This window comes from Micromonospora sp. GCM10011542 (assembly GCF_042650685.1).
GTDB lineage: Bacteria > Actinomycetota > Actinomycetes > Mycobacteriales > Micromonosporaceae > Micromonospora.
The window spans coordinates 56855-150009 of sequence record NZ_JBHSBO010000048.1 but is presented as its reverse complement, the minus strand read 5'-3'; the positions used below and the strand labels follow the sequence as shown (position 1 = coordinate 150009).

Annotated in this window: 84 protein-coding genes and 1 pseudogene (1 of these 85 cut by a window edge); 29 read left to right on the top strand and 56 right to left on the bottom strand. The window is 73.4% G+C overall.

Going from position 1 to position 93155, the window contains the following annotated elements; genetic code table 11:
• Window positions 1-213 precede the first annotated feature (213 nt).
• Window positions 214-1191 (top strand): DUF559 domain-containing protein, encoded by a 978-nt coding sequence (locus tag ACFOW4_RS18035; RefSeq protein WP_377529143.1) that lies wholly within the window; start codon window positions 214-216, stop codon window positions 1189-1191.
• 317 nt (window positions 1192-1508) lie between these two features.
• On the opposite strand, the gene ACFOW4_RS18030 is transcribed toward ACFOW4_RS18035, so the two are convergent.
• The 3 genes from ACFOW4_RS18030 to ACFOW4_RS18020 all read right to left on the bottom strand — a co-directional run bounded on the left by ACFOW4_RS18030 (window position 1509) and on the right by ACFOW4_RS18020 (window position 5101).
• The gene (locus ACFOW4_RS18030) at window positions 1509-3218 is read right to left on the bottom strand and encodes a S8 family serine peptidase (RefSeq protein WP_377529141.1); all 1710 of its coding nucleotides are present in this window, start codon (window positions 3216-3218) and stop codon (window positions 1509-1511) included.
• A gap of 196 nt (window positions 3219-3414) precedes the next feature.
• Window positions 3415-4125 (bottom strand): HAD family hydrolase, encoded by a 711-nt coding sequence (locus tag ACFOW4_RS18025; RefSeq protein ID WP_377529139.1) that lies wholly within the window; start codon window positions 4123-4125, stop codon window positions 3415-3417.
• Window positions 4126-4138: 13 nt separating this feature from the next.
• Window positions 4139-5101 (bottom strand): DMT family transporter, encoded by a 963-nt coding sequence (locus tag ACFOW4_RS18020; protein WP_377529138.1) that lies wholly within the window; start codon window positions 5099-5101, stop codon window positions 4139-4141.
• Window positions 5102-5187: 86 nt separating this feature from the next.
• Here ACFOW4_RS18020 and ACFOW4_RS18015 point away from each other — a divergent pair, with 86 nt between their 5' ends.
• On the top strand, window positions 5188-5733 hold the full coding sequence (locus ACFOW4_RS18015) for a CGNR zinc finger domain-containing protein (RefSeq protein WP_377529136.1): 546 nt from the start codon (window positions 5188-5190) through the stop codon (window positions 5731-5733).
• Here the strand turns inward: ACFOW4_RS18015 and ACFOW4_RS18010 are convergent.
• The 6 genes from ACFOW4_RS18010 to ACFOW4_RS17985 all read right to left on the bottom strand — a co-directional run bounded on the left by ACFOW4_RS18010 (window position 5700) and on the right by ACFOW4_RS17985 (window position 14958).
• Window positions 5700-6311, bottom strand: coding sequence for a GNAT family N-acetyltransferase (locus ACFOW4_RS18010; RefSeq protein ID WP_377529135.1), 612 nt, complete (start codon window positions 6309-6311; stop codon window positions 5700-5702). The genes ACFOW4_RS18015 and ACFOW4_RS18010 overlap by 34 nt on opposite strands.
• A gap of 114 nt (window positions 6312-6425) precedes the next feature.
• A complete protein-coding gene (locus ACFOW4_RS18005) occupies window positions 6426-7835 on the bottom strand; it encodes a class II fumarate hydratase (protein WP_377529132.1) in 1410 nt (469 codons plus the stop codon).
• Window positions 7836-7870: 35 nt separating this feature from the next.
• Entirely contained in the window at window positions 7871-10852 is a 2982-nt protein-coding gene (locus ACFOW4_RS18000; protein WP_377529130.1) for a BTAD domain-containing putative transcriptional regulator, read from the bottom strand.
• 258 nt (window positions 10853-11110) lie between these two features.
• Window positions 11111-12778, bottom strand: coding sequence for a fumarate hydratase (locus ACFOW4_RS17995; RefSeq protein ID WP_377529127.1), 1668 nt, complete (start codon window positions 12776-12778; stop codon window positions 11111-11113).
• 127 nt (window positions 12779-12905) lie between these two features.
• On the bottom strand, window positions 12906-14315 hold the full coding sequence (locus ACFOW4_RS17990) for a hypothetical protein (protein WP_377529154.1): 1410 nt from the start codon (window positions 14313-14315) through the stop codon (window positions 12906-12908).
• A 154-nt stretch (window positions 14316-14469) separates the two neighbouring features.
• Window positions 14470-14958: an Lrp/AsnC family transcriptional regulator gene (locus ACFOW4_RS17985; RefSeq protein WP_377529125.1), complete on the bottom strand. Its 489-nt coding sequence runs from the start codon at window positions 14956-14958 to the stop codon at window positions 14470-14472.
• 138 nt (window positions 14959-15096) lie between these two features.
• Here ACFOW4_RS17985 and hppD point away from each other — a divergent pair, with 138 nt between their 5' ends.
• The 4 genes from hppD (at window position 15097) to hisC (ending at window position 19241) form a co-directional block, all read left to right on the top strand.
• Complete coding sequence (gene hppD, locus ACFOW4_RS17980; protein ID WP_377529122.1) at window positions 15097-16302, top strand: 4-hydroxyphenylpyruvate dioxygenase; 1206 nt, start codon at window positions 15097-15099, stop codon at window positions 16300-16302.
• Window positions 16303-16313: 11 nt separating this feature from the next.
• The gene (locus ACFOW4_RS17975; protein WP_377529120.1) at window positions 16314-17087 is read left to right on the top strand and encodes an RDD family protein; all 774 of its coding nucleotides are present in this window, start codon (window positions 16314-16316) and stop codon (window positions 17085-17087) included.
• 76 nt (window positions 17088-17163) lie between these two features.
• On the top strand, window positions 17164-18141 hold the full coding sequence (locus ACFOW4_RS17970; RefSeq protein ID WP_377529118.1) for an RDD family protein: 978 nt from the start codon (window positions 17164-17166) through the stop codon (window positions 18139-18141).
• Window positions 18138-19241: a histidinol-phosphate transaminase gene (hisC, locus tag ACFOW4_RS17965; RefSeq protein ID WP_377529116.1), complete on the top strand. Its 1104-nt coding sequence runs from the start codon at window positions 18138-18140 to the stop codon at window positions 19239-19241. The genes ACFOW4_RS17970 and hisC overlap by 4 nt, the downstream gene beginning before the upstream one ends.
• 52 nt (window positions 19242-19293) lie before the next feature.
• On the opposite strand, the gene ACFOW4_RS17960 is transcribed toward hisC, so the two are convergent.
• The 5 genes from ACFOW4_RS17960 to ACFOW4_RS17940 form a co-directional block, all read right to left on the bottom strand.
• Entirely contained in the window at window positions 19294-20550 is a 1257-nt protein-coding gene (locus ACFOW4_RS17960) for a PQQ-binding-like beta-propeller repeat protein (protein ID WP_377529115.1), read from the bottom strand.
• Between the two features lie 98 nt (window positions 20551-20648).
• Complete coding sequence (locus tag ACFOW4_RS17955; protein WP_377529113.1) at window positions 20649-21131, bottom strand: SRPBCC family protein; 483 nt, start codon at window positions 21129-21131, stop codon at window positions 20649-20651.
• 108 nt (window positions 21132-21239) lie between these two features.
• Window positions 21240-21449, bottom strand: a complete 210-nt coding sequence (locus ACFOW4_RS17950; protein WP_377529111.1) for a DUF397 domain-containing protein — start codon at window positions 21447-21449, stop codon at window positions 21240-21242.
• 179 nt (window positions 21450-21628) lie between these two features.
• Window positions 21629-22825: a fumarylacetoacetase gene (gene fahA / locus ACFOW4_RS17945; RefSeq protein ID WP_377529109.1), complete on the bottom strand. Its 1197-nt coding sequence runs from the start codon at window positions 22823-22825 to the stop codon at window positions 21629-21631.
• Window positions 22822-23682, bottom strand: coding sequence for a hypothetical protein (locus tag ACFOW4_RS17940; protein ID WP_377529108.1), 861 nt, complete (start codon window positions 23680-23682; stop codon window positions 22822-22824). The genes fahA and ACFOW4_RS17940 overlap by 4 nt, the downstream gene beginning before the upstream one ends.
• A 95-nt stretch (window positions 23683-23777) precedes the next feature.
• On the opposite strand from ACFOW4_RS17940, the gene ACFOW4_RS17935 reads away from it, so the two are divergent.
• Window positions 23778-24944: a homogentisate 1,2-dioxygenase gene (locus tag ACFOW4_RS17935; RefSeq protein ID WP_377529106.1), complete on the top strand. Its 1167-nt coding sequence runs from the start codon at window positions 23778-23780 to the stop codon at window positions 24942-24944.
• Between the two features lie 672 nt (window positions 24945-25616).
• On the opposite strand, the gene ACFOW4_RS17930 is transcribed toward ACFOW4_RS17935, so the two are convergent.
• Genes ACFOW4_RS17930 through ACFOW4_RS17915 form a run of 4 tightly spaced genes read right to left on the bottom strand, consistent with a single transcriptional unit; the run spans window position 25617 to window position 28387 of the window.
• A complete protein-coding gene (locus tag ACFOW4_RS17930) occupies window positions 25617-26642 on the bottom strand; it encodes a tetratricopeptide repeat protein (RefSeq protein WP_377529105.1) in 1026 nt (341 codons plus the stop codon).
• A 10-nt stretch (window positions 26643-26652) separates the two neighbouring features.
• Entirely contained in the window at window positions 26653-27138 is a 486-nt protein-coding gene (gene ispF / locus ACFOW4_RS17925) for a 2-C-methyl-D-erythritol 2,4-cyclodiphosphate synthase (RefSeq protein WP_377529151.1), read from the bottom strand.
• 13 nt (window positions 27139-27151) lie between these two features.
• Window positions 27152-27847 carry a 2-C-methyl-D-erythritol 4-phosphate cytidylyltransferase gene (ispD, locus tag ACFOW4_RS17920; protein WP_377529102.1) on the bottom strand — a complete coding sequence of 232 codons (696 nt, stop codon included), beginning with the start codon at window positions 27845-27847 and terminating at the stop codon, window positions 27152-27154.
• Between the two features lie 54 nt (window positions 27848-27901).
• Window positions 27902-28387 (bottom strand): CarD family transcriptional regulator, encoded by a 486-nt coding sequence (locus tag ACFOW4_RS17915; RefSeq protein WP_007073334.1) that lies wholly within the window; start codon window positions 28385-28387, stop codon window positions 27902-27904.
• Window positions 28388-28714: 327 nt separating this feature from the next.
• On the opposite strand from ACFOW4_RS17915, the gene ACFOW4_RS17910 reads away from it, so the two are divergent.
• Window positions 28715-29413: a hypothetical protein gene (locus tag ACFOW4_RS17910; RefSeq protein WP_377529101.1), complete on the top strand. Its 699-nt coding sequence runs from the start codon at window positions 28715-28717 to the stop codon at window positions 29411-29413.
• A gap of 4 nt (window positions 29414-29417) precedes the next feature.
• Here the strand turns inward: ACFOW4_RS17910 and ACFOW4_RS17905 are convergent, their stop codons facing one another.
• The 4 genes from ACFOW4_RS17905 to ACFOW4_RS17890 form a co-directional block, all read right to left on the bottom strand.
• The gene (locus ACFOW4_RS17905) at window positions 29418-30071 is read right to left on the bottom strand and encodes a hypothetical protein (RefSeq protein WP_377529100.1); all 654 of its coding nucleotides are present in this window, start codon (window positions 30069-30071) and stop codon (window positions 29418-29420) included.
• 31 nt (window positions 30072-30102) lie between these two features.
• Window positions 30103-31161, bottom strand: a complete 1059-nt coding sequence (locus ACFOW4_RS17900; protein WP_377529099.1) for a type III polyketide synthase — start codon at window positions 31159-31161, stop codon at window positions 30103-30105.
• Between the two features lie 130 nt (window positions 31162-31291).
• A complete protein-coding gene (locus ACFOW4_RS17895) occupies window positions 31292-32461 on the bottom strand; it encodes an acyl-CoA dehydrogenase family protein (protein WP_377529097.1) in 1170 nt (389 codons plus the stop codon).
• Between the two features lie 42 nt (window positions 32462-32503).
• Window positions 32504-33277 carry a methyltransferase domain-containing protein gene (locus ACFOW4_RS17890; protein WP_377529095.1) on the bottom strand — a complete coding sequence of 258 codons (774 nt, stop codon included), beginning with the start codon at window positions 33275-33277 and terminating at the stop codon, window positions 32504-32506.
• Window positions 33278-33323: 46 nt separating this feature from the next.
• Between ACFOW4_RS17890 and ACFOW4_RS17885 the strand changes: the two genes are divergently transcribed.
• The 4 genes from ACFOW4_RS17885 (at window position 33324) to disA (ending at window position 37961) form a co-directional block, all read left to right on the top strand.
• A complete protein-coding gene (locus tag ACFOW4_RS17885) occupies window positions 33324-34163 on the top strand; it encodes a UbiA family prenyltransferase (RefSeq protein WP_377529094.1) in 840 nt (279 codons plus the stop codon).
• 139 nt (window positions 34164-34302) lie between these two features.
• A complete protein-coding gene (locus tag ACFOW4_RS17880) occupies window positions 34303-35097 on the top strand; it encodes a hypothetical protein (RefSeq protein ID WP_377529092.1) in 795 nt (264 codons plus the stop codon).
• Window positions 35098-35180: 83 nt separating this feature from the next.
• On the top strand, window positions 35181-36638 hold the full coding sequence (radA, locus tag ACFOW4_RS17875; protein ID WP_377529091.1) for a DNA repair protein RadA: 1458 nt from the start codon (window positions 35181-35183) through the stop codon (window positions 36636-36638).
• 141 nt (window positions 36639-36779) lie between these two features.
• The gene (disA, locus tag ACFOW4_RS17870; protein ID WP_377529089.1) at window positions 36780-37961 is read left to right on the top strand and encodes a DNA integrity scanning diadenylate cyclase DisA; all 1182 of its coding nucleotides are present in this window, start codon (window positions 36780-36782) and stop codon (window positions 37959-37961) included.
• Between the two features lie 6 nt (window positions 37962-37967).
• Here the strand turns inward: disA and ACFOW4_RS17865 are convergent, their stop codons facing one another.
• From ACFOW4_RS17865 to ACFOW4_RS17855, 3 genes are all read right to left on the bottom strand, one after another.
• Window positions 37968-38687, bottom strand: coding sequence for a hypothetical protein (locus ACFOW4_RS17865; RefSeq protein ID WP_377529087.1), 720 nt, complete (start codon window positions 38685-38687; stop codon window positions 37968-37970).
• A 118-nt stretch (window positions 38688-38805) separates the two neighbouring features.
• On the bottom strand, window positions 38806-39402 hold the full coding sequence (locus ACFOW4_RS17860; RefSeq protein ID WP_377529085.1) for a peptide deformylase: 597 nt from the start codon (window positions 39400-39402) through the stop codon (window positions 38806-38808).
• Window positions 39399-39911, bottom strand: coding sequence for a glycine cleavage system protein R (locus tag ACFOW4_RS17855; protein WP_377529084.1), 513 nt, complete (start codon window positions 39909-39911; stop codon window positions 39399-39401). Before ACFOW4_RS17855 ends, ACFOW4_RS17860 begins: the two co-directional genes overlap by 4 nt.
• Window positions 39912-40007: 96 nt before the next feature.
• Here ACFOW4_RS17855 and ACFOW4_RS17850 point away from each other — a divergent pair, with 96 nt between their 5' ends.
• Window positions 40008-40925 carry an A/G-specific adenine glycosylase gene (locus tag ACFOW4_RS17850; protein WP_377529082.1) on the top strand — a complete coding sequence of 306 codons (918 nt, stop codon included), beginning with the start codon at window positions 40008-40010 and terminating at the stop codon, window positions 40923-40925.
• Window positions 40926-41037: 112 nt separating this feature from the next.
• Here ACFOW4_RS17850 and ACFOW4_RS17845 read toward each other — a convergent pair whose 3' ends face one another.
• The 3 genes from ACFOW4_RS17845 to lysS all read right to left on the bottom strand — a co-directional run bounded on the left by ACFOW4_RS17845 (window position 41038) and on the right by lysS (window position 46076).
• Window positions 41038-43578 carry an ATP-dependent Clp protease ATP-binding subunit gene (locus ACFOW4_RS17845; protein WP_377529080.1) on the bottom strand — a complete coding sequence of 847 codons (2541 nt, stop codon included), beginning with the start codon at window positions 43576-43578 and terminating at the stop codon, window positions 41038-41040.
• 533 nt (window positions 43579-44111) lie between these two features.
• Complete coding sequence (locus tag ACFOW4_RS17840; protein WP_377529078.1) at window positions 44112-44456, bottom strand: Lsr2 family protein; 345 nt, start codon at window positions 44454-44456, stop codon at window positions 44112-44114.
• 111 nt (window positions 44457-44567) lie between these two features.
• A complete protein-coding gene (gene lysS, locus ACFOW4_RS17835; RefSeq protein ID WP_377529076.1) occupies window positions 44568-46076 on the bottom strand; it encodes a lysine--tRNA ligase in 1509 nt (502 codons plus the stop codon).
• Window positions 46077-46168: 92 nt separating this feature from the next.
• On the opposite strand from lysS, the gene ACFOW4_RS17830 reads away from it, so the two are divergent.
• On the top strand, window positions 46169-46909 hold the full coding sequence (locus ACFOW4_RS17830) for a class I SAM-dependent methyltransferase (protein ID WP_377529074.1): 741 nt from the start codon (window positions 46169-46171) through the stop codon (window positions 46907-46909).
• A 17-nt stretch (window positions 46910-46926) separates the two neighbouring features.
• On the opposite strand, the gene ACFOW4_RS17825 is transcribed toward ACFOW4_RS17830, so the two are convergent.
• On the bottom strand, window positions 46927-47685 hold the full coding sequence (locus ACFOW4_RS17825) for a type III pantothenate kinase (protein ID WP_377529071.1): 759 nt from the start codon (window positions 47683-47685) through the stop codon (window positions 46927-46929).
• A 118-nt stretch (window positions 47686-47803) separates the two neighbouring features.
• Here ACFOW4_RS17825 and ACFOW4_RS17820 point away from each other — a divergent pair, with 118 nt between their 5' ends.
• Complete coding sequence (locus ACFOW4_RS17820) at window positions 47804-48895, top strand: hypothetical protein (protein WP_377529070.1); 1092 nt, start codon at window positions 47804-47806, stop codon at window positions 48893-48895.
• 36 nt (window positions 48896-48931) lie between these two features.
• Here the strand turns inward: ACFOW4_RS17820 and nadC are convergent, their stop codons facing one another.
• The 6 genes from nadC to ACFOW4_RS17790 form a co-directional block, all read right to left on the bottom strand.
• On the bottom strand, window positions 48932-49828 hold the full coding sequence (gene nadC / locus ACFOW4_RS17815; RefSeq protein ID WP_377529068.1) for a carboxylating nicotinate-nucleotide diphosphorylase: 897 nt from the start codon (window positions 49826-49828) through the stop codon (window positions 48932-48934).
• Window positions 49825-51519 carry an L-aspartate oxidase gene (locus tag ACFOW4_RS17810; protein WP_377529066.1) on the bottom strand — a complete coding sequence of 565 codons (1695 nt, stop codon included), beginning with the start codon at window positions 51517-51519 and terminating at the stop codon, window positions 49825-49827. Before ACFOW4_RS17810 ends, nadC begins: the two co-directional genes overlap by 4 nt.
• Before the next feature lie 108 nt (window positions 51520-51627).
• Window positions 51628-52521, bottom strand: coding sequence for a septum formation family protein (locus tag ACFOW4_RS17805; protein ID WP_377529063.1), 894 nt, complete (start codon window positions 52519-52521; stop codon window positions 51628-51630).
• Window positions 52522-52617: 96 nt separating this feature from the next.
• Window positions 52618-53046, bottom strand: coding sequence for an aspartate 1-decarboxylase (panD, locus tag ACFOW4_RS17800; RefSeq protein ID WP_377529061.1), 429 nt, complete (start codon window positions 53044-53046; stop codon window positions 52618-52620).
• A gap of 48 nt (window positions 53047-53094) precedes the next feature.
• The gene (panC, locus tag ACFOW4_RS17795) at window positions 53095-53943 is read right to left on the bottom strand and encodes a pantoate--beta-alanine ligase (protein ID WP_377529058.1); all 849 of its coding nucleotides are present in this window, start codon (window positions 53941-53943) and stop codon (window positions 53095-53097) included.
• Entirely contained in the window at window positions 53940-54917 is a 978-nt protein-coding gene (locus ACFOW4_RS17790) for a Rossmann-like and DUF2520 domain-containing protein (protein ID WP_377529056.1), read from the bottom strand. Before ACFOW4_RS17790 ends, panC begins: the two co-directional genes overlap by 4 nt.
• A gap of 250 nt (window positions 54918-55167) precedes the next feature.
• Here ACFOW4_RS17790 and ACFOW4_RS17785 point away from each other — a divergent pair, with 250 nt between their 5' ends.
• Together ACFOW4_RS17785 and ACFOW4_RS17780 are read left to right on the top strand one after the other, a co-directional pair.
• On the top strand, window positions 55168-56553 hold the full coding sequence (locus ACFOW4_RS17785) for an SAM-dependent methyltransferase (RefSeq protein ID WP_377529053.1): 1386 nt from the start codon (window positions 55168-55170) through the stop codon (window positions 56551-56553).
• Window positions 56550-57737 carry an NADH-quinone oxidoreductase subunit D gene (locus ACFOW4_RS17780; RefSeq protein WP_377529051.1) on the top strand — a complete coding sequence of 396 codons (1188 nt, stop codon included), beginning with the start codon at window positions 56550-56552 and terminating at the stop codon, window positions 57735-57737. Before ACFOW4_RS17785 ends, ACFOW4_RS17780 begins: the two co-directional genes overlap by 4 nt.
• A gap of 11 nt (window positions 57738-57748) precedes the next feature.
• Here the strand turns inward: ACFOW4_RS17780 and ACFOW4_RS17775 are convergent, their stop codons facing one another.
• From ACFOW4_RS17775 to ACFOW4_RS17760, 4 genes are all read right to left on the bottom strand, one after another.
• Window positions 57749-59599 (bottom strand): hypothetical protein, encoded by a 1851-nt coding sequence (locus tag ACFOW4_RS17775; protein ID WP_377529048.1) that lies wholly within the window; start codon window positions 59597-59599, stop codon window positions 57749-57751.
• 111 nt (window positions 59600-59710) lie between these two features.
• A complete protein-coding gene (locus ACFOW4_RS17770; protein ID WP_377529045.1) occupies window positions 59711-60715 on the bottom strand; it encodes a glycine betaine ABC transporter substrate-binding protein in 1005 nt (334 codons plus the stop codon).
• Window positions 60716-60933: 218 nt separating this feature from the next.
• A complete protein-coding gene (locus ACFOW4_RS17765) occupies window positions 60934-61671 on the bottom strand; it encodes an ABC transporter permease (RefSeq protein ID WP_377529044.1) in 738 nt (245 codons plus the stop codon).
• Between the two features lie 55 nt (window positions 61672-61726).
• A complete protein-coding gene (locus ACFOW4_RS17760; protein WP_377529041.1) occupies window positions 61727-62413 on the bottom strand; it encodes an ABC transporter permease in 687 nt (228 codons plus the stop codon).
• A gap of 2 nt (window positions 62414-62415) precedes the next feature.
• On the opposite strand from ACFOW4_RS17760, the gene ACFOW4_RS17755 reads away from it, so the two are divergent.
• A complete protein-coding gene (locus ACFOW4_RS17755; protein WP_377529038.1) occupies window positions 62416-63420 on the top strand; it encodes an ABC transporter ATP-binding protein in 1005 nt (334 codons plus the stop codon).
• Between the two features lie 48 nt (window positions 63421-63468).
• Here the strand turns inward: ACFOW4_RS17755 and ACFOW4_RS17750 are convergent, their stop codons facing one another.
• From ACFOW4_RS17750 to folP, 7 genes are all read right to left on the bottom strand, one after another.
• Entirely contained in the window at window positions 63469-63969 is a 501-nt protein-coding gene (locus ACFOW4_RS17750) for a hypothetical protein (RefSeq protein WP_377529035.1), read from the bottom strand.
• 56 nt (window positions 63970-64025) lie between these two features.
• The gene (locus ACFOW4_RS17745) at window positions 64026-64334 is read right to left on the bottom strand and encodes a hypothetical protein (RefSeq protein WP_377529033.1); all 309 of its coding nucleotides are present in this window, start codon (window positions 64332-64334) and stop codon (window positions 64026-64028) included.
• A gap of 53 nt (window positions 64335-64387) precedes the next feature.
• The gene (locus ACFOW4_RS17740) at window positions 64388-65602 is read right to left on the bottom strand and encodes an ABC transporter permease (protein WP_377529031.1); all 1215 of its coding nucleotides are present in this window, start codon (window positions 65600-65602) and stop codon (window positions 64388-64390) included.
• Window positions 65603-65734: 132 nt separating this feature from the next.
• Complete coding sequence (locus ACFOW4_RS17735; RefSeq protein WP_377529029.1) at window positions 65735-66271, bottom strand: DUF3180 domain-containing protein; 537 nt, start codon at window positions 66269-66271, stop codon at window positions 65735-65737.
• Window positions 66272-66290: 19 nt separating this feature from the next.
• Window positions 66291-66818, bottom strand: a complete 528-nt coding sequence (folK, locus tag ACFOW4_RS17730; protein ID WP_377529027.1) for a 2-amino-4-hydroxy-6-hydroxymethyldihydropteridine diphosphokinase — start codon at window positions 66816-66818, stop codon at window positions 66291-66293.
• On the bottom strand, window positions 66815-67180 hold the full coding sequence (gene folB, locus ACFOW4_RS17725) for a dihydroneopterin aldolase (protein WP_377529026.1): 366 nt from the start codon (window positions 67178-67180) through the stop codon (window positions 66815-66817). Before folB ends, folK begins: the two co-directional genes overlap by 4 nt.
• Complete coding sequence (gene folP, locus ACFOW4_RS17720; RefSeq protein ID WP_377529023.1) at window positions 67177-68052, bottom strand: dihydropteroate synthase; 876 nt, start codon at window positions 68050-68052, stop codon at window positions 67177-67179. Before folP ends, folB begins: the two co-directional genes overlap by 4 nt.
• A gap of 345 nt (window positions 68053-68397) precedes the next feature.
• Between folP and ACFOW4_RS17715 the strand changes: the two genes are divergently transcribed.
• From ACFOW4_RS17715 to ACFOW4_RS17685, 7 genes are read left to right on the top strand one after another with little or no spacing between them, the layout of a single operon-like run.
• Entirely contained in the window at window positions 68398-68712 is a 315-nt protein-coding gene (locus ACFOW4_RS17715) for a hypothetical protein (RefSeq protein WP_377529022.1), read from the top strand.
• Window positions 68713-68723: 11 nt separating this feature from the next.
• The gene (locus ACFOW4_RS17710) at window positions 68724-69086 is read left to right on the top strand and encodes a hypothetical protein (protein ID WP_377529020.1); all 363 of its coding nucleotides are present in this window, start codon (window positions 68724-68726) and stop codon (window positions 69084-69086) included.
• Between the two features lie 46 nt (window positions 69087-69132).
• Window positions 69133-72612, top strand: a complete 3480-nt coding sequence (locus ACFOW4_RS17705) for an ATP-binding protein (protein WP_377529018.1) — start codon at window positions 69133-69135, stop codon at window positions 72610-72612.
• 1 nt (window position 72613) lies between these two features.
• Window positions 72614-74620, top strand: coding sequence for an MFS transporter (locus tag ACFOW4_RS17700; protein WP_377529017.1), 2007 nt, complete (start codon window positions 72614-72616; stop codon window positions 74618-74620).
• Window positions 74617-75174: a hypothetical protein gene (locus ACFOW4_RS17695; RefSeq protein ID WP_377529015.1), complete on the top strand. Its 558-nt coding sequence runs from the start codon at window positions 74617-74619 to the stop codon at window positions 75172-75174. The genes ACFOW4_RS17700 and ACFOW4_RS17695 overlap by 4 nt, the downstream gene beginning before the upstream one ends.
• On the top strand, window positions 75171-76334 hold the full coding sequence (locus ACFOW4_RS17690) for a M23 family metallopeptidase (protein WP_377529013.1): 1164 nt from the start codon (window positions 75171-75173) through the stop codon (window positions 76332-76334). Before ACFOW4_RS17695 ends, ACFOW4_RS17690 begins: the two co-directional genes overlap by 4 nt.
• Window positions 76335-76347: 13 nt before the next feature.
• Window positions 76348-76947, top strand: a complete 600-nt coding sequence (locus tag ACFOW4_RS17685) for a hypothetical protein (protein WP_377529010.1) — start codon at window positions 76348-76350, stop codon at window positions 76945-76947.
• A gap of 3 nt (window positions 76948-76950) precedes the next feature.
• Here the strand turns inward: ACFOW4_RS17685 and ACFOW4_RS17680 are convergent, their stop codons facing one another.
• Window positions 76951-77505 (bottom strand): hypothetical protein, encoded by a 555-nt coding sequence (locus ACFOW4_RS17680; protein ID WP_377529150.1) that lies wholly within the window; start codon window positions 77503-77505, stop codon window positions 76951-76953.
• A gap of 195 nt (window positions 77506-77700) precedes the next feature.
• On the opposite strand from ACFOW4_RS17680, the gene ACFOW4_RS17675 reads away from it, so the two are divergent.
• Together ACFOW4_RS17675 and ACFOW4_RS17670 are read left to right on the top strand one after the other, a co-directional pair.
• Window positions 77701-80262, top strand: coding sequence for an FtsK/SpoIIIE domain-containing protein (locus ACFOW4_RS17675; RefSeq protein WP_377529008.1), 2562 nt, complete (start codon window positions 77701-77703; stop codon window positions 80260-80262).
• 28 nt (window positions 80263-80290) lie between these two features.
• Window positions 80291-81028: a hypothetical protein gene (locus ACFOW4_RS17670; RefSeq protein ID WP_377529005.1), complete on the top strand. Its 738-nt coding sequence runs from the start codon at window positions 80291-80293 to the stop codon at window positions 81026-81028.
• Window positions 81029-81128: 100 nt separating this feature from the next.
• Here ACFOW4_RS17670 and folE read toward each other — a convergent pair whose 3' ends face one another.
• From folE to ACFOW4_RS17650, 4 genes are all read right to left on the bottom strand, one after another.
• Entirely contained in the window at window positions 81129-81791 is a 663-nt protein-coding gene (gene folE / locus ACFOW4_RS17665) for a GTP cyclohydrolase I FolE (protein ID WP_377529148.1), read from the bottom strand.
• A gap of 35 nt (window positions 81792-81826) precedes the next feature.
• Complete coding sequence (gene ftsH / locus ACFOW4_RS17660) at window positions 81827-83845, bottom strand: ATP-dependent zinc metalloprotease FtsH (RefSeq protein ID WP_377529003.1); 2019 nt, start codon at window positions 83843-83845, stop codon at window positions 81827-81829.
• Between the two features lie 473 nt (window positions 83846-84318).
• Window positions 84319-84894: a hypoxanthine phosphoribosyltransferase gene (gene hpt / locus ACFOW4_RS17655; RefSeq protein ID WP_377529001.1), complete on the bottom strand. Its 576-nt coding sequence runs from the start codon at window positions 84892-84894 to the stop codon at window positions 84319-84321.
• 99 nt (window positions 84895-84993) lie between these two features.
• Complete coding sequence (locus tag ACFOW4_RS17650) at window positions 84994-85239, bottom strand: hypothetical protein (RefSeq protein ID WP_377529158.1); 246 nt, start codon at window positions 85237-85239, stop codon at window positions 84994-84996.
• Window positions 85240-85281: 42 nt separating this feature from the next.
• On the opposite strand from ACFOW4_RS17650, the gene ACFOW4_RS17645 reads away from it, so the two are divergent.
• Window positions 85282-86244 (top strand): GlxA family transcriptional regulator, encoded by a 963-nt coding sequence (locus tag ACFOW4_RS17645; RefSeq protein WP_377528999.1) that lies wholly within the window; start codon window positions 85282-85284, stop codon window positions 86242-86244.
• A gap of 17 nt (window positions 86245-86261) precedes the next feature.
• Here the strand turns inward: ACFOW4_RS17645 and ACFOW4_RS17640 are convergent, their stop codons facing one another.
• From ACFOW4_RS17640 to dacB, 4 genes are all read right to left on the bottom strand, one after another.
• Window positions 86262-87902, bottom strand: a complete 1641-nt coding sequence (locus tag ACFOW4_RS17640) for a gamma-glutamyltransferase family protein (RefSeq protein ID WP_377528998.1) — start codon at window positions 87900-87902, stop codon at window positions 86262-86264.
• Between the two features lie 384 nt (window positions 87903-88286).
• Window positions 88287-89309, bottom strand: coding sequence for a tRNA lysidine(34) synthetase TilS (gene tilS / locus ACFOW4_RS17635; protein ID WP_377528995.1), 1023 nt, complete (start codon window positions 89307-89309; stop codon window positions 88287-88289).
• 11 nt (window positions 89310-89320) lie between these two features.
• Window positions 89321-90391, bottom strand: coding sequence for a zinc-dependent metalloprotease (locus ACFOW4_RS17630; RefSeq protein ID WP_377528993.1), 1071 nt, complete (start codon window positions 90389-90391; stop codon window positions 89321-89323).
• A 100-nt stretch (window positions 90392-90491) separates the two neighbouring features.
• Complete coding sequence (gene dacB / locus ACFOW4_RS17625) at window positions 90492-91970, bottom strand: D-alanyl-D-alanine carboxypeptidase/D-alanyl-D-alanine-endopeptidase (protein ID WP_377528992.1); 1479 nt, start codon at window positions 91968-91970, stop codon at window positions 90492-90494.
• Window positions 91971-92490: 520 nt separating this feature from the next.
• Between dacB and ACFOW4_RS17620 the strand changes: the two genes are divergently transcribed.
• Entirely contained in the window at window positions 92491-92997 is a 507-nt protein-coding gene (locus tag ACFOW4_RS17620) for an inorganic diphosphatase (protein WP_377513306.1), read from the top strand.
• Window positions 92998-93027: 30 nt separating this feature from the next.
• On the opposite strand, the pseudogene ACFOW4_RS17615 reads toward ACFOW4_RS17620, so the two are convergent.
• Window positions 93028-93155, bottom strand: a pseudogene (locus ACFOW4_RS17615) (type VII secretion integral membrane protein EccD); its annotated part runs 664 nt beyond the window's last position; the annotation flags it as partial.

The window sequence follows — 93155 nt, the reverse complement described above, 5'->3', positions numbered from 1 at the left end:
GGCACGACCCCTCATCTCATGAGAGCCCACCCCGTTGCAACAACCACTTGAGGCCAAGCCCGGCCGACAGCCCGACTTCCAGCAAGCCGAGTCGATCACCAATACCACAGCGCCCGGGCGGCGAACGGTTGTCCACAGGGGGTCGGCGGGAGGTCCCTGCGGGTTGTCCACAGGGGTGTCGGCGGCCCGTCGGCGGCGGGCACGCTGCTCGACATGCCGCCACGCCCGCACCGACCCGACGCCCTGGCCTGGCAGGTCTTCCGCGGCTCCGACGCGGTCCTGCGGGGCCTGCTCACCGAGCATCAGCTGCGCAGCTCCGCTTGGGTGCGGCTGCGCCACGACATCTACGCCGACGCACGGCTGGACCGGGACCACGCCCTCACCTGCCGGGCCGCCCTTCTCCGACTGCCACCCGGCGTGGTGATCGCCGGCCCGTCGGCCGCCTACCTGCACGGCGTGGAGCACGCCAGCGCGTTCCTCGGCGAGGTGCACGTCCTCGTGCCCCGGTCGCTGCGGGTCGGCGCCCAGCGCGGCCTACGCGTGCACGCCGGAGACTTCGTCGCACCAACAGCAGCCGACGCACAGGCCAGCGGTGGGCGCCTCGTAGGGGCCGGCCAACGACCGGGTGCCGCCGAGGGCGATGGGTCGCCTCGATGCTCCGGGATCATCCCCCGCACCGACCCCGGCCGGGCCGCCTGGGAGACGGCCGTCTGGTTGGAGCCGGTCCGCGCCGTCGGAATCGTCGACGCGCTGCTGCGGCAGGGGCTGACCGACCGGGACACGCTGGCCGAGGTGGCCACCCGCAACGCGGACCGGCCCGGTGGGCGGCGGGCGCGCTGGGTGTTCGAGCTGGCCGATCCCGGCGCGCAGTCCCCGCCGGAGTCGCAGCTACGGGTTCGGCTGGTGCTGGCCGGGCTGCCGCGTCCCGTCGCCCAACATCCGGTACGCCTGCCGAACGGCCTCATCCTGCATCCGGATCTGGTGTGGCCGGAGTACCGGGTCGCGGTCGAGTACGACGGCCAGTGGCACGCCGACGCTGATCAACTGCACCGCGACCGTCGGCGGCTCAACCTGCTGGTCGGGGCGGGCTGGCTGGTGCTGCACGTGACGAGCCGCCGCCTGCACAACGACTTCCCGGGGGTGCTGCGCGAGGTGCGCGCCGCGCTCGACACCCGCGGCTGGCGTCGATGATCGTCCCTCGGCAGGGCTCCCGGACCGCAGGAACTCACCCACGACGGACGCCCCGGACCACCCACGCCCGACAGGCCCCACCGACCCGCGCCCACGCACGCCCGGCAGGCCCCCCGACCCGCCCACGCACGCCTGACCGGACGCCGCGAGCGCCCGCACCGCCCTCTACCGCCAAGGTCAACTCGACATCCTGCAAGTCGGGGTGTCCACCGGACCACAACACCCCGACTTCCCTGAAACCGAGTCGATCAACGGGGCAGGCGCGGACGACAGCGGGGCCCGGCCGACCGTGGTCGACCGGGCCCCGACGGGTTGCCCTACGGTCGGGCGTTCGGCTTCAGCGGCGTCTTCACCGCCGCGTAGGCGTCGACGATGCCGTACCCGTAGAAGCCGTTGAAGTTGAGGCCGCCGGCGCAGTACGCGTCGTAGGTCTCGTCCCGGCCCTCGTTGCGGTACTGCTGCAGGCGCGGCTCCGGGCAGGCGTGCTCGGCCGCCGTGCGGTAGAGGTGCTGCTCCACCAGGTCCGGCGACATGCCGAAGCCGCCCCGGCCCTGCGGCTTGCCGTACCGGCTGACGATCAGCGCGGCCACACCGGCGGCGTGCGGGGACGCCATCGAGGTGCCCTGGAGGTAGGTGTAGTAGCCGCACTCACCGTTGGCCTTGCACTGCTTGAAGACCTCGTTGGCCACCCGGGGGTCGATGTTGCCGTCGGCGTCCACCCGGGGGTCCGGGATCGTCGGCGAGATCGGCCCCTCCTGGAGCACCTTGAGGGGGTAGGTGGAGAGGATCATGTTGGCCGGGCTGCGGTAGGTGTCGGTACCGAAGCCGTCGCGGAACCAGCCGCCCGGCGCGGCGACCGAGATCTGCTCGGTGCCGTAGTTGGAGAAGTCCGACTTCTTACCGGACGGGCCGACCGACGAGACGCCGATGACGTGCGGGCCCTCGGCGGGCAGGTCCCAGCAGCTCTCGTTGTCGATCGGCCGGTCGTACGGCTCGGCGCCGTAGTCCGGGCTGGAGGTGTCGGTCCGCGGAGCGCCCAGGTCCTCGTTGTTGTTGCCGAGTGCGCCGACCAGGGTGACGCCCCTGTTGTGGGCGAAGACCAGCGCGCGCTTCATCGCCTTGATGATCGCCCGCTGCTCGGCCTGGTCCTCGAGGGAGTCGGCCGGGTTGGCGGTGCAGTTGTAGAGCCACGGGTCGACGTAGAAGGACATGTTGACCACGTCCAGCCCGTTGCGCCCGGCGTAGACCAGGGCGTTGACCACCGGGTCGAGGAAGAAGTAGCCGGAGTCCTGGCCGCCCTTGAGTTCGACCAGGGAGACCTTCGGCGCGACGCCGGACAGGCCGAAGCCGTTGGCGGCGGCGCCGATGGTGCCGGCCACGTGGGTGCCGTGCCCGCCGTCGTCGGTGCCGACCGGGTCGAGGCAGCTCGGCACCTCGCAGGGGCCGTCCACGTCGGTCAGGTCGGGCGCGAAGTTGCGCGACAGCGACCAGTTGAAGTTGGGCGCGATGTCGGGGTTGCTGGCGTCCACGCCGGTGTCCAGCACGCCCACGGTCACCCGGCGGTCACCGGGCTCGACCTTCCGGGCCTTGTCGGCCCGGATCATCTCCAGGCCCCACAGCTTGTCGTCGAGCGGGTCCATCCTGGCGCCCCGCTTGGCGGCGGCACCGGCGGCGGCCGAGGCCGCCAGCTGGTTCTCCTGCTCGACCCGGTCCAGCTTCGGCTTGCGGCCGATCGCCTTCTGCTCGGCGGCGCCGATCAGGGCCGGTGCGGCCGTCGCCCGTGCCGCGAAGTCGGCCCGGTCGCTGGTCACCTGGAACATGCCGACCTCGTCGGACCGGGACACCACCGTGCCGCCGGCCGCGCGGATCGCGGCGACCGCCGTGTCGGCGGCGACGCCGTCCTCGGCGACGACCGTGAAGGTCCGGGAGCTGGCGGGCGCGGCGCTGGCCGGCACACCCATCCCCGCCGCCGTGAGTGCCAGCACCGTCGCGGTCGCGACGGCGCCGGCGGTGAAGCGCTTGCTCACCACATCGAATCCTCTCGTTGAGGGACGTGGCAGCCATCACACAACACCGCAGGGGTTTCCGCCAGGTGAACGTCCGTTATGGCGGTGAATCTCGGCTTCATCCGGCCAGGTCGGGAGTCGTCTCTGACAGATCGGCGCACGTCCGCAAGCAGATCGACGCGCGTCCACGAACGGATCGGCGAGCGCCCCTGGTAGATCAGCCGGCTCCACCGGCAGATCGGACGACATTCCCGGACAGATCGGCCAGCGCCGGGCTCAGGCCGGCCATGGTGGACACCTCAGCGTCGGGGGCCTCCCCGAACGGGCGGGGCAGGTTGAGCCGGTTGAGCCACACCGACCGCAGCCCCGCCCGCCTCGGTCCCACCACGTCGTGCTCCCACGAGTCGCCGACGTACACGATCTGGCCGGCCGGCACCCCGGCGGCGGCGACCACCGCCGCGTAGAACTCCGGAGCCGGCTTCTTCGGCAGGCCGTCCTCGTGCGCGTACACCTCGAAGGTGAACTCGCCGGCGAGCCCGCACCGCTCGGCGCGGCTGTTGCCGTTGGTGGCGAAGCCCAGCGTGTAGCGCTCGCGCAGGGTGGCCAGCGCGGGTGGCACATCCGGAAACGGCCGGGTGAGCGCGAAACGGCGGGCGAAGAAGAGGGCGGCGACGTCGTCCAGGTGGGCCTCCAGGCCGGCGCGGGCGAGCGACCGGGCCAGCGCGGCCCGGCGGATCTCGGCGACCGGCGCGGCGCTCAGCGCGCCGAAGACCGCACCCCAGTCCGACTCCAGGTCCGCGAGGGAGACGGCGGCGGCCGCCGGGGTCAGCCGCCGCATCTCCTCGAGTACGGCCACCAGCCCGCCGGTCACCGCCGGGCGCAGGTCGAGCAGGGTCTCGTCGGCGTCGAACACCACGGTGGTCAGCACGCCGGCCACTCTCTCACCGGCTGTCGGCGGCCAGCGCGGGCTCCAGGGCGGGCTCCAGGGCAGGTGCCGGTTCGCGCAGCTCGTCGAGGCGGACCAGGGCGACGCCGGCGACGATCAGCGCCCCGCCGAGGAGCTGGACGGCGGTGGGCAGCTCGTCCAGGAGCAGCCAGGCGATCAGTACCGCGAACAGCACCTCGGTCAGCCCGACGAACGACGAGAGCCGGGGACCGAGGATGCGGGTGCCGGCGACCCCGGCCAGGTACGCGATCACGGCGGCCACCAGGGACAGCCCGGCCACGGGCACCAGCCAGCTGGTGCGCTCTCCGGCGAAGGTCACCTCGCCGAAGGTGGCCCGCAGTGGCAGCAGGCCGGTGAGCCCGACGAGGAACAGGGTGACCGCCCCCACGGCCATTCCGCCGCTGGCCATCACGACCGAGGGCAGGCGGGCGTCAACCCGCCCGGCGAGCACGAAGTAACCGGCCAGGCCGACGGCGGCGCCCAGCCCCCAGAGCACGCCCACCGGGTCGACGCCCTCGGTGCCGGTGAGGTCCAGCACGAACGCCAGGCCGGCCAGCGCGGCGACGGAGCCGGCCACGGTGAGCCGGCGGGGGCGCTGGCCGTGCAGCAGCCACATCCAGGCCACCACGAGGATGATGCCGAGGTACTCGAGCAGCAGCGCGATGCCGACCGGCAGGTAGCGGACGGCGTTGAAGAAGCAGACCTGGGCGAGCGCGACGCCGAGCAGGCCGAACATGCCGATCGCGCTGGTGTTGCGGCGCAGCACGTCCCAGCGGCCGCGCAGGGTCAGCAGGGCGGGGATCGCCAGCACCAGGGCGGCGATGCCGACCCGGGCGACGACGGCCGCCTCGGCCGACCAGCCGGCCTCGATGAGCGACCGGGCGAAGCTGCCCGAGGTGGCGAAGGTGACCGCGGAGAGCAGCGCCAGCCCGGCACCGGCGGCGGGTCGTTGCTGCATGGGGGCTCCTCGCGAACGGCAGGGATGTCATGGGCAAACTAGGCTTGTGCCCATGACGCTAGGCGTACCCCCTGACAGGAGTCAAGTTGCTGTTCGCTCATGACACCGAGTGTGCGCTGATCGCCGCCGCCGCGTTGGTCAACACCGACGGCGGGGACGGCGAGCTGCTGCCCGACGTGGCCGCGCTGGACGAGTTCTTCACCGCGCACGCCTACAGCGGGCGCCACGAGCACACCGACGCCGAGCTGCGCGCCGTCCGCGAGCTGCGGCCCCGGCTGCGCCGGATCTGGCACGCCGAACCGGCCGAGATCGTCGCCGTGATCAACGGGCTGCTGCGGGAGCACCGGGCGCTGCCGCAGCTCATCGAGCACGACGACGAGCCGTACCACCTGCACGCCGTGCCCCGCGACGCGCCGCTGGCCACCCGGATCGCGGTGGAGGCGGCGATGGCGATGGCCGACCTGGTCCGCTCGGGCGAGCTGGGCCGGCTGCGGGTCTGCGACCACCCGGACTGCGACAACGTGCTGGTAGACCTGTCCCGTAACCGCTCGCGCCGGTTCTGCGAGGCCGGCTGCGGCAACCGCGCGGCGGTGACCGCCTACCGCGCCCGCAAGGCCGCCGGCCGCTCCTGAGCGGGCTCGCCCCGGTCCTCCCGACGCAGCTCGTACTCGACCTCGCCCTGCTCGGTGCCCGGGATCGGGTCGTCCCAATCGAGGTGGAAGGTACGCAGGTAGCGCAGGCCGGCCTTCTCCATCACCCGCCGCGAGCGGCCGTTGACGGCCATCGTCTGGGCCCAGACCCGCCGCACCCCGACCGTGTCGAAGGCGTACCGGACCAGCGCCCGGGACCCCTCGGTGGCGAGGCCGCGCCCCCAGGTGCGACGGCGCAGCCGGTAGCCCAGCTCGGCCTCCGCGCCGTCGGCCGACGGGTCGAGCGCGAACCAACCCAGGAACTCGCCGGTCTCCCGGTCGAGCGCCGCCCACCGGCCGAGGCCGGGGTGCCGCTCGTACTGGGCCAACAGCCTCGGCAGATGCTCGTCACGGACCACGGCGAGCGGGGTGGGAGCGCCACCGGTCAGGAAGCGCATGACCTCCGGGTCGCCGTCCAGCTCGACCAGCGCGTCCGCGTCGGCCATCGTGAGCCGCCGCAACCGCAACCGCTCAGTCGACGGAAGCGGGCGGGCGTCGACCGGAAGGGCACTCTGCACCATCTCCGGATCATCCCGCCCGCCAGCGAACCGCGTCGACCGATTTGCCCGCCACCGCGCAGCGCTCAACGCCACTTCCCCAACAGGCTCATGCCGGGGGTGACGCCTCGCGCGCGGTCAGGGGTGGGTCATCCTGAGCAGGTCGAGGGTCTCGTCGAGTTGGGTCTCGGTGAGCTTGCCGGACGCCACGTGCCCCCGGGAGATCACCACCTCGCGGATCGAAGTCTGCTTGGCCAGCGCCTCCTTCGCGATCGAGGCGGCCTCGTCGTACCCCAGGTAGCGGTTGAGCGGGGTGACGATCGACGGCGAGCCCTCGGCGTACGCCAGGCACACCTCGGCGTCCGCGACCAGGCCGACCACCAGCCGGTCGGCGAAGAGCCGGCTGGCCGCGGCCAGCAGCCGAATCGACTCCAGCAGGTTGCGACCCATCACGGGGAGCATGACGTTCAGCTCGAAGTCGCCCTGCGAGCCGGCGAAGCCGACGGCGGCGTCGTTGCCGATCACCTGGGCGCACACCTGCCGCATCGCTTCGGCGACCACCGGGTTCACCTTGCCGGGCATGATCGACGAGCCGGGTTGGAGGTCGGGGATGCGCAACTCCCGCAGGCCGGCGCGGGGGCCCGAGCCCATCCAGCGGATGTCGTTGGCCATCTTGTAGAGGCCCACGGCGACGGTCCGCAGCTGCCCGGAGGTCTCCACCAGGGCGTCGCGGGCGCCCTGTGCCTCGAAGTGGTTGCGCGCCTCGGTCAGCGGCAGCCCGGTCGACTCGCGCAGCTTGCCGATCACGGCGGCGGCGAACCCGAGCGGCGTGTTGATGCCGGTGCCCACCGCAGTGCCACCCAGCGGCAGCTCGGCCAGCCGGGGCAGCGTCGCCTCCAGCCGTTCCACGCCGTAGCGGACCTGGGCCGCGTACCCCCCGAACTCCTGCCCGAGGGTCACCGGGGTGGCGTCCATCAGGTGGGTACGCCCGGCCTTCACCACCGTCTCGAACTCGGCAGCCTTGCCCTCCAACGCCTCGGCGAGGTGCGCGAGCGACGGCAGCAGGTCCCGGGCCACCGCCTCGGTCGCCGCCAGGTGGATCGAGGACGGGAAGACGTCGTTGCTGGACTGGGAGGCGTTCACGTGGTCGTTGGGATGCACGTCGCCGCCCAGCTCCCGGCCCGCGAGGGTGGCGATCACCTCGTTGGTGTTCATGTTCGACGACGTGCCCGAGCCGGTCTGGAACACGTCCACCGGGAACTGGTCGTCGTAACCGCCGTCGGCCACGTGCGCGGCGGCGGCGGCGATCGCGGCGGCCACGTTGGCGTCGATCACGCCCAGCTCGCCGTTGACCTCGGCCGCGGCGCCCTTGATCTGGGCCAGCGCCCGGATCTGGGCCGGCTCGATGGGCCGGCCGGAGATGGGGAAGTTCTGCACCGCTCGCTGGGTCTGTGCCCGCCACAGCGCCTCGACGGGCACCTCCACCTCGCCCATCGAGTCACGTTCGATCCGGTAACCAGTTGCCTCTGGAGTCGTCACGCGTACCATCCTGCCGCGCTCCTCGCCGACTCGCAGATGATCGGTCAGTCCAACTCGGCGAGGCACCGGGCCACCTCGTCCCCGTCCGGCGACTCGGCCTGGCGGAACAGGGCCAGCGCTCGGGTCCAGTGCGACCGGGCCGCGGCCGGGTCGGTGTCGCGCAGGCAGCGGGCGATACCGTCCAGCGCCCGGGCCTGCTCGTGCCGGGCGCCCAGCCGGACGGCGTCGGCGAGCACCCGCCGGTGCAGGTCCACCGCGCTGGTCACGTCCCCCTGATCGAGGAGCGCGCGGGCCAGCAGGTTGCGGGAGGTGCAGGCGGCGATCCGGTCCCCGGACTTCGTCACCGCGGCGAGCGCTTCGCGATGCAGCGTCGCGGCGGCCTCCGGCCGGCCCAGGATCCGCTCGATGGTGCCCAGCTCGTTGAGAACCTCGCCCTCGCCGAAGCGGTTGACCTCCCGGCGCTTGAACTGCAACGCCAGCCGCAGGAACCGGCGCGCGCCGGCATAGTCGCCCAGCCGGGCCCGCACCGCACCGAGGTGGCCGAGGGCGTTGCACAGGCTGTTGATGTCGCCGATCTCACGGGCCAGGCGCAGCTGCCGCCGCGAGACCAGCCGCGACTCCGGGTAGCGGCCCCAGGCCAGCAGCAGCACCGCCTGGTTGTTGAGCATCGCGATGACCTCCACCGGCTGGTCACCGGGGGAGACGAGCGCCAGCGCCGCGGCGAGGTGGGCCATGGCGGGAGTGAACTGCCAGTTCGCGCCGTACGCGACGGCCAGGTTCCGGCGGACCGTCGCCTCACCCCGCCGGTCACCGAGGCGCTGGCGCAACCGCAGCGCGACCTCCATCAACTCGATGGCCTCCGGGAACCGCCCGAGGCGGAAGTAGCCCGAGGAGAGGTAGTTCTGGACGGTGGCGATGGCCGCCGCGTCGTCGAGTTGCTCGGCGGCGCGCAGCGCGACGGTGTGGGTGTCCACCAGCTCGTCCAGGTGGCCGTACTTGTAGAGGTAGTACCAGGACGTGCGGGCCAGCTGCCAGCAACGTTCCAGCTGCCCCTCGGCGGCGGCCAGCCGAACCAGCGCCGGCAACGCGGCCCGGTTCGCGTCGAACCAGCCGACGCCCTCCGCAACGGACGCCGACACCAGGTCGGCCCGGGGCGGTTCCGGCAACACCAGGACGGACCGGCTGGCCACCGGCTCCATCCGGCTGGCGATGGCGTACGCCACATGCAGGTGATGATCGAACATCCGGACCGTGGCGGCCGTCCGCTGCGCTGCGGTCTCGCCGGTCTCCACCAGCTGCCGGGCGTACTCGCGCATCAGGTCGTGGAGGCGGAACCGGCCGGTTTCCGGCTCGTCGATGAGGTGCGCGTCCACCAGGCTGTCCAGCAGATCCTGCGCGTCGGGCAGCGGCAGGTCGGCGAGCGCCGCCGCCAGCCGATCGTCGAACAAGCCCCCCGGGTGCAGCGCCAGCAGCCGGAACATCCGCTGCTGGCCGGGGGCGAGCTGTGCGTACGACAGCGCGAACGCCTGCCCGACCGAGCGATCGCCCGCCGACAGCTCGGTCAGGGTGTCCCGTCCGGCGGCCAGCCGGTCCGCCAGGTCGCGGACCCGCCACCGGGGCCGGTGCGCGAGCCGGGCCCCGGCCAGCCGGATCGCCAGCGGCAGGTACCCGCACCGGGCGGTCACCTCGGCGGCCGCTTCCGGCTCGGCCGCGACCCGGTCGACGCCCGCCACCCGGCCGAGCAGCTCCACAGCCTCCTCCGGGTCCAGCACGGCCAGCGACGACGGCTTGCCACCGTCCAGCCCGGCGAGCCGGCGGCGGCTGGTGATCAGGGTGAGGCTGTCCCGGCCGTTGGGCAGCAACGGTGCGACCTGGGCGACGCTCGCGGCGTTGTCGAGCACCACGATCGCCCGCCGCCCGGACAGCTCGCTCCGCCACAGGGCCGCGCGCTCGTCGGTGTCGGCGGGGATCCGGTCGCCGGGAACACCGAGCTGGCGGAGCAGCGCGGCAAGGGCGGCGGCCGGTGGCACCGGCTCGCGTTCGCTGTGCCCGTGCAGGTCGATGAAGAGGTGCGCGTCCGGGTAGCGGTCGGCGAGCGCGGTGGCGACGTGCACGGCCAGGGTGGTCTTCCCACTGCCCGCCATGCCGTCGATGAGCTGGATCCGGGCGTCGTCCTCCTCGATCTCCTTCACCAGCCGGGCGAGCGTCTCCTGCCGTCCGGTGAAGTCGTTGATCGCCCGGGGCAGCGCCCGGACGGGGGTGAAGGACCGCTCCTCGGCGCCGGTGAGTGCCAGGTCGCCGGCGAGTACCCGCTGGTGCAGCTCCTGCAGCGCGGCGCCGGGTTCGATGCCCAGCTCCTCGGCGTAGATCCGGCGTCCCTCCCGGTAGACGGCGAGCGCGTCGGCCTGCCGACCCACCGCGGACAGGGCGAGCATCAACTGGCCGCGCAGCCGCTCCCGCAACGGATGCCGGTCGACGCTCTCGGTCAGTTCGTCGAGCAGGTCGGCGGCCTGCCCGAGGTGCAGCTCGACGTCGACGCACTCCTCCAGCACGGTCAGGCGCTGCTCGTCCAGCGTCTGTGCGCGGCGGCGGACGCTGCGGCTGGGTATGCCACCGAGGGCCGTCCCCCGCCAGAGCGCCAGGGCGGCGCGGAACCGCTCGCGCGCCTCGGTCAGCCGGCCGGCGGCGACGGCAGCCCGGGCGGCCTCCACGCTGCGGGCGAAGACCTCGGCGTCGAGATCGGCGGGCAGGGTACGCACGCCGTACCCGACCGGGTCGGTCACGATGATCTCGGGGGACAGTCCGAGTTCGACGAACCGGCGCCGCAGCCGCGACACGCAGGTCTGGAGCTGGGCGCGGGCGGTGGCGGGCGGGCCCTCCTCCCAGACGGCGTCGAGCAGTTCCTCGACGGGGACCACCCGGCCGGCCCGGAGCAGCAGCATGGCGAGCACGATCCGGTCGCGCCCGGCGGTGACGGTGGCCTCGCCACCGCCGACCCGCAGAGGCCCCAGGATCCCGAACCGCATCTACTCCCCCGCCTGCGTCGCGCAACTTCCAGCAGAGTAGCCCGGTGGTCACGGATCGCCTCGATCCGCTGATAGTGATCTGAGAGCGGATCGACAGCGACACGCCGCAGACTCGTTCCGGGTTGTCGGTGACGGCATCCGACGGGGGCGGTGCGCCCGTTCGTCCTCAGCGGCGCGGGCGCACCGATGTCGGTGCACCACGGACGAGGAAGGGGCGCCGGGCTGACCGCCCGGCGCCCCTTCCTCGTCGTCCAGGGATCAGCGGCGCCCGACGGTCAGCACCGGCTTGGTCACCTCGGCGAAGAAGTCGTTGCCCTTGTCGTCGACCACGATGAAGGCGGGGAAGTCCTCCACCTCGATCTTCCAGACGGCCTCCATGCCCAGCTCCGCGTACTCCAGGACCTCGACGTGCTTGATGCAGTCCTGGGCGAGCCGGGCGGCGGGGCCGCCGATCGAGCCGAGGTAGAAGCCGCCGTGCTGCTGGCAGGAGCGGGTGACCTGGGCCGACCGGTTGCCCTTGGCCAGCATGACCTGCGAGCCGCCAGCGGCCTGGAACCGCTCGACGTAGGCGTCCATCCGGCCGGCCGTGGTCGGGCCGAAGGAGCCGGAGGCGTACCCCTCGGGGGTCTTGGCGGGGCCGGCGTAGTAGACCGCGTGATCGCGCAGGTACTGCGGCATCGGCTCGCCCGCGTCCAGCCGCTCCGCGATCTTGGCGTGCGCGATGTCCCGGGCCACCACCAGCGGGCCGGACAGCGACAGCCGGGTCTTCACCGGGTACTTGGACAGCTCGGCGCGGATCTCGTCCATCGGCCGGTTGAGGTCGACCTTGACGACCGTTTCGGCGTCGAGCGTCTCGTCGGTGACGTCGGGCAGGTAGCGCGCCGGGTCGGTTTCGAGCCGCTCCAGCCACACACCCGACGGGGTGATCTTGGCGACCGCCTGCCGGTCCGCCGAGCAGGAGACGGCGATCGCCACCGGGCAGGACGCGCCGTGCCGGGGCAACCGGACCACCCGCACGTCGTGGCAGAAGTACCGGCCGCCGAACTGCGCGCCGATGCCGAAGTTGCGGGTCAGCTCCAGCACCTCCGCCTCCAGCTCCAGGTCACGGAAGCCGTGCGCGCTCATCGAGCCGGCCGTGGGCAGCGCGTCGAGGTACTTGGCGCTGGCGTACTTCGCAGTCTTCAGGGCGTACTCGGCGGAGGTGCCGCCGATGACGATGGCCAGGTGGTACGGCGGGCAGGCGGCGGTGCCGATCAGCCGCAGCTTCTCCTCCAGGAACTGCATCATCCGCGTCGGGTTGAGCAGCGCCTTGGTCTCCTGGTAGAGGTACGACTTGTTGGCCGAGCCGCCGCCCTTGGCCATGAAGAGGAATTTGTACGCGTCCGGGTGGCCGTCCGGGTCCTCGGCGTAGATCTCCACCTGCGCCGGCAGGTTGCTGCCGGTGTTCCGCTCGTCCCACATGGTCAGTGGGGCGAGCTGGGAGTAGCGCAGGTTCAGTTTCGTGTACGCCTGGTAGACGCCCCGGGAGATGGCCTCGGCGTCGGCGCCGTCGGTCAGCACGTGCCGGCCACGCTTGCCCATCACGATCGCGGTGCCGGTGTCCTGGCACATCGGCAGCACCCCGCCGGCGGCGATGTTGGCGTTGCGCAGCAGGTCCAGCGCGACGAACCGGTCGTTCGGCGAGGCGGCCGGGTCGTCGATGATCGACCGGAGCTGGGCCAGGTGCGCCGGACGCAGGAAGTGCGCGATGTCGTGCATCGCCTCGGCGGTCAGCGCGGTGAGCGCGGCCGGCTCCACGGTGAGGAAACGGCGGCCCCCGGGACCGTGTACGACGTCGACGCCCTCGTCGGTGACCAGGCGGTACTCCGTCTGGTCGGGGCCGGTCGGTAGCAGGGGGGCGTACGAGAACGAGGCGGCACTGCTCATGAGCGGAAAGCCTAGGGCAGACCGGTCGATCGCTCCCACCCGCCGGGCAGGTCCTGGGACGCCGCTCTCACCCGCCGGCTACCGGCCGCACCCGCGTGCGGCCCGACGCACCGGGCGGCGCCACCGCTCAGCCGTCCTTGCCGCCGGCCGGGTCGGGGCAGAGTTCGCGCTTGGGTCCGCAGGTGTCGTCGTCGCCGGGGGTGCCGCCGGTGCCGCCCGGAGCGGGGACGCCGCCGTCGCCGGGAGGCCGGGCGGGATCGCCCGCGGTGGCGCCGAAACGGACGTAACCGATCTCCCGCCCCTCGCCGATGATCATGCCTTTGGAGCCGACCGCGAGGGCGTTCGCGGAGGTGCGCAGCGCGGCCAACTCCCGACCGGTGCGCGGGTCGAGGGCGACCAGCCGGGACGGCTTCTCGTCGACGACGACGGCCGCGTACGGGGTGAGCGCCGCGCCGACCTTGCCGGTGGCGGGACGGGTCCACCGGACCCGGTCGGTGCCCAGCTCGCGGGCCACCACCGACCGCTTGTCGGCCGCCCGGACCAGGGCGTACCGGTCGTCGACCGCGATCAGCTTCGCCCCCTGCTCACCCACCCAGAGCAGTCGTCCGTCGTACCCGTCGAGGACCGCCTCCCGGCCGTCCGGGGCGACCCCGATCAGCACGTTCCGCGCGCCCTGCGGATCCTCCCGCTGGGCGCAGCCGGCGTTGTCGGCGGTACGCAGGTTGACCCCGGCCCGCTGCCACGTCTCCTGCCCGGTCGCCGGGTCGCGCCCGGAGATGGCGAAGTAGCAGGTGCCGTCCTGGGACCGGGCGGCGATGCGCAGCATCCGGCCGCCCACCACGGAGAGCCGCTCGTCCCGGCCGGGCTCGACGTTCTGCAACACCCGGCCGGTGGCCGTGTCGACCACGTGCACCCGCCCGTCGACCGGAAAGCCGAGCAGCGGCGGCACCGGCTCCGGCCCGGCCACCCCGTCGTCGATGCGGGTGGCGGTGAGGCGGCGGGTGCCGCGCAGACCCGGGTTGTCGGCGAGCAGCCCGCTGTGCACACCGGGCAGGAACGCCGTCCACAGTGGCACCGTGCCGCGCGGGTCCCAGGCGCTGAGCGTGCAGTCGGTGGCGTCCGTGCAGCGGGCGTCGAGCAGCAGGTTGCGGTACGTCCAGACGGCCACCGCGTCGTCGTCGCGCCGCCGGGTCACGCCGGTGGCCGGGTCGAGCAGCTCGTACCCCTTGACCAGGAGCTTGCCCACCGCGACGACCGGATCGCGGTCGCCGCCCGCGACCGCCGACCAGTCGGCCTTGCGCTCCCAGAGCTGGGCGCCGGTGGCCAGGCTGCGCGCCTCCACCCGGGTCCGCTGCTCGACCACCACCGTGTCGCCGGCGATGGTCACGCTGCGCGGGGTGCCGCCGACCCGCTGCTGCCACACCACGTCCGGCTCGGCGATGGGGTCGCTGCGGTCGACCCAGTCCCAGACGGCCGGGAACGGATTCCACACGCCGGTGGCGGCCAGGGCGACGACCGTGACGAGACCGAGCGCCAGCCCGGTTCGAACGCTCCCCTTCGCCACACGCACACGGTAGCCACGATCAGGGATCTTCCGTACGCCCGCGCCGCCGTGTCGCCGCGCTTTCTGCCGCGCCGGGTGTTAGGAGGGGGCACTTCCTATACACCAGGCGTTAATAAGGGGCCCTTCCTCAACGGCGGGCGGCGGAGCGCACCAACGGCAGCGTCCGGTAGGGAATCTGCTCGGCCAGGGCGATGATGGTCGACGCCCGGGTGATGCCGGCCGACGACACGATCTGGTCGATGACCCTCTGCAGGTCGGCGTTGGACCGGGCCACGATCCGGCAGAGCAGGTCGCTGGAGCCGGTGATGGTGTGCGCCTCCAGCACCTCGGGGATCGCCGCGAGGTGGGCGGTGACCGGGTCGTGGCCGTGCCGCTGGCTGATCTCCAGGGTGACGAAGCTGGTCACCCCGAACCCGATCGCGGTCGGCGCGATGTCCGGCCCGAACCCGCGGATCACGCCCCGGTCGACCAGCTTGTCCAGTCGGGCCTGCACGGTGCCCCGGGCCACGCCGAGCCGCCGCGAGCACTCGAGCACCCCGATCCGCGGCTCCTCGGTGAGCAGTTCGATCAAGCGCGCGTCCAGTTCGTCCAGCTGTACATCCTGCCCACCGTTCATGAGTGAACACCATACCGAATGTGCAACCTGACCAGCGATTACGCGGACAGTTGCCCACTCGACCCCGCTCCGGCGATCCTCGCCACAACATCCGTCACGGCGGCCCACGAGGCCGGCCGGTACGCAAGGGAGGCCGCGATGACCCAGGCTATCGACCGACCCACGTCGACCGAGGAGGTCGACGTCGACCGGCTCGTCGGCGCCGTCGACCACGACATCAGCCACGACCCGTTCCCGGTCAAGGGCCTCGACCACGTGCACTTCCTGGTCGGCAACGCCAAGCAGGCCGCGCACTACTACTCCACCGCGTTCGGCATGACCTGCGTGGCGTACCGCGGACCGGAGCAGGGCTATCGGGACCACGCCCAGTACGTGCTGACCAGCGGTTCGGCCCGGTTCGTGCTGACCGGCGCGGTGCGCCCGGACGCCTCCGGCTCCGAGCACGTGGCGAAGCACAGCGACGGCGTCAGCGACATCGCGCTGGAGGTACCGGACGTGGACGCCGCGTACGCGCACGCCACGGCGCAGGGCGCGACCGGCCTGGTCGAGCCGCACGAGGTGACCGACGAGCACGGCACCGTCCGGATGGCCGCCATCGCCGCCTACGGCGACACCCGGCACACCCTGGTCGACCGGTCCCGCTACACCGGCCCGTTCCTGCCCGGCTTCGTGGCCCGCGGCCCGATCGTGGACCGGCAGCCGATGATCGACGCCGGCATCCAGCCGAAGCGCTTCTTCCAGGCGGTCGACCACGTGGTCGGCAACGTGGAGCTGGGCCGGATGGACGAGTGGGTGGAGTTCTACAAGCGGGTCATGGGCTTCTCCAACATGGCGGAGTTCATCGGCGACGACATCGCCACTGACTACTCGGCGCTGATGAGCAAGGTCGTGGCCAGCGGCACCCGCAAGGTGAAGTTCCCGCTCAACGAGCCGGCGGTGGCCCGCAAGAAGTCGCAGATCGACGAGTACCTGGAGTTCTACCAGGGCCCCGGCGCCCAGCACATCGCCGTCGCGACCAACGACATCCTGGCCAGCGTCGACGCCATGCGGGCGGCCGGCGTGGAGTTCCTGGACACCCCGGACTCGTACTACGACGACCCGGAGCTGCGCGAGCGGATCGGCAACGTGCGGGTGCCGATCGAGGAGCTGAAGGCCCGCAAGATCCTGGTCGACCGGGACGAGGACGGCTACCTGCTGCAGATCTTCACCAAGCCGGTGCAGGACCGCCCCACGGTCTTCTTCGAGCTGATCGAGCGGCACGGCTCGCTGGGCTTCGGCAAGGGCAACTTCAAGGCGCTCTTCCAGGCGATCGAGCGGGAGCAGGAAGCCCGCGGCAACCTGTAACACTTGCGAGCGTGACGCAGCCTCCGTCGTACCCGACGCCGCCGGACGGTGGGCCTCCGCCCGCCGCCGGCGGCTTCGTGCCCGGCCCGCACCCCCCGGGATACGCGGTCCCACCGCAGTACGCCCCGCCGGGCACCGCGGGTCCCGTCCCAGCGGGCTACGCCGCTCCCCCGGGCTACCCCGTGCCCGCGGGCTACGCGCTCCCACCCGGTTACGCCCCGCCCGGGTACGCCGGACCGCCCCGCCCGATGCCCCCACCGCCCACGCTGAGCCCGGGCGGTCAGCCGCTGGCGAGCTTCGCCGACCGGCTGCTGGCCGCGCTGATCGACACCGCGGTCTTCATGGGACTCGGCATCGTGCTCGCCGTGCCCGCGATGATCATCATGATGGTCGTCATCCTGCCCGACCTGGTCCGGGTCAAGCCGGACGGCACCGTCGTCCAGCCCGACCTCCTCAACGACTTCCTGCTGCCGTTCCTGTGGATCGAACTCGCGATCCTCGCCATCTCGCTGGTCGCCGCGTACGTCTACCACGTCGAGATGATGTTCCGGACCGGCCAGACCTACGGCAAGAAGGCCATGAAGCTGCGGATCGTCCCGCTCGACCCGACCCGCACCCTGGACCGGCGGGCAGCCGTCAAGCGATTCCTCGTGCAGAACGTCGCGAGCCTGGTGCTGCCCGGCCTCAGCTACCTCGACGGGCTGTGGCAGCTCTGGGACAAGCCCTGGCAGCAGTGCCTCCACGACAAGTTCGCCGAAACGGTCGTCGTTAAGGTGTCCTCGTGAGCGAGCGCAGCGGGCGAACCAGCAGGCTCAGCAGCGTGGCGCCTCGCGCCGGCGCGGAGCGAAGCGGAGCGGCGGCGTGAGCGTGCAACCCGGCTGGTACGTCGACCCCGCCGACCCCGAGACCCGGCGGTACTGGGACGGCGAGGGCTGGATCGGCGCGCCCATCCCCGTCGACGCCACACCGCCCGAGGGCCCGCCGCCGGTCGAGCCGCCGACGCCCGCACCGGTCCCCGCGGCCGGGTCGCCGACCGCCGCTGAGCCGGTTCCGTCGACCGCCGCCACCGGCTGGCCGCCACCTCCCGGACCGGGTCCGCAACCGGGGCCGGGCCCCGGCTGGACGCCGCAGCAGGGTCCCCCGCCCGGCTGGTCGCCCCAGGGTGCCCCGCCCGGCTGGTCGCCCCAGGGCGGGCCCCCGCCCGGCTGGACCCCGCAGGGTTGGGTCGGACGGCCGCCCGAGCCGCGCCCGCACGGCCTGGCGCTGGCCGGTTTCGGCTCCCGACTGGCCGCCCGACTGATCGACTTCGGCCTGGTCTTCGCCCTGAACGCGCTGGTCAACGGCTGGTTCATTTGGCGACTGGCCGAGGAGATGATGCCGTACTGGCGGGAGGTGTTCCGGCGGGCGCTGGCCGGGGACTCCTCCGCCGAGGGGCTGCCCCCGATCGGCGAGCAGGCCGGCGGGCTCCAGGTGGTGATCCTCCTGATCGCCACCGCGCTCTGGCTGGCGTACGAGGTGCCGCCCATGGCCTCCGGCGGGCAGACCGTCGGCAAGCGGGTGATGCGGATCCGGGCGGTGCCCCTCGCCGACGACCAGCCCCTGGGCTTCGGCCGGGCGCTGCGCCGGTGGACCACGCTCGGCGCGCCCACCCTGTTCTGGTACTGCTGCGGGCTCGGCCTGGTGCTGCAACTGGTCGACGCCCTCTCCCCGCTCTTCGACCACCCGCTGCGTCAGGCGCTGCACGACAAGCGCGCCCAGACGGTGGTCGTCCAGCTTCCCCGCACCACCGGCTCCGCCACCTCGAACGACCGCACCCAGCACCCGGGAGACCCCGAATGACCGAAACCGGACGTCACCAGCCGGCGCTGCGGCTGACCCGCGCCGACCTGGACGCGCTGCCCAGCTACGTGCCGGGGCGCAGCCCCGCCGACCTGGCCCGGGAGCTGGGTCTGCCGGAGGCGATCAAGCTGGCCAGCAACGAGGTGCCGTACGGGCCGCTGCCCGGGGTGGTGGAGGCGGTCGCCGAGGCGGTCACCGCCTCGCACCGCTACCCGGACATGGGCGTGGTCGCGCTGCGCGACGTGCTGGCCGAGCGCTACGGGGTGGCGGCCGAGCGGATCGCCACGGGCTGCGGTTCGGTCGCCCTCGCCGAGCACCTGGTCCGGGCCACCTGCCTGCCCGGCGACGAGCTGCTCTACGCGTGGCGGTCGTTCGAGGCGTACCCGATCATCGCGGCGACCAGCGGCGCGACCAGCGTGCGGGTACCCAACGACGCCGGCCACGGGCACGACCTGGCGGCCATGGCGGCGGCGGTGACCGACCGGACGCGCATGATCCTGGTCTGCAACCCGAACAACCCCACCGGTACGGCGGTCCGCAAGGCGGAGCTGGACCGGTTCCTCGACGCGGTGCCGGACGACGTGCTGGTGGTCATTGACGAGGCGTACCGGGAGTTCGTCACCGACCCGGAGGTGCCGGACGGCCTGAGCTACCTGGACCGGCCGAACGTGGCCGTGCTGCGCACCCTGTCCAAGGCGTGGGGCCTGGCGGGGCTGCGGATCGGCTGGCTGGTCGCCCAGCCGGTGGTGGCCGCGGCGGTCCGCAAGGTGGTGACGCCCTTCTCCACCAGCATGGCCGCTCAGGCGGGGGCGCTGGCCGCCCTGACCCAGGCCGAGGAGATGGAGCGCCGCTGCGCGCTGGTCGTGGCCGAGCGGGACCGGGTCACCCAGGCGTTGCGCAAGTTCGTCCCCGACGTGCCGACCAGCCAGGCCAACTTCGTGTGGCTGCCGCTGGGCGACCGGGCGGTGGAGTTCGGCAAGGCGTGCGAGGCGCGCGGCGTGATCGTCCGGCCGTTCGCCGGCGACGGGGTCCGGGTCACCATCGGCACCCCGGCCGAGAACGACGCGTTCCTGGTCGCGGCGGAGGCGGCGCTGGCCTGACATCACCGGCCAGCTCGACGGCCCGCGCCGCCGGTAGCGTCCCCGGCGCGGGTCAGGTGGCCGCCAGGATCACGGCCTCGCTCGTGAAGAAGTACCGCTGGTCGTCCCCATCCGGGTCGACCGGCTCGCGGAGCCGCTCCACGGCCACGTAGCCGTCCACGGCGGACACCGCGCCGGGGGCCCACCCCGTGCCGTCCGAACCGACGTTGAGCGAGAAGCGGGACCGCTGTGCGCCGGTGACCGGATCCAGCGTCACCAGGGCGTTCGCCTCGGTCAACAGGTGCACCCGGCCGGGCTGGACGGCGATCACCCGGACCGGGCCCAGGTCGTCCACCCGCCACAGCTCGGCACCGGAGCGCGCCGACCGGGCGATGACCACCCCGTCGACCACGGCGATCGCCTGCTCGCCGGCCAGCGTCGCGCCGGCCGGGTCCAGGGCGGGGGCGGCCACCGGCGCAGCGGCGTCGAGCAGCCAACCGCGGCCGCCCGCGTCTCCCGGCCCGGCGGTCCGCAGGGCGGGACAGTCCGAGCGGCCGGTGCGACAGCCGATCGGGGTCACCACCAGGTCGTCCGGGCTCCCCGGCGGGCGCCAGCGCCCGCGCACCGCACCGGTCGCCGCGTCCCGGAACTCCACCGCGGCCGGCCCGGCGCAGGCGTCCACGCCGATCAACTGCCCCGACGCCGTGGTGCCGACGTCGGTGCGGCAGGCCCCGGGCAGCTCGGCCCGCCAGAGTTCCCGACCGTCGGTCAGCTCCCACCCGCGCGCCTGGACGTCGCCGGTGACCACCAGCACCGTCCGGCCGCCCGCGCCGTTGGCGAGATAGAACCCGCGCGGGTCCCAGACCGTCGCCGCGCCGGTACGCCGGGCGGTCGGCCCGGTCCCGGCCGGCACCGGCCCGTCGGCGCGCCACAGCACCCGGCCGTCCCGCGCGTCGAGTGCGACGACACGGCCGTCCGACCAGCGGCTGACCACCGTCGTCCCGCTGGCCACCACTCCACTCAGCTGCGCCGGCCAGCGCCGGTACGACCAGTACGGGGTGGTGCGGTACTTCCGATCGACCGGCCGGTCGGCGTACACCTGGCGGTGGGCGGCGTACACCCGCAGCCGCGCGTCCACGATCAGCGGGGCGACCGGAAGCCGGCCGATCACGCCGGGGGCGGGTCGGGCCGCGGCCGGGTAACCGCCCCGGCCCACGGTGCTCACCTCGGCCGGCGCGAGCACCCGGTGGACCGTGGCCGCGATCGCGGCGACGGCGACCAGCGCCGCGACCGCCACCACCAGCCGTCGCCGGTCCTTCGGGAACCCCATGCCGCACCTCCGCCCGGCACCCTACCCAGCGGAACCACCCGGAGCCCGGTCAGGTCACGCGTGCCGGCGGGTCGACGGACGCGGGGCCGGCGGCGGGGTCAGGCGGCTTCGACGGAGCCGATGCTGCCCGCGGCCGCGGCGAGGTCGGTGAGATCGCGCCGGAGCGCCACCTCGACCGCCCGGGCGGCGAGCGTGCCGAGCAGCAACGCCACCACCCGGCCGTACGGTGCGGTCGGCACGGCCTCCTGCGTGACGGTGACCGCGGTGCAGCCACGGCGACGCCGGCGCACCGGCCGCAGGCTCCAGGTGATCCGGTAGTCGACGCCGGCGCCGGAGGAACAGAGCACCAGCCGATGCGGGGCGACCGCCTCCACCACGAGGAACTCCTCGGCCAGCAGGCGACCGCCCGGCTGGACGCGCTCCTCGCGCCAGGCGGTGCCGGGCCCGAACGGGCCGGGGGTCAGCAGCTCGACCGGCCCGGCGGCGCTCAGACGAGCGGCACGGCCGGACAGGTCGGTCAGCAGGCGCCAGACATCGGCGGCGTGCGCCTCGATGAACCCGGTAACCGCCACCGTCGACATGCGACCCTCCCGTGTCCCCGACGGTACGCGGGGTGCGGGCCCGGCGGGGCCCCCGGGACGGAATTTCCACCGTCCAGAGGACCCCGTCGTGCGGTGGTCCGGCGCCGGTCAGTGGTCGAACCGACCGTCCCGGATGCTCCCGATGAACGCCGTCCACCCCGGGGGGCTGACGGCGAGTGTGGGACCGGCCTGGTCCTTGGAGTCGCGGACCGCGACCAGACCGAGGACATCGACCAGGTTGTCGGCCACCTCCACGCAGAGCCCCTGGTCGTTCGAGCGGCTGCTGGTACGCCAGACCGCGCCGGTGAGATCGTGCATCGTCGTTACCTCCGTGTGCGATGGACCGCCCACCGTCGGCGGCCGGACGACACTCGTCCGGCCCGTACCGCCTGGGGGGCGACGGAATCCGCGACGATCAACGGGGTTACGACGGAGGAAGATCGCACAGCCGGTGCGACCGGGCGTCCCAGCGATGGGACGCTCTGTCCGCGCTGGTCTCAGCGGGCCGGGCGGATGGTGCCCGTGACCTCGCCGAGGGCGATGGTGGTGCCGTCCGGGCCGGGCGCGGTCGCGGTCACGGTGACCGTGTCACCGTCCTGGAGGAACGTCCGGGTCTCGCCACCGAGCTTCACCGGCTCGGCCCCGCCCCAGGTCAGCTCCAGGAACGAGCCGACCTGCCCCCGGTCGGGACCGGAGACGGTGCCGGACGCGTAGAGATCGCCGGTACGCAGCGCGGCGCCGTTGACGGTGAGGTGCGCCAACTGCTGCGCAGGCGTCCAGTACATGGTGGCGAACGGCGGCTCACTGACCCGCTCGCCGTTCCACTCGACCGCGAGCCGGAGGTCGAGCCCCAGGTGCGGTACGTCGCGCAGGTAGTCGGCGACCGGCGGGTCCTGGTCCGGGGCGGGCACGAAGGCGTCCGTGAGCGCGTCCAACGGTGTCACCCAGGCGGAGACCGAGGTGGCGAAGGACTTGCCGAGGAACGGGCCGAGCGGCTGGTACTCCCACGCCTGGATGTCCCGGGCCGACCAGTCGTTGACCAGCACCACCCCGAAGACGTGCTCGGCGAAGTCGTCGGCGCTCACGCGGGCGCCGAGCGGGCTGGGTACGCCCACCACGAAGCCGACCTCGGCCTCGATGTCCAGGCGTACCGAGGGGCCGGTGACCGGGCCCTCGGCGGAGGCGCGTTGCCCGATCGGCCGGACCACCGGCGTACCGGAGACCACCACCGTGCCGGCCCGACCGTGGTAGCCGATCGGCAGGTGCTTCCAGTTCGGCAGCAGCGGCGGCTGGCCCGGGCGGAAGATCTGGCCGACGTTCGACGCGTGGTGCTCCGAGGAGTAGAAGTCGACGTAGTCCGCGACGTCGAAGGGCAGCAGCAGCTCCACCTCGTCCAGCGGCACCAGCAGCGGCTCCACCGCCGGGCGGTACGCCGGGTCGGTGAGCAACTCGACGATCCGCTGCCGGACCGTCGTCCACTGCGGTCGGCCCAGCGCCATGAAGTCGTTGAGGGTGGGCCGGCACAGCGCGCCGGCGGCCAGCACCAGGTCGGCTGCCTCGGCGCCGGCGAGATCGAGCACGAACGCCCCGATCCGGACGCCGATCCGCGGCTCGCTCCCGTCGTGCCGGAACACCCCGTACGGCAGGTTGGTCACCCCGTACGACGAACCGTCGGCACCGGTCACCCAGGTCATGCGTCGTAGCCCCCGTTCACCAGCCCCAGCCGGATCAGATCGGTCAGTGGTTCCAGGATGCTGCACGAGCCGAAGCCGACCCAGAGCGGGCGGCGGCCGTCCAGCCGTCCGCTGGTGCGCTCCAGCAGCGGGCGCGGGTCGAGCACGGTCAGCAGTTCGGCGACGACGTCCACGCCGCCGCCCTCGGCGGCGGCCAGGGTCGCGGCCAGCACGTTGGCGTACCCGTGGTGGGTGAACCCGGTCTCCGGGTCCAGGTGCCGGACCGCCTGGTGCAGCCCGGCGGTGAGCTTGAACGGCAGGTCCCGGTCCCGGCAGGCGCAGATCACCGCGGCCAGCTCGCGCGGGGTGGGGAAGAGTTCGGCGGCCAGCCCGCCGGTGCGGAACTTCGCCGCGATCGACACCCCGTCGGCCCGGGCGGCGGCGAGCACGTCCAGCGCGCCCATCAGCCCGAACGTCAACGGCAGCTCGGCGTAGACAGCTTCGAGACCCGACGCCTTGTCGGCCATCCGTAGCAGGCCGTCGACGCCGGGCAGCGGATCCTCGCCCCGCTTGGCGACCGCCGCCTCCACCTGCCGGATTCGGATCCGCGGATCCGCCTCCGCGACGGCCCGGTCGAGCCGGTCGACCGGCAGGTCCGCGATCACCCCGACGGCGAGGGACTCGTCGGCGTCGAGCAGGCCGGGCAGCTCGGGCAGCCGCGAGGCGGGCATCAGCAGCGGGCCGACCAGGTCGGCGTACCAGGCGGCGCGGTGCCGGCGGTGGGCGGCGACGGCGTCGGGCAGCGCGGCGCTGCCGGGCGGGAAGACGGCGGCGTCGTCCACCAGGCCGTCGAGGAGCGCGGGCACCTGCGTTGACACGAAACAAGAATGTACGGGACGCTGGCAAGGAACGGACAGCAGCGTCCGATTATCGGACGCCTCCGGCCGGTCAACGGGACATATCGGGAGGCGAGATGCCGTACTACCGCAGCGTCGGCGAGGTGCCGCGCAAGCGCCACACCCAGTTTCGCCAGCCCGACGGCAGCCTCTACGCCGAGGAGCTGATGGGCCAGGAGGGCTTCTCCTCCGACTCGTCGCTGCTCTACCACCGGCACGCGCCCACTGCGATCGTGGCCGCCGAGGAGTTCACCCCGCCGGCGTACGCCCGGACGCCGAACCTGCCGCTCAAGCCCCGGCACCTGCGCACCCACAAGCTCGACAGCGGCGGCGCCGACCCGGTCCTCGGCCGGCAGTACCTGCTCGCCAACGACGACGTGCGGATCGCGTACGTGCTGGCCGACCGGCCGTCGCCGCTCTTCCGCGACGCCACCGGCGACCACTGCCTCTACGTCGAGTCGGGCACCCTGCGGGTGGAGTCGCCGTTCGGGGTGCTCGACGCGGTCGCCGGTGACTACGTCATCATCCCCACCTCGACCATCCACCGTCTGGTGCCCACCGGTGAGCAGCCCGTCCGACTGCTCACCATCGAGGCGGCCGGGCACATCGGCCCGCCCAAGCGCTACCTCTCCGTACGCGGCCAGTTCCTGGAGCACTCGCCGTACTGCGAGCGCGACGTCCGCGGCCCGGACGAGCCCCTCCTGGTCGATGGCGAGGACGTCGAGGTGCTGGTCCGGCACCGGCGGGGTTGGACCCGCTACGTGTACGCCAACCACCCGTTCGACGTGGTCGGCTGGGACGGGCACATGTACCCGTGGGCGTTCTCCATCCACGACTTCGAGCCGATCACCGGTCGGATCCACCAGCCCCCGCCGGTGCACCAGACCTTCCAGGGCCCCAACTTCGTGATCTGCTCGTTCGTGCCCCGCAAGGTCGACTACCACCCCGACTCGATCCCGGTGCCGTACAACCACCACAACGTCGACTCCGACGAGATGCTCTTCTACACCGGCGGCAACTACGAGGCCCGGCGCGGCTCCGGCATCGAACAGGGCTCCATCTCGCTGCACCCGTCCGGCTTCACCCACGGCCCGCAGCCGGGCGCCGCCGAGCGGTCGATCGGCGCGGACTACTTCGACGAGCTCGCCGTCATGGTCGACACGTTCCGCCCGCTGGACCTCTGCGACGCCGGCCGCTCCTGCGAGGACGACGCGTACGCCTGGACCTGGGCCCGCCGCCCCTGACGGGCCGCACGCTCCACCCCTCGCCGCCGTGGGTCCGACCGCTCGCGGTCAGCCCTGGTCGCCGTGCGCTTCGACCGCTCGCCGTCAGCGCTGGTCGCCGTGAGGTTCGACCGCTCGCCGTCAGCCCTGGCTGCAGTGGGTTCGACCGCTCGCGGTCAGCGCTGGTCGCCGTGGGGGTTTCGCCGGAGCCCGCCCCGCTCCGGGCGGTCAGGCTTGATCCCTCCGCGGGTCGGGCTCCGGCGAAACCCGACCGGGTCGCGCTCGACGCCAAAGGCCACGCCGGTCGGTAGGACCCAGCCAGCGTCCGTGGAGACGAGCTCGCTCCACTCCAGATCGCCGACATGGCGCGATTCGGGTAAGTCAGACACCGCCACGCCGCCGACCTGGTGTTGATCTCGCAGTTCACCCCAGTCAGACGCGGGGCTCTCATGATCGGCTCGGTTTCCTTGAAGTCGGGGTATCCCCAGCCCAGGACAGCCCGACATCCTGCATCTCGAGTGGATCATCCCGCGGTGCCGTCACCGAAAACCCACGAAAGGGGCGAGACGGACACCGTCTCGGCCGGACCGGGCGGGCGAACGAAGGCGGGACCAGGCCTGGGTCAGGTCCGACCAAGTCCTCACCCGACGACCGCCGTCGGGCGGGCCGGCAGGAGGCGGAGCGGGTGGGGCGTCAGCGGACGATACGGGAGAAGATGGCGAGTTCGGCCACGGCGGTGGCGGCGATGGCCAGCACCAGCGGCCACGGCGTGCCGACCAGGGCGTAGACCACCAGCAAGACCGGGGCGGCGGCGACCGCGTAGATCGCCAGGGCCAGGGTCCGGTCCGAGTGGAGCAGGGCGGGCAGTACGGTCCGGGTCAGCCCCGGCAGCCGGGCCGCTAGCCGCCACACCACGATGGCGCCACTCGCCGCGGCGAGCACGGCCACGAAGCGGGACAGCCCGTCGCCACCGGGTGCCAGGAACGCGACCAGCACGGTGGCCACCAGCGACCAGCCGGCACCGTAGAGCACCAGGCGGTGCAGGCCGTGGCTGATGGTCCGCGCGGAGTCCATCCGGCGTGGGTTGAGCGTGGCGGCCTCGGCGAGGTACTCGATCGCCTCCGACCAGCGGCGCTGCTCCAGCCGCATGACCCCCACGTCGTGTCGCACCTCGGCGAGCTGCGGGTCGAGCCGCAGCGCCTCCCGGTAGGCGCGTTCGGCCAGGTCGAAGAGTTCCAGCCGGGCCGCGACCAGGCCGAGCACCAGGTGCGCCTGGGGCTCCTGCGGGGCCAGTTCGACCCCGCGCCAGGCCGCGTTCAGCGCCGGCTGTCCGTTGCGCGCGCCGGCCAGGATCGCCGCGGCGCTGCGCTGGGCGTACGCGTCGGCCGGGCCCAGCGCGAGGAGTCGGTCGGCGCAGCTGGCGGACTCGGCGTACCGCTCCAGGTCGGACAGTGCCATCCCGCGGGCGACCAGTGGCGCGAGGGTGTCCGGGGCGGCGGCAACGGCGGCGTCGGCCGCGGTGAGCGCCTCGGCCGGGCGGTCGGCGGCCAGGTGCACCCGGGCCAGCATGGTGAGCGTCCCGGCGTTGGCCGGTTCCAGCGCGAGTGCGTACGCCAGTTCCCCGACCGCCTCGTCGTAGCGGCCGAGTTCGGCGAGGAGCTGGGCCCGCTGGAGGTACCCGTCGGCGGCGGACTGGTCGGAGGTGGGGTCGCTGGACATCGCGGCGAGCCTAGGTGGCGGGCGCGTCGTACACCAGGGCCACCGCGATGCCGGCGAGCCCTTCGCCGCGCCCGGTGAAGCCGAGCCCGTCGGTGGTGGCGGCGGAGAGGGTGACGGGCGCGCCGATGGCCGCGGAAAGCACCCGCTGGGCCTCCTCGCGGCGCGGGCCGATCTTGGGACGGTTGCCGACCACCTGCACCGAGACGTTGCCGATGGCGAGGCCGGCGGCTCGCACGCGGCGGGCGGTCTCGGTGAGCAGCTCCACCCCGGACGCGCCGGCCCACTCCGGCTCACCCACTCCGAAGGTGGAGCCGAGATCGCCCAGGCCGGCGGCGGAGAGCAGCGAGTTGCAGGCGGCGTGGGCGGCGACGTCGGCGTCCGAGTGCCCGGCCAGGCCGTCCTGGTCGGGCCAGAGCAGGCCGGCCACCCAGCAGGGTCGGCCGGCCGCGAACGCGTGCACGTCGGTGCCGACGGCCACCCGGGGAACGATCATGATCTGAGGGTACGCGTCAGCCGGCGGCGGTCAGCAGGTGCTCGGCGAGCGCCAGGTCGAACGGGCGGGTGATCTTCAGCGCGTACTCCGAGCCGGGTACGCAGCTCACCGCGACGCCGAGCTTCTCGACCAGGCCGGCATCGTCGGTGAGCGGGTCACCGGCCGCGGCGTGGGCTGCGGCGAGCGCCGTCCGGCGGAAGCCCTGCGGGGTCTGCACGGCGCGCAGCGTGGACCGGTCGACGGTGCCGAGCACCACCTCGCCGGCGTCGACCTCCTTGATCGTGTCGACGACCGGCAGCACCGGGATCACGGCATCGCTCCCGGCCCGGACCGCGGCCGCGACGGATTCGACCAGCTCCGGTGGGGTGAGCGCGCGGGCGGCGTCGTGCACCAGGACGATCTCCGGGCCGGGCGGCACCGCGGCCAGGGCTGCGGCCACCGACGCCTGGCGTTCCGCACCGCCGGCCACCACGGTCACCGGCGCCACCGGGGTGAGCAGCTCGCGAACGGCGGGCACCTCGGCGGCCGGAGCCGCGACCACGATCGTGTGCACCGAGGGTGCGGCGGCCAGCCGCCGGACCGCGTGCACCAGCAGCGGCTCACCCGCGAGCAGGCGCAGCGCCTTGGGTCGGCCGGGGCCGAGCCGTACGCCGGCACCCGCCGCAGGCACGAGGACCGCGACGTCACCGCGCGGATTGAGCTGCGCGGTCACGTCGCGGTCCTCGGGTTTCTTCGTCAAGAAGTGGGTACGACGATGCTGTGCGGACTAGGCCTCGGTCAGCACCTTGTCGAGCAGCGTCTCAGCCTCGTCCTTGGTGCTCTTCTCCGCCAGCGCGACCTCGCCGACGAGAATGTCACGGGCCTTGGCGAGCATGCGCTTCTCGCCTGCGGAAAGGCCCCGCTCCCGCTCCCGGCGCCACAGGTCACGCACGACCTCGGCGACCTTCAGCGGGTTGCCGGAAGCCAGCTTCTCCAGATTGGCCTTGTAACGCCGCGACCAGTTGGTCGGCTCCTCGGTGTGCGGAGCCCGGAGAACGTCGAAGACCTTCCCGAGGCCCTCTTCGCCGACCACCTCGCGCACACCCACGATCTCGGCGTTCTCGGCCGGCACCCGGACCGTCAGGTCACCCTGCGCGACCCTCAGGACGAGGTACTGCTTGGGCTCGCCCTTGATGACCCGAGTCTCGATTGCCTCGATGAGTGCGGCCCCGTGGTGGGGGTAAACAACGGTCTCGCCGACACTGAAAACCATAGGTTCGAAACCCCTTTCGCTGTGTCTAGGGTAACACGCTCAGGCACCGATGTCTCACCGCTGTCCTGACCGTTGGCGCAGCTCAGGGGCCCTGTGAGAGGTATTTCTTCAGCTTGACAGGCAGCCAAACCGATGGTTCAAACACGCTCTGTGACGTACGGATGACATCCCGGTACGGGTGAACAGAACGTCGAGATCAAGGGCAATGCGCACCCCCATGGTATCCCGGTGGGCGGGACTGCGCCCAGGTGTAGCGGGAGGAGCCCCCGGTGGGGGACGCTGGAGGTCGAGCCGCAGTCCGCTCCCGAGACGCTGCCAGGGGGTCCGATGGGCATGCCGGACGCAGAGGGCCACGGGCCACCCGAGGGGCTGCCCGACCTGCCACCCGAGTGGGGCCGCGTAGTGGTCCCCGACGATGCCTCGGCGCTCGCCGCCGAGGCCGCACAGGTACGCCGCGAGCTGCGCCGGGCCGCCCCGCACGCCGGGGTCCGGTGGGCACACGGGCTCGCCCTGCCGCTGCTGGTCCTGCTGGTGGCGGTGCTCACCACGCTCGCCGGCCTGGTCGCGGTGTCCTGGCCGCGGACCATCCGCAGCACCGACCGCCCGGCCCCCGCCCCGTACGCACCACCCGCCCTCACCGGCCGGGCGCTGCCCGCGCTGGACCTGGTGGACGTCGGCCAGAAGCCGGTGCCGCTGCGCGGTCTGCTGCCCGCGATGATCATCCTGGTCGACGGCTGCCCCTGCCCGGACCGGGTCGCCGAGGCCGTGGCCGCGTCGCCCGACGGGGTGGCCGTGGTCACCGTCGCCGGAGGACCCACCGTCGCCGCGCGACCGCCGACGACCGGACCGGCGGCCCGCGCGCTCGCGGATCCCGCCGGTGGGCTGCGCTCCTTCGTGGGCCCACCCGCCGGGCCGGGCACCGCGACCGCGCTGCTGGTCGACCGGACGGGCGTCGTGACCCGGGTGCTGCCCGAGCTGGGCCCGGCCGACGCGTACCGGGCGGATCTGGCCGCTCTCGCCGCCTGAGGCCCTAGGGCAGCTCGACGAGCTGCGCCTCGACGTCGATCGAGTTCGCACCGACGACGGTCAGTGTCACCCGGATCGGCCCGCCGGTGCGGTGCAGTTCGGCGGTGGTGATCATCCCATTGCAGTCGGCCTGGTCCGGCCCGCTCGTCCGGGCGCCGCCGAGCGTCACGCGCAGGGCGCCAGGCCGGGTGCAGCGGTACTGGAGCAGGTAGCGGGCGTCATTGCCGGCGGCCTGGCGGGTGATCCCCGTGGTCGGGGTGATCGCCGCCCGCAACCGCCAGGTCGTCGCCGGGAACCGGGGCAGGCCGCCGTCCGAATCCAGGTCGTAGAACAGCTCGCCCGGGGCGCCGTCGATGTCGGTGACCATGCCCGTCGCCGGGTCGATCGAGACACCGCCCTGCCCCTCGACACCGATGACCTCGCCCGTTTCGTCCATCCGGACGGTGAGCCGCGATTCGGGGTCGCTGTTGGACAGGGCTTCGTCCAGGCTGATGCCAACGCTGGGTCGGACCGATGGCGTGGCCGTCGGCGTGGGAGCCGGCCCGGCCGTCGGAGTGGGCGCCGCGGCACGCCACCACCAGCCGCCGGCGGCCAGGGCGGCCAGCGCCACCCCGACCAGCACCGCCGACCGGAGCCGGTCGTCCCCGCCCGCATCCATCGGACGAGCGTACCGCCGGCCCGCGCCGCGCTCAGCCCTGTCGATCGAGCAGGGCGGCGTACAGGGTCAGGCCGGGGCCGAACGCCAGCATGACGATCCGTTGCGGGGCGGGTGCCGAGCGGTACAGGCGGTCGAGGATCAGCAGCACCGTCGGAGACGAGCAGTTGCCGTGCTCGTCGAGCGTCGCCCGGGACGCGGCCAGCGCCTGCGGCGGCAGGGCCAGCTCCCGCTCCACCACGTTGAGGATCCGCGGCCCGCCCGGATGCACCGCCCAGCCGTCCACCTCGGCGATCGTCGCGCCGTGCCGGGCCAGCAGGTCGTCGACGAGTTTGCGGACGTGCGCCGAGAGCACCTGCGGCACCTTCGGCGACAGCCCCATCCGGAAGCCGGCGTCGGTGACGTCCCAGGTCATGTGGTCGGCCGTGGAGGTGTCGGTGACCGAGGTGACCTCGCGCACCGCGTACCCCGGGCCACCCGGCGTCACCACGGCGGCGACCGCGGCGTCGGAGAAGAGTGCGTGCGAGACGATCTGCTGCGTGTCCACCCGGGCGGTGGAGGGCTGGATGTGCAGGCTGGTCAGCTCCGCGCAGAGCAGCAGCGCAGGGCGGCCCCGGGCGGTGACGAAGTCGCTCGCCGCGCCCAACCCCGGCAGGGCCGCGTAGCAGCCCATGTGACCGACGAAGATCCGCTGTGTGTCCGGAGCCATGCCCAGGTCCCGGGCCAACAGGATGTCAAGCCCCGGGGTGGCGTACCCGGTGCAGGAGCAGACGATGAACATCCCGATGTCGCCGGCGCCCAGGCCCGCCGCGGTCAGCGCCCGGCCGACCGCCTCCTTGCCCAGCGGCAGCGCCTCCACCTGGTAGCGGCGCATCCGGCGTTCCGTCGGCCAGTCCGAGACGTCCTCCAACAGCGGGTTGACCGCCGCCTGCCGTCGGGTCACGCCCGAGTTGGCGAAGATGCGCTGCGCCAACGCCCGGGTGGTGCCGGTGAAGTGCCGGGAGAAGAAGCCCTCCCACAACTCGTCCTGGGCGGCGGACGGCGGTTGCGCCGTCCCGAGACCCGCGATCACTGGTACGGACACGATCCCCACCTCTCGTCCGACGACAGCTCCAGGTCGTGCCGCGGCGCCAGACGCGCCGAGCTGGAGTTGTCGGAGCTGTCCTCCCCCGATCCCTGCCCACGACCTCGCCCGCCCACGTGCGGCACCGGGTCGAGCCGGCTCACCAACGAGGCGCCGATCCGTCGCGGTCCGGGTCGCCGCCCAGCGCGGCGATGCCCAGCCAGTCGGCGCAGACGTCCGAGGTGGCCGGATGCAGCGAGCCGCAGCGGGCGTCCCGGTACAGCCGTTCCAACGGGTGCCCGCGCCGGGTCGCCGACGTGCCCGCCGCCTCCAGCATCGACGCCGCCACCTCCGCCGCCGTGGTGCCGGCCAGCAGCTTGGCCCGCCACACCCAGCGGTTGGTCTCCGCGTCGCCCGGCGCGTCGTCCACCCGGCGGGCCGCCTCGGCCACCACGAGCTGGGCCGCCGCCACCGCCGCGTCCGCCCGCCCCAGCCGGGCGCGCACCGCCGGCAGGCCGGCCAGGTTGCGGGCGTTGAGGTGCTCGGCGGCAGCGTCGATCGCCGCCCGGGCCACCCCGACGTAGACGGCCGCGTAACTGGCCACCAGCCAGTGCGGCATCAGCTGCGCGACCACCAGGGCCAGCCCCTCCACCCCGCCGAGCAACCGGTCGGCCGGCACCGTGACGTCCAGGTGCAGGTCGTGCGAGGAGGTGGCGCGCATGCCGAGCGCGTCCCAGGTCGGCTCGACGGTCAGGCCCGCCGGACCGGCCGGCACCAGGAACTGGGAGACCACCGACTGGTCGGCCGTGCTGCGCGCCGCCACCAGGTAGCCGTCGGCGTGCCCGGCACCGGAGCAGAACGTCTTGCTGCCCTTGACGCGCCAACCCTCGTCGGTCGCCTCGTAGACCGTGCTGAGCCGCGAGAGCCGGGCGCCCGCGCCGCGCTCGCTCATCGCCACCGCGTACCAGGAGCCGTTCGCCGCGGCGGTGAGCAGCCGGTCCCGGGCGGCGAGCGCCGCGTCCGGCACGCCCAGCGCCTCGGCCAGTTCCTCGGTGACCGCGCCGAGCGCGCCGGTGACCGAGGCGTGCATGTTGAACACCAGCGCCGTCGCGCCGTTGCCCCGGGCCAGCTCGGTGGCGACCGCGGCGTACTCGGCGAAGCTCGCGCCCATGCCGCCGAGCGCCCGGGGAACCATCAGCCCGAACAGACCGGCATCCCGCAGGTCGCGGAAGTCCTCGACGGGGAAGGAGCCGTCCCGGTCGTGCTCCGCCGCCCGCGCGGCGAACCGCGGCGCCAACCGGCGGGCCGCCTCCAGCGCGTGCACCGTCATATCGCCCCCTTCTCGGCGTCCCTTACCCCGCCCCCGGCCCCACTATCCGCTTCGGACCCCCCGACCCTGGTACAACACGGCGGTGGAGCGGGTCGGCACGATGCGCGGCGCACGGCCGGCGGGCACCACACCGGGGCTACCGGCCGCGCGGGCCCGGCGCACCAACCAGCGGACCAGGCCGCCGACCTCGGGCCGGATGCCCCGCAGCCGCAGCCGGACACCGTGCCGGGCGCACTCGGCCACCAGCGCCCGGGCGTCCACGAACAACCGTGGATCGTGGATGCCGCGCGGCACGGTAGGCAGCCGCTCCGCGATCCGGACCGCCAACAGCCGGGCCAGCGCCGTGTCGTTCAGGGTGTCCAGCACCAGCAGGCCGCCCGGACGCAGCAGCCGGCACGCCTCGGCCACCGCCTGCCGCCAGTCCGGTACGTGTTCCAGCAGCTCGCCGGCGGAGACCACGTCGGCGCAACCGGTGGCGAGCGGAACCGCGGTGACGTCGGCCTGGACCACGGTCACCCCGTGGCCGGCGGCCTGCACCAGTGCCGAGCGGGTCAGGTCCACCCCGACGTGCCGGTAGCCCTTGCCGGCCAGGTGCGGCGCGAGCAGCCCGGCGCCGCAGCCCAGATCGACCAGGAGCGCGTCGGGCCGGGTCGCCGGTGGCACCAGGGCCGCTCGCGCCTCGGCCAGCCAGTGCAGCATCGCGAACGCGCCGTCCGGCCGCCACCACTCGCCGGCCAGATCGTCGTACTGGCGCGGATCGTTGCGCGGCAGCACCCGGGGGCCGGTGGACGTCGCGGCCCCAGCCACGTCTCGCATGGCACCGAGCGTGGCACGACTGCTCGGTAACGACCAGACTTCCCTTATGTCGTCGAGGGTGTTAGGGCTGGTCAGGGCGAGCCATCCGGAACCGGCCGCGGCGGTGACCACGGTGGCCGGTCTGCTGGCCTGGGGCGTCGGGCACCGGCCGTCGGGCGTCGCCTCGGTCGTGCTGGCCGTGCTGGCCAGCCAACTCGCCGTGGGCTGGACCAACGACGCGCTGGACGCCGACCGGGATGTCACGGTGGGGCGTACCGACAAGCCGGTCGCCGCCGGCGCGGTCGGCCGGCGGACGGTGGCCTGGGGCGCGGCGGTGGCCGCGGTGGCCTGCCCGCTGCTGGCGCTGACCACGAACCCCGTCGCGGCGTTCTGGCTCACCGTCGCCCTGGTCTCCGCGCTGCTCTACGACTGGCCGCTCAAGGCCACTCCGCTCTCGGTGCTGCCGTACGCCGTCTCGTTCGGGGCGCTGCCCGCCTTCGTGGTGCTGGCGCTGCCCGGCCAGCCGACCCCGCCGGCCTGGCTGGTGCTCGCCGGTGCCTGCCTCGGCGCCGGCGCCCACTTCGCCAACGTGCTGCCCGACCTCGACGACGACGCCCGCACAGGGGTGCGCGGTCTGCCGCACCGGCTCGGCGCGGCCGGCAGTCGGGCCGCTGCCGCCGGGCTGCTGCTCACGGCGACCGCGGTGCTGGTCCTCGGTCCGCCCGGGCCGCCGTCAGCCGTGGGGCTGGCGGCGGTCACCACCGCCGCCGTGGTGCCACCGCTGAGCTGGTACGGCGGACGCGCGGCGGTCCGGGCCGGCCGACGCCCGGTCGCCGCCTTCCGGGCGATGATGCTGGTGGCCCTCATCGACGTGGTCCTGCTGGTGGCGAGCGGTCGGGTGGTCTGACGGCCCCCGGGACGGGTGGCATTACCGGGTCGGCGTGCGGGCCTCGATCAGCCCCAACTACCCTGGAGCGCGGTCTGCGCGGGTATGGCCACCGTGCCCGGCGAGCGGCCGGGTGGGGATCGTGACGAGGAGGACCGACGTGACGCGCTCGATCAGGGGTTCCCGGCGGGTGGCCCTGTTGCTGTCCGGGATGGCGGCGGCCACGAGCCTGCTGGCGTCCGGGTGCGGCGCCGGCCAGATCGCCGAGACCGCCAACAAGGAGCCGTCGGTCCAGGGCGTCAACCTGTCCGCGGGCAACAACAACTACTCGGTGCGCGGTCTGCTGGTCGAGTACCCGGGCACCGAGGGCTACAAGGCCGGCCAGGACGCCATCCTCAACGCCGTGATCTACAACGACTCGAAGAGCACCGTGACCGTCACGGTCACCACGCAGAGCGCTCGCGAGGTCGTGATCGGCAGCGGCCCGCTGAGCCCGTCGGCGTCCACGTCCGAGTCGCCCTCCGCCAGCCCGTCCGAGTCCGCCTCGGCCAGCCCGTCGACGTCCGAGTCGCGCTCGGCCAGCCCGTCGGCCACCCCGTCCGAGACCGGGTCGTCGTCGGCCACGCCGTCCGCGCCGGAATCGGCCCGCGCGTCCGGTTCGGCCAGCCCCTCGACCCCGGGTCAGCCGGCCCGGATCGAGCTGGCGCCGCAGAGCTACATCCAGCTGAACACCGAGGCCCCGCAGCAGCTGCGGCTGATCGGGCTGACCGAGGCGCTGCGCTCCGGCCAGAACGTCTTCGTGACCTTCGACTTCGGCAACGGCAACACCGTCACCGGACCCGCGCCGATCGCGGTGCCGCTCACCCCGGCGCCCCGCAGCTCTCCGATCGTCGAGCGGGAGGGCGGCTACGGCGACGAGGGCGGCACCGAGGGCGGCACCGGCCACGGCGGCTGACCCACCAGAGCATCGACGACACCCCGGCGTGGCAACCACCACGCCGGGGTGTTTTCGTCGTACGCGAGGGCTAGCGTCCTGATGTGACCACTCCCCGATCGACCACTCCGCGCGCCGGCGCGGGCGGCGGCACCCGCGGTCGGTCCGCCGCGCGCGAGCCGCGCCCGGCCTACGAGTGCGACGCCTGTGGCCACCAGCCACCCAAGTGGGTCGGGCGCTGCCCGGAGTGCGGCGAGTGGGGCTCGGTGATCGAGTCCACCGTGACCGGCCCGACCGTCTCCGGTCGGGTTGTCAGCTCCCGGTTGCCCGCCGAGCCGGCCCGGCCGATCGCCACCATCAGCGCCGCCCCCGCCCGCGCCCGGCCCACCGGCGTCAGCGAGCTCGACCGGGTGCTCGGCGGCGGCCTGGTTCCCGGCGCGGTGGTGCTGCTCGCCGGCGAGCCCGGGGTGGGCAAGTCCACGCTGCTTCTCGACGTGGCGCAGCAGTGGGCGGTCGGCGCCGGCAGCCCGTCGCTCGTCGTCAGCGGCGAGGAGTCGGTCAGCCAGGTCCGGCTGCGCGCCGAGCGGATGGGCACCCTGCACGACCAGCTCTACCTCGCCGCCGAGAGCGACCTCGGGGCCGTGCTCGGCCACCTCGACGCGGTCAAGCCGGGCCTGCTGGTGCTCGACTCGGTGCAGACCATCTCCACCACCGGCACCGAGGGGGTGCCCGGCGGGGTGACGCAGGTCCGGGCGGTGACCGCCGCGCTGGTCGCCGTCGCCAAGGAGCGTGGCATCGCCACCGTGCTGGTCGGTCACGTCACCAAGGACGGCCAGGTGGCCGGCCCCCGGGTGCTGGAGCACCTGGTCGACGTGGTCCTGCACTTCGAGGGCGACAAGCACTCGTCGCTGCGGCTGGTGCGCGGGGTCAAGAACCGGTTCGGCGCGGCCGACGAGGTCGGCTGCTTCGAGATGCACGAGGGCGGCATCAGCAGCCTCGCCGATCCGTCCGGGCTGTTCCTGACCCGCTACTCCGAGCCGGTGCCGGGCACCTGCGTGACGGTGGCGATGGAGGGGCGGCGTGCCCTCGTCACCGAGGTGCAGGCGCTGATCGGCGCCACGGTGGCCGGGTCACCCCGGCGTACCGTCTCGGGGCTCGACTCGGCCCGCCTGGCGATGGTGCTGGCGGTGCTGCAGCGCCGCACCGAGCGGTTGACCCTGCACGACCGGGAGGTCTTCGCGGCCACGGTCGGCGGCATCCGGGTGGTCGAGCCGGCAGCCGACCTGGCGGTCGCGCTGGCGGTGGCGTCCGGCGGGCTCAACCTGGCCATCGCGCCGCACCTGGTGGCGATCGGCGAGGTGGGGTTGACCGGTGAGGTCCGCCGGGTCGGGGCGGTGCCACGCCGGCTGGCCGAGGCGGCCCGGCTGGGCTTCAAGGTGGCCCTCGTGCCCTCCGGCTGTGGCCCGGCCAGCACCGGGGCGGGTCCGGAGCAGATACGCGTGATCGAGGTCACCGACGTCCGGTCGGCGCTGCATCATGCCGCTCGTGCGTCCGCCGAGTGACCGACCGTCCCGGCCGGACGGCACCACGGGGGCGATACCGGACAGCACACCGCAGCTGGCGAGCGCCTCGGAAGGCGACATCGTGACACATCACAGTAACCACGACAGCACCCACCGCACGGCAGTCCGTAGACTGTGCCCGTGCCGATCGACCGCGATACCACCAAGCCTGCCGGCGCGCCGCCCCACGCCCGCACCGGTGGCGTGGGCTCGCCCACCCGCCCGATCAGCGTGAGCGTCGCCGCAGGCCCCGGCGGCGCCGGGGACCCGCTCCGGGCCAATCTCGCCCTGATGGCGCCCGGCACCGCGCTCCGCGACGGGTTGGAGCGGATCCTGCGTGGCCGCACCGGCGCGCTCATCGTGCTCGGCTACGACAAGGTGGTCGAGGGGCTGTGCACCGGCGGCTTCCCGCTCGACGTGGAGTTCTCCGCGACCCGGGTGCGCGAGCTGTGCAAGATGGACGGCGCCGTGGTGCTCTCCAGCGACGGCACCCGCATCGTCCGGGCGGCCGTGCACCTGATGCCCGACCCGTCCATCCCGACGGAGGAGTCCGGCACCCGGCACCGCACGGCGGAGCGGGTGGCCCGGCAGACCGGCTACCCGGTCATCTCCGTGAGCCAGTCGATGAGGATCATCAGCCTCTACGTCAATGGCCAGCGGCACGTGCTGGACGACTCGGCCGCGATCCTCTCCCGGGCCAACCAGGCGTTGGCCACCCTCGAGCGGTACAAGCTGCGGCTGGACGAGGTCTCCGGCACGCTCTCCGCGCTGGAGATCGAGGACCTGGTCACCGTGCGGGACGCGGTGGCGGTGGTGCAGCGGCTGGAGATGGTCCGCCGGATCGCCGACGAGATCGCCGGCTACGTGGTCGAGCTGGGCACCGACGGTCGCCTGCTCGCCCTCCAGCTCGACGAGCTGATGGCGGGCGTGGACGCCGACCGGACGCTGGTCATCCGGGACTACCTCCCGGTCGGCCGCAAGTCGCGCACCCTGGACGAGGCGCTGGTCGAGCTGGACCTCCTCGGCGCCACCGAGCTGATCGACCTGGTCTCGGTGGCCAAGGCGATCGGCTACCCGGCCGCGTCCGACGCGCTGGACGCGGCGGTCAGCCCGCGGGGCTTCCGGCTGCTGGCCAAGGTGCCCCGGCTCCCGGTGGCCGTGGTCGACCGGCTGGTGGTGCACTTCGGCAGCCTTCAGCGGCTGCTCGGCGCGACCGTCGAGGACCTGCAGGCCGTCGAGGGGGTCGGCGACGCCCGGGCCCGCGGGGTCCGGGAGGGGCTTTCCCGCCTCGCCGAGGCGTCCATCCTAGAGCGGTACGTCTGATCCGGCTCAGCCGGTGACGGTGAGCTTCACCGGCTCGCTCAGCTTGGTGCCGACCCGGGCGAAGACCTGGTACGTGCCCGCGGGCGCGAACGGCCCGGCGGCGAGGCCGTTGCCGTCGCACCGGCTGGTGTCGCGCCCGTTCCAGCCGATCTGGTAGGAGCGCACGAAGCCCGGGGTGAAGGTCTGCACGTCCGAGCCCTTGACCTTGCCGCAGGTGTCGGAGGACCAGATCTTCTCGGCGCCGGACTTGATGAACAGTTCCTGCAGGTCGGCGCCTACGTCGCGGCTGCACGTCCGGTTCGACGTATTTTTGATCTTGAGGCTGAGATCGGCCACTCCACCGCGGGGCACCGAGGCGGGTGCCGCCACGGGGACCACACTGATCTCCGCGTTGGTGCAGGTGCCGTCGTCCACCGGTCCGCCGGCCGCGGCCGGGGGCACGACGTTGCTGGTCGTCTCGGGACTGGGATCGGTCGCCCCGGCACCGGCGGGCGGCGAGGCCGCCCCACCGGTCTGCGGGGTGAGCACCGACCCGGTGGGGCTCGGACCGGCGGCCGACGTGGGCGTCGCCGACGGCGTCGTGCCCGCCTGCGGCCGGCCGCCCGAGCGGCCTGAACCGGTGCAGGAATAGAGCAGGACAATCAGGAACAGAAGCCCCGCTCCGAGTACGACGGCGCGACGCCGCCAGTACACGGTGGGGGGCAGGGGGCCGACCGTCAGACGCATGATGCCCCCCACCGTAGCGGCGCACTCCCACCAGCTCCGCGCGACGCGCCGGAACACCGGCCACCACGGCCGATCGGATCTCCACTGAGGACGGTGGACGGCACCGCCCCACCGTCGCTCAGAGATAGACCTTGCGCTGGTAGACGGCGTGCGCCCCGGCCACCCGGTCCAGGAAGAGCAACCCGGCGCAGTGGTCGATCTCGTGCTGCAACGCCCGCGCCTCGAACCCGTCGGTCACCAGCCGGACCGGCTCGCCGCTGCCCGGCAGGTCACCCTCCACCACCAGCCGGCTGGCGCGCTTGACGTCCCCGGTCAGGTCGGGCACCGACATGCACCCCTCCCGGCCCGCCTTCCACCGGCTCGCCTCGACCACCCGCGCGTTGCACAGCACGAAGGTGCCGTGCACGGTCACCGCCTTCGGGTGCCCCGTCACGTCGACGGCGAAGACCCGGGCACCCACCCCGATCTGCGGGGCGGCCAGGCCCACGCAACCCGGCGAGATCCGCATGGTGGCCACCAGGTCGGCGGCGAGGCGTACCGTCTCCGCGGCGGTGGGGTCGACGTCGCCGCCGGCCCGGCTGAGCACCGGATGCGGGGCCGCCACCACCTGCCGCACCTCGCCCGGCGCCGCCAACGCCTCCGGCGTCCAGTCACCCAGGCCCACGTACTCCGCGACGTCCCGGCCGCTCTCCGGCCCGTTCACCCCGCCGGTCACAGCAGATCCGGGTCCGCCGGCCGGAGGGTGACCTCGACGCCCAGCTCCGCGGCCGTACGCTGCAGCCGTTCGGTCAGCGCGTCGGCGACACCGGGCGGCAGCTCCACCTCGGCCAGCACCACGTAGAGCGAGCCGGCCAGCCGGGTGCTCAGGTCGGTGACGTTACCGCCGGCGTCGACCAGCACCCGGGTCATCGCCGCCACGATGCCCATCCGGTCCGAGCCGTGCACCGCCATCACGTACGGTTCGCCCGCCGGCGCGACCTCGCCGTCCGGGGTGACCGCGCGTACCGTCGCCAGCAGCTGGCCCTCGGCACAGAGCGGCGCGAGCGCGGCCTCGACGTCGGCGGCGGCCGGCCCGGTGCAGATGAGGGTCATCGCGAAGTGCCCCCGCAGCCGGGTCATGGTGCTGTCGGTGAGGTTCGCGCCCAACCGGGCCAGCACCTCGGCGACGTCGGCCACGATGCCCGGCCGGTCCCGGCCGATGACGGTGATCGCGAGCTCGTTCATTCGGGCATTCTGCCCGATCCGCCGGGTACGCCGGCGCCGCCCCGCCCAGGCCGCCCATCCAGCGGGAACGCGCGCCGTGACATCATCGACGGCGCGATGACTCAACCCGATTTCGCCACCCTGGTCAGCCGGTGGTACGAGGAGAACGCCCGCGACCTGCCCTGGCGGGAGCCCGGCGTCAGCCCCTGGGCCATCCTGGTCAGCGAGGTCATGCTCCAGCAGACGCCGGTGGTCCGCGTCGTACCGGCCTGGCAGGCGTGGCTCGCCCGCTGGCCCGACCCGGCCGCGCTGGCCGCGGACAGCCCGGCAGAGGCGATCCGGATGTGGGGACGGCTCGGCTACCCCCGCCGGGCGGTGCGGCTGCGCGACTGCGCGGTGGCCATCGTGGACCGGCACGGCGGCGCGGTGCCGGACCGGCTGGACCAGTTGCTGGCGTTGCCCGGGGTCGGCACGTACACGGCCCGGGCGGTCGCCGCGTTCGCCTACGGCCAACGACACCCGGTGGTCGACACCAATGTGCGCCGGGTGGTCAGCCGGGCGGTGGCCGGCGAGCCGGACGCCGGACCGGTCACCCGGCCGGCCGACCTGGTCGCCACCGAGGAGCTGCTGCCGGCCGAGCCGGCCGCCGCCGCGCTGGCCAGTGCGGCGTTCATGGAACTGGGCGCGGTGGTCTGCACGGCCCGCTCACCGCGCTGCACCGCCTGCCCGGTCGAGTCGGTCTGCGCCTGGCGGGCCTCCGGGCAGGAGGCGCCGGCCGGGCCGACCCGCCGACCGCAGCGGTACGCGGGCACCGACCGGCAGGTTCGCGGCCTGCTCCTGGCCGTCCTGCGAGAGTCGACCGGACCGGTGCCGCACCAGCGGCTGGACCAGGTGTGGGTGGACGACGTGCAGCGCGCCCGCGCCCTGTCCGGGCTGGTCACCGACGGCCTGGTGGAGCCGGTCGGCGAGGCGTCCTTCCGGCTGGTCGGCGACGGCCCACCGGTGCCGCTCACCGGCCTCGGAACGACCGCCTGACGCGGCGCGGCGCGACCGGCTTCAGCAGCGCGCCACCGCCAGGTGAGACAAGGCGACGGCCCCGGTCGGCTCTCGCCGACCGGGGCCGTCGCCCTGGCACAGTTGTCCGGCGTTACGCCGCCGTGTCGTCCGCCCCCGTGGCGGCCGTGCCGCCCAGGTCGGCCGGGACGGCGTCCGGAACCTCCACCGGCTTGTCCGCTCCACGGAACACGAGCTTGGACTTGTCGATGTCGTTCGGGTCGCCCTCGCAGTCCACCACCACGATCTGACCCGGGGTCAGCTCGTTGAACAGGATCCGCTCGGAGAGGTTGTCCTCGATGTCGCGCTGAATCGTGCGACGCAGCGGACGGGCACCGAGCACCGGGTCGAAGCCCTTCGCGGCCAGGTACTTCTTGGCGTTGTCGGTCAGCTCCAGACCCATGTCCTTGTTGCGCAGCTGGCCCTCGATCCGCTGGATCATGATGTCCACGATCGAGAGGATCTCGTTCTGACGCAGCTGGTGGAAGACGATGGTGTCGTCGATCCGGTTGAGGAACTCAGGCCGGAAGTGCTGCTTGAGCTCGTCGTTGACCTTCTGCTTCATCCGGTCGTAGGTCGACTCGGAGTCCTCCGACTGCTGGAAGCCCAGCGACACCGCCTTGGCGACATCGCGGGTGCCCAGGTTGGTGGTCAGGATGATGACCGTGTTCTTGAAGTCCACGATCCGACCCTGGCCGTCGGTGAGTCGACCGTCCTCGAGGATCTGCAGGAGCGTGTTGAACACGTCCGGGTGGGCCTTCTCGATCTCGTCGAAGAGGACCACCGAGAACGGCCGACGGCGGACCTTCTCGGTCAGCTGGCCACCCTCGTCGTAGCCGACGTAGCCGGGAGGGGCACCCACCAGCCGGGAGACCGTGTAGCGGTCGTGGAACTCGGACATGTCCAGCTGGATGAGGGCGTCCTCGCTGCCGAACAGGAACTCGGCGAGCGCCTTGGACAGCTCGGTCTTACCCACACCCGACGGGCCGGCGAAGATGAACGAGCCCGACGGACGCTTCGGGTCCTTCAGGCCGGCGCGGGTACGCCGGATCGCCTTCGAGACCGCCTTGACCGCGTCCTCCTGGCCGATGACGCGCTTGTGCAGCTCGTCCTCCATGCGCAGCAGGCGCGAGGTCTCCTCCTCGGTCAGCTTGTAGACCGGGATGCCGGTCCAGTTGCCGAGCACCTCGGCGATCTGCTCGTCGTCGACCTCGCTGACGACGTCCAGGTCACCGGCCTTCCACTCCTTCTCCCGCTGCGCCTTCTGGCCAAGGAGCTGCTTCTCCTTGTCGCGCAGCTGGGCGGCGCGCTCGAAGTCCTGCGCGTCGATCGCGGACTCCTTGTCGCGACGCACCTGGGCGATGCGCTCGTCGAAGTCGCGCAGGTCTGGCGGCGCGGTCATCCGACGGATCCGCATCCGGGCACCGGCCTCGTCGATCAGGTCGATCGCCTTGTCCGGCAGGAAGCGGTCGGAGATGTACCGGTCGGCCAGCGTCGCGGCGGCGACGAGGGCGGCGTCGGTGATGGAGACGCGGTGGTGCGCCTCGTAGCGGTCCCGCAGGCCCTTGAGGATCTCGATGGTGTGCGCCAGCGACGGCTCACCCACCTGGATCGGCTGGAAACGACGCTCGAGAGCGGCGTCCTTCTCCAGGTGCTTGCGGTACTCGTCGAGCGTGGTGGCACCGATGGTCTGCAGCTCACCACGGGCCAGCATCGGCTTGAGGATGCTCGCCGCGTCGATCGCGCCCTCGGCGGCACCCGCACCCACCAGGGTGTGGATCTCGTCGATGAACAGGATGATGTCGCCGCGGGTGCGGATCTCCTTGAGCACCTTCTTCAGGCGCTCCTCGAAGTCACCGCGGTAGCGGGAACCGGCGACCAGCGCACCGAGGTCGAGCGTGTAGAGCTGCTTGTCCTTGAGCGTCTCGGGCACCTCGCCCTTGATGATCTTCTGGGACAGCCCCTCCACCACGGCGGTCTTACCGACGCCGGGCTCACCGATCAGGACCGGGTTGTTCTTGGTACGGCGGGAGAGCACCTGCATGACCCGCTCGATTTCCTTCTCGCGCCCGATGACCGGGTCGAGCTTGCCCTCGCGGGCGGCCTGGGTCAGGTTGCGGCCGAACTGGTCCAGCACGAGGCTGGTCGACGGCGCGGCCTCACCCGGCGCGGCGCCTGCCGCGGCCGGCTCCTTGCCCTGGTAGCCGGAGAGCAGCTGGATCACCTGCTGGCGGACCCGGTTGAGGTCCGCACCGAGCTTGACCAGCACCTGGGCGGCGACGCCCTCACCCTCGCGGATCAGACCGAGCAGGATGTGCTCCGTGCCGATGTAGTTGTGGCCGAGCTGCAGCGCCTCGCGCAGGGACAGCTCCAGCACCTTCTTGGCCCGCGGCGTGAACGGGATGTGCCCGCTCGGCGCCTGCTGGCCCTGGCCGATGATCTCCTCGACCTGCTGGCGGACGCCCTCCAGGGAGATGCCGAGGCTCTCCAGGGCCTTTGCCGCGACGCCTTCACCTTCGTGGATCAGGCCCAGCAGGATGTGTTCCGTACCGATGTAGTTGTGGTTGAGCATCCGGGCCTCTTCTTGGGCCAGGACGACAACCCGTCGCGCTCGGTCGGTGAACCGCTCGAACATGCCCTCGTGCTCCTCACGTGCCGTGCGCCTTGATGGTCAAGATCTTGGCGGGGCCGGTGCACGAACGTCCGGGACGGGCGTCCGTGCCTCCTTACTCTATCGTCGCTGACCGACTCAGCTGAGGTCGTGTGTCTCGGGTACGGGTCGGTTCCACGTCGTTTTACACAACCGTCCGCGCTCAGGAGGTGTTCCGGTACCCCTGTCGCTACGCGCAGAGCGAAATCCGACCGGCGCGACGGGAGCCTTCCAGCGGGCCCGGAATGTTCCGGACGACCCCGAAAGGGCGGACCGGCGCCGGCGTCGAGGCCGCGCCCGGTCGTTGGGGGAAGGTTTTCCACAGGCTGTGGATGGTTGCTCCACCGGTTGTGGACAACGCCGCCCGGTGCGGAATCCTTCCCGGGCCCGGGAGCCGCCCCGCACTGGCCCGAGAGCCGCCGGCGGGGCGACGGACCGCCCGGAGCGGATACGGCGACGCCGGCCCGGAGAAATGCTCCGGCCCGGCGTCGATGTCGCCACTGCGAGGTCTGCCCGCCTCAGCGCTTGGCGTGGTACTCGTCGACGATCTCCTGCGGGATACGACCCCGGTCGGAGATGTCCTTGCCGGCCTTCTTGGCCCACTCCCGGATCGCCTTGTTCTGCTCCCGGTCGGCGGTCGCGCCTCCGCGACCACGGGCGGCCCGACCACCGACCACCACGCCGCCGCGGCCGACCTTGGTGCCGGCACCCACGTACGGCGCGAATACGTCGCGCAATTTCGCGGCGTTGGAAGCGGACAGGTCGATCTCGTACTGAACGCCGTCGAGGGCGAACTTGACAGTCTCGTCAGCGTCCCCGCCGTCCAGGTCATCGACCAGCTTGTGAATGATCTGCTTGGCCACGTCCCACATTCCTTTCGAGCAGGGTGCTCCTGCTAACGAGAGCACAATAACCCGCTCGCTGCTCGCCGCGTCAATAGGATGCGGTAGCGACCCGGCACGGCCTGCCGACTACTACTCCGGACGGACCAACGGGAAGAGGATCGTTTCCCGAATTCCGAGGCCGGTCAGCGCCATCAAGAGCCGGTCGATTCCCATTCCCATGCCACCGGCCGGCGGCATTCCGTACTCCATGGCCCGGAGAAAGTCCTCGTCCAGGCGCATGGCCTCGTCGTCGCCGCGGGCGGCGAGCTGCGCCTGCGCCACCAGCCGCTCCCGCTGCACCACCGGGTCGACCAGCTCGGAGTACGCCGTGCCCAGCTCGAATCCGAGCACGTAGAGGTCCCACTTCTCGGCCAGCCCCGGCTCACTGCGGTGGGCCCGGGTGAGCGGGCTGGTCTCCTCCGGGTAGTCGCGGACGAAGGTGGGCGCATCCAGGCCGGGAACCACCAGTTCCTCGAACAGTTCCTCGGCCAACTTGCCCGGGCCCCACTTCGGGTCCACGGCCAATCCCACCTTGTCCGCGTACTCCACCAGACGGGACCGGTCGGTTCGCACGGTGACCTCCTCGCCCAGCGCCTCGGAAAGCACGCCGAACAGGGTCACGGACCGCCACTCGCCACCCAGGTCGAACTCACGTCCGTCCGCGTGGGTCACCACCGTCGAGCCGCTGACCGCGATCGCCGCCTGTTGCACGAGATTGCGGGTCAACTCGGCCATCGTGTCGTAGTCGCCGTACGCCTGGTAGGTCTCCAGCATCGCGAACTCCGGCGAGTGCGATGAGTCGACGCCCTCATTCCGGAAGTTGCGGTTGATCTCGAAGACCCGATCGACACCACCCACGACGGCGCGCTTCAGAAACAGTTCCGGCGCGATTCGCAGATACAGATCCGTGCTCAATGCATTGCTGTGGGTCACGAACGGGCGGGCCGCCGCACCGCCGTGCAGCAGTTGCAGCATCGGCGTCTCCACCTCGATGAACCCCTGCCCGTGCAGCGAATCGCGCAGGCTGCGCACCGCCGCGGCCCGGGTACGGACCATCTGCCGCGCCTGCGGCCGGACGATCAGGTCGACGTAGCGCTGCCGGACCCGGGCCTCCTCGGAGAGCGGCTTGTGCGCCACCGGCAGCGGACGCAGCGCCTTGGCGGTCACCGCCCACTCGTCGGCCAGCACCGACAGCTCACCGCGCCGGCTGGTGATCACCTCGCCGGTCACCCCGACGTGGTCGCCGAGGTCCACCAGGCGCTTCCAGTCCTCCAGCCGCTCCGCGCCGACCCGGTCCAGCGAGAGCATCGCCTGCAACTCGATGCCGTCGCCGTCGCGAAGGGTCGCGAAGCAGAGCTTGCCGGTGTTCCGTACGAAGATCACCCGGCCGGTGACCGAGACCCGGTCGCCGGTGGCGGTGTCGGTGGGCAGTTCGGCGTACCTCGCACGGATCTCGGCCAGCGTGCTGGTCCGGGGAAAACCGACCGGGTACGGCTCGATGCCGTCGGCGAGCATCCGGTCCCGCTTCTCCCGGCGGACCTTCATCTGCTCGGGAAGGTCGTCGGCGGGGTCAACTGGCACGGCGTTCTGCTCGGTCACGGCACGCTTCCTCAACGAAGGAGATTTCGGCGGGGTCAGCCCCCGAGCGTACTCAAGCGCCCAGGTGGCCGTTACCGGATAACCTGCCCGCCATGGCGGATCACACTCAGGCCCTCTCGTTCGGAGCGGCGGCGCCCGACTACGACCGGTTCCGACCCCGCTATCCCAGGCACGCGGTGCGGTGGGCGCTGGACGGCGTCCCGGTCCCGGCCCGGGTTGTCGACCTGGGCGCGGGCACCGGCATCCTCACCCGCGGGGTGCTCGCCCTCGGCCACCAGGTGACCCCGGTGGAGCCCGACCCCGGGATGCGCGCCCAACTGGAGGCCGCCACGCCGGGTGCCACCGCGCTGGCCGGCGGCGCGGAGTCCATCCCGCTGCCCGACGGGACCGCCGACGCGGTCGTGGTGGGGCAGGCGTACCACTGGTTCGACCGGGAGCGGGCGCATCCTGAGATCGCCCGGGTGCTCCGGGCGGGAGGGACGTTCGCCCCGATCTGGAACGTGCGCGACGATCGGGTCGAGTGGGTGGGCGAGCTGGGACGGATCGCCCACCTGGGCGACAACACCTCCAATCTGACCGGGTCGGTGACCGACTTCGGCCCGGACTTCGACGCGGTGGAGCTGGGCGATTTCGAGCACCACACCACGCTCACGCCCGACGAGGTGGTCGGGATGATCCGCACCCGCTCCTACTACTTGACGGCCGATCCGGAGCGCCAGGCGACGGTGGACCGGGAGGTACGCGGCCTGCTCGCGGAGCACCCCGACCTGGCCGGGCGGGAGACGGTCGAGCTGCCGTATCGCACGCTGGTGTTCCGGGCCCGGCGCCGCTGAGAACCCACCCGGCGGCCTCAGTGGTTGCGCTCGTAGACCATCCGCAGGCCGATCAGCGTGATCATCGGCTCGTGGTGGGTGATGGTCCGGCACTCGTTGATCACCAGGGAGGCGAGCCCACCGGTTGCGATCACCGCCCGCACCTCGCCCAGCTCCTCGGACATCCGCTCGACGATCCGGTCCACCTGACCGGCGAAGCCGAAGTACAGGCCGGACTGGAGGCACTCCACGGTGTTCTTGCCGATCACCGAGCGGGGCTTCGTCGCCTCCACCTTGCGCAGCTGGGCGGCGCGGGCGGCGAGCGCGTCGAAGGAGATCTCGATGCCCGGGGCGAACGCCCCGCCGAGGAACTCGCCCCGACCGCTGATCACGTCGAAGTTGGTGGTGGTGCCGAAGTCCACCACGATCGACGGACCGCCGTAGAGGGTGTACGCGGCCAGCGTGTTCACCACCCGGTCGGCGCCCACCTCCTTGGGATTGTCGATCGCCAGCTGCACCCCGGTGCGTACCCCGGGTTCGACGATCACGCTCGGCAGGTCGGCGTAGTACCGCCCCAGCATGGTGCGCAGCGACCGCAGGGCGGCCGGCACCGTGGAGCAGGCGGCCACCCCGGTGATCTCGACGGCGTCCCCCGCGAGCAGACCGCGGAACATCAGACCCAGCTCGTCCGCCGTCGAGCGGGCGTCGGTCTTGATCCGCCAGGAGTGCACCAGCTTGTCGCCGTCGAAGGTCGCCAGCACGGTGTTGGTGTTTCCGATGTCGATGCAGAGCAGCACGCACGCAGCCTAGACAACGACCGTCCGGGCGGGCGCGGACCGGCCCTCGGCCCGTATCCTGGTCGCATCGCGACATGAACATAGGTAAATCCACGGCGCGGCCGGACGGGGAGCGGACATGTCGGGGACGTGGTGGGTGCGGGGTCGCAACACCCTGCGCCGACGTCGACGGCACGTGCTCGTGCTGGTCGCGCTGGCCGGCGGCGCGATCTGGATGATCGTCCAGGCGTGGCACGCGTCCCGCCGGGAGGCCGGCAGCTTCTCCGGCGACCTCTACCTCAACATCGGCGCCGCGCTGATCATGACGCTGCTGACGTACGTGGTGCTCAACCCGCTCTTCCGCGAGCTCCAGACGGTCAGCATCATCGAACACCCCCGACTCGACCGGGACGCCCTGATCGAACGGGTCGCCCAGTGCCGCGAGGTGGTTGCCATCCTGGAGACCTGGACGAGCATGCTGGAGGGCCCGTACGCGGCGCGGTTCGTGGCCGCGCTGCGCGCCGCCCTGGCCAACGGTTCCACCGTCAAGGTGCTGCTGCTCGACCCGGACTCGCCGGCAGTGCGGCTGCGCGGGGAGGAACTGCGCCGACGGGACGCCTCGGTGGCGATCCTCAACAACCTGTGGCACCTGGCCCGGCTCTGCGAGGAACTGCCGGAGTCGGCCCGGGCCCGCCTGCAGGTGCGGGTCTACAGCGCCGCGCCGTCGGTGCAGATGTACCGCTGGGACGGCAAGGCGTTCATCTCGTTCTTCCCGGTGCAGGGCAGCACCTTCGACACGCAGCAGATCGAGGCGTTCATCTCCACCCCGCTGGGCGAGTTCGTGGACGACCGGTTCGCCGAGCTCTGGGAGACCGCCCCGGTGCAGGACCTGGCGGCGTGCCTCACCCTGCGGCTCTGCCTGCGCCAGGCGGGCCGCGACCTGGAAACCTGCGAGGCGCTCTACGTGCGCTCCGACGGCGACTGGTACATCGCCGGCACCGACCTGGTACGCAACGTGGCCCGACACGGGTTGACCGGGCTGACCGTGGTGCTGGACCGGCCGGAGGCGGCCGGCGAGGTCTTCGCCATCGGGGAGGCCGACGAGCTGGCGCCCGAGGTCTACAACCGGGTACTGGAACTCTTCCGGGCGAAGTACGGCCTCGACGGCCGGCAGGACACCGAGAACCGGGTGATCTTCAACCTGGCCGCCACCTCGCTGACCACCGTCTGAGCCCGGCCGGCGGCGCCGCGCCGGCCGGGCCGGCCGTCACTCGGTACGCAGGTCCAGCGCGATGTCCAGGATCGGCGAGGAGTGGGTCAACGCGCCCACCGAGAGGAAGTCGACGCCGGTGGCCGCGTACCGGGCTGCCACCTCCAGGGTGAGCCCGCCGGTCGCCTCCAGCTCCGCCCGGTCCCCGACCGCGGCCACCGTGGCCGCCAGGGTCTCCGGCGTCATGTTGTCGCAGAGCAGGAAGTCCGCGCCGGCCTCCACCGCCTCCACCGCCTCGGCGACCGTGGTCACCTCGACCTGCACCGACACCTCCGGGAACGCCTCCCGGACCCGCTGGTAGGCGGGGGTGATGCCGCCCGCGGCGAGCTTGTGGTTGTCCTTGATCATGGCCACGTCGTAGAGGCCCATCCGCTTGTTGGTGCCACCGCCGGCCCGCACCGCGTACTTCTCCAACGCCCGCAGGCCCGGCGTCGTCTTGCGCGTGTCCAGCACCATCGCCTTCGTGCCGGCCAGCGCGTCCGCCCAGGCCCGGGTGTGGGTGGCCACCCCCGACATCCGGCAGAGCAGGTTGAGGGCGGTCCGCTCGGCGGTGAGCAGCAGCCGGGTCGGCCCCGTCACCGTCGCCAGCACGTCGCCGCGGGCCACCCGCTGGCCGTCGCGGGCCACCACCGACACCTCGGCGGTACGGCCGAAGCCGGTCACCTCGCCCACCAGCTCGAACACCGCGGTGGCGACGGCCAGCCCGGCCACCACGCCGTCGGCCCGGGCCACCAGGTCGGCGGTGTCGGTCTGCTCGGCCGGTATGGTGGCGACGCTTGTGACGTCGAGGAAGTCGGGGCCAAGGTCCTCGACCAGGGCCTCCTCGATCACCCGCCGCACCTGCGCCGGATCCAGGCCGACCTCCCGCAATGCCCGCTGCGTCGACTCCGTCATGCCGTCCCCTCCCACTGGTGCGTCAACCGGCCCTGCGACCCGACCGCGCCGAGCAGGTGGCCGAGCCACCGCTCATCGGCCGTCGGGAAGTCCTCCCGCCAGTGGCAACCCCGGGTCTCCTCGCGGGCGTACGCGGCGGCCACCAGCGCCGACGCCACGGTGAGCAGGTTGGTCGCCTCCCAGTCGGTGGTGCGCGGCCGGCCCCGGGCGGCGCCCAGCTCGGTCAGCGTGCCGGCCGTCTCGGTGAGCGTTGCGGCCGAGCGGAGCACCCCGGCGCCCCGGGTCATCGCCCGTTGCAGCGCCGGTGTCACCTCCGCCGGCAGTACCCAGCCGGCACCGCCGCGCCAGGCGCCGGTGTCGGCCGGACCGGCCTGCTCGGGCAGGCCGGCGGCGATGTCGTCGGCGATCCGCCGGGAGAAGACCAACCCCTCCAGCAGCGAGTTGCTGGCCAGCCGGTTGGCACCGTGCACGCCGGTGCAGGCCACCTCGCCGCAGGCGTACAGCCCGGGGATCGAGGTGCGGCCGCGCAGGTCGGTGCGGACCCCGCCGGAGGCGTAGTGCGCGGCCGGCGCGACCGGGATCAGATCGGTGGCCGGGTCGACGCCGATCGCCAGGCAGGACGCCACGATGGTCGGGAACCGCCCGGCCAGGAAGTCCCCGCCCAGGTGCCGGGCGTCGAGGAAGACGTGGTCCGCGCCGGTGGCCAGCAGCACCCGGTGGATGCCCTTGGCCACCACGTCGCGCGGGGCCAGTTCGGCCAGCTCGTGCTGGCCCACCATGAACCGCTTACCGTCGGCGTCCACCAGGTACGCGCCCTCGCCGCGTAGCGCCTCGGAGACCAGCGGTTGCTGGGCGTGACCGGCACCGGGCACACCGGCGCCCGGCGGGGTGATCAGGGCGGTCGGGTGGAACTGGACGAACTCCACGTCGGTCACCGCCGCACCGGCCCGCATCGCCAGCGCCACGCCGTCGCCGGTCGAGACCGCCGGGTTGGTGGTGGCCGCGAAGACCTGACCCATACCGCCGGTGGCCAGCACCACCGCCCGGGCCAGCAGCGCGCCGACGCCGTCCTCGCTGCCCTCGCCGAGCACGTGCAGGGTGATCCCGCACGCCGGGCCGAGTCCGTCCGGACCGTCGCCGGGCGCCCGGAGCAGATCCAGCACGAGGGCGTGCTCGACCAGCCGGATCCACGGGTCGCGGCGCACCGCCGCGTGCAGTGCCCGCTGCACCTCGGCCCCGGTGGCGTCCCCGCCGGCGTGCACGATGCGGTCCGCCCGGTGCCCGCCCTCGCGGGTCAGCATCAGCGAGCCGTCCGGGTTGCGGTCGAACTCGGCGCCGATCCGCATCAGCTCCCGCAGCCGGGTCGGCCCCTCCTCCACCAGCACCCGGACCGCTGCCGGGTCGCAGAGGCCGACCCCGGCCACCTCCGTGTCGTACGCGTGGGCGGCCGGGGTGTCCGCCGGGTCGAGCACCGCGGCGATGCCGCCCTGCGCCCACCGGGTCGAGCCGTCGTCGATGTTGACCTTGGTGACCACCGTGACGTGCAGGCCCGCCTCGCGCAGGTGCAGCGCGGCGGTCAGCCCGGCCACCCCGGAACCGACCACGATCACGTCGGTGGTCTCCACCCAGCCGGGCGCGGGCGCGGCCAGCAGCTTCGGCAGGGCCGGCAGGTCGACGGTGGGAAGGTCCATCCCCCCAGTCAACCCGAACCTTCCTCGCCCGGGGCGGCGGGGGCAGGACGAGTGGTATGGGCTACGGCGTCCGCCGCCGGCTCTCCCAACCTTGGGCGGCGGCGACGGTCACTTCGTCCGGACCGGCAGACCAGCCGGGCCGGTGCCGCGCAGGGAGGCGGTCACGGTGCGATCGCTGAGCCAGAGGTAGCAGCGGACCCCCCGGTCGCCGACCCGCCACCGCCCCGCGCCCGGCGGGCGGACCACCACCCCACTGCGGAACCGCAGGTCGTTGTCGTCCGGCACACCGACGTACCGGCCGAGGACACCGCGGCAGCCGGTGTAGAGCGGCGCCCAGTCGGCGGCCTTCGACGGGTACGGCCGGTCCGGCGCGCGCCACACCCCGACGAACTCCGCGTCGTGCCGGCTGCCGCACTCCACCGGTGTGAGCGTACGCACGCCCCCGGCGCCACCCCCGGTCTGCTGGCACCCCAACCGCAGGGTGGACGGCCCCTTCAGCGCGTCCCGCAGGCTGCCCGATCGGAGCACCACGGTAGCCGCCGCCTCGACCGTGGTCAGTTCGCTGACGTCGCACCGGTACCAGCGGGAACCCGCCGCCCAGCCCGGCGCGGAGGGCAGCGCCACCGACAGCCGCAGCCGGCCGGCCCGCCAGTCGTCGCCCACGAATCCGCTGGCCCGGGTGTCGCACTCGGTGAACGCGCCGCGTAGCTCCGGCGAACCATCGGCCGGGGCGGCCGCCCGCTCGGCCGGGAACGCCCCCACGTGCACGGTCTCCACCCGGTGCGGGCCGGCACAGTCCATGGGCTGATAGCTGGCCAGGGTGACCACGTCGCTGAAGTCGGCGACCTGGCACACCCCCGCCGCCGGGGTGAAAGCGGCGGCCGGCGGCAGGGCCGCCCAGTCGTCGGTCAGCTCACCGTCCAGGCCACCGGCACCCGCGCAGCCGACCAGGACGACTGCCGTCACGGCAGCGGCGAGCAGGGTCGTCATCGCGCGGCGCATCGCGGCCTCCCCCAGCCACCGACCAGCTTCCGACGGCGTGACCAGAGTAACCGGAAATGACCTTTCGGTGACAGACCGGAATCGCGTTCGGCGGGATCAGCCCACCGGTACGGCCAGCGGGCTCGGCACCGGGCCGCCCGCGGTACCGGGCGCCGCGGCAGTCGGGTCGGTGCCCAGCTCGACCACCCGGTTGTCGGCGTCCACGTGCACCACCCGCGGCCGGTACGCACGGGCCTCGGCGTCGTCCATCTGCCCGTATGAGATCAGGATGACCAGGTCTCCGGGGTGCACGAGGTGCGCCGCGGCGCCGTTGATGCCGATCACGCCGCTGCCCCGCTGGCCCGGGATCACGTACGTCTCCAGCCGGGCGCCGTTGGTGATGTCCACGATCGCCACCTGCTCGCCGGGGATCAGGTCGGCGGCGTCGAGCAGGTCCTCGTCCACCGTCACCGAGCCGACGTAGTGCAGGTCGGCCTGGGTCACCGTGGCCCGGTGGATCTTCGACTTGAGCATGGTCCGCAGCATCGGGGTGGCCTTTCGCGCGAGTGGTGGAGGAGAGCGGCGGGGCGGATCTCAGGGACGGGGTGCGAGCCGGATCGCCGCGTTGTCGATCAACCGGGTGCCGCCGACCCAGGCGGCGATCACCAGCCGCGCCGGCCCGGACACCGGTCCCGGCTCCAGCTCCGGATCGGTGAGCACCAGGTAGTCCAGTCGGGCTCCCGGCGTACCCGCGCCGAAAGCGGCGTGCGCGGCGGCCAGCACTGCCCCCGCGTCCCGGCCCGCGTCGGCGGCCTGGGCACCGGCCCGCAGCGCGGCGGAGAGGCTCAGCGCGGCGGCCCGCTCGGACTCGCTCAGGTAGCGGTTGCGGCTGGAGAGCGCCAGCCCGTCCGGCTCGCGGACGGTCGGCACGCCGACCACCTCGACCGGCACGTCCAGGTCCCGTGCCATCCGCCGGACGAGGGTGAGCTGCTGGTAGTCCTTCTCCCCGAAGAACGCCAGGTCGGGTCGGGTCAACTGGAACAGCTTCAGCACCACGGTGAGCACGCCGTGGAAGAAGCCGGGCCGGCTCGCGCCCTCCAGTTCCTCGCCCAGCGGGCCCGGGTCGAGCCGCACCCGGGGTTGGCCGTCCGGGTACATCTCGGTCACGTCGGGGGCGAAGACCAGGTCGGCGCCGGCCCGCCGGCAGACCTCCAGGTCCGCGTCGAGGGTCCGGGGATAGCGGTCGAAGTCCTCGTTCGGCCCGAACTGCAACGGGTTCACGAAGATCGTCACCAACACGTGGTCGGCCCGCTCCCGGGCCGCCCGCAGCAGCGTCTCGTGCCCGGAGTGCAGGGCGCCCATGGTCATCACCACGCCGACGGTGCCCTTCAGCGCGGCGCGCGCCTGAGCCAGCTCGGTGCGGGTGTGCACGAGCTGCGTCATGCCGCCACCTCCCGACCGGTACCCGAGAGCACGCCGAGCAGCGACTCCGCGTCGGCCGGCCGCAACCGGCCGGCGGCGATCGCCCGGTCGGCGGTACGCCGGGCCAGCGCCAGGTACGCGGGCACGGACTCCGGGGCGGCGGCGGCCAGCCGGGCCAGGTGCCGCTCGACCGTGCCGGCGTCACCCCGGGAGACCGGGCCGGTCAGCGCGTCGTCACCGAGCCGCAGCGCGTTCTCCAGGGCCGCGCGCAGCAGCGGCGCGAGCACCTTCTCCGGCCGGGCCACCCCGGCGTCGCGCAGCCGGTCGGCCGCCTCGTTGACCAGTGTCACCAGGTGGTTCGCCCCGTGCGCCAGGGCCGCGTGGTAGAGCGGGCGCTCCCCCTCGGCCACCCACTCCGGCACCCCGCCCAGGTCGGTGACCAGCCGGGCCGCCAACGGGCGCAGCTCGGGCGCGGCGGTCAGCCCGTACGAGATGCCGGCCAGCCGGGTGAGGTCGTCCGGCGTACCGGTGAAGGTCATCGCGGGGTGCAGGGCCAGCGGGCGGGCGCCGAGCGCGGTGGCCGGCGCGAGCACGGCCAGCCCGTGCGCGCCGGACGTGTGCGCGACCACCTGGCCGGGGCGGATCGCGCCCCGGTCGGCGAGATCGGCCACCACGGCGGCCAGCGCGTCGTCCGGCACGGCGATCAGCAGCAGGTCGGCGGCGGCGCGGGCGACCACGTCGACCGGCCTGCGGGGCACCTCGGGCAGCAGCAGGGCGAGCCGGGCGCGGGTGGCACCCGAGCCGCCGGTGACGGCGACCACCCGGTGCCCGGCGGCGGCGAGCGCGGCACCCAGCACGGCGCCGACCCGGCCGGCGCCGACGACGCCGACGGTAAGGAAGCGCGGAGGAGCACTCGGGGCGCCGGTGACGGCGCGATCCCGCGGTACGGCGGCCCCGCGCGGGGCGGCCGGACGCGGGCGCAACGGTGCGCTCATGACGACGATCCAGTCCTCGAGAAGGGGTACCGGTCGATCGCAAGTATGCGCCCGGCTTACGGAACCGGGACAAGCATGTGTGAAAACCTTCACCCACCCCCGACAACGGCTCCGGCACTTCGAGATCTTGGCGGGAAAGCGCCCCTGGAGGGGCCGTTTCCTACCAAGATCTGGTGGGCGTCCTGCGGTCGGCTGATCGGGGTGGCCGTAGGGTCGACAGCGTGGCGCATCCTGAACTTTCGACCACCTGATGTCGGTTTCCTGGCGGGACGCGATGCGTCAGGCGCTGTACGGGCCGGACGGCTTCTTCATCGCCGGCGCCGGGCCGGCCGAGCACTTCCGGACCAGCGTGCACGCCACCCCGGCGTTCGCCACCGCACTGCTGCGCCTGATCTCGCAGGTGGACGCGGCCCTCGATCATCCGTCCCGGCTCGACGTGGTCGACGTGGGAGCTGGGCGGGGGGAACTCCTCCAGACCCTGCTCGGGCTCGTGCTCGCACAGGGCAGCGCCGGGCTCGCGGGCACGCACCCCGGCGCCGGGCTCGCGGTGGGGGTTTCCGGGGAGCCCACCCGCTCCGGGCGGTCAGGCTTGATCCCTCCGCGGGCGGGCTCCCCGGAAACCCTGACCTCCACGGCCGCCGCCCGTCCGTCGGTCGACGATCCGTCGTCGGGTGCCGTTCGTCCGTCGCTCGCGGAACGCGTGCGGTTCACGGCGGTGGAGCTGGCCGCTCGACCCGAGCACCTGCCTCAGGAGATCGAGTGGGTGTCCGAGATTCCCGGCGGGATCAACGGGGTGCTGCTGGCGACGGAGTGGTTGGACAACGTTCCGCTGGACGTGGCGGTGCACACCGGGGACGGCTGGCGGTACCTGCTGGTCGAGCCCGAAAGTGGTGCCGAGACGGTTGGTGAGCTGGTCAACCGGGATGATCTTGACTGGCTGACGACGTGGTGGCCCCCGAACGTCCCCGATGCGGACAGTGACCCGAATCTGGCGGCGGCCTGGAATGACGTGAGCAGCGGAAGCGGGTCGGGTTTCCGGGCAGCCCGGCCGGCGGAGGGATCAAGCCTGACCGCCCGGAGCCGGCCGGGCTGCCCGGAAACCCCCCACAGCGACCACCCGGCTGCCTCGGACGACAGCAGCCCGACCCATGGCGACCACTCGGAAGCGCACGGGGCGCGTGCCGAGATTGGGAGAGCGCGGGACGAGGCGTGGGCGGACGCGGTGCGGAAGGTCAGGCGCGGGCTGGCGGTGGCGGTGGACTACGGGCACCTGCGGGAGAGCCGGCCCGTTGACGGGACGTTGACCGGGTACCGGGGTGGGCGGCAGGTGCCGGCCGCTCCGGACGGGTCGTGTGACGTGACCGCGCACGTCGCCATGGACGCGGTCGCCTCCGCTGGAGCAGCGGTCGCCCGGTGCGCGTACTCCCTTATGTCGCAGCGGGAGGCGCTGCGGGCGCTCGGGGCCGACGGCGGGCGACCGCCGCTGAGCCTGGCCGGCACCGACCCGGCGGGGTACGTGCGGGCGCTGGCCGCCGCGTCGGCGGTGGCCGAGCTGACCGACCCGGCCGGCCTCGGCGGGCACTGGTGGCTGCGCCAACCGGTCGGCATACCGCTCGTGCCGGCCGTGGCACGATGACGGGCATGACCACCGACGCCGGGGACCTTCGTGAGCTGACCGTCGGTACCGGGGCTGGCCTGGTCGCCGGCACCGGCGGGCAGCAGCTCGGCACCGATATGGTGCTCAACATCGGTCCGCAGCACCCGTCCACGCACGGTGTGCTGCGGCTGAAGCTGGTGCTCGACGGGGAACGGGTGGTCGCCTGCGAACCGATCGTCGGCTACATGCACCGGGGCGCGGAGAAGCTGTTCGAGGTACGCGACTACCGGCAGATCATCGTGCTGGCCAACCGGCACGACTGGCTGTCAGCGTTCTCCAACGAGCTGGGCGTGGTGCTCGCCGTGGAGCGGCTGATGGGCATGGAGGTGCCCGAGCGGGCCACCTGGCTGCGGATGGCCCTCGCGGAGCTGAACCGGGTGCTCAACCACCTGATGTTCCTCGGCTCGTACCCGCTGGAGATCGGCGCGATCACCCCGGTCTTCTACGCCTTCCGGGAGCGGGAGACCATCCAGGCGGTGATGGAGGAGGTCTCCGGCGGCCGGATCCACTACATGTTCAACCGGGTCGGGGGGCTGAAGGAGGAGGTGCCGTACGGCTGGACCGGCCGGGCACGGGCCGCGATCGGTGAGGTACGCCGGCGGCTGCCCGATCTCGACCACCTGATCCGGCGCAACGAGATCTTCCTGGCCCGCACGGTCGGGGTGGGCGTACTCTCCGCCGCGGACGCCGCGGCGTTCGGCGCCTCCGGGCCGGTCGCCCGGGCCTCCGGGCTCGACCTCGACCTGCGCCGCGACGAGCCCTACCTGGCCTACGACGAGCTGGACGTGCCGGTGGTCACCCGCACCGCCGGGGACTGCCATGCCCGCTTCGAGGTGCTGCTGGACCAGGTGTACGCCTCACTCGACCTGGCCGAGCAGTGCCTGGACCGGGTGGACCGGCTGACCGGGCCGATCAACACCCGGCTGCCCAAGGTGCTCAAGGCTCCGGAGGGGCACACCTACGCCTGGACCGAGAATCCGCTGGGCATCAACGGCTACTACCTGGTCTCGCGGGGCGAGAAGACGCCGTGGCGGTTGAAGCTGCGCACCGCGTCGTACGCCAACGTGCAGGCGCTTGCCACTCTGCTCCCCGGCTGCCTGGTGCCGGACCTGATCGCCATCCTCGGTTCGATGTTCTTCGTGGTCGGCGACATCGACAAGTAGCGCCGGCGAGGTCAGCGCCAGCGGTCGTCGGCGGGGGCGCCTCCGGCGCGCGGCACGTCGTCCTGCGGCGGGTACCCGTACCGCTGTTCGGCCCGGCGCCGGCCGGTCCGCTCCGGCTCCGGCTCGGGCTGGTGGCTCCGCTGGCGCGGCGGACGCCACTCCTGGGGCACCGGCACGCCACCCACCGGCAGCGCCGGACGGTCCGCCGGGTCGGGACGGCCGGCCCGCCAGCCGTCGTCACCGTTCCGGTCGTACCGGCCCGGGGCCTCCTCGCGGTGGTACGCCCCGTCGCGGTACCGGTCGTCGCGGCGCGGCGGCTCGTCGCGGCGCGGCTCGTCGCGGCGGACGGTGGCCCAGCGGTCCGCCACCCGGTACTCGGTGCCGGTGGCGTCGGCGTGCACCTCGGCCCGCCGCTCACCGACCCGCAGTTCCCGGCCGTGCTCGTCGTCGCGCACGGCCGCCCACCGGTCACCGGCCCGCATCTGCGACCAGTACTCGCCGGTGTCGTCCGGTCGCGGGGCCGATCCGGGCTGCACCGGCGGGGCCACCGCGTGACCGGCCGCCCCGCGCTGCTCGGGCCGGCTCCGATCGGCACGGCGGTCCTCGGGGGCCGCCCACGATCCCCGGGCCGACCTGTCCGGTTCGCGTTCCGGCCAGCCGGGCTCGTCGGGCTGCCCGTACGCGTCGCGTGCACCGGTCCACTCCGGCTCGTCGTGGCGGTCGGTCCAACCGGGCCCGTCGCCATCGCCGTCGGCGACCCGACTCGACCCGTCCCGCACGCCGGCCCAACCGGGCTCACCGCGCCGGTCGGGCTGCGCATTCCAGGAGCGGCCGTCGCCAGCGTGGGGCCGGTCGTCGACGTCGGCGCGGGCGGACCAGGGCCGGTCCTCCGGCTCGTCCCACGGGCGGTCCGCCGGCCGCGCGCGCTCCTCGGCGCCGCCGCCCCGGGTCCACTCCTGTGCCGGCGGTGTCCACTGGCTCGGGTACCCGCCGCCGTACCGCCCGCTCGACTCCGCCGGCCCACCGTCGACGATCGTGTGTCGGGTGGTGACGTGCACCGTCTCGGTGTGCCGGACCACGCCGACCGGTCGGTGCACCGGCTCCGGGCGGTCCTGCTCCCGCGGGCGGGGCACCGAGCCGTACGCGGCCGCCGGGCGATCCGCGCCGTATCCGGCCGCCGCGGCCGGCCGGTCCGCGCCGTACGCCGGCTGCTCCACGTCGAGGTCGACGGCCCCCCGCTGGTACGACGACCCTTCGTCGTCCGCGTGCTCGGCCCAGCGCGCCGGGACCTCCTCCGGCACCGACACCCGGCCGCGACCGGCCGGCAGGTCGTTCCCACCCGGGACCTGGCCCCGACCGGCCGGGGTCTCGGCCGGCACCCGGCTGCGGCCGGCCGGGGCGGCGTCCACCGGCTCGACGGTCGGCACCCGTGCCCGGCCGGCACCCGGCTGCTCGGCGGCGCCGGTCGGGGCGGCCCCGGCGAGGGCGGCGCTGCTGGCCTCGAGGCGACGACGCACCGCGGCGACCGCCTCCTGCGCCCGTTGGGCCTGGTCGAGCGCCTGGTTGCCGCGCTGGGCGGCGGCCACGATCTCCCCGCGCAGCTCCCGCCGCAGCTCCTCGATCTCGTCCAGCAGCTCGTCGGACCGTGCCGCCGCCGCGTCGCCGTCCGGGCGCAGCGCGATGGAGAGGCCGATCAGCACCACGGCCAGGATGGCGAGCACCGCCGCGAAGCGCAGCGGCCCGTTGCCGTCGGCGACCAGCAGGATCAGCGCTGCCACCGGGGCGAGGGCCACGCCCACCCAGAAGAGCACGGTCAGCAGCGGCGGTTGACGCCTGGCGTCGGGGGTGACCGGGGCTGGCATGGCTGTGCAGCCTACCGACGATCCCGGCACAGCGGAACGGTGGCCGATCCCGATGCGCGACGCCCCCGACCCGGTGCGGGTCGGGGCGTCGTCAGTGCGCCACGGCGTGGCTCAGCTGGTGGCGAACGCGCTGTCCGAGGAGAAGATCAGGCCCGCGCTGATGGTGCCGGTGCGCAGCCCGTTCTTGGTCAGCGGCCCGCCCTGGTCGAGCGAGGAGAACGAACCCACCGAGAGGCCGTACGTCTTCTCCAGGCCCGGCTTGCAGAACGCCCGCTGCTGGCACTCCGGCGGGCCACCGAGCACGGTCGCCTTGCCGGAGCACTTCGCGGCCAGCTCGGAGAGGGTCCGCACGCCGTACTTGTCGGCGAACGCCTGGGTGACCGCGAACGCGTTCTGGTCCTGCGCGGCGGCGGGGGCACCGAAGGTGATGCCCACCTTGTCGCCCTCGGCCCGCAGCGCCGTCACGGTCTTGTCCACGTCGGGAGAGGAGACCGGCGGGGGGTTGGCGCCGTTGAGCTTGGTGTTGAGGAACTCGGCCATGGTGGCGGCGTACTCCGGAACCACCTGGATCTCGCCCTTCTCCAGGGCCGGCTCGTAGAGCTCGCGGTTGCCGATCTGCTGCACCTTGACCTGGTAGCCGGCCGCGGTGAGCACGATCCGGTACAGCTCGCCCAGCGTCTGGCTCTCGCTGAAGTTGCCGGCGCCGACCACGATCTGGCCGCCCGGACCCTTGGCGATGCCGGCGGTGAGGTTGTTGGCGCTGGCGAACTCCTCAGCCGCCACCTTCGGCGTCTTGCGGTCGTCGTTGACGGCCTTGTTGAGCAGGATCAACTTCGGCGTGTCGAGCATGGTGGAGACCTTGTCCAGCGCGGCGATCAGCTGCGGGTTGGCCGCCTTGCTGTTGACCCCGGGGATGACGTTGTCGGCGTTCTGGAGTTTCTTGTCGTCCTGCAGCGCGATGAGCTGCTGACCGGCGACCGGGGCGCACCCGGCGCCGGAGGCGCCCTGCTGGGGTCCGTCGGTGCCGGACGAGCCCTCGTCACCGCACCCGGTCAGGAGGCCCGCCGCGGCGACGGCGCCGATCGCGCCGATGGCCAGACGTGTACGTGCGCGCATGTGCCCGCCTTCCGTGTCCCGGCGCGACCCGTCCCGGGCCGGCCGCGTGTCCGACGAGCGATCCTGACTGTCGGTCGCCCGCGAATACCCACCCAACATCTTCCGGAACCGACCGACAACCCGGGATGGGCTTCGTCACCGCATCGTCACCGATCGGCCGCCCAGCGACCGCCGGCTCACCGCGCGCTCACCCGGACGGGTCAGGCACCGGGGGTGGGTCAGGCCCGACCGGTCGCGTCGGCGGGCCGGGCACGCCCGGCGCGCTGCCGGCCACGGCGCAGCGGACGGGGGGTGACCAGCCGTTCGACGCCGCCCAGGATCAGCTCGGCCAGCAGCGCCAGCCCGGCCACCAGCACGCCGCCCGCGACGATCTGGCCCCCGCCGACCGCGATGCTCAGGCCGAACCCCAGCCGGATGATCTCGCCGAGGCCACCGCCGTTGACGAACGAGGCCAGCGCCGCGGTCGCGATCACCTGCACGGCCGCGGTCCGGAAGCCGGCGGCCAGGTAGGGCACCGCGAGCGGCAGCTCCACCCGGCGCAGCAACTGGGCGCCGGACAGACCCATCCCGCGGGCCGCGTCCCGGGCCTCCGGGTCCACCTGGCGTACGCCGGTGTAGGCGTTGGCCAGCAACGGTGGAAGGGCGAACACGGCCAACGCCACCACCACCGGCGTCCGGCCGAAGCCGAGGAAGGTCAGCGGCAGGATGGTGAGCAGCGCCAGCGTGGGGATGGCCAGGGTGGCGTTGGAGACCAGCACGACCAGGCTCCCGCCGCGACCGGTGTGCCCCAGCCACAGCCCGAGCGGCCAGGCCACCAGGCAGCCGAGCGCCACCGCCGCCGCCGAGATCTCCAGGTGCTCGCCGAGCCGGTCCAGGATGCCGCCGGGGTTGGTCCAGTTCAGCGGGTCGTTGAGCCAGAGCACCGCCTGGCGTATCGGGCTCTCCGCGGCGCTCACCGGACCGCCTTCGTTCGCGACTGCGGGGCTCGCAACCCCGGCTCACTCCTCGCGCTCACCGGACCGCCCGGGCGGACCAGGGGGTGAGCAGCCGGGCGACCAGGACCAGCAGCAGGTCCAGCAGGACCGCGAGCGCGACGCTCAGCAACGTGCCGGTCATGATCTCGGCCTTGTAGAGGTTGTTCTGGAAGCCCGCGAAGATCAGCTGCCCGAGGCCGCCGTGGCCGACCAGCACGCCCACCGTCACCAGCGCCACCGTGGACACGGTGGCCAGCCGCAGCCCGGTCAGGATGCCCGGCACCGCCAGCGGCAGGTCGATCCGGAACAGCCGCCCCCAACGGCCGTACCCCATCCCCTCGGCGGCGTCGCGCACCTCCGGCGGCACCTGGTTGAGCCCGGCCACCACGTTGCGGGTGATCAGCAGCAGCGCGTAGAGCACCAGGCCGACCAGCACCGTCGTCGTGCCGGTGCCCAGGTAGGGCGCGATGAACGCGAAGAGGGCCAGCGACGGGATGGTGTAGAACACGCCGGTGAGGCCCAGGATCGGGCCGGCCAGCGGACGGAACCAGTACGCCGCCACGGAGAGCGGCAGGGCGATCAGGGCGGCGATCAGCACCGCGCGACCGGTCAGCGAGGCGTGTTCCCGCACGGCGGCGAGGATCGTGTCAGAGTTGTCCCGCACGTACTGCCAGGAGAACCAGGGATTACCCGGGTCGGCCCGGTAGCTCAGGCGGAAGGACATACGTGGACGTTACCCCGGAGGCCGCCGGCGTGGCCGCACCCCCACGCGCGGCGCCGATCTCCCTGCAGGGCATCGGCAAGCGGTACCCGGACGGCACCGAAGCCGTCCGGGAGCTGAGCCTGGAGGTGCGGGCCGGCGAACTGGTGGTGCTGATCGGCCCGTCCGGCAGCGGCAAGTCGACAGTGCTCCGCATGATCAACCGGCTGATCGAGCCCACCGGCGGCCGGATCCTGCTCGGCGACGAGGACGTCACCGAGGTCGACCCGGTGCGGCTGCGCCGCCGGATCGGCTACGTGATCCAGAACGTCGGGCTCTTTCCACACCAGACCGTCCGGGCGAACGTGGCCACCGTGCCCGGCCTGCTCGGCTGGCAGCGCAACCGGATCCGGGACCGGGTCGACGAGCTGCTCGAACTGGTGGGGCTGGACCCGGCGCAGTTCGGCGGCCGGTACCCGCACGAACTCTCCGGTGGGCAGCGGCAGCGGGTGGGCGTGGCCCGGGCGCTCGCCGCCGACCCGGTGGTGCTGCTGATGGACGAGCCGTTCTCGGCCGTCGACCCGGTCGTCCGGGGCCGCCTGCAGGAGGAGTTCCTGCGCCTGCAGGCCGAGGTCCGTAAGACGATCGTGCTGGTCACCCACGACCTGGACGAGGCGGTCCGGCTCGGTGACCGGATCGCGCTGCTGTCCCAGGGTGGGCACCTGGAGCAGTACAACACCCCGGCGGCCCTGCTCGGCGCTCCGGCCACCCCGTTCGTGCGGGAGTTCGTCGGCGCGGACCGGGGCATCCGCCGCCTGGTGGTCACCCCGCTCGACCGGGAGGCGCTGGAGCCGGTGCCCGGCGACGGTCAGCCGGACCTGCCGGCGGTGCCACTGGACGGCTCGGCGTACGACGCGCTGGCGGTGCTGCTCACCTCGGGACGCGACCGGGTCGTGGTCACCGACGGGGGCCGACCGGTCGGTGCGCTCAGCCGGCAGCGCCTGCTCGACCTCGGCCACCCGCCGCGGTGACCGGCCGGCCCGGTCTGGTCCGGCCTGACCGGCGGTGCGGTCCGCCGGTCAGGCCCGTCCGCCCAGGCTGGCGGTGCCGATGATCCACCCCGCGAGGAAGCCGTAGCCGGCGCCGGTGCTGGCGTCCTCCAACGCCCGCAGCACCGACGGGTCCGGGCCGAGCAGCGCCGCCAGCACCGCGGCAAGCCCCCCGGCCAGCACGTACGCGGCCCAACCGGAGAAGAACTGGCTGACCGAACCCTGCACCCGGGCCACCTGGGTGGCTGGCAGCACGTACAGCAGGACCACCGCGAGGATCACCAGCAGGATCGCCCGCAGGTCGGCGGCGAGCAGCCCGCCGGCCACCCCGTCCCCGTCCGTCCGCCAGGCCGGCCAGGCGAGCAGCCGCAGGAACCAGCCGCCGGCCGACTCCGGGTCGGTGTGCGACTCGGCCCAGCCCACATACATGGGGCTGCCGCAGATGCCGACCAGCAGGAGCACGGCGAGCGCGCCGGTGCCGGCGGCGGTCCCGTAGCGGCTGACCGGGCCGGTGCGGTGGAGAAGCGCCATGATCCGCCCAGTTCCCGACCCGGCGGGGCGGGCAAACCTGGACGGGGTCGGCCGTTTCAGTGCTTCATCAGGTAGTCGATGAAGGCGGCCCGCAGCACCGGTGCCACATCCTCGTACCCGTGCCCGGTCAGCTCCCGCCACAGCGCGTTGGCCTCGTCGATGATCGGGCCGATCGAGTTCGGTGCGCCGTCCAGCACTGCAGCCTCGTCCGCGTTCGGCAGGTGCCGCAGCACCGACCAGTAGAAACCCACGTCGCGGTGCTCGCGGGCCCGGGCGAACGCCCGCTCTCGCAGCTCCTCGGTGGACAGCGCGTCGAGCTCCTCGAACGTGTGGCCGCCGGGGGAGGCGGCAGGTGTGTCGGTCATGCCGCCGAGCCTATCCGCCGAGATCAGCGCCGGTCGGGCGGACACCACACGGCTCACCGGCCCCCGTCGTCCCACCGGCTCGGGCCGTTCTCCCACCGGGGAGCCTGCCACGGGTCGGCCGGCTGCTCGGTCGGGGGCGTCGGCAGCACCGGCGGCCAGTCCTGCACCGGCTGCGGGCGCGGCACCGTCCATCCCGTGCTGATCACGCCGTCGCCCACCGGCTCGAGCCGGTCGGTGTGCGCCACGCCGGGCCGTCCGAACCGCTCGACCAGCCGGGTGACCAGCAGCCCGACGCCGAGTGCCGCCCCGCCGACGGTCCAGTTGCCGACCGTCCAACCACGCACCCTGGCGTACGCCAGGAAGACGGTCACCAGGCTGACCGCCAGCAGAGTGCCGAGGATCCCGCCGCGGCGGCCGTACGCGCTGGTGCCGGCGAGCAGGGCCACACCGATCGCCAGCACGGTCCAGTCCAACCCGGTGGCGGGGGTCACCGGCCCGGGGCCGTTGGCCGCGAGCAGCACCCCGGCGAGCGTGGCCAGCACGGTCGAGCCGACCAGCCCGCCGGCGGTCACCACGGCGGCGACCACTCCCCGACGGCGGGCCGGGTCACCCACCGGCCGGTACCGGCCGACCAGCCGACGGACCGCCCGGATCGCGCCGAACAGGCCGCCGAGGACCGCCACGGCGGCGAACCCCGCGAACAGGTAGCCGGCGCTGCGTCGGGGGTCGTAGTCACCCTGCACCAGCACCGGCGCCGACCGGCGTTCGATGTACACCACCACCGCGGCCGCGCCCGCCAGGCTGGCCGCCCAACCCGGTACGTGCAGCACCACCACGGCCAGCGCCAGGGCCAGTCCGCCGACGGCGGCGACGACGACGGCGTGGCCGACGGCGGCGGGCAGCCCCCGGTCACCCTGCTCGGCGTAGTGCAGTGCGGCGGCCACCGCCACCGGCCCGACGGCCAGGTTCGGTGCCGCCGTACGCAGGCTCATGCCGGCGGCGAGGGCGAGCAATCCGAGCGCGACCACGTCGACCAGCAGCGTGCGCAGGTTGGCGCCGCGCAGCGCGTCCTGGTCGGCTCGCCAGAGCAGCCAGCCGACGGCGGCGAGGCCGGCCAGCAGCAGCGCCTCCCACACCACGTGCACGCCCACCCGGTCCCGGCCGGGCTCACCGTGCACGGGGTCGTCGAAGACGTTCTCCAGGACGGCAGCGGGCACCCCGGACGAGGGCGCCACCGACCGCTCCCGGCCCGCTTCGTCGTACCCCATGACCCGCCTCCCCAGGTGGCCGGCCGCTTCCGTCCCGGCACGCGGGCGGACCGACGGCGGCCGTTGCTCTCCGATCGCAGGCACCGTACCCGCGCCCGGACCCGGGCGTAACCCCCTGCTCAGGGGCACCGCTCAGCGCTGGCCGGGGCGGCTCTCCCGCGGGTCGGGCTCGTGCTCGTCGTCGGGGCGTTCCGGCACCCGGCAGGATCGTTCCAGCCAGAGCGCGGCGGCCACCAGCGCCAGCGAGGCGAGCAGCCCGGCGCCGGCGGCGGGCCGGTCCTCCGAGGCGGCCCGGGTGGACTCGACGAAGAGCCAGCCGGTCAGACCGGCGTAGAAGCCGGCGAAGATGGCCCCGGCCAGCGACGACGCCTTGGCCAGCACCACGAACCGGGCCACCAGCAGCGGGTTGACCGGCTCCCGGCCGGGCTTGCGCTCGATCCTTCCCCGGGTGTTGACCGCGGCGTACGCCTCGAGCACCGCGAGCGCGGCCAGTGTCACCACCGGCAGCCACGGCAGCCGTGGGATGCCGCTGTAGTAGAGGGTGCTGATCAGCAGCCAGGCCACCGCGGCGGCGGCCAGGCCGGCCACCACGAGGGTGGAGATCCGGGTGGGCCCCATCCGGAAATCCGGACCCGGGCCGCCCGGCGGTGGGGACTTCGCCTGCGTCATGCCGGCCGGCTCCGCTCGGTCATGCCGTCGACTCTAGCGCCAGATCCGGGCGGGGACGCAGATCCAGCGCGTCGTCCGCGGCCGGGCCGGTGGTGAGCAGGTCGGTCAGCCATCCGTGACCGGGCAGCCGCCCGTACGGCTGGATGTCGATCCACGGCCGCAGCACGAAGGCGCGCAGGTGCGCCCGCGGGTGCGGCAGGGTCAGCTCGGGATCGTCGCTGAGCACCGGCTCGTCGTCGTCACCCCAGACCGCGATGACGTCGACGTCGAGGGTGCGCGGCCCGAAGCGCCGCTGCGGGTCCCGCACGCGGCCGGCCGCGCGCTCCGCGGCCCGGGCCCGCTCCAGCCAGTCGCGCGGGGCGGCGGCGTGGTCCTGGGCCAGCAGCACCGCGTTGAGGTACGCGGGCTGGTCGGTGTCCCCCCACGGTGGAGTCTCGTACACCCCGGAGACCACCAGCACCGCGTCGCCGAGCGTGGCGACGGCTCCGCGCAGGTGCTCCAGCCGGTCGCCGAGGTTGCTGCCGAGGGAGAGCACGGCCCGGGTCATCGGGTACGCGTCCTGGTCATGGTGACGGCCACGTCGGTGAAGGTGTGCGGGACGGGTGCCTCCGGCTTGTGCACGGTGACCGTGGCGGTGCCGACCCGCTCGTCGGCCAGGCAGACCGTGAGCAGCCGGTCCGCGAGGGTCTCGATCAGGTTGACCGGCTCGCCGGTGACGACCGCGACGAGGCGCTCGGCCAACTCGCCGTAGTGGACGGTGGCGGTGACATCGTCGCTGGCGGCGGCCGGCGCGAGGTCCAACTCCAGCACGGCGTCGACCACGAAGTCCTGCCCCTGCTCACGCTCGAAGTCGTACACCCCGTGCCGCCCGCGCGCCCGCAGGCCGGTCAGCTGGATCCGGTCGGTCATCGGTTCCCCTCTCGTACGCCGGCGGCCAGGGTCGGAGCCAGGCGCGGCGCGCCGGTCGCCGCCCAGACGGCGAGGGCGTCGACGGTGGCGCGCACGTCGTGCACGCGTACCCCCCAGGCGCCGGCCGCGACCGCGAGCACGCTGGTGGCGACGGTGGCCGCCTCGCGCTGCGCGGTGGGTCGCGGCGTCCCGTCCGGTGCGGCCAGGAGCCGCCCGAGGTACGACTTGCGGCTCGCCCCGAACAGCAGCGGATGACCGAGGTCCAACAGCTCCGGCAGGCGGGCGCTGAGCTCCCAGTTGTGCGCGGTCGTCTTGGCGAAGCCCAGGCCGGGGTCGACGACGATCCGGTCGGCGGACACCCCGGCGGCCAGCGCCGCGTCGATCCGCTGGGACAGCTCGTCGCGGACGTCGGCGACCACGTCGGTGTAGCTGGCCAGGTCGCGCATCTCGCGGGAGTGGCCGCGCCAGTGCATCAGCACCCAGGGGCAGCCGGCGTCGCGGACCACCCGGGCCATGTCGGCGTCGGCCAGGCCGCCGGAGACGTCGTTGACCACCACCGCGCCGGCGCCCAGCGCTGCCTCGGCCACCAGGGCGCGGCTGGTGTCGATGCTGACCGGCACGCCGGCCGCGGTGAGCTCGGTGATGACCGGCAGCACGCGGGCCGCCTCGGTCTCGGCATCGACCCGGTCCGCGCCCGGACGGGTGGACTCGCCGCCGACGTCGACCAGGTGCGCGCCATCGTCCCGCAGACGGACGCCGTGTCCGACGGCGGCGTCGAGGTCGGCGTACCGTCCGCCGTCGGAGAAGGAGTCCGGCGTGACGTTGAGGACGCCCATCACCACCGGGCCCGGGGCCCGTACCAGATCGGTCACGACTAGACGGTACCGGTCGCCCTCGCGGCCCTGACCGACCCGGGTGACAGACCCCTGACGTGCGCATTGAAACAGATGTACGATCGGTCGTCCGGGCGGTATCGGGCAGCCTCTTCGCGGCTTGTCGCAATCCGGGGCGGGCCGTACGCTTTGGAATTGCCCAGCATCGAGATGGCGAAGCCTGGAGGGAGGGCCGAAGCGGGGAAAAACCGCCCAAAGCTCACCACGCTCCGTGGTGAGTAACGAACGCAGGGTCGAAGACGCTGCGCCCAGTGAGCATATTTCCCGCCAGGCTTGCCTACTGCACCGCCGCGGCGTCGCCGGCCGCGATATGGGGAGGTTCCAGTGATCGCCTTCGAGCTCATGGAGACAGCGTCGTCCGGCGTCGCCCACGTGCTCTCCACCGTGGCGTCAGCTCCACTCGCCGAGCCGGCACCGAAGGGGATCGACACCAACAGTGTGGTCACCTTCTTCGCCAGCAAGATCGCGCCGATCCTGCTGGCCGTCCTGGGGGTCATCTTCATCGGCCGGGCCAGCCGCGGTGAGATCTCCAAGGTGCTGACCAGCTCCGCAATCGCCATCGTCGGGCTGGCCTTCATCGCCGGGGCGGCCACGCTCTTCTTCGTCGGCGATTACCTGATCGACCTGATCTTCGAATAGGCGCGAGCAAGATGCGGCTGCGCACCGACGACGACATCTACCGGGCCCGCCTGGTCTACCTCGGGCCGCCCGGCTACACCCTTCCGGTCCACCTGCCGTACGCCCAGTACGGGCTGTTCATGCTGCTCGTCCCCCTCTACATGTTCATCCACTGGCTGTTCACGTTGACGGTCGAGCTCTTCCCGGCCTGGGAGATCGCGCTCGCCATCGTGACCACGTCGTTCATCTTCCGGTACGTCGATCCGGACCGGCCGGCGCGAATGGTCATCCGAACCGCGCTGACCGACTGGCGGCGGACCCGGGAGCCGGCCGTCGAGCAGCGCGATCCACGCCTGGTCGGCAGCCGGATCAGGATCCGGGAGGAGCTGGCATGACCGGGCGTACACCGATCGGTCCCTCGTTCGACGCGGGTGAGGTCGCATGAGCCGCTCTTCCACGCCGGGCTCCCCGGTCGGCCGCCCGGCCGTGCCGCCTGGTCACCGTGCGCAGTCGTTCGACTACGCCGAAGACTCCGAGTTGGACGAGGTGGCCCTCGATCCCGCTCTGGTGACCTCGCCCGGTCACGGTGGCGTCGGCGTCTTCCAGGCTCCCCGGCCGGTGGCCCGGCGTAACCCGCCGGTCGATCCGCCGGCCGCCGAGAGCGCGGACATCGACTCCCCCTTCCTGGACCTCTTCGGCGGGGCCCGGTCCGGCGCGCCGCGGGCGGTCACGGCCGGCCCGTCCACCCGCGAGCAGCCGGCGATCCCACAGCAGCCGGCCGCCGTCGAGCCCGCTCCGGCCGTTCCGCCACGGGCAGCGGTGGTCCGGCAGCCCGAGCGCACCGCCGACCTGGAGCCACCCTGGCAACCGGAGGACGAGCGGGCCGCACGGGGCCGGCCCGCCGGGCCGGGCGGCGCCGAGGCACGACGCGCCGGTGGCGCCGAGGCACGACGCGCCGGTGGCGCCGAGGCACGACGCGCCGGCGGCTCCCCGACCGGCGAGTCCCGGGTGCCGCATCAGGCCGGTGATCGGCTGCCGCTGCTTCGTCCGCCGAGCGCGCCAATCGCCGTCAGCCAGATTGACGACCCGGAGCCCGGCGCAACCGTTCGGCCCGACCCGACCTCCGCCCGCTCGGACCACCCGGCGACGCCGCCCGAGCGCATAGTCCGCTCCGACGCCGACCGGGACCGGGCGGCATCCGTCCCCGACCGGGACCGCGCGGCGTCCGTTCCCGACCGGGACCGCGCGGCGTCCGTTCCCGCCAAGCCGTCCCGGCGGGAGGTGGCAGCTCCACGGCAGCGGGCGGTGAGCCGGCAGGACCGGCCGACCCGACCGGTCCGGGTCCGCGCCCCGAAGATCAAGTTCGGCGACCGGGACCCGTCGGTCGAGCTGGCCATCACCGAGATCGCCGGCCACCTCACCTTCACCCCCAACACGGTCACCGCCTGGTACTGGCTGCCCGAGGTGCGCTGGGCGTTCCGCCCGGACGCCGAACGCGAGGCGCTGCTCTCCGCGATCTCGGAGCAGTACGCCGGCCTGGCCGGCTTCCGGCTGCACTTGCGCCGCACCAGCCGGCCCTTCCCGGCCGACGAGTGGGCGCGCACCGTCGACGCGCACACCCCGGCGCCGCTGCCCGACGTGCCCGGCACCACCGGCTGGGCGGACCACCTGGTGGCGGCGCAGCAGCACCTGATGGCGGTCAACCACGCCGAGGGGCAGACCTACCTGGGTGTCACCTTCGCTCGCCGGTCGCTCGGTGACTCGCTCACCGAACGGGTGCTGCGCACCTTCGGCCGGGGCACCGCCGAGGGCGAACGCCGCAAGCTCGGCCGCACCGTCGAGCAGTTCGACGAGGTGCTCGGCGCGTTCGGCATGCGGGGCAGGCGGGTCACCGCACAGGAGCTGGAGTGGCTGCTGTACCGCTCGGTGGCGCTGTGCATGTCGCCGCCGGGCACCCTCTCCCCGGTCGCCGACGGGCGTTGGGAACGCGGCGACCTGCTCGCCCTCACCGAGCAGGTGGAGCGCTACCGCACGCCGTACGGCTCGACGGTGAAGCTGGTCAACCGGATGACCGGCGAGGAACGGCACGTCGCCGTGCTCGCCGTCGGCCGGATGGAGCCGCTGGAGATCCCCGAGCGGCACGAGCCCTGGCTGCACTTCCACGAGCGGCTGCCCTGGCCGATGGAGTTGTCCACGCGGGTGGACATCCTCGGCTCCGGCGATTCGTTCCGCAATCTCGAACACCGGCTGCGGATGATCCGCTCCCAGCAGCTCGACTACGCCGAGCACGGCATCGACGCCCCGCCCGAGCTGGAGCGACTGGCCAAGCGGGCGCTGGTGATCGGCGACGAGATGACCACCGGGCTGCCGGTCGACTCGGCCCGGGCGCACGGCTGGCACCGGCTGGCCGTGGGCGGCCGCACCCGCGAGGAGTGCCTGGAGCGGGCCCGTCGGCTCATCCAGCTCTACTCGCGCGAGCTGCGCATCTCGTTGCAGCACCCGAAGAACCAGGACTGGCTGGCCCGCGAGTTCATCCCCGGTGAGCCGATCGCCAACACCGGCTACGTCCGCCGGATGCCGGTCCCCCTGCTCGCCGCCGCCCTCCCCCAGGCCGCGTCCACCGTCGGTGACCGCCGCGGCGACCTCATCGGCCGGACCGCGGGCACCTGCCGCCGGCCGGTCTTCCTCGACCTGCACTTCCCCATGGAGGTACGGGAGCGCTCCGGTCTCGCGGTCTTCGTGGCCGAGCCCGGCGGCGGTAAGTCCACCCTGCTCGGCGCGCTGGGCTACCTGGCCGCCCGGCGAGGCGTACAGGTGACGCTGCTCGACCCGTCCGGGCCGCTGGCCCGGCTCTGCGCCATGCCGGAGCTGCGGCCGTACTCACGGGTGCTGAACCTGACCGGCTCGGAGCACGGCACGCTGGCGCCGTACTCGCTCATCCCGACGCCGCTGCGTACCGAATTCGTCGCCGGAGCCGCCGGTGACCGGGAGTTCGAGATCGCGGTCTCCAACGCCCGGGCCGAGCGGCGGATGCTGGTCCAGGACATCTGCATGATGCTGGTGCCACCGCAGGTGGCCCGCGAGGCGTCCACCGCCACCCTGTTCCGGCACGCGGTACGCCAGGTGCCGGCCGAGGAGACGTCCACCCTGGACGACGTGGTCAGCTGCCTCGGACGGCTCGACGACGACGCCGGCAAGGAACTGGCCAACCTGCTGCTGGACACCGCCGAGATGCCGCTGGCGATGCTCTTCTTCGGCCGGCCGCCGGAGGGGCTGCTCGGCTCGGACGCGGCGCTCACCGTGATCACCATGGCCGGGCTGCGACTCCCCGACCTCAAGATCGAGCGCGAGTACTGGTCGGCCGAGGAGGCCCTCGCGCTGCCCATGCTGCACACCGCGCACCGGCTGGCCGTCCGGCGTTGCTACGGCGGGTCGATGTCGTCGCGCAAGCTGGTCGGCCTGGACGAGGCACACTTCATGGAGGGTTGGCGCTCCGGACGATCGTTCCTGGTCCGGCTCGCCCGTGACTCCCGCAAGTGGAACCTGGCCGCACTGGTGGCCTCGCAGAACCCGCGCGACATCCTCAGCCTCGACGTGCAGAACCTGGTCTCCACCGTCTTCGTCGGCCGGATCGCCGAGGACGCCGAGATCGCCTCCGAGGCGCTGCGGCTGCTGCGGGTACCGGTCAACGACGGCTACGAGGCCACCCTGGCCTCACTGTCCGCCGCCGACACCAACTCGGCCGCCCGGCTCGGCTTCCGCGAGTTCGTGATGCGCGACGTCGACGGACGGGTACAGAAGGTCCGGGTCGACGTCTCGTACGTCGACGGGCTGCTGGAACACCTCGACACGACGCCCGCCGCGATCGCCGCGGCGGCCGGCGTGCTGCCGAGCATCCCCCTGCCGGACCTGGAGGCGTGACATGGCTAGGGCCTGGATCAAGGTCCTCGGTCGAACCGAGGCGGAGTCCAGGCGGCGTCCGGCCAGGGGCCTTGGGGCCCGGGCACGGATCACGGCGTTCCTGCTCGCGCTCGGCGTACTGGCCGGGGCCACCCTCACCTGGCCGCTGATCGGGGCGGAGGCGGCGGCTGCGGCGCCGGCCGCCGCCCAGGCTCGCGCGGACCTCTGCACGACAGCGGAGTGGCAGGCCGACTTCCGGGCCTGCGTAGCGAAGCTCAAGGAGGTCAGCGAGGACGAGGTGAAATGCCGCAATGCTCCGACTCCCGGCACCCCGGATTCCGGACTGGCCGGTTGGTTTGCTGCGGCACCCCCAGCGGACGCCGCAGGCGGGGTAGCCGGCCGCTACAGCCTTTATGGGTACGCGGGTTACGGCTACACGACCTACGACATCGAGGGCGGTTGCGCCTCAAGCGTCCTGCATCCTGACTACAAGTTCACCACGACTGTCGCCAATGGCGAGTTCATGGCTGCCACCGCGATCATCGGCGCATCCAATGCACTTCGGGAGCGTGCCTGGAATCCGCGCTCGATGTGGGGTTGGGCCGACCCGCTGGTTGATCAGGCCACCAAGGCCGTCTACCAGAAGGTGTTCAGCGTCTTCGGCATCGTCACGCTCTGCGTGGTGGGCCTCTATCTGCTCTGGCGTTCGCGCCAGTCGGACATGAGCAACGCCATGACCACCGCAGGCTGGGCGCTGCTGGTGATGGTGGCGGTCACCGCACTGGCCGCTTGGCCGGTCAAGTCGGCGAACATCGCCGACGGTGCATTGATCACAAGCCTCGGAGTGGTGCATGACGCCGTGGGCCCCCAGGCGAAGGAGCCCGCGCCCGGACAATGCATCGACCCTGAGCGTTGCAAAGACCTCCGCACGCCAGCCGTCCGAGCAAGCGACACGGCGACCGAGACGATGCTCTACCGCAACTGGCTACGCGGGGTGCTCGGCTCCGCCGACAGCGAGACCGCCCGCAAGTACGGCCCAGCGCTCTACGATGCGCGGTCATTGACCTGGGGCGAAGCTCAGTCAATGCGCGCCAACCCGGCCACCCGGGAGCCGACGATCAAGGCCAAGCAGCAGCAGTGGGCCCGGGTGGCCGAGCAGATCCAGACCGAGGACCCGGAGGCGTACGAGTACCTCCAGGGCGTGCGGGACATGGACCGGGTCGGGGCGGGCTTCATTGCCGTGCTGGCCTCGGTGCTCTTCGCGATGTTCGATCTGACCGCGTCGCTGCTGGTCCTCCTGGGTTTCCTGATCTTCCGGTGGGCGGTGATCGCGGCACCCATCCTGGGTACCGTGGGCCTGCTCCGGCCGGCCAGCGCCGGGCTGCGGCGGCTGGCGAACGCGGTTGTCGCAGCGGTGTTCAACATCGCCATCTTCGGCACCGGCGCTGCCATCTACCTCTTCGCGGTTGACCTGATCATGAGCACCCCCACCCTGCCCGGCTGGCTCCAGGTGGTGCTGGTCTGGCTCTGCGGGGTGGTGGGCTGGCTGCTGCTGCGTCCGTACCGCCGGATCACCCAGTTGGGCGGCAAGGACAGCAGCGAGGCGGTCAGCTCGGCCGGCTCCTGGCATCGCCGCTTCTTCCGAGACATGCGGACCGCGGCCCGGCTGGACGTGGCGGAGCCCGGCGGCACGTCGGAGCCGGTCATCGGTCGTCGCCGGTCGCAGGTCGCGGAGCAGACCAGCCTACGGCCGGAGGCGCGGCGGGAGGATCCGGTCACCCTCCCGGCTCCCGCCGGCGAGGGCAAGCGGGAAAAGGCTCGGCGCCCGGACGGTCAAGAGCGCCCGGACGAGGCGGCGAAGGAGTCTGGAGGCCGGCCGGTCGCACCTCGGCCACGCCGGCAGCGGCCGGCGACCTGGACCGAGCCGGACGTTCCGGACGAGAACCCGTCGTTCGTCGTCTACCGGCCCGGCTCCCCTGAGCGTGCGCCGGACCGCACCGGACCCCGGGTGCGCTCCGAGGCACGGTGACGACGATGCGACGGGCCCTGGAATTCCTGTTCACCCGGGCGCTGCGGTCCCGGCTGGGCGTGGCGCTGGTGATAGCTGTACTCGTCTTCGGCGTGATCGGGGCGGCCCGGTTGGTCTCCGGCCCGACCAGTCCGGTCGACGGCTTGAGCAGTCGGCCGGACCGCCCGATCACCACCGTTGATCCGACCGCCGGCGATGACGGTGCCATCTCCACTGATGCTCCGCGGTCGCCGGTGACCGCGCCGGGCGCACGCACGCCCGAACAGACTGCCGACCGGTTCACCACCGCCTGGCTCGGTCGCCCAGGATTGACCGCCGAGCAGTGGCGGGCAGACCTCCGGACGCTCTCCACCCCCGCGCTGACCGACAAGCTTTCCGGGGCCGACCCGAGCACGGTCCCCGCCGAAAAGGTCGTTGGTCCGCCGACGGTGCGGGCGCGGACCGAGACGTTCGTCGAGGTGCTGCTTCCCTTGGACAACGGCCGGCTCCGGCTGGAACTGGTCGCGGCGGACGACGGCTGGCAGGTCGACGTGCTGGACTGGGAGCGGCCGTGAGCGACACACCCCGCCGGCGAAGGGCCCGACTCGGCGTGATCGCCGCCGCGCTCGCGGCGACACTGCTGCTGCTCTGCTGCGCCGGCGGTACCGCCGCGTTCTTCCTCACCGGACTCAGCGGCGACGCGAAGGACGGAGACACCCTGGCCGGCTGGGGCTGCGGCCCGATCCGCCCGGTGGACATCGCCGGCGAGCTGCCGAGATTCACCGAGTACGGCGACGCGCAGGTCCGCAACGCCGCGATCATCATCAAGGTCGGGCAGGAGCTGGGCGTGCCGTCCCGGGGCTGGGTGATCGCGCTCGCCACCGCGATGCAGGAGTCCGCGCTGCGCAACCTGGCGAACCAGCGCGTTCCGGCGTCGCTGGTCCGGCCGCACGAGGGCGTGGGCGCCGACCACGACTCGCTGGGCCTCTTCCAACAGCGGCCCGGGTGGGGCACGGTCGCCGAGCGGATGAATCCCGCGCAAACGTCCCGCAAGTTCTACGAGAAGCTCCTGACGGTGCGTAGCTGGCAGAACCGGCCGCTGACCGTGGTGGCCCAGCGGGTCCAGGTCAGCGCCTATCCGGACGCCTACGCCAAGCACGAGGACCTGGCCAGCCGGATGGTGGGCGCGCTGGCCGGCGGAGCGGCCCGAACCGTCGAGATCAACGGCAAGGCGGTGTGCGACGCCGCCGAACGCGGTCAGATCGCCGCCTCCGGGTGGACGGCTCCGATCGCGGGTCAGGTCGGCTCCGGCTTCCGGACCGCCGGCCGGCCCAGCCACAACGGTGTCGACATCGGGGCGGCCAAGGGCACCGAGATCCGCGCCGCGGCCACCGGACGGGTGCTGGTCGCCCGCTGCGATCCGGACAATCGGGGGCGGCGCGACTGCGACGTGGACGGGCATCCCGGCAAGGGCGGCTGCGGCTGGTTCGTCGACCTGTTGCACTCTGGCGGCTACATCACCCGGTACTGCCACATGGTGGTCAAGCCCCAGGTCAGGCCCAACCAGATCGTGCCGGCCGGCGAGGTGATCGGTCAGGTGGGCAGCAGTGGCAACTCCTCCGGTCCCCACCTGCACTTCGAGGTGCACCTGCGCAGCGACCGGTCCAGTCGTGGCGCGGTCGACCCGGTCCCCTTCATGCGCGAGCGCGGTGCCCCTCTGCGCGGCCCGGCGTGAGGTTCCCGCGAGCATGACCGGACCGCTGCCCGACCCGTTCGCCGACCAGCCCGACTGGGCCCCCCGGCCGCCACGACCTCTGATGATCGTGCCCGCCACCGAGCGCGTCGAGCTGCGCGGGCGACGGGTGCTGGTCGGCCTGCCCGGCCTGGGCTGGCGGGGCGACCTGCGCGCGGACGATCGGGTGGTGCAGGGCAGCCGGACCTACGTGCCGGTGATTCCCGAGCACGAGTGGTACCGGGCCGAGGCCGACCAGGTCGAGGTGTTCGCACCACTGGTGCCGGTGGAGCGGGTCTGGGTCGAAACGGTCGGCGACCGGGTGAACCCGGACGGACCACGCGGCGCGGGCATTCGGCTGGTCTCTTTGGACGGTCCGGCCCACCGGACACCCACGCCGGTCTTCGAGGCGGACGCCGTCACCGGGCGCCGGGTGGTGCACGTCGAGGGCTCGATGGAGCACCGCGACCTGCGGGCGGTCACCGAGACCTACTCCGGTGCCGAGGGGGACATCTGCGTCCGGATCACTCCGGAGGTGGAGTGGTACCGCTGGGCCTGGCGCGGGCAGTCACCCAACACCCTGGAGGTTCCGGTCCATCTGCTGTGGATCGAGTGAGGGTCAACTCACTAGAGCTCCGCTGCAGACCCGCCATCCCTCTCTATCCTCAACTTCGAACCGCCACGTGTCGGTCAAACTCTGCTGAACGCCATCCAGGGTTGCACTACGCCGGATAACCGCACTGACCGACGCCCGGCCCGAATCGCCCTTGGAAACCATGATGTTCTCGATGTTGATTGAGAAGGAAACATTCAGCTCCTGCTCACGCCGCTCAATCTGCTTTGCGAAGGCGTCCAGCGCAGGTACACCTCCGTTGCAGGTGTACAGCTTTGCCCGGTTGGCGTCTCGCGACACCAGCGCTGCCTGTAGATAGCTGACCACGACGACGTCGGGGGCGCTGCGGTCCGGGGCGGAAGCGCGGTTGTAGAGCACGAAGCCAGCGGCGACCCCGCCGAGGCAGAGCACCGCGAGCACCCCGGCGACCACGGTGAGCACGGTCCGCGCCCGGCGGCGGGGCCGCTCCGGCGCCGGAGCCGCCGGACCCGGCGGCAGTTGCTCGCCCGGAGGCCGTTGCGCCGGTACGCGGGAGACCTGGGAACCGGCGGGGGGCTGCACTGATTCCACCTTCTGAGGCTATCGGCTCGACGCCGGAGACCCAATGCCTCAGATGCAGCGGATCGTGACGGACCCCCGCCCACCGGTGAGATCCACGACAACACCGGCGCACCGCCGTGGCACCTCCCGGAGCAGCGGCCCTGGCTGGGATACCGTCACTGCTCGGGGAGGGGTTGCCAACCTCGGGTAGAGGGGGTGGACGCGGTGGCCGGTCCGAAGGCACGGACGAACCGCGCGGCCGCCCTGCACCGGCAGGCCGCGGCGGTGGCGACGGCGGCTGCCGGCATCCTCGACGAGACCCGCCCGGCCCCCGCAGACCAGCGCCGCCAGTACGAGCTGGCAGACCGGCTGCGCACCGCCGCCGCCCGGTTGGCTCCCGGCTGGGCGGGCGGCGCCCTGGAGACGCTCACCGCGGACTGCCCGGCGGGGGACGGTCCGCCGGCCTTCGTGCGGGTCGGCACCGCGGCGCCGCTGGACGACGCCCGCTTCCCCGCGTTGGTGCCGCTGGTCGGCACCGGTCATCTCAGTGCGGACACCGACGCCCGCGAGCCGCGGGTGGCGGGGCTGCTCCGAGCGGTGCTGCTGCGGTCGTTGGCGGCGGCTCCGGCGGGGGCGCTGCTGGTCCGCGCGGTGGACGCCACGGGCGCCGCCCTCGCGCCGTTCGGGGCCCTGGCCGACGCCGGCCTGCTGCCGCCACCTGCGGTGGATGTGGCCGGCCTGCGGGCGGTGCTGACCGAGGCGGAGCAGTGGGTGACCCCGGGAGCGAACGGGCGGCGCCGGCACGACCGGACGCTCCTGCTCGTGGTGGCCGCCCTACCTGAGCTGACCGGGCCGACGGACCTGGCGCGGATCGAGGCGCTGGCCGAGCAGGGTCCCGCCGCCGGGCTGTACCTGGTGGTGGCCGGCTGGCCGCCGGCGGGTCCGTACGCGGCCCGGCCGCCGTTGCCGCGGGCCACTCCGCTGGTGTTGCGCAACGCGTACGCGCTGCTGGGCGACCCGCCGGGAGCGTCCTTCACCGGTCCGGGCGCGGAGCCGCCGGGTGGGCTGAACTCGCCGGTCTTCGTGGAGGCGGACCCACCGCCCGAACTGGTGGACGCGGTGTGTCGCCGGCTTGCCGCGCAGGTGGAGGCGGGTTCCCGGCTGGCCCTGGCGGATCTGTTGCCGCCGACGGGCGACCGGCTGTGGGAGTCCGATCCGGCGAATGGGCTGACCACCACGGTCGGCGACGCCGGTGGTCGGCCGGTGCCGCTGGGCTTCACCGACCTGACCCCTCACTGGCTGGTCAGCGGGCGGTCCGGGGCGGGCCGCTCGGCCTTCCTGACCACCGCGCTGCTCGGCCTGGCCGCCAGGTACGGCCCGGACGATCTGGCGTTGTACCTGGTGGATCTGGGCGACGGCGAGTCCTTCGTGGAGTTCCTGCAGACCGAGCGGGACCGGTCCTGGGTTCCGCAGGTCCGGGCCGCCGCGATCGCCGCCGACCGGGAGTACGTGCGGGACCTGCTGGACCAGTTGACGGCGGAGGTGCAGCGCCGCGCGGAGGCCGGTCGGCGGGCCGGCGGGCAGCGCTTCGCGGAACTGCGCCAGCACCAGCGGCTGCCCCGGGTCGTCTGCGTACTGGACAATCTGTCACTGGTCTTCGCGGAGCGGGACCGGCTGGCCGGCGAGGTGGCCGCCCAACTGGACGTGCTGGCGCGTACCGGCCGCGCCTACGGCGTGCACCTCGTGCTGGCCGGCGCGGGTGAGCTGGGGCTTGGCGGTCGCGCAGACGGTGGGCACCGCGACTCGGTGCTCGGGCAGTTTCCGATCCGGGTGGCGCTGCCGGGCGGCGGGCCGGTGCTGGAGCCGACGAACGATTCGGCCGCCGGCCTGCCGGTCGGCAGCGCGGTGGTGAACACCGCGGGTGGGCTCGGCGGTCCCCGGGGCGCGATCCGCGGTCACGAACGGCTGATCCGCCACCCGGACCCGCAGGACCATCCGGAGGTGGTGGAGCGGCTGCGGCACGAGTTGTGGGCGGCTCGGCCGGCCGGGTCACCGCCGCCGGTGGTCTTCGCCGGGTACGCACGGCCGCTGCTGGGCAACGATCCGCGGCACCGGGCGGCATTGGCCGGTCAGGCGCACGGCCCGGCTGCCCTGCTCGGCCGGGCGGTGAACGTGGCGCGCTCGACGGTGGCCGTACCGCTGGGGCCTTCGGCGGGGCGCAACCTGGCGGTGCTGGGATCCGGGCCGGCGGCCGGTGGGCTGTTGGCGACCGCGGCCCGAAGCACCGCCGACCATCATCCGCCGGGCACCGCCCGGTTCCTGGTCGCGGCCCCGGACCCGGGTGCCCGGCCGCTGGCCGAGGCGCTGACGGCCGAGTTGGCCGCACGGCATTCGGCCGCCACGGTCGACCTGCCGACGCTGCTGGCGGACACGGACGCGGACCTGCCGACCTATCTGGTGGTCTTCGGGCTGGACCGGCCGGGGCCTCGTGAGCTGCCGGTGGAGCGGTTGCGGTCGCTGCTGCGGGACGGGCCGCCGGCCGGCCGGCACCTGCTGGGCTGGTGGCGGGCGGTGCCACCGTTCGCCGCGCTCCTCGAGCCGGAGGGCGAGGTCGACAAGCTCGCCGCCGTGGCCGTGTTGGACGTTCCGGTCGCCCAGCTCGCTGCGGTCTTCGGCCGGCCGGTGGAGTGGCGGCCCCGGCCTGGCCGGGCGGTGCTCTGGGACGGTTCGGACGAGCGGGGCACGGTTCTCGTGCCGTTCGCCGACGAGGCCGGGTGATCCGGCGGTGCGCGCAGGGGGTGTGGGGATGGGTCCGGACGGAACCGCGACGGTGGTCGGGCCGGGCCGGCAGCGGACCGGCGAGCCGGAGGTCGACGCCGCGCCGGCGGTGACGGCCGGCCCGGAGCCCACGGCGACCGGCTGGTCGGAGTACCTGGCTGCGGCCCGCCAGCTCGACGGGGTACGCCGCGGCGCGGCGGCCGCCGCCGGCGAGCAGGCCCGGTCGGCGCAGGCGGCCCGAGAGGAGTTGACCATCGTCCGCACCGGGTTGGCGAGTCAGCACCAGCGGCTGCGCGAGCTGGGCGTACCGCCGATCTCGCTGCTGCCGTCGCCGCCGGAGCTGACCGAGGCGGCCCGGTCGATGGCCGGTGGCCCGGCGGCGGTGCTGGCGGCGCTGCGGGCCGCGCGGGGTCGGGCCGAGGCGGCGGACGCGGCGCTGGCCGCGCGCAGCCGGCTGCGCCCGGCGTCCTGGCCGGCGCGGGCCCGCAACCTGCTGGTGTACGGGCCCGTGGCGCTGCTGGTCCCGCTGATCCAGGTGATCGTGTACGCGGCGACGGGGTCGGGGCCCGCGAGCGTCGCGGCGTTGATTTGCGGGCTGCCGATGCCGGCGGTCGCCTTCGTGGCGGGTTGGGTGGGTGTCGGGCGGCTGTTCCACGCCCGCCCGGACGAGCGGCTGGACCGTACCGGGCGCTTCGGCGCGCTGGTCTGCCTGGTGCCGGCCGTGCTGGTCACCGCCGGTCTGCTGCTGGCCTTCCTGGCCGGCTGACCCGACACGTCGGCGGGGGAACGGGTACGTCCCCGGGGCCGTGAGACGACGACGGCCGGTCAACCCGGGAGCGGGTCGACCGGCCGGTGTGCGTCCGGAGTCAGCGGGGAATGATCAGCGCCATCGCCTCGGAGCGCGACTTGGCGTCGTGCTGGAGGATGCCGCGTACCGCCGAGGTGATCGTCTTGGCGCCCGACTTCTGGATGCCGCGCATGGCCATGCACATGTGCTCGCACTCCAGCACGACCACCACGCCGCTCGGTTCGAGCTTGTCCATCAGCAGGTCGGCGATCTGTGTGGTGAGCCGCTCCTGCACCTGTGGCCGGCGGGCGAAGACCTCGACCAGCCGGGCCAGCTTGGACAGGCCGGTGATCCGCCCGTCCGGGCCGGGGATGTAGCCGATGTGCGCGCTGCCGCGGAACGGAAGCAGGTGGTGCTCGCACAGGCTCATGACGTCGATGTCCCGGACCAGCACCAGCTCCTGGTGGTTGGCCTCGAAGGTGGTGCTGAGCACCTGCGCCGGGTCGACCCGCAGGCCGGCGAAGAGTTCAGCGTAGGCGCGGGCGACCCGGGCCGGGGTCTGCTGGAGCCCGTCGCGGTCCGGGTCCTCCCCGACCGCGATCAGGATCTCCCGCACCGCCTTCTCGATCCGGCCGAGGTCCATGGTGTCCTCGATCGGCCGTCCGCTGAGCTTGCCGCTGATCAGCCGGGCGGCGACGTAGTCGAGGCTGTCGTCGTCGGGCTCGGTGGCGGAAGCGGCCAGCCCCCGGTCCTGGGGGCTGGCCGCCGGGTCGGTGCTCAGTGCGTACCGTCCGAGTTGTTGGACGATGCGCCCCCGCCGACCGACGCCTGCGCGCCGTCGGCCTGGGCCTGCGCCTTGAGCGCGTCCTTCTCCGCCGGGGTGAGCACGGGCGGCTCGGTGGAGGGCTGCCGCTTGCCGAAGCCGTTGTACGGCGCCAGCGGCGGGCGCTTGACCACCCGGGAGCAGATCCGCGCCATGTCGGCGGTGGAGAGGGTCTCCTTCTCCATCAGCTCCAGCACGATGTTGTCCAGGACGTCCCGGTATTCCACCAGGATCTCCCAGGCCTCGTCGTGCGCCAGCTCGATGAGCGCCCGCATCTCGCCGTCGATCTCGGCCGCCACCACATCGGAGTAGTCCCGCTCGTGGCCCATGTTGCGGCCCAGGAACGGTTCGTCACCGCTGGTGCCGTACTTGATCGCACCGAGCTTGGAGCTCATGCCGTACTGCGTGATCATCGCGCGCGCCAGCTGGGTGGCCTTCTCGATGTCGTTGCCCGCGCCGGTGGTCGGCTCGTGGAAGACCAGCTCCTCGGCGGCCCGGCCACCCAGCGCGTACGCCAGGGTGTCGATCATCTCGGCGCGGGTCTGGGTGTACTTGTCCTCGGTCGGCAGCACCAGGGTGTGGCCCAGCGAGCGGCCACGGGACAGGATCGTCACCTTGTGCACCGGCGCGGCGTGCGGCAGCGCCCAGGCGACCAGCGCGTGCCCACCCTCGTGGTACGCGGTGATCTTCTTTTCCTGGTCGCTCATCACCCGGGTCCGCCGCTGCGGACCGGCGACCACCCGGTCGATCGACTCTTCGAGCGAGTCGTTGCTGATCGCCCGCTGTTCCTTGCGGGCGGTGAGCAGGGCCGACTCGTTGATCACGTTCGCCAGGTCGGCGCCGCTGAAGCCAGGGGTACGCCGGGCCACGGCGTCGAGGTCGACGTCGGGGGTGAACGGCTTGCCCTTGGCGTGCACCCGCAGGATGGCCTTGCGGCCCTCCATGTCGGGGGCGTCCACCGGGATCTGCCGGTCGAACCGGCCCGGGCGCAGCAGCGCGGGGTCGAGGATGTCCGGCCGGTTGGTGGCCGCGATCAGGATCACGCCGCCCTTGGTGTCGAAGCCGTCCATCTCGACGAGCAGCTGGTTGAGCGTCTGCTCGCGCTCGTCGTGACCGCCACCCATGCCGGCGCCACGGTGCCGGCCGACGGCGTCGATCTCGTCGACGAAGACGATCGCCGGGGCGTTCGTCTTGGCCTGCTCGAAGAGGTCACGGACCCGGCTGGCGCCGACACCGACGAACATCTCCACAAAGTCGGAGCCGGAGATCGAGTAGAACGGCACTCCGGCCTCGCCGGCGACCGCGCGCGCCAGCAGGGTCTTGCCGGTGCCGGGCGGGCCGAACAGCAGCACGCCCTTCGGGATCTTGGCGCCCAGGGCCTGGTACTTCGCCGGGTTCTGCAGGAAGTCCTTGATTTCGTACAGCTCCTCGACGGCCTCCTCGGCACCCGCGACGTCCGCGAAGGTCGTCTTCGGAGTGTCCTTGGTGATCATCTTCGCCTTGGACTTGCCGAAGTTGAGCACCCGGGAGCCGCCGCCCTGCATCTGCGACATGAAGAACAGCAGCAGGAGCACGAGCAGCGCGATCGGCAGCAGGTTGACCAGCAGGCTCACCCAGATGCTGTCCGACGAGACCTTGGCGTCGGCCGGGCCGGTGACCCGGTTGTTCGCCTTGGCGTCCAGCACCTCGTTCCAGACCTGGTCCCCAACCTGGTACGGGAACTGAGCCTCGATCTTGTTGGTGGTGGTCTCGCCGAACTTCGTCTTCTGGGCCAGGTCCAGCTGGAGCGTCTGCTCCTTGTCCTGGAAGACGACCTTATTGATCTTGGCGGTGTGGAGCTGGTCGAGCGCAACGGAAGTGTCCACGCGGTGGTAGCTGGGACCAGCGGTGAACAGCTGACTGAGCACAACGGCGCCGAGGATGACCAGGATGATCCAGACCACCGGTCGGCGGAAGAAACGCGTACGTTCCATACTGTTGTCGAGCGCCGAGGCGCCCGCATCCTCCTGATCGACGTCCTGACCGTCTGATGGTGTCGCCGCGTGAGCGGCGGCCGGAGCCGCCATGCGGGCCGGCCTCGACCCCGGGGCGCGAAATCTGCCGCGCCGCGGTCATTCGACGGTACACCGTGTACGCGAGGAGTGAGCTTGCGAGCCCCGCACTGGGCGCAGCGTCGACATCGACGGCGCGCACCGTGGGCGGGCCCCGCCAACTCCACGCCGACGCGTACGGCGGGACCGGGCTGGGACCGGCGTGGCGGGGAGTCCGGCCCGGCCACCCGAACGCCGGTCGAGCGGTCGAGGGGGTCGGGCGCGAAGGTGCCTCCGCGCCACCGGACTCCACGGTAACCGGAACAGCTGAGAGCCCGCTGAACGTCCGCTCGATGGACGCCGATGCGATTCGCCCTCGGATCGCCCGTGGCGCCCGACTGGCGGCCCGGGCCGGGTCAGGACCGGGCGTAGACCTCGGGCTTGAGCACCCCGACGTAGGGAACCTCGCGGTAGCGCTCACCGAAGTCCAGGCCGTAGCCGACCACGAACTCGGTGGGGATGTCGAAGCCCACGTACTTCACCGGCACCGGCACCTTGACCGCGTCCGGCTTGCGGAACAGCGCGACCACCTCGACGCTCGCCGCGGAGCGGGACTCCAGGTAGCGCAGCAGCCAGGAGAGCGTGAGGCCGGAGTCGACGATGTCCTCGACGACCACCACGTGCCGGCCGGCGATGTCCCGGTCCAGGTCCTTGAGGATGCGGACCACGCCGGAGGAGGTAGTGCCCTGGCCATAGGAGGAGATGGCCATGAAGTCCAGTTCGGCCGGGGGGCCGCTGCGGCCCAGCGCCCGGGCGAAGTCGGCCATGAACATCACCGCGCCCTTGAGCACGCAGACCAGCAGGAGCCCATCGGTCACGTGGGCGTAGTCGGCGGAGACCTGCTTCGCCAGCTCCGCCGTCTTCTCGCGAATCTGGGTCTCGGAGATGATCACGTGGTCGATGTCGGCGTCGTACCAGGAGCCGTCAGCCATGCTCCTAGCCTGCCGTACGCCGGATGCCCTCCGTCGGCGGGGCCGCCCCTTTTGGAGCGGTCCCGCCTGGGATTTTCGCCGCAAAGGCCATCAAATACATCAGCAGGTACGGGATCGCCAGCGGCGGCCACCGTCGCTGGGCTTCCAGTCGGCCGAGTCGCGGCTGTCCGCGGTGAGGCCGGCCGCCGAGGCGGCGACGAGAAGGAGGAGGAACAGAAGGAACAACAGGGACTCCATGGCGGCGCTCGCTTTCGCATGATTGCTGTCGGTTTCGCCGCCGGTGCGCACCGGACTGAACCCAGTCTGCGACCATCCCGCGCGGCCATCCAGTGGCAGGAATGCCACTGGACCTCGATTTCCTGCCATCGATGGGGTTACCCTGGTCACATGCTGCGCTCGGTCGCCGTACTCGCGCTCGACCAGGTCGCCGCCTTCGAGCTCGGCGTGCTCGCCGAGGTCTTCGGCACCGACCGGACCGCCGACGGCTTTCCCGGTTACCGCTTCCACGTGTGCAGCCCGGACGGCGCCCCCGTGCGTACCGCCTCCGGCTTCCACTTGACCCCGCACGCCGACCTGGGCCCGCTGGCCGACGCCGACCTGGTGGCCGTGCCCGCGCACAACCAGGGCACCGAGGTCCCCGAGGCGGTGCTCGACGCGCTGCGCAGCGCCGACGAGCGCGGCGCGCACCTGCTCAGCGTCTGCTCCGGCGCCTTCGTGCTCGGGGCGGCCGGGCTGCTCGACGACCGGGAGTGCACCACCCACTGGCGGTACGTCGACGAGCTGCAACGCCTGCACCCGCGCGCCCGGGTGCGCTGCAACTCGCTCTACGTCCACGACGGTCGGCTGCTCACCAGCGCCGGCACGGCCGCGGGCATCGACGCCTGCCTGCACCTGGTACGCCAGGAGCACGGCTCGGCCGTCGCCACCCGGCTGGCCCGGCGGATGGTGGTCCCACCGCACCGTGACGGCGGCCAGGCCCAGTTCATCGAGGCGCCCATCCCCAGGGCGCCCGACGCGCCCACCCTCGAGCCGGTGCTGGAGTGGCTGATGGGGCACCTGGACCGGTCGATCACCGTGGAGGAGCTGGCCGCCCGGGTCGGCATGGCGCCGCGTACGTTCGCCCGCCGGTTCCGTGCCGAGACGGGCACCACCCCGCACGACTGGCTCACCAACCAGCGGGTGCTGCTGGCCCGGCGGCTGCTGGAGGAGACCCCGTTGAGCGTGGAGGCGGTCGCCGACCGGGCGGGCTTCGGCGACGCCGCCGCGCTGCGACACCACTTCAGCCGTCGGGTCGGCGCCACCCCGCACAGCTACCGCAGCACCTTCCGAGACCGCGCGCACAGCGGCTGAGCCGCCGGGGCGACGACTCAGAAGCCGCCCACTCCGCCGTCCACCCGGGACTCCGACCCGGCCACGTACCCGCCCTCGGGTCGGCGCCAGATCGCCTGGCCGTACCCGAAGACCGCCGGCTCCGGGGCGACGGTGACCTGGTGCCCCCGGGCCCGCAACTCGGCGACCGCCGCCCGGCCCTCTTCGCTGGCGACCAGTGTCGGCTCGACCAGCAGGGTCCGGCCGGCATGCCAGTACCAGCGTGGGGCGTCCAGGGCCGCCTGCGGGTCCAGCCCGGCGTCGACGGTGGCCGCCATGAGCTGGACGTGTCCCTGCGGCTGCATGTGCCCACCCATCACCCCGAACGGGCCCGTCGGCTCGCCGCCCCGGGTGAGGAAGCCCGGAATGATGGTGTGGAACGGCCGCCGGCGCGGCCCGACCACGTTCGGGTGCGCCGGGTCCAGCCGGAAGCCCAGCCCGCGGTTCTGCAGCGCGAAGCCGTGGCCGGGAAGCACCACGTGCGAGCCGAAGGCCAGGTAGGTGGACTGGATCAGGCTGACCATCATGCCGTCGGCGTCGGCGGCACACAGGTAGACCGTGCCGCCGCGCTCCGGGTCGCCGCTGCTCGGCCCGCCGGCCCGGTCGGTGATCAGGGCCCGCCGGGACGCCAGCCGGTCCGGGGCGAGCAGCGCGGCGGTCGGATCCGGGACCATCTCCGGATCCGCCACCCGGGCGTGCGCGTCCGCGAAGCCCAGCTTGACCGCCTCGATCCGCCGGTGCAGCCGGTCGGCCAGCGGACCGCTGGCCGGCAGCCCGTCCAGGATGCCCAGGGCGACCAGCGCCGCGACGCCCTGACCGTTCGGCGGCAGCTCCCACACCTCGTGGTCGCGGTAGCCGACCGACACCGGCGTCACCCAGGTCGAGGCGTGCGCGGCCAGGTCGTCGCCGGTGAGCAGGCCGCCCGTCCGGGCGGAGTGCTCGTGCAGCGCCGCCGCGATCCGCCCCCGGTAGAAGTCCTCGGCGCCGGTGGCCGCGATGCGCCGCAGCGTGCCGGCCGCGTCCGGGTTGCGCCACCGCTCACCGGGGCGGGGCGCCCGACCGCCGAGCGTGAAGACCCGATCGAACTCGGCGTACTCCGGCCCGTCGAGGCCGGCATGCCCGGCGACGGCGCGGGCCCAGGCGGCGGCCGTGCCGGTGGAGACCGGATGCCCGTGCTCGGCATAGCCGATCGCGTCGGCGAACAGCTCGGCGAAGGGCAGCCGGCCGAACCGGTCGTGCAGGTCCCGCCAACCGGCCGGCACCCCCGGCACGGTGACCGGCAGCCAGCCGCGCGCGGGCAGCGCCGGCCCCCGGGACTGGTCGCCGCCGAGCGCGTCGGCCGGGTCGGCACCCCGGCCGCCGGTGGCCGCCAGCACCGTCTCCCGGGTCAGCCCGGCAGGCGAGCGCCCGGAGGCGTTCAGCCCGTGCAGACGGTCACCGTCCCAGACGATCGCGAACAGGTCGCCGCCGATGTCGTTGGACGGCGGCTGCACCACGGTCAGGGTGATCGCCGTGGCCAGCGCGGCGTCGACGGCGGTGCCGCCGCGCCGCAGCACGGCCAGACCGGCCGCCGCGGCCAGCGGGTGGCTGGTCGCCACCGCGCCGTTCGGGGCGAAGAGCGGCTGTCGGGGGTACGCCATCCGCCATGTCTACCGCCTACCGGCGGCTTCCGCGCACCCGGCCACCACCCGGCGACGCGACCGCTGCCCTCTGCCTCCTCCACGGCCGCTGGGCCCTCCCGCCCGCTTGTGCCAGGTACGAGGGCGGGGGCGGCTGCACCGCGGCCAAGTGCCACCACCTCAGCTCGCCTTTGCTCTGCTTCAACCCGCGCAACAGCGCGGACCCGCCAGTGTCGCGCCGGTTGAAGCAGAGCAAAGGACGCGCAAGCGGGGGTTGCCCGCCGCGACGGCGCCCTCGGGGATCACGGCCGTCGCGGCGACGCCTGCCATGGCGGAGCGCCCGCCGTCGCGGCAACGCCTGCCATGGTGGAGAGCCCGCCGTCGCGGCGACGCGTGCAGGGCCGGTCAGCGGCGGTCGACCGGAGGGACCGGAGCGGCGCCGAGGTCGGCGGGAAGCAGCCGGTCCGTGCGCCGGAGCACCTGGCGACCGCCGGGTAGGTGCGCCGAGCCCTGCCCGTGCCAGTCTGTGACCAGGGCGTCCAGGGCGGTGACGTGCCGGTGCGACAGGGCGGCGGGCGGGGCGCCCAGCTCGCGGGCCCAGGCGTGCAGCACCCGGCCGCGCACCGCGGGTGACAGCCCGGCAAGCTCCGGCACCGACAACCCACCGGCCGGATGGCGGGCGGCGGCCAGGGCCGCGGCGGCCAGGTCGTCGAGCGCGGCGTTGTCGGCCGCCACCAGCCGGGCGGTACGCGCCAGGTTGTCCAGCACCGCCGGCCCGAGCGCCCGCACCAGCGCCGGCAGCACGTCGGCCCGGACGCGGGAGCGGGCGTACGACGGATCGCGGTTGTGGGGGTCCTCCCACGGGCGCAGCCCGAGCACCGTGCAGGCGGCCCGGGTCTGCTCCCGGCTGACCTCGAGCAGCGGGCGCAGCAACGGCACTCCGGACAGGTCCCGTCGAGCCGGCATCCCGGCCAGTCCACGCGGGCCGGCCCCCCGGGCGAGCGCCAGCAGCACCGTCTCCGCCTGGTCGTCCCGGGTGTGCCCGGTGAGCACCGCCACCGCCCCGTGGCGCCGGGCCACCTCGGCCAAGGCCTGGTAGCGGGCCTCCCGGGCCGCCGCCTCCGGCCCGCCCGGCCGACCGGCCACCTCGACCCGGACCGCCTCCACCGGCGCGAGACCGGCGGCGCGGGCCCACTCCGCCACTGCTTCGGCCCGCTCCGCCGAGCCGACCTGCAGCCCGTGGTCGACGGTCACCAGGCCGGCGGCACGGCCCGACCGGGGTGCCACGAAGGCGGCGGCCGCAGCCAGGGCCAGCGAGTCCGCACCGCCGGAGCAGGCGACCAGGACCGGCCCGCCCGACGGCAGGCCGGCCAGCGCGCGGCGGACCGCCACCCGGATCGCGGCCACCGGCGGGGCGAGCGCGGCCACCGACGGACGGGTCAGCCGGCGGCCGGGAAGGTGCCGGCCGGCCCGTGCACCCGGGCCACCCAGGCGTCCGGATCGCCCAGCTCGGTCAGTCGGGGCAGCGTGAGCGGCGAGTTGAAAATCGAGTTGAAGCCCTCCATGCCGACCCGCTCGACGACGCCGTGCACGAACTTGCGTCCCTCCGCGTACTGGCGCATCTTGACGTCCACGCCGAGCAGCCGACGGATCGCCTTCTCCAACGGGTTGCCGGCCTCGCGCCGCCGGTTGAACGACGCCCGGATCCGCTCGACGCTCGGGATCACCTGTGGGCCGACGCCGTCCATGACGAACTCAGCGTGCCCCTCGAGCAGGGTCATCAGCGCGGTGAGTCGGTCCAGCACGGCCCGCTGCGCCGGGGTCTGCACGATGTCCAGGACGCTGGTGCGGCTCTCCGGGTCGCGGACCGCCTCGGAGAGGGTCGCCACCCCGCGCCGCACCCGCTCCAGCAGGTGCTCGCCGCCGCTGGAGGAGGCGTCCACGAATGCCTGCACCTCGCCGAGGAAGTAGGCCCGCATCCACGGCACCGCGGTGAACTGGGTGCGGTGGGTGACCTCGTGCAGGCAGACCCAGAGCCGGAAGTCCCGCGGGTCGGCGCCGAGCTTGCGCTCCACCTCGACGATGTTCGGGGCGACCAGCAGCAGCTGACCCGGGTCGCCGGAGAAGACCTCGTACTGGCCGAGCACCCGGCCGGAGAGGTAGGCCAGCACGGTGCCCGCCTGCACGCCGGTCAGTCGCGAACCGATCGCCTCGGTGAGCGGACCGGGCCGCTTGTCCCCGGAGAGCCGGCTCACCAGCGGGCTGATCACCTCGCGCAACCCGGCGATGTTGGCGGCGGCCCAGTCCCGGCGATCGACCACCCGCACCGGCGGGTGCGCCACCTGGGCGCGCAGACCGGTGTAGTCGGCGACGTGCCCCGCCGCCTCGTCGGTCAGCCGGCGCAGGTCGCCGACCACGTCGGTGGCCTCGGTGTAGGACACCCGGGGGCCCGACTTGCTCAGCGCCCCCGCGGTCGCGGCGGCCAGATCCCAGTCCACGAACTGCGCCATGCACCCACCGTACCCGCGCCGGAACACCCCGGCCCGGGCTCGCGACGTCGATCGATGCCGGTACCGGCCGTCGGACCGCCACCGGGCGACGGGGCGGGCCCTAGCGGCAGCCGCAGGCGGCGAGCGCGGCGGTGATCCGGTCCAACGCGGGCTGGGCGGTGTCGGTGCCGCCGGGAACCCGGTCGGTGAGCACCGCGAAGGTGAGCAGCCGGCCGTCGGCGGTGGTGACCAGGCCGGCGATGGCGTGCACGCCGGTCAGCGTGCCGGTCTTGGCCCGGACCGTGCCCGCCCCGGCGGCGGTGCCGGCCTCGCGCTGGTACCGCTCGCCCAGGGTGCCGGACCAGCCGCCGACCGGCAGGCCGCCGAAGACGCCGGCCAGCTCCGGGTGGTCACCGCCGCCGGCTACCCGGATCAGGTCGGTCAGGAGCGACGGGCTGATCCGGTTACGGCGGGACAGGCCGCTGCCGTCGGAGAGGCTGATCTCGTCGGCCGGCAGGCCCAGCTCGCTCACCACCGCGTCCATCGCGGCCGCCGCCCCGTCGAACGAGGCCGGCTGGTTGCGGGCCAGCGCCACCTGGCGGGCCAGCGCCTCGGCGAGGAGGTTGTCACTTTCACTGATCATGATGTCGACCAGCCGGATCAGCGGCGGGGACTGCACGGTGCCCAGCTCGGTGCCGGGCGCCGGGGTTCCGCCGGTGCCGGCGGCCGGGGCGGCGCCCCGCTTGACCGTGTCGGTCGGCACGCCGAGCAGCCGGGCGAAGGCGCGGCCGGCGGCCAGGTCCGGCTCGCTGACCCGCTCGGCCCCCCCGCTGTCAGCGTCCGGGTCCCGGCGGGCGCCGTCGGTCATCAGCGCGGTCACCGCGCCGCCGTACCCGCCGGTGGGGATGTCGGCGTCCCAGCCCGGCCCGTAGACCGGGCCGGAGTAGACCGAGCCGTCCACGGTGACCCGCGTCGGGGCCGCGCCGCCGAGCGCGGCTCGCACCTGCGTGGCCAGGTCGTCAAGGCGGGCCGCGCCGGGGTAGTAGCCCTTCTTGCCCACGGCCAGCGTCGGGTCGCCGCCACCGACGATCACCACCTCACCGGGCGTCGCGCCGGCCACCGCCCGGGTGGGGATCCGGTACCCGGGGCCGCGCGCGGCGAGCACCGTCACCGCGGTCGCCAGCTTGGTCACCGAGGCAGGCACCGTGCCCTCGTCCGCCCCCTTGGTGAAGAGCGACTGGCCGGTGGTCACGTCGGCCACCGAGACGTTCACCCGGTCACCGAGGGCGGCCGCCCGGACCAGCGGGTCCAGCGCGGCGCGTACCCCGTCGGGGGTGGGCAGCGCGGCGTTCGGGTCCGGGCCGGCCAGCACGTCCGACGGGGCGGGCTCCTGGCTCGACCCGCCGGCGGCGGCCGAGGGCGCGCTGTCGTCGCCCAGCCAGCCGGCGACCGGCCCGGGTCGGGTCACCACGACCCCTACGCCGGCGAGCACCAGCAGCAGCACCAGCGTCAGCAGCACCGGCAGCCGCCGCCGTCGCTGCACGGCCGGTGGCGGGGCCGCGCCGCTGGGCGCGGGCAGCGCCGAGATCGGCGGGCCCACGGGTGGTGCGCCGGTCGGGATCCGGACGGTCGGTCGGGATCCGGACGGCGGGCCCAGCGGGGCCGGACCGGTCGGGATCGAGACGCCCGGGCCGGGTGGGACGCTTGCCGGGCGGTTGCCGCCGAGGACCGGGAAGCGACCCGTGTTCGTGCCGGCGGGAGCCGAACCGATCGTCGGTCGCCACGGCGGCGGCGCGGGACGCTCGGGTACCGTCTCCGGCACCGGGGCCGCTCCGTTCGGCGGCTCGGGGGTACGGGGGAACTGGGCTTCCGGCACCGGAACCCGCCCGGTGGCACCGCCGGACCCGGATCGTCCGGTAGCACGTCCGACGACCCCGTCCGGGCGGTAGTGTGAATCTTCCCTCCCCACGACCCCCTCCTTCCCCCGCGAAAATCGGCCTGGGTGACACTACTTCGGTCCGAAGACTATGCGGCGGCCGGAGCCGGCGGGTGGGCATTCACCTGTCCGGGAGGCGCCGGTGGTTCCGTTAGCCAGCGTGGGCAGACGAGGGAGCGTGCAGATGGATTTCGACGTGACGGTTGAGATCCCCAAGGGTCACCGGAACAAGTACGAGGTGGACCACGCGACCGGCCGGATCCGGCTGGACCGCACCCTCTTCACGTCCACCCAGTACCCGGCCGACTACGGGTTCATCGAGGGCACCCTCGGTGAGGACGGCGACCCGCTGGACGCGCTCGTGCTGGTGCCCGAGCCGACCTTCCCGGGCTGCCTGATCCGCTGCCGCACCATCGGCATGTTCCGGATGACCGACGAGAAGGGCGGGGACGACAAGGTCCTCTGCGTGCCCTACGAGGACCCCCGCCAGGAGCACCTGCGCGACATCCACCACCTCGGCGAGTTCGACCGGCTGGAGATCCAGCACTTCTTCGAGGTGTACAAGGACCTGGAGCCCGGCAAGTCGGTGGAGGGCGCGACCTGGGTCGGCCGCACCGAGGCCGAGGCGGAGATCCGGGCCTCGTACCAGCGGGCGAAGGACGCCGAGGCGCACGGCGACGCCGCGCACTGACAGCATCGACGTGACGGGCCCGGGGGCCGCTCAGACGAGCAGCCCTCGGGCCCGGTCGTACAGGTCGAGCACCGCGCAGGCGACCGGCACCACGGCCACCACCAGCGCCGTGTCGGTCAGGTCCGCGATCCGGCCCAGGTACGGCGAGACCGGCCTGC

Coding starts and splice junctions, on each gene's coding strand:
- ACFOW4_RS18035 (WP_377529143.1), top strand. CDS start 214: ATGCCGCCACGCCCGCACCGACCCGACGCCCTGGCCTGGCAGGTCTTC.
- ACFOW4_RS18020 (WP_377529138.1), bottom strand. CDS start 5,101: ATGCAGCAACGACCCGCCGCCGGTGCCGGGCTGGCGCTGCTCTCCGCG.
- ACFOW4_RS18010 (WP_377529135.1), bottom strand. CDS start 6,311: ATGGTGCAGAGTGCCCTTCCGGTCGACGCCCGCCCGCTTCCGTCGACT.
- ACFOW4_RS18005 (WP_377529132.1), bottom strand. CDS start 7,835: ATGGTACGCGTGACGACTCCAGAGGCAACTGGTTACCGGATCGAACGT.
- ACFOW4_RS18000 (WP_377529130.1), bottom strand. CDS start 10,852: ATGCGGTTCGGGATCCTGGGGCCTCTGCGGGTCGGCGGTGGCGAGGCC.
- ACFOW4_RS17995 (WP_377529127.1), bottom strand. CDS start 12,778: ATGAGCAGTGCCGCCTCGTTCTCGTACGCCCCCCTGCTACCGACCGGC.
- ACFOW4_RS17985 (WP_377529125.1), bottom strand. CDS start 14,958: ATGAACGGTGGGCAGGATGTACAGCTGGACGAACTGGACGCGCGCTTG.
- hppD (WP_377529122.1), top strand. CDS start 15,097: ATGACCCAGGCTATCGACCGACCCACGTCGACCGAGGAGGTCGACGTC.
- hisC (WP_377529116.1), top strand. CDS start 18,138: ATGACCGAAACCGGACGTCACCAGCCGGCGCTGCGGCTGACCCGCGCC.
- ACFOW4_RS17960 (WP_377529115.1), bottom strand. CDS start 20,550: ATGGGGTTCCCGAAGGACCGGCGACGGCTGGTGGTGGCGGTCGCGGCG.
- ACFOW4_RS17955 (WP_377529113.1), bottom strand. CDS start 21,131: ATGTCGACGGTGGCGGTTACCGGGTTCATCGAGGCGCACGCCGCCGAT.
- ACFOW4_RS17950 (WP_377529111.1), bottom strand. CDS start 21,449: ATGCACGATCTCACCGGCGCGGTCTGGCGTACCAGCAGCCGCTCGAAC.
- fahA (WP_377529109.1), bottom strand. CDS start 22,825: ATGACCTGGGTGACCGGTGCCGACGGTTCGTCGTACGGGGTGACCAAC.
- ACFOW4_RS17935 (WP_377529106.1), top strand. CDS start 23,778: ATGCCGTACTACCGCAGCGTCGGCGAGGTGCCGCGCAAGCGCCACACC.
- ACFOW4_RS17930 (WP_377529105.1), bottom strand. CDS start 26,642: ATGTCCAGCGACCCCACCTCCGACCAGTCCGCCGCCGACGGGTACCTC.
- ACFOW4_RS17915 (WP_007073334.1), bottom strand. CDS start 28,387: ATGGTTTTCAGTGTCGGCGAGACCGTTGTTTACCCCCACCACGGGGCC.
- ACFOW4_RS17910 (WP_377529101.1), top strand. CDS start 28,715: ATGGGCATGCCGGACGCAGAGGGCCACGGGCCACCCGAGGGGCTGCCC.
- ACFOW4_RS17905 (WP_377529100.1), bottom strand. CDS start 30,071: ATGGATGCGGGCGGGGACGACCGGCTCCGGTCGGCGGTGCTGGTCGGG.
- ACFOW4_RS17895 (WP_377529097.1), bottom strand. CDS start 32,461: ATGACGGTGCACGCGCTGGAGGCGGCCCGCCGGTTGGCGCCGCGGTTC.
- ACFOW4_RS17890 (WP_377529095.1), bottom strand. CDS start 33,277: ATGCGAGACGTGGCTGGGGCCGCGACGTCCACCGGCCCCCGGGTGCTG.
- ACFOW4_RS17885 (WP_377529094.1), top strand. CDS start 33,324: ATGTCGTCGAGGGTGTTAGGGCTGGTCAGGGCGAGCCATCCGGAACCG.
- ACFOW4_RS17865 (WP_377529087.1), bottom strand. CDS start 38,687: ATGCGTCTGACGGTCGGCCCCCTGCCCCCCACCGTGTACTGGCGGCGT.
- ACFOW4_RS17855 (WP_377529084.1), bottom strand. CDS start 39,911: ATGAACGAGCTCGCGATCACCGTCATCGGCCGGGACCGGCCGGGCATC.
- ACFOW4_RS17850 (WP_377529082.1), top strand. CDS start 40,008: ATGACTCAACCCGATTTCGCCACCCTGGTCAGCCGGTGGTACGAGGAG.
- ACFOW4_RS17845 (WP_377529080.1), bottom strand. CDS start 43,578: ATGTTCGAGCGGTTCACCGACCGAGCGCGACGGGTTGTCGTCCTGGCC.
- ACFOW4_RS17830 (WP_377529074.1), top strand. CDS start 46,169: ATGGCGGATCACACTCAGGCCCTCTCGTTCGGAGCGGCGGCGCCCGAC.
- ACFOW4_RS17820 (WP_377529070.1), top strand. CDS start 47,804: ATGTCGGGGACGTGGTGGGTGCGGGGTCGCAACACCCTGCGCCGACGT.
- nadC (WP_377529068.1), bottom strand. CDS start 49,828: ATGACGGAGTCGACGCAGCGGGCATTGCGGGAGGTCGGCCTGGATCCG.
- ACFOW4_RS17810 (WP_377529066.1), bottom strand. CDS start 51,519: ATGGACCTTCCCACCGTCGACCTGCCGGCCCTGCCGAAGCTGCTGGCC.
- ACFOW4_RS17805 (WP_377529063.1), bottom strand. CDS start 52,521: ATGCGCCGCGCGATGACGACCCTGCTCGCCGCTGCCGTGACGGCAGTC.
- panD (WP_377529061.1), bottom strand. CDS start 53,046: ATGCTGCGGACCATGCTCAAGTCGAAGATCCACCGGGCCACGGTGACC.
- panC (WP_377529058.1), bottom strand. CDS start 53,943: ATGACGCAGCTCGTGCACACCCGCACCGAGCTGGCTCAGGCGCGCGCC.
- ACFOW4_RS17790 (WP_377529056.1), bottom strand. CDS start 54,917: ATGAGCGCACCGTTGCGCCCGCGTCCGGCCGCCCCGCGCGGGGCCGCC.
- ACFOW4_RS17785 (WP_377529053.1), top strand. CDS start 55,168: ATGTCGGTTTCCTGGCGGGACGCGATGCGTCAGGCGCTGTACGGGCCG.
- ACFOW4_RS17780 (WP_377529051.1), top strand. CDS start 56,550: ATGACGGGCATGACCACCGACGCCGGGGACCTTCGTGAGCTGACCGTC.
- ACFOW4_RS17775 (WP_377529048.1), bottom strand. CDS start 59,599: ATGCCAGCCCCGGTCACCCCCGACGCCAGGCGTCAACCGCCGCTGCTG.
- ACFOW4_RS17770 (WP_377529045.1), bottom strand. CDS start 60,715: ATGCGCGCACGTACACGTCTGGCCATCGGCGCGATCGGCGCCGTCGCC.
- ACFOW4_RS17760 (WP_377529041.1), bottom strand. CDS start 62,413: ATGTCCTTCCGCCTGAGCTACCGGGCCGACCCGGGTAATCCCTGGTTC.
- ACFOW4_RS17750 (WP_377529035.1), bottom strand. CDS start 63,969: ATGGCGCTTCTCCACCGCACCGGCCCGGTCAGCCGCTACGGGACCGCC.
- ACFOW4_RS17745 (WP_377529033.1), bottom strand. CDS start 64,334: ATGACCGACACACCTGCCGCCTCCCCCGGCGGCCACACGTTCGAGGAG.
- ACFOW4_RS17740 (WP_377529031.1), bottom strand. CDS start 65,602: ATGGGGTACGACGAAGCGGGCCGGGAGCGGTCGGTGGCGCCCTCGTCC.
- ACFOW4_RS17735 (WP_377529029.1), bottom strand. CDS start 66,271: ATGACGCAGGCGAAGTCCCCACCGCCGGGCGGCCCGGGTCCGGATTTC.
- folK (WP_377529027.1), bottom strand. CDS start 66,818: ATGACCCGGGCCGTGCTCTCCCTCGGCAGCAACCTCGGCGACCGGCTG.
- folB (WP_377529026.1), bottom strand. CDS start 67,180: ATGACCGACCGGATCCAGCTGACCGGCCTGCGGGCGCGCGGGCGGCAC.
- ACFOW4_RS17710 (WP_377529020.1), top strand. CDS start 68,724: ATGCGGCTGCGCACCGACGACGACATCTACCGGGCCCGCCTGGTCTAC.
- ACFOW4_RS17705 (WP_377529018.1), top strand. CDS start 69,133: ATGAGCCGCTCTTCCACGCCGGGCTCCCCGGTCGGCCGCCCGGCCGTG.
- ACFOW4_RS17700 (WP_377529017.1), top strand. CDS start 72,614: ATGGCTAGGGCCTGGATCAAGGTCCTCGGTCGAACCGAGGCGGAGTCC.
- ACFOW4_RS17685 (WP_377529010.1), top strand. CDS start 76,348: ATGACCGGACCGCTGCCCGACCCGTTCGCCGACCAGCCCGACTGGGCC.
- ACFOW4_RS17670 (WP_377529005.1), top strand. CDS start 80,291: ATGGGTCCGGACGGAACCGCGACGGTGGTCGGGCCGGGCCGGCAGCGG.
- ftsH (WP_377529003.1), bottom strand. CDS start 83,845: ATGGAACGTACGCGTTTCTTCCGCCGACCGGTGGTCTGGATCATCCTG.
- hpt (WP_377529001.1), bottom strand. CDS start 84,894: ATGGCTGACGGCTCCTGGTACGACGCCGACATCGACCACGTGATCATC.
- ACFOW4_RS17645 (WP_377528999.1), top strand. CDS start 85,282: ATGCTGCGCTCGGTCGCCGTACTCGCGCTCGACCAGGTCGCCGCCTTC.
- ACFOW4_RS17640 (WP_377528998.1), bottom strand. CDS start 87,902: ATGGCGTACCCCCGACAGCCGCTCTTCGCCCCGAACGGCGCGGTGGCG.
- ACFOW4_RS17630 (WP_377528993.1), bottom strand. CDS start 90,391: ATGGCGCAGTTCGTGGACTGGGATCTGGCCGCCGCGACCGCGGGGGCG.
- ACFOW4_RS17620 (WP_377513306.1), top strand. CDS start 92,491: ATGGATTTCGACGTGACGGTTGAGATCCCCAAGGGTCACCGGAACAAG.